This window comes from Rhodococcus sp. ARC_M6 (assembly GCF_022810305.1).
Classification (GTDB): domain Bacteria; phylum Actinomycetota; class Actinomycetes; order Mycobacteriales; family Mycobacteriaceae; genus Rhodococcus_F.
The window spans coordinates 1-113975 of sequence record NZ_JALGQH010000018.1 but is presented as its reverse complement, the minus strand read 5'-3'; the positions used below and the strand labels follow the sequence as shown (position 1 = coordinate 113975).

Below are 113975 nucleotides of genomic sequence, written 5' to 3'. Positions count from 1 at the left end.
CGTTCCGCCGTATCCGGCGTCGGCGAAGGCGTCGACGGCGGCCGCGCGGATACGTGCTGCTGCTTTGGAGGTGCTGATCACCGCATCAGGTGAATCGCTCAAGGGTTCCTCCAGGTGTTGCGGATCGAATGTTGACAATATCGCGCCTTCGCCACACTATAAGCGGGTGCTTAGATTCTAAGCACCCGCTTAGGCGGCGTCGAGACGCAGCATGCGCTGCGATGAAGGGAAGCAACGGTCATGCGTCGCACTCTGTACGGACCCGATCACGAGGCATTTCGCGAATCCGTTCGTGAATTCGTCAACCGGAACATCCTGCCGGTCGCAGAGAAGCTGATCGATCAGCGCTTCATCGATCGTGAGATCTGGCTAGAAGCCGGCCGCAACGGCTTTCTCGGGCTCGAGGTTCCCGAGGCCTACGGCGGAAGTGAAGCCGGCGACTACCGTTTCAATGCTGTTTTCATAGAAGAGCTTTCGCGTGCCAGTGCGGCCGTCGCATCGAGTTTCAGTATCCACGCCGACATTGTTGCGCCCTACCTCGTCAAGCTCACCACCGAAGAGCAGAAGCAGCGTTGGCTTCCCAAGTTCTGCACCGGTGAAATGCTGACCGCGATCGGTATGACCGAGCCTTCCGGTGGATCCGACCTCGCAGCCCTCAAGACCACCGCGGTCAAGGACGGCGACGACTGGATCATCAACGGCTCCAAGACTTTCATCACCAACGGCTACAACGCCGACCTCGTGGTCGTCGCCGCTCGCACCAGCCCGGAAAAGAAGTCCAAGGGCATTACTCTCTTTGCAGTCGAAGCCGGCATGGACGGTTTCGAGCGCGGCCGCAAGCTCGACAAGGTCGGCCAGCACGAGTCAGATACCGCTGAACTGTTCTTCGAGAACGTCCGCGTTCCATCGAACAACATCATCGGTGAGCTCGACGGCGGCTTTATCCACATGATGCAGTTGCTGCCGCAGGAACGCATCGGAGCGGCTATTTCCAACATCGCGCATGCCGTTCCGATTCTCGAAGAGACAATCCAATATGCCAAGGACCGTAAGGCTTTCGGGCAGCCCATCGGATCGTTGCAGTGGAACAAATTCCTGCTCGCAGATCTGGTGACGCGCGTCGACGTGACCCAGGCGTATGTCGATAACTGCGTCGCCGCCCACGGTGCCGGTGAACTGACTGCGATCGACGCAGCCAAGGCCAAGTGGTGGACCGCGCAGGTCCAGAACGAGATCCTCGATCACTGCGTCCAGTTGCACGGTGGCTACGGCTACATGACCGAGTACCGCGCGGCCCGCGCATGGATGGATGCCCGCGTCACCAAGATCTGGGCCGGATCCAACGAAATCATGAAGGAACTCATCGGCCGCGACCTCGGCCTGTAGTTTCGTTCGAAAGTCTCTCCGAGCCCGACGACCGAAGGAGCATCACCGCGTATGTCTGTTCTCGACAAGTTTTCCCTGACCGATCGAGTAGTCATCGTGACCGGTGCGTCGTCGGGTCTCGGTGTGGCCTTTGCGAAGGCAGCAGCCGAAGCCGGCGCCGACGTCGTGCTTGCCGCGCGTCGTATCGACAAGCTCGAAGACACCGCCAAGTTGGTTCGTGACGCCGGCCGCGAGGCACTGTGTGTGGCCACCGACATCGTCGATCCCGCCCAGGCTCAGAATATGGTCGACGCTGCAATGGAGAAGTTCGGCCGCGTGGATGTGCTCGTCAACAACGCCGGCGTGGGTACTGCAGTTCCGGCGACCCGCGAGACGCCTGACCAGTTCCGGGCCGTCATCGACATCAACCTCAACGGCTCTTACTGGGCTGCGCAGGCGTGTGGCCGCGTGATGCTGCCGGGCAGTTCGATCGTGAACATCTCGAGCATCCTCGGACTCACCACTGCCGGACTTCCGCAAGCGGCCTATGCCGCGAGTAAAGCGGGGATCGTGGGATTGACCCGGGATCTGGCTCAGCAGTGGGGCACACGCAAGGGGATTCGGGTCAACGCCATCGCCCCCGGATTCTTCAAGACGGAAATGACCGATCAATACAACGACGGCTACCTCGACGCGATGGCTCCGCGGCTGATACTCGGACGCATGGGCGATCCGGAAGAACTTGCTGCAACCATGGTGTGGCTGGCTTCCGAAGCCGGTGGATACGTCACCGGACAGACCATTGCCGTCGACGGTGGGATCACGATCACCTGACGGCGATGCCCGGGCGCCGTCGGCATTGCCGTATAAGTAGCGGGTGACCTCTCGCGCTGAAAATCAGGAGAACTGGGAAGACCGTCCGCCGCCGTCGATGGCCGCGACGGAACTCCTGCGTGATCTCCCGGTGACCGCGCGAGGCGTTCGGACCAGGGCATCTTTGGTGGCTGCTGCTCGCACAGTGTTCGAGCGAGCGGGCTATCTCGATGCGCGGTTGACGGACATCACCAAGGAAGCGAACTGCTCGACAGGTTCCTTCTATACCTATTTCGATAACAAAGAGCAGATTTTTGCTGCCGTTCTCGCCGTGGCGCAGGAAGACATGCTTCATCCCGGCGTGGGTCGTGCGCATGATGCAGACAATCCTTATGCCGTGCTCGAATCGAGTAACCGCGCATACTTGACGGCGTTCCGACGCAACGCCAAGTTGATGGGTCTGCTCGAGCAGGTGTCACATATCGACCCGGCATTCGCGAAGCTTCGACGCGATCGTGGCGCAACATTCATCAATCGGAACGCGAGAGCCATCGAACGGTTGCAGGCGGCGGGGAAAGCGGACAGCTCACTGGATCCGCTGCTGGCTTCGCGAGCGCTCTCGTCCATGGTCAGCCGCTTTGCATACAGCGTGTTCGTGTCGGAGGAACCTGGTGCGGACGGAAAGCCTGTGCCGTTCGAGGACGTGGTTCAGACCGCAACCCGGATTTGGGCGAACGCGTTGAAGCTGTCCGAACAGCCGTAACCAATCAGCTTTTCCCGCGGGCGGCGAACTCCTCTTCGAGGTTCCGGCGCAGAGTTTCCTCGCTGCCGCGGACTGCATTCTCGACAAATGGCCCGACCAGCATGCCTAGAGCTTTGCCGGCCAGTCCGTCGGAAAGCTTGTAGGCAAAATCGACTGACAGTTCGGTCTTGGAGTCGTCGACCGCAGTGAACTCCCACGTGGACGAGTTGGAGACGCCACCGAGCGATGACAGTGTGATGATGCGGTCCTTCTCCCACTCCGTGACCTCGAGCTTGGACCGCAAGGTGCTGGGACCGATTTGCATCGCCGCATCGAAGGTCGCGCCGAGGCCCTGATCGAACTCACCGTTGGGAACGAACTCGGAAACGCCGAACATCCAGTTCGGGACATTGCGGTAGTCGTCGATGTAGGCAAAGGCGACATCGACAGGCACGGCAGCAACCGCGGAATGGCGAACGTGGATCATGGTTGGTCCCTGTCTGTCGATGGACACCGACTGTAGCTAACTGCTCCGACATATTCGGTGTCAGCGCAAGTGGATCTACGGTATCGGGTATGACGAACGAACCCGCGACGCGCGGATCCTGGCGGCAATACGAAGACCTGGGTCTGCCCAAACCCCTCGCTGCAGCATTGGAAGCGTTTGTCGAACAGGGGTACCACGGTGCATCGATTCGAGACATCGCTGCACGTGCCGGGCTTTCCGTGCCAGGTCTCTACCACCATTACCCGTCGAAGCAGGCGTTGTTGATCGGCTTGACGACGGTTGTCATGGGGGAGTTGCTCGAACGAACCGGTGTTGCGGAGATGGAAGCTGGGTCGGATCCTTCGGATCGTTTTGACGCCGTGATCGAATCCTTGTTGCGCTTCCACATGTTTCGGCGTGAGCAGTCCTTTGTGGCGTCCTCGGAGCTTCGAAGTATGGAACCGGAGGGTCGGGCGAAATACATCGCGCAACGTGATGCGCAGCAGAAGCAGGTGGATCAGATCGTGCTGGACGGGGTGGAATCGGGCGTGTTCGCTGCCGAGTATCCCGAGGATGCGAGTCGGGCTGTCGTGACGATGTGTGTGGCCGTGGCGCAGTGGTACCGGCCGGACGGTGAGTTGTCGCCGGGTGAGTTGGTGGAGCGGTATTTGGGGATTGCCAGGTGCACGGTGAGTGCGAAGCAGATCTGAGTGGTTGACCGCTGAGGTGCCGGTATGCCACAGTGCATAGACCGAGCGATCGTTCGGTCGGTCTAACTTGGAGGTGGATGGTGGCAATCGATCTGACGTATGCACCGGAGGTGACGGCGCTGATCGAGAAGACGCGCGCCTTCACTCGCGACGTAGTTCTCCCGATCGAGGACAAGCACGGTGGCGACATCGCGGTTGCCGGCGGCGACGCTACTCGTATCGAGATGCAGGACGCGGCCCGGACCGCCGGTGTCTTTGCTCCCCATGCGCCGATCGAGTACGGCGGACATGGGCTGAACATGAGCGATCGAGCGCCGGTTTTCGAGGAAGCCGGATACTCGCTCTTCGGCCCCACCGCGCTGAATATTGCCGCGCCTGACGAGGGCAACGTCCACATGCTCGCGCATGTGGCGAGCGCCGCGCAGAAGGAGCAGTTCCTGGCGCCGCTCGCCCGAGGCGACATGCGTTCGGCTTTTGCGATGACGGAGCCCGCACCCGGTGCAGGTTCGGACCCCGCTGCATTGAACACCCGAGCAGAAAAGGCTCCCGGCGGCTGGAAGATCAACGGCAAGAAGTGGTTCATCACCGGGGCCGACGGTGCAGGGTTCTTCATCATCATGGCCCGCACGTCGGGTGAACCCGGCCAACGTGGCGGTGCCACAATGTTTCTCGCACCCGCAGGCTCTCCCGGATTGATCGTGGGCCGTCACATCGGCACGCTCGACAAGTCCATGATCGGTGGACACTGCGAGGTCACCTTCGAAGATCTTTTTGTTCCTGACGAGGCCGTTCTGGGTGAGGTCGACCAGGGCTTCGCTTACGCGCAGGTGCGACTCGGCCCCGCACGCATGACGCACGTGATGCGTTGGCTCGGTGCGGCTCGTCGTGGGCACGACATTGCTGTCGCCCGTGTAGCGGAACGCGAAGGATTCGGTTCCAAGCTCGGTGATCTCGGAATGATCCAGAAAATGATCGCGGACAACGAGATCGACATCGCCGCCAGTCGCGCCTTGCTGGTTCAGGCCTGCTGGGAGCTTGATCAGGGTGGACATGCGAGTAACTCCACCTCGATCGCCAAGACGTTTGCAGCTGAGGCAATCTTCCGTATCGTCGACAACTCCGTTCAAATGTGCGGCGGCATGGGAGTTTCCGAGGATCTTCCATTGGCGCGACTCTCCCGCGAAGTTCGCCCGTTCCGTGTTTACGACGGACCGTCCGAGGTACACCGCTGGGCAATTGCCAAGCGCACCGTCGGCGCAGCGCGTCGCGCCGCTCGTGACGGTGCGCGATGAGCGAGTTTCCCGGCCTGGACCTTCCGGCATTGCGGAAATATCTACTCGACTCGGATGTCGCAGTTGAAGGCGATTTGCGTGCAGAGCTGATTTCCGGTGGAAAATCCAACCTCACCTACGGGATTTACGACGACGTTTCGAGTTGGATCGTTCGTCGCCCGCCCACAGCAGGTTTGACGCCGTCGGCGCATGACGTTGCGCGCGAGTTCCGGATCACTTCCGCTCTACAGGGCACCGCAGTGCCGGTGGCTCCCACGGTCGTCCTGTGTGAGGACGCATCGGTGATGGGGGCGTCCTTTACGGTCGTCGAGTTCATCAAGGGCCAGGTAATTCGAACCAAGTCCGAGCTCGATGCCGTTCCCGCAGTTCAGATCGCGCAGTGCGCCGACGAATTGGTACGAGTGCTGGCTGCGCTGCACGACGTTGACTACAACGCCGTCGGCCTCGGTGAATTGGGCCGTCCGCAGGGTTACGTTGCACGTCAGGTGAAGTTGTGGTCGGGGCAGTGGTCTCGTGTGAAGACGCAAGATTCTGTTGATGTCGACCGGTTGGCGTCGAAGTTGTCGGAACTGATTCCGGCGCAATCGGAATCGTCAATCGTGCACGGTGACTTCCGGATCGACAACACGATTCTTGCCGCTGGCGACGTCACAAAGGTTGCAGCAGTTGTGGACTGGGAACTCGCCACTCTCGGCGATCCGTTGTCCGACATTGCGATGATGTGCGTCTACCGACATCCCGCATTGGATCTGGTCCTGGGTGAGCCGGCAGCGTGGACCAGTCCGTCGTTGCCTTCCGCTGTTGATCTGGCCCAGCGGTATTCGACGGTCTCGGGCCGCGAGCTCACCGACTGGAACTTCTACATGGCGCTCGGATTCTTCAAACTGGCCGTGATCGCGCAAGGAATCGATCATCGGTTCCGTGCCGGAGCGACAGTCGGAGCAGGGTTTGATACCGCTGCATCGTCTGTGCCGGAGCTCATCTCAGCAGGATTGAATGCGTTGAACGGAAAATTTGAATGAGTAGGTCCGCGCTGGTTACCGGTGCATCCAAAGGTATCGGGCTGGGAATTGCCACGCGTCTCGCGACGCTCGGTTACGGGTTGACCATCACGGCTCGGGACAGTGAGAAGCTCGAAGTGGTTGCCGAGGGACTGCGTAGCGCGGGATCTCCCGACGTCGCCGTAGTTGCCGGAGATATGGCGGACGAGGAGTTCGCGACGGAACTGGTTGCCGCACACGGTGATCGATTCGGTTCCATGCGCGCATTGATTCTCAATGCGGGCGTGGGAACAAGTGGGAGTGTCGCGGACTACCCCATGCGGCGTTTCGACAAAACCGTGGCGGTGAATCTTCGTACGCCGTTCGCGCTGCTCCAGGCATCGTTGCCGTTGCTGCGGACTGCTGCCGGTGCCGATCGCGACGGAGGTGCGAAAGTCATTGCGCTGTCGTCTCTGACCGGTGTGTACTCCGAAAGTGGTCTCGCCGTTTACGGTGCCACGAAGGCTGCGTTGATATCGATAGTCGAAGCACTCAACGCCGAGGAATCCGGAAACGGTGTCTGTGCCACCGCGATTGCTCCCGGGTATGTCGACACCGATATGGCTGCCTGGATTCATGACCAGATCACTCCGGACACAATGATCAAGGTTGACGACATCGTCGAACTGGTCGACGGACTCCTCCGGTTGTCTGCTCGCGCAGTAGTTCCGAAAGTTGTGATGACTAGGGCCGGAACCGACGGCTATCGGGCCTGAGCAGGTTTCCGACTATTCGGAACCAGTGATTCGCGGAAGGTCCCTTGCCTCACCCCTGCGTCGAAAGAAGCTGAATCCCGGAACTCCGACGATTGCTTGCCGGAGGTCTTTGACGACACCCAGAAGTTCGTGGATCTCGGGGGATACCGAGTCCAACGTCGCGAGAATCGGCAGGACTGCCGTTACTCGTTCGGTGAGTTCCGGGAGTTGGTCGATCAGTTTGATCGCGGCACTGACTTCGGCTTCGCTGATGTCGTTGGCAAACCTCGCAGCTAACGGTGCCAGTTGTACTGCGAGGGGTTCGTACAGTTCGAGGAGTTGTTGAGCAATGTCCGAAGTTTGTTCGACGGCTTCGACCAGAGTTTCAGCACGGACAGTGACGGCGGCGACGCCGACAACGACACGATCGGCGTTCTCGGCTATCTGGCCAATTCTTGCGACCAGTCGTTCGACGCTCACCAGTAGCGCATCGAGGCGCGATGGGAGCGTGACCGCAAAAATCACTGCAGATACGGACCAGTGCACGATGTCGCCGACGGAGCGGACAACGCTCGAGCGTCCGGGCAAAACTAGAGCCATCACTTGATCCTGCCTGATAGTCAGTGGAAGTGCAGGTAAATCTCACATACTTGCAGTGCGAAACGTCTTCGAGTTATGAGCGATGCGAGCGGTGCTGGACGGACGTCTAGGCCGTCGCCACTCGATACCTGGAAGGATCATGACATGGCAGTCGTCCGTACCCACACCGTGGTCGAGTCTCCGATCGGCCCGTTGACGCTGGTTGCGACCGTAAACGGCCTGTGTGGACTGTATATGGCAGAGCATCGGCACAAGCCTGACGAATCGACTTTCGGGGACGGTGCACCAGCGAACTTCGGTGAGGCAAAGGCCCAACTTTCGGAGTATTTTTCGGGAGAGCGTACTGAGTTCACATTGCCGTTGAATCCGTCGGGAACAGAATTTCAGCACCGAGTGTGGGCTGCGCTCCGGACCATTCCGTATGGGCAAACGTGGACCTATCTGGATCTAGCGCAAACTTTGGGCAATCCTCTTGCCGTGCGTGCTGTCGCGGCAGCAAACGGGAAGAATCCGATCAGCATCATCGTGCCGTGCCATCGTGTGGTCGGTAGCGACGGGAGCCTCACGGGCTTTGCCGGAGGGCTCGAGCGCAAGCGGTACCTTCTCGAACGAGAGTCCGGCGGAATTTCGGATGTGCTGTTCTGATGAGTCGATCTCACATATGTATCGGCCCGAGCGTCTACTGATCGTGTCGTTGAAACCGTTCGAAGAAGTCGTGGCCGAGCATGGTTCGGTGGTGCTGCGGGTGTGCCGTGCGGTAGTCGGACCGGTAGATGCCGAGGATGCCTGGTCCGAGACGTTCATCGCGGCGATGCGTGCCTATCCGGAACTCGATCCGGGCGCGAATATCGAAGCGTGGCTGGTGACTATTGCGCACCGCAAAGCGATTGACATCATTCGCGTTCGGGGCCGCCTCGCGATTCCCACCGACGAGGTTCCGGAACTGCCTACCCGTATCGGGCTTCCGGGATCTTGGGACCACGAACTGTGGGATGCGCTCGAACAGTTACCGTTCAAGCAACGTGCCGCGGTGGCCTATCACTTTCTGGGCGGGTTGCCTTATGCCGACATCGCGGAGATTTTGGGCAATACCCCGACCGCTGCCCGGAAGGCCGGCTCCGACGGCATTGCCGCCCTTCGAAAAACCTACTTGCCCAAAACTGTTCCGGAAGGGAGTCACGCATGAGTATCGATTCCGAGCTGTTCGGTGAACTCCCCGTAGTAGATCCGGACGCGATGGCACGGTTGCGTTCGAGACTCGCTGATGAGGCGTCGGATGCGCAGTTGATCGATGTGGCCTACCGGACCGTCGACTCGCCGATCGGGAAACTGCTGCTCGCCGCAACTGATGCGGGCCTGGTTCGTGTTGCTTTTGCGGTCGAGGGTCATGATCTGGTGTTGGAGCGATTGGCCGATACCGTGAGCCCTCGTGTCCTGCATTTTCCGCGCCGGCTCGACACTGTCGCGCGGGAGTTGGACGAGTACTTTGCCGGAGCGCGAACGGAATTCGATCTGCCTTTGGATTTTCAGCTCGCCAAGGGTTTTCGACGTGAAGTTCTGCGTCACCTGCCCGAGATCGAATATGGCCAGACCGCAAGCTATTCGGTGGTTGCTGCTGCCGCCGGAAGTCCGCGCGCCGTGCGTGCGGTGGGAACGGCGTGTGCCAAAAACCCGCTGCCGTTAGTCGTGCCGTGCCACCGCGTGGTCCGTAGCGATGGAAGCCTCGGGCAGTATGCGGGTGGTCCGGAACTGAAGGCAGTCCTCTTGGATCTCGAATCCGGTCACCGAAGATGACTGTGGTGCTGCAGCTTCCGTTCATTGCGCCGTACTCGACGGATCCGATGATCGGTGCGCTGCGTGCTCACTGTGTGGCGGGATTGGAGCGCCACGACGACGGAGTGCATGCACGCGTAATTTCACTGCCCGCTGGTCCCTCGATCGTGTCGGTATCGTGGCACGAGGACCATGTGTCGGTCAGTGCCACCGCGGGTACGGATTCTGTTGTCCTCGAGTCAGTGGTACGAAGGTGGTTGGATCTGGATGCCGATCACTCGATGATCGAACCGTATTTCGATTCGGATGACATCATTGCTCCGCTGATTGCGGCGCGGCCGGGTCTACGGGTGCTCGGCAGTATTGACGGGTTTGAAACCGCCGTCCTCACCGTCCTGGGGCAACAGGTTTCGTTGGCCGCGGCGCGAACATTCGGGGGACGAATTGTCAGGGCTTTCGGTGACGTTGTGGACGGGGATTTTGTTGCCTTTCCCGCACCGGAGACGTTGGCTGCGCAATCCCCGGAGGCGATCGGGGAGGCTGTCGGATTAACCAAGGCTCGGTCAAAAACCGTGCACACCTTGGCGATTGCTGCGGCCGGTGGGCTTGATCTCGGCTGGGATGCGGAACCGGTTCGGTTCCGCAGCGAACTCCTCGCCTTGCCAGGCATCGGTCCGTGGACAGCGGACTATCTGACCGTGCGAATCTTGGGTGACCGCGACGCATTTGTTCCCGACGACCTGGTTCTCAAGCGGGCCCTTGGTGTTTCGTCGGGCAAGGAGGCCGCTGTCTTGGCGGAGAACTGGCGGCCATGGCGCGCCTACGCACTCTTCCACCTGTGGACGAAGGAAGCGTTCCTCTAATCTTTTGCCTGTGCCAGCGCGGACGGCCACCAGATCCGTTTGCCGATGTCATGGGAGAGCGCCGGTACGAGGACGCTGCGCACGATGATCGTGTCGAGCAGAACACCGAAGGCCACGACAAAACCGATTTGGGCAAGAAAGACGAGTGGCAGAACTCCGAGTACGGCAAACGTTGCAGCCAAAACAATTCCGGCGGAAGTAATTACGCCGCCCGTGACTGCCAGTCCGCGCAATACGCCTGCACGAGTGCCGAATTCACCCGTTTCCTCGCGCACCCGGGTCATCAGGAAGATGTTGTAGTCGATACCCAAAGCTACGAGGAAGACAAACGCATAGAGGGGGAACGACTGGTCGCTGCCGGCGAACCCGAAGACGTGCGTGAAGAAGAATCCACTGACGCCCAGAGTTGCGGCAAACGAAAGAACTACGGTTGCAATCAGAATCACGGGAATGAGCAAGGCGCGGAGCAGTGCGGCGAGAACAAGGAAGATGACAACCAGCACGATGGGGATGATCAGATTGCGGTCGTGCACCGACGCCGCTTGAACGTCGAGGGTTGTCGCGGTACTGCCGCCGACCAGGGCGTCAGCGCCGGGAACTGCATGCACTGCGGTGCGGAGGCGTGTGATCGTTTCCAAGGCTTGCGGCGAATCATAAGAGTCGGTGAGCGTTGCGTTGATCATGGTGCGTCCGTCGATCGGAGCAACGGTGAAACCTGCCGGGGCACAACCCGCTGTAGCGGCCTGGGCAACGGCGGCGGGGTTGGTCTTGATCAAAGCACTGACTTTAGCCACATCGACTTGCGTGCAGACAGCGCCGGGATCCTGTGAGATTCCCGGGACCGCGCTTGCCGCTTTAATGACCGCGTCAGATTGGGCGGCATTGGCGGTGATGACGGCCGGCGCGCCGGTTCCCGGATTGAACTGGGAATCGTAGAGTTCCTGCCCCACAACGGCGTCGGGAGTGTTGGTGAAATTCTGGGCTGCGGTCAGTCCGTCAGTCTTGAGGCTTCCGATGCCGACCGCGAAGAGAACAATCAGCAGCACGCTTGCACCGATCCACAAACTGCGGTCTCTCTTGCCGACGGTTGCCGCGATCTTGCCCCACAGGCCGTGCGTCGCGAGGTCTGCGGCGTGATCGACTTGTGGTGTGCGGGGCCAGAATACCCAGCGACCGGCCGCTGCCAGCGTGACAGGCATGAAGGTCATCATCACCAGGTAGGTGCAGGCAATTCCGATGGCTGCGACTGGGCCCAGACTCTTGTTGGAGTTGAGTTGGGAAAACGTCAGGCACAGCAGGCCGAGAATGACAGTGGCGGCTGAAGCCGTGATGGCCGGCACGGATTCGCGCCACGCACGGATCATCGCGTCGAATCGGTTGGGATAGTTGTGCAGTTCTTCGCGATATCGAGAAATTATCAACAGTGCGTAGTCGGTGCCCGCGCCGATGACCAGCACGAACAGGATGCCTTGTGATTGACCGGTCAACGTCAAGATATCGGCTTTCGCCAGGTAGTAGATCACCATCGACGACAAACCGATTGCCAGGACCGCAGAGAACAGTGGGAAAAACCACAGGACGGGTGAGCGATAGACCACCAGGAGAATCACAATGACAACAAGCAGAGCCGCGCCCAGGAGAGCGCCTTCCAACCCCGAAAAGGCGTCGATGAGGGCGACGAGCAGACCGCCGGGTCCGGCGGGTAGCACTTGCATGTCTCCGGCGGCGTGTTCGGCTGCATCGATGACGTTCTGTTCGGTTGCTGCCAGGACATCGCCGGCCACCGCCGTGTCACCGTCTTGTGCGACAAGGGGCACGAAGATGGATGCAGTGGTGCCGTCCGCCGAGAACTGCGTCGGTTGCATTCCGTTTGCGTCGACGCCGGAGATGCTCGAAATAGACTGGCGCGCAGTGTCGATCGCAGACTTGTCCACATTTGTCAGGGCTGAATCTCGATGGAAGAGAACAAATCCGGGAATGGTTTCCACCGAGAGGAATTCCGCAGACTGATTACTGACGACAGTTGACTCGGCAGAGCTCGGTAGGTACGAGGAATTGTCGTTCTTCTGAACCTCAGCCAGTTTTCCCTGGAACGCGCCACCGAATCCGCCCGCGATAAAGGCGAAGATCGCCAGTGCGATCACCGTGAATATGGGCAGACGGTGGCGTTTCACCGCCGGGCTGCCATTCTGTTCTGCGTCAGGTGTATCCAGCTTGGTCATGGTTCTCCTCGAGCACACTCGACCAGCACCAACACGAGAGCTGGGGCAGCGGAACCCACCTCACTCAGGTGGAACAGGTTTGCCGTAAATCTCGCGGATACCCACATCCATCGGAAACCTAACCACAGTGTCGCCGAACAATAATCGAGTTGCCGACGCCGCTGAGGCCAGCACATGGGCGGTGCCGGACTCTGGGTTGCGAGTGTGGACCACTACCTCGTCGTGTTGAAAGAACACCAATTCCCCGTCGGGGTCGTCGGCCAGGCGGCGACGCAGATCTGCGAGTAGGCACAGTGCCCACTCCGACGCCGTCGCCTGCACGACAAAGTTTCGAGTGAACCGTCCACGCGCATGAGCGTCGCCGTGTGAGTAGAAATCGGGAGACGGTGGGGGACAAGCTCGACCGAGGAGTGAATGGACTACCTCACCGCGTTCGCCGGCCTTGGCTGCTTTTTCGACGTAGTCGACCGCTACCGGGAACCGCTTCCGCAGCAAGATGAGAAGTGCTTTGGCTTCACCGGCGGTGGCCCCGTACAGCACACCGAGAATCGCGATTTTGGCTTTGGCCCGATCGCCACCGAAGGCCTCGGCACCGACTAGCGCGTACAGATCGTCGTCGCCCGCTGCCTCCATCATGCGGCGATCGCGTGACATTGCCGCGAGAATACGAGGCTCGAGTTGGCCGGCGTCGGCAACCACGAATGTGTGCCCGGGGTCGGCGACGACGCTCGAGCGCATGGTCTTGGGAATTTGCAGAGCGCCGCCGCCTCGGCTGGCCCACCGGCCGGACACCACACCGCCGGGTACGTAGATGGGCCGGAAGCGGTCGCCACGCACCCAACTGTCCATCCACTGCCAGCCGTTGGTGCTGTACAGCTTCGCGAGTTCGCGGTGACGCAGCAGCAATGGCACCGCCGGGTGGTCGATTTCCTGCAGAAACCACTTACGCGTCGACGGTAGTTCGATGCCTTGGCGTCCGAAAGCTTCGGTGATTTCGACGGACGACGACGGGTTGACGGTGCGTCCGAAGACTTCGCTGATCTGGGCTGCGAGTTCTTGCATCCGGACGGGGAGGTCGTAGCCCGTCGGTTTGGGACCGAGTCGCTCTTCCAGAAGTTTGCGGTGCTTCTGCGCCGAAAACGGTAGGCCGGCATGGGTCATTTCCGCGGCGCTGAGGGCTCCGGCTGATTCGGCTGCGATCAATAGATCGAGACGAGCGTCCGAGCCGATGGTGGCTCGTTGCGCGGCAAACTCGGCAACAACTCCCCGGGGATCGAGAACAGGTGCAGTGTCGAATAGGCCGAGGCGGTCGTCGTCGAACTCTTCGTCCGGAGGTGACGGTTTGCCGGCCCGCATGCCCAGAATGGCGCGAGTCAGCGAGATGTCGTGGCAACGCTGAACCCGCACGCCCGCCCGCAGCAACGTCGGATACACCGACGAAGTGCTGGGCCAGACCCATCGAGGATGCTCGGCAGCCTCGATGGTTTGGACTGCGGAGACCAGATCAGGATGTTCGACGGCATCGATGACGGGAGTCCCGCCGGGATCGGTGCGAACGACCGTTGCCGTCATAGCTCCCGTGGACGTCGTACTACCGGGAACCAGGACAACTCTCACGGCACCATTGTGCCCGTAGGGTCCGACAGGAATTCAGTCGCCGATGAATCGGATCGTCTGACCCGGACGAGCTTGGCCGAGTCGGTCGATATCTGCGTCCGTTACTACTGCGACTACGGGATATCCGCCGGTGATGGGGTGATCTGCCAGAAAGACGACGGGTTGGCCGCTGGGCGGAACCTGGATCGAGCCGAGGGCCACGCCTTCCGTCGGCAATTCGAGTCCGGCGGGTCGCTGCAGGAGCGCATCGGTGCCGACGCGATCGAGGCGCGCGCCGATGCGGTCGGAGTCCGTCGAGACTGCCCATCGCCCGGCAGTCAAGGCTTCCGGATTGACGAATCGGTCTGCGCGAGGACCGAATACAACTCGAATATCGAGGATTCCGCCCGAAACCTGATGGACAGGTGCAACGTCTACCAACGGAAATGCAGCCGGAGTCGGTCCGATCGGGAGTATGTCATTTGGCTTGAGGGGCGCCGGGCCGATCCCGGAAAGTGTGTCGGTGCTGCGTGATCCGAGAATCTCGGGCACTGCAATTCCGCCCCGAACAGTCAGATACGTCCGCAGTCCGCTGGGCGCGTAGTCCAGCCGAACAACCTGGCCGGGATTGACGACGATGATGCTCGAATGACCAACAGGGACACCGTCGCGGTACGCCTGCGCGGGGGCGCCGGTGAATGCGAGTGTCATCAACTGATGTGCACGGAGGCTGAACCCGCCCATCAGGATTTCGATCCCCGCGGCGTCTTCGGGGTTGCCGACGAGCCGATTGCCGAGCCCGAGTGATCGCCTGTCGGCAGCACCGGAAACTCCGACGCCGGAGCGTAAGTGGCCGGTCCGGCCGAGATCCTGGATCAGGCTCAGCGGACCGGTTTCGAGAATCTCCAGACTATTCATCGTTCTTCCTCGTTTACGAACTGCACACGTCGCCCGGGCTGCACGGCTGCGGGCGGTGTGGCATTCAAGTCCCACATCACGGCGTCGGTGCTGCCGATGATCTGCCAGCCGCCCGGGGAGGCGCGTGGGTAGACAGCGCTGTATCCACCGGCCAACGCAACGGAACCGGCGGGCACCGCAGTGCGCGATTGGGGTCGACGCGGGATGTCGAAACGAGTGTCTTCGGACGTGAGGTACGCAAAGCCTGGTGCAAATCCGATGAAGGCGCAGCGCCACACCGCCGACGTATGGGCTGAAATGACTTCTGCACGGCTCATTTTCAGGGTCTTTGCGACGTCGTCGAGGTCTGGTCCGTCGTAGCGGACTTCGATGACGAACGGGGCCTCGTCGGAACCACTGTCCGTGACCGCGTCGGACATGGTGTGCGCCAACTCGTTCAGATCATGACGCACGTGCGTCAGATCTGCCGTCGGTGTGCAGGTCACCAGGACTGTGCGGGCGGCGGGAAGGAAATCCTCGACACCGGCGGGAGTATTGCGTGTGAGGGCATGGATGAACGCAAGAACTTCGGCCTCGGACTCGAGGTCCACCAGAAGTGCGCGTTCACCGGCCGGAAGGATTGTCAGGCGGTTCATGCGAAGGCCTCCACACGAATGCGGGCGTTGATCAGTCCGGCCTTGATGGACTTGGCCATAGTGACTGCGCCGGGCGAATCGCCATGGACACAAATACTTTTCACCGGCATCGAGATGGTGATTCCGTCGGCGGTGATGACCGTTCCCGTGCTGGCCAAATCGATTGCCTGCGCTGTCGCGGATTCGGGATCGGCGAGGACTGCGCCGGGTTCGGTTCGCGGAGTGAGTTTGCCGAATCGGGTATAGGAGCGATCGGCGAAACCCTCGGAGACGAACTCGATTCCGTGGAGCTCGGCAGCTTTCTGCAGGTGAGAGAGTGGTGGACCGAGCAGCGCCAGGGAATTCGAGGATTCGGTCATGGCAGAGACGATAGCGTCGGCGAGCTCGGCACTCTGCGATGCGGAGTGGTAGAGCGCGCCATGAGGTTTGACGTAGGTGACGGCCGAGCCTGCCGCGTGAGCGAATCCTGCCAGAGCACTGATCTGGTACAGGGTTTCGTCCTTCAGATCACCCGGAGTGATGTCGATGTTTCGCCGGCCGAAGCCCACCAGGTCACGAAAACCGATGTGCGCTCCGATGGATACCGAATGTTCGACGGCCATTTCGCAGGTACGACGCATCGTCGCCGGATCGCCGGCATGAAATCCACAGGCGATGTTGGCACTCGACACAATGTCGAGGAGCGCCGTATCTTCGCCCATCCGCCAGTCTCCGAAGCCTTCTCCGAGATCGCAATTGAGGTCGATGTTCATGGCAGATCCAAGGTGTATTTGCTGTCCGGAACGTCGGTGATCAGCATGTGACCGGGTGCGTGTGTGATGGCGAACGGGAGTTTCGATGCCATCACTGCCGCTTGCGGTGTCACGCCGCAAGCCCAGAACATTGGAACGTCGCCGGGCTGGAATTCGACGGCGTCGCCGAAGTCGGGACGGCCGAGATCGGCAATACCGAGTTCGGCAGGGTCGCCGATGTGGATGGGCGCACCGTGGACGGCGGGCATGCGGGCGGTGATTGCGCGTGCGAGTTCGATCTGTTCGGCGGGGATCGGACGCATCGACACGACGGTCGGCCCGCTGACGCGTCCGGCGGGTCGGCATTCCCGATCGGTGATGTACATCGGGACGTTTCGATTCTGCTCGACATGGCGAAGCGGGATCCCCGCCGCGACAAGAGGGTGCTCGAAAGTGAAGCTGCAGCCGATGTGGAACGCCACCAGATCGTCGCGCCAGTACTGCGTCGCATCCTCGATTTCGGCGGTCAGTTCACCGTCGACCCAGACGCGATACAACGGAAAGTCCGTCCGGATATCGGCGTCGGGAGCCAGGATCGTCGTGAATTCGCCGGCGTCGCTGACGTCGAGGACGGGGCAGGGCTGGGGGTTCCGCTGTGTGAACAGCAGAACCTCGTACGCCCAGTCCTTGGGAACGGCAATCAGATTGGTCTGCGCGAAACCTGGTGCAATTCCCGATGTGGGGAACACTGCTCCGGCTCTGAATCCCTGCCGAGCTGAGCTCGGATCGGGGTTGGTGCGATTGCCGATCACGGTGGTGTCCATTCCTCGAAGCAGTCGATTCCTAGCGACAAGCGATCAGGTGAGCTCGCGTCCCAAGGTTTCGGGTAGGCCGAAGAGTGCGATTACGGCGATGCCGTAGCCGATGGCACCGAAGATCATGGCGCCGCCGATGCCCAGGCTGCTGGCTGCGAGGAAACCGACGATGGCGGGGAACACGGCGCCGACAGCGCGACCGAAGTTGTATGTGAATCCCTGTCCGGTGCCCCGGTGGGCAGTCGGGTAGAGCTCGGAGAGGAATGAACCGAATCCACTGAAAATGGCAGACGTACAGAAGCCGAGGGGGAATCCGAGAATCATGATGAGAGTGTTCGCGCCGTCCGGAACCTGGGTGTAAAGCACCATGAACACGGCGGACAGGGTCGCGAACAACTGCATGGTGCGCTTGCGTCCGAGCTTGTCGGTGAGGATGCCGCCGCTGACGTAGCCGAGGAATGCACCGCCGATGAGGATGGCGAGATACCCGCCAGTGCCCACGACGTCGAGACCGCGCGAGTTCTTCAGATACGTCGGCAACCAGGACGCGAGGGTGTAGTAGCCGCCTTGAACGCCGGTGGCGAGAAGGGACGCGAAGATCGTGGTCCGGAGCATCGGGCCCCGGAAAATGGCTAAGAAGGAACCCTTTTCAGCTTTTGCCGACTCCCGCTTCTCCGTGATTACTTCCGGATCCTTGAGGTTGCGTCGTACCCAGATGATGAGGAAGGCGGGAAGGACGCCGGTCCAGAACAGAACGCGCCAGGCGACATCGGGATCGAAGAGTTGGAAGACAACGGTGTAGATGACAACCGACAGTCCCCAGCCCACAGCCCAGGCGCTCTGGACGAATGCAACTGCGCGGCCGCGGTACTCAGGCTTTGCGTACTCGGCGACCAGGATCGCGCCGGCTGCCCACTCTCCGCCGAAGCCCAGTCCCTGGAAAGCGCGGAAGATCAGCAGCGTCTCGAAGTTGGGTGCAAAACCGCACAGAACCGTGAAGATCGTGTACGTCGCGACAGTCACCTGCAATGTGCGGACGCGGCCGATGCGGTCCACCAGGATGCCGGCCAGGATGCCGCCGAGTGCGGAGACCACCAGTGTGACGGTGGTGAGGAGGCCGGCCTGCCCCGTCGTGAGTCCGAAGTACGCGGCGATCGCGGCCAACCCGAGGGGCAGTACCTGGAAGTCGTACGAGTCGAGACCGTAGCCGCCGAAAGCGCCGACAAATGCCTTCTTGCCCTTCGGTCCGAGCGTGCGGAACCAGTCGAACGGGCGCGGCGGGGCACCTGCGATTTGTAGCGGAACGGTCATCGGTACCTCGCGTGAGAAGAAAAGTCAGGACCCTTAAGGTACAAATCGTTCAACGATCCTGCAATACCCTGAAGGGATAATTAATTTATCGGAAACTTTCGGGTGGGCTGTCGCGAGCAGACTGGACGGACCGCTCTCACTATGATGAGTGCAGCGACAAACGACTAGGAGCACACTTGACCAGCTTGAATCCTCCGAAAGAGGATGCGCACGCCGCGTTGGCCGCCCATCGAGGACAACTCGAGCGGACGAGTCGAACAGTGCGCGTTGCAGGAATTCTGCGCGAGTTGATCATCGACGGAAGCTTCCGTCCGGGCGCCAGATTGTCTGAACCTGACATCTGCACCGCCTTGGATGTCTCCCGAAACACCGTCCGCGAAGCCTTCCAGATCCTGATCGAGGACCGGTTGGTTTCACACGAACTCAACCGTGGCGTGTTCGTTCGGGTCCCGTCCATCGAGGACGTTGCTGAGCTGTACATCTGCCGCCGGGTGGTCGAGTCGGCCGGCGTTCGAGACTTCGATCCTGCGACGGGCGACCTCGACGCGCTCGCCGACGCCCTCGAGCTCGCCGAGGAACGACTGGCTGCCCGGGACTGGACTGCCGTCGGCACGGCAGATATCCATTTTCATCGTGCGATCGCGGGTTTGAACAACAGCAGCCGCATCGACCAGTTGATGGGTGGGGTGTGGAACGAACTCCGCTTGGTCTTTCACGTCATGGACGACCCGCATCGATTCCACTCGCCGTACCTGGCCAGGAATCACGAGATCTACAGCGCGTTGAAGTCCGGCGAAAATGCGCTGGCCGTCGAACTGCTCCAGAAGTATCTCGATGATGCCCGGATTCAGATACTTGCGGCGTACCCGACATTGTCTCGGTCCGCTGGGTCGACTGTCGCCACCTAACTCGGAGAACGGTCGGTAGGGTATGGCCCGCGGCAACCCTGCCGGACGACCGTTTCGGAGTGACCGTTGACGAATGTACTGATCGTTGTACTGATACTTGTCGTGATCGCGGCAGTGGCCTTCGTGGTCCTACGCGGACGCAAGAGTGCTCCAGCCGGACGCGTAGATCCGCTCGCCGACTATCCGGAGGTCTACGACCCCCACAAGATCGGTGTCGGCGACATCATCACCTACGCGGGGATCGATCACGTGGTCCGCGGAACCATCACCCTCGACGAAGAGGGATACATCTGGCGTGAGCACCTGATCGACGGGTCGACCGGCCGACGCTGGCTCACCGTCGAGGACGACGAGGGCGAACTCGAGATGACGCTCTGGATGCGCCGTGAGGGCACGAATCTCGAACCGAGCGGCGACGTCATCCTCGACGACAAGGTGCATCGCAAGATCGAGAGCGGAACGGCCCGGTTCACCGCCGAAGGCACAACAGGAACAGCGCCGTCGGGTTCGATGGACTACGCCGACTATGCGACGGCCGACAAGACTGGCCTCATCGCATTCGAGAGATGGGCACGCGGACAGTCGTGGGAGGTTTCCACTGGACGCGCGGTGACTCGCAGTGAGTTGACGGTTATTCATTCAGGCCCGCCGCAGTGAGTGTGCATCTCCTCGCAGTGGAGCCCACCGACGTGGATGCGTCGGCGCTCGGTCTGCTCCTGGACGCGCCCGCCCCGCCGGTTCTGGCGCAACTTGTCATCGAAAACGTTGATGGCGCTTTGATTTTGGGGGTGCTGGGAGCGTCGCATGTGGTGACGGCTCGTTCGCAGGGGGAGATGCTGACCGAGCAGGTGTCCTGCGATGCCGTCGGCGCCGGTGGGGATCCTCTGCCGCGAGCCGAAGTAGTCGGACCTTATGAATTCGAATCCGTCACTGAGACTGTTGATCGCGCTGAGTTCGACGCCGCCGCTATCCGGTTGAAGGGTAGAGCTTCGGAGGAAGGCTGGATCTGCGGAGCGTTTCCCGGAGATGAATCAGCACTCACGGTTTTGTCCGGCAGTAGCGCCGGGCATGGATGGGCTTGGCAGAGTTGGCATTTGTACCCCGGGGAGGGGACAGGAGTGATCGTGAAAACGTCGAGTAGGTGGAATCCGTGAAGGCATGGCTTGTTCCCGGATTGATCGTCATGGCTTTCGTGCTGTCGTCCTGTGGCGGAGGCGCCAAGGACTTCATCGCGGACAACTATTCCAAGAGTTCGCAAGTCGGTGATGTTGCTTTGTACTCGTCGAAAGATCCTGTCGGAAAAACGGTATCGAAGATCGTCGACGCCGACGAACCTGCTGCGCGTAGTGCCGACGGAGGCAATGAATACCTGCGCTACGACGACGACATCGTCACCGTGAGTGCTGGCTCCGGTGGCGGCAGCACTATCAAGGTCGAAGACATCGACGGCACCTATCGCAGCGGCGGATACGCCTACCTGGGGCCGGGATTCAACCCAGGATCACCCGTGAGTGGCAGTAGTGGCAGCGGCGGATCGGGTAGCGCGAAATGAGCACCTCGAACACTATCAACGGGAGAAATACGTGACCTTCATCCTTGCGTCCGCAACCACCGAGATCGGAACCGTCGACGGCCTCGAACTGGTCGGTGGTGTTCTCGGAACCTTGGCCTACTTCGCTGTCGGTGTCGCAGTTCTGGTCACCGGGTTTCTGGTCCTCGATCTCATGACGCCGGGCAATCTCCGCCATCAGGTGTACGTGGACAAGAATCCGAATGCCGCAATTCTGTTGGCGTCCAATCACCTTGCGCTCGCGATCATCGTGGTGACCGCAATCTTGACCAGCTCTGACGGCTTTGCGCAGGGGCTTGCAGACTCGGCAGTGTACGGACTGTTCGCCATAGTCCTGCAGGCAATCGCGCTGCGGTTGATGAACGTAGTCCTGCCCGGAAAGTTGGTTGCGCTGGTACAGGATCCGAAGATGTGCGGTGCGGCCTGGGCGGTAGGCGTGAGCTTGCTGTCCATCGGTTTGGTGAACGCCGCCGCGCTTACCTGATGAGTGTCGCTGATGTGAAAGTCTCATCTTCGATGCTTGGTGCCCGGGCGCGGGTACTGTTGCTCGCGGCCGTCGCGGCCTGTGCTGCCTGCGGGCTGATCTACGAGTTGGCTCTGCTCACATTGTCGGTCAGCCTCACCGGCGGCGGGATAACCCAGACCTCGCTGATCGTCGCCGGCTTTGTTGCTGCCTTGGGCGTCGGCGCGCTCGCGGCAAAACCGTTGTTGGGGCACGCGGCTATTTCCTTTGTGACAGTAGAGATTCTGCTCGGCATCATCGGCGGTTTCAGTGCCGTCACGTTGTACGTCACTTTCACGTTCTTCGGTTCCAGCGCGGCCGTACTGGTGGTTGCGACAGCGTTGATCGGCACACTGGTGGGGGCCGAAGTGCCTTTGCTGATGACATTGCTGCAATCCGGACGCGATGACAATGACGCGCAAAGCGCCGGCAAAGTTCTTGCCAATCTCAATGCAGCCGACTACTTGGGCGCCCTGGTCGGCGGACTACTGTGGCCGTTCGTTCTGCTGCCCTGGACCGGAATGATCCGCGGCGCCGCCATCACCGGAATGATCAATCTTGTTGCCGCAGCAGCAGTTGCGTTGATCTTGCTGCGGTGGCAACTGAGCCTGCGTGCCCGGCTGATCGCGGTGGCGGCAATGCTGTTGGCGGCGAGCCTGATCGGATGGTTGTTGATCGCGGCATCCGATATCGAAACCACGGCCCGTCAGCGCCTGTACACCGATCCTGTAGTCGCGGCCGAGCGCTCCGTGTACCAAGAAATTATCGTCACCGAGCGCAACAACGACACCCGACTGTTTCTCGACGGCGACCTGCAATTTTCCAGCGTCGACGAACATCGGTACACCGAATCGCTGGTCTATCCGGCTCTCTCGAACAATCCGCAGCGGGTACTGATACTCGGCGGCGGCGACGGTCTTGCCGCACGCGAAGTACTGCGACTGCCCAGCGTCCAGGAAATCGTGCAGGTCGAACTGGATCCTGCCGTCATCGAATTGGCCAACACCCGACTGCGATTGTTGAACGGTGGTGCGCTCGAAGACCCACGCGTTCACGTCGTTGTCGACGACGCTTTCCGGTGGTTGCGTGACAAGTCCGAACCCGGCTTCGATGCTGTCATCATCGATCTTCCCGACCCCGACACACCAGCCCTGGGCCGGCTCTACTCGATGGAGTTCTACGGACTTGCCGCTGCCGCACTCAATCCCGGCGGCTTGATGGTCGTCCAATCCGGCAGCCCCTATTCGACGCCCGATGCGTACTGGCGAACCGTGTCCACGGTCTCTGCCGTCGGATTGGGAGTGTCGCCGTACCACGTGTACGTGCCCAGTTTCGGGGACTGGGGGTACGTTCTTGCTCAGGTGGGCGGCGTTCCGCCGGAACTTCGACTGCCCGCTGACGTTCCGGAACTGCGCTTCCTCGACGAGCCGACATTGGCGTCGGCCTCGGTCTTTCCGCGGGATCGTCCCCGCCGCGAGATGGAACCGTCGACACTCGATCGACCCCGGATAGTTGATGACATGAGAAAAGGTTATGAACGCTAACCTGCTGTGCGCCTTTATTAACCGCGGGCGGTCAATAAAGGCGCACAGCAGGTCCCAACCAGAAGGACTTTCATGCTGAGTGCACTCGGCCAATCATTACCGATTGCAGTCGGCTTGGCTTTTGTCTCCATCCCGATGGCCGTTGTGGTGCTGATGATGGTTACTGCCGGTGCGCGAGCTTCCGTTGCAGCGTTCATTCTGGGCTGGGTCGTAGGTATCGGCGGTGTTGTGGCACTGACGATCACGATTGTCGACACTGCGGTGCCCGAGACCGAGGCTTCGCGCTGGGCCAGTATCGTTCGGATAGTGCTCGGGTTTGTGCTGTTCGGACTTGCGTTCAAGCAGTGGCGATCCCGGCCCCGCGACGGAGCGCAGCCCATGCAGCCCAAGTGGATGTCGAGCGCTGGTTCGCTCAGTCCACTGAAATCGCTCGGGCTTGCCTTGCTCTCGGTGGCTAACCCGAAGAACTCTGCTCTCGCAGTCTCGGGTGCTGCGGCGATCGCAGCCGGAACCTACGTTGTGGCGGAGCAAGCCGTCGCCGCTGTTGTTTTCACTGTCATTGCAAGTGTCGGCGTCGCTGCCCCGGTTGTGGTCAATGTGGCCCTCGGTGATCGCGCCGCGTCGGTGCTCGACTCAGTTAAAGCCTGGATGACCGCGAACAACGCAGTCATGATGACCGCGATCTTGGCACTGCTCGGGGTGATTGTGCTCGGTGAAGGTTTGAGTGGTCTCAGCTAGTCGATGCGGGTAGATCGACAGTCGTGGTCGCCTACCATTGAGCAGTGACCGTTTCCTCTGTTGATTCCCCTGAAGATGCTGCCTTCGCAACTGCTGCCATGGCAGCTTTGCGTGAGTCTGGCCCGCTGAGTCTGGAACAGTGGGCGCTCGCGCTCGGAGAATTCGGATCGGTAGACGAGATTGCCGAAGTCCTCGAGCTCCTCGACGATCCCCTGGTGGGGTTTCTCCCCGGAGACAAGTACGTCGCTCTGGATGCTCTCCTTGAAGGTCTGGTGTTCACGCACCGCCTGAGCGATATCGAAATCTCCGCGAATGTGCTCGAGGCCAGCCCCGATCTGGATCCGATCCTAGGATTTGTCCACGTCACCGACGGATTGCGCGTCGTGGAAGTCGAACACGAGACTGAACTGCTGAACGAGCGCGGTTTTGAATCGGCGGGCAGTCGTCGCGTCATCCTTCTGTCGCCAGGCTCACTTGCGGACTACTCGGCTGGTGATCTGGTTGGACTTGCCGTCGAGGACGGGCAGTTGACGTTGCGTGCCGCCGAGGTCGAGGACGAGCCGGATCTTGCACCAGTGCTCGGAAAGATATTTGCGGCTAATGGTGTGGAAGCACTGGATTCAGCGTGCTGGCAACTTGTCATCGAAGATCCTGAACTGTTCACGGTTCCGAGCCCGCCGCTCGATGAACTGTTCGAGGCGGCAGGATACGAGCATCAGCGAGAGTTGCTTGCTGAGCGCGGGTTCGACTTCATCGCGTACGACGTGCAACTTCGCACCGCTTCGGTTGCATCGAGGTACAGCCTCGGTCACGACGAAGCCGTAGCCGTCGTGGCATTTGTGGATCTTGCTGATCGCGGCTATGCCGATGCAGCCATCGACAACTTCGATATCCAGGACTGGGCTCGTAGACACATTGCCGCAGCGCCCGATTCGTTTGCATCCCTAGCTGATCCCGGGGTTGCGGTGGCGGTCTTCGATCTGGGGTTCCGCAATCAAGACCCGGCGAGCGACATGATTCTCGAGGCTCTTGCCCTCGAAATGGCCGGGCACGGGCCACGTGCGGTGAAGCCGGCGGCCCATTGGCTGGCCGGCAAAGCGGCAGATCGACTCGGACGGGTTCTTGAAGCCGAAGCGCACTACGAGAAGTCGCTGGAGTGGGAAGCTGATTGGGGCCCAGCACTTTTCGAGTTGGCGCAGTTCGCATCCGATCGTGGAGATGTGAATCGGTCATTGTCGCTCCTGGGCAGAATTGACGGTGGGACTCAAGAAGCCCTCCACGAGGTCCTGCAAGCATTCTTGCCAGTCGAACATCTCGAACTGGGACGGAACGACAAGTGCTGGTGCGGATCCGGCCGTAAATACAAGGTCTGTCACCTGGGCAAGATCGACGAGTCGATACTCGAAGACGGCCGCTGGTTGTACAAGAAGGCCTGCATGTTTGCCTTCGCCTCCGAATTTGCCGACAGGTTGGTCGAACTCGACAACCTGGCAAGCGTGAACCTGAGCGAAGAAACCCTACGGAGCAGAACGATCTTCGAGGGGCCCGCGCTGGACGTTGCACTTTTCGAGGATGGACTCTTTGCCGAATTCCTTGCCCGACGCGGTGAACTGCTTTCGGAGAAGGATCTCGCTACTGCCACCGAGTGGCTGGGAACACGGCGTTCGGTGTACGACGTGAGCTCTGACGGAGCGACGATGGTCGATCGCCGAACCGGAGAGACGGTGAAGATGGGCGCTACAGGTCAGCCTGGCGACGTTCTCAGCGCTCGAATCTTGGTCGCCGGATCGACGACTCAGGCCGTCGGTGGCGTCGTACTCACCTCTGATCAGCAAATTGCTGATGTACTCCGGGTTCTGGCTGCGGATGATATCGATCCCGTCGAGTTGGTGACGGTGTTGAGTTAGAGACGCTTCGGTCGCCGCTGTTCTGCACAACCTTCATCTCCGACTGATGCTGTCTGACCCCGAAAGAGTCAACCCGTTAAAGTTGTATAGGTGACCGAACCGATGGATCCTAATGACTTGATCGCCGAAGCTGCGATGGAGTTATTGCGTCAGCATGGCCCTCAGACCGCGACGGACTGGGGAAACTTGCTGGCCGAGGCCGGGCATGGCACGGCCGACGACATGACTGAGTTTGTGGAGTACGTCGAAGATCCGCTGCTCGGATATTTGAGTGGTGAGCGTTACGCAGCTCTCGACACACTCTTCGAGCATCGAGTACTCACTCATCGGCTCACCGACGCCGAGATCAGTTCAGGCGTACTCGACGCCAATCCTGATTTGATGGTCCTGCGCGTCTTCCTCGACAGCTTCGAGGAAGACGAGGACCGGGAGATGCGCGTCGTACATCGCGGTCTTGACGACGACATCCTTGCCGAACGCGGAATCGACGATCCGAAGTTTCCGGCTGATGAAGGTTTCCTGCTGGCCTCCGACGCACTCTCCGAATGCTCGGCCGGCGATTTGATCGGGCTTTTTGTCGCGGACCGTGAGTTGACGTTGTGCACGATCGCCGAAGTGCTTGATCCTGCCCCCAGCTTCGGGAACGCACTCGGGAGCATCCTCAGCGAGACCGGTGCTGAAACCCTCGACGCGATTGTCTGGCAGCTGATGCTCGAGGATCCGTCACTGTTCCGCCAGCCGGCCGCCCCCTTGGGCGAACTGCTCGACTCCGCGGGATACGTGCGCGACGGTGACTACGTCGCGATCGAAGGTTTCGATTTCGAGGCCTACCACCTGGCGAACCGCGCCCGGATGCTCGAGATCCGCGACAATCTGCATGCAGACGAAGCAGCAGCGGTCATCGCGCTCGTCGATCTCGTGTCGGCTGCGCACCTCGAGTTCCCCGAAGACACTTCGGGCATCGGTGATTGGGCACGCAAACAGATCACGGAAAACCCTCAGATTTATGTGGGTATTGCCGAGCCTCCGGCAGCGGCGGCGGCCCTCGAATTGTTGTCAGAACTCGACGACCATGACGAGGTATTGCATGCGGTAGCCACAGCACTGGCAGACAAGGGGCCGCGTCGTGTGAAGCCTGCTGCGTACTGGCTCGCCGGTAAGGCTGCAGACAGTCTGGGCAAGATCATCGTCGCCGAGGCGTACTACGAAAGCGCGCTCGACCGCGATCCCGATTGGGTCCCAGCAATTTTCGATCTCGCACTTCTGGTCGCGGATCGCAGCGATGCGACGAGGGCGCTTGCTTTGCTCGGTCGAATCGAAGGCGGCGAGTCCGAGATTCTGCACGACGTCCTTGCGCGATATGCACCGGCCGATCACCCCGAGCTGGGTCGTAATGACAAGTGCTGGTGCGGGTCTGGACGCAAGTACAAGGTCTGCCACCTAGGTAAGTCGGAAGTTACTTTCGACGACCGGGCAAACTGGCTGTATGTGAAAGCGCAGTTGTTCTCGCGCACACCGGAGTACTTCGACGAGGTATTCGACCTTGCCGAGGTTCGTGCGCAGCATTGGGATGACGAGGACGCGCTGACCCGCGCACTCGAAGGCGGATTGGCAGTCGACGCAGCACTATTCGACGGGAACATCTTCGAAGCGTTCATCGCGCGTCGTGGTGAACTACTGCCTGCCGACGAGTTGGAACTGGCGCAGCGGTGGTTGGAGGTGCCGCGGTCGGTGTACGAGGTTGTCTCGACGGTACCGGGTACGTCGCTGACGTTGAGTGACGTCCGTACCGGAGATGTTCACGACGTCTCCGACGAGTGGGGCAGCCTGAACCTCGAAGCCGGTGCACTGGTGTGCACCCGGGTTCTGCCGGCCGGAACAACGACCCGCACATTCGGTGGTATCGAACCAATTGCAGCGGAAGACAAGGATGCGTTGATCGCGTTGATCGACTCGCCGGATACCCAGCCGTGGCAGTTGGTCGAGTTCCTCAGCGCGCGGTTTGCATAGGCTTCGCCTGTGCGCCGTTTTGGTAGTGGGAGCTACCAAAACGGCGCACAGGGGCTCTGCCCCTAAGGAGTAACCTGAGCCGTCATCATCTGTGCGAATCCGTCGCCGTAGGGCGGCAGCATTCCCCACTCGCCGCGCGGATCATGTTCTGCTGCTTCGAATACCGAACGAGCGTGGCTGAACTCGAGGAAGCCCTCGCGGCCGTGGTAGTGGCCGATACCGGAAGCGCCGACGCCACCGAATGGTGCGTCGTTGAGGCCGGGATGTGACATCGCGTCGTTAATCGTGACACCGCCGGAATTGGTGCGATCGAGTACCGATTCCTTCTCGTCGAGGTCGGTGCCGAAGTAGTACAGCGCCAACGGCTTCGGGCGTGAGTTGATGTCTGCGACAACCGCATCCATCTCGTCGTAAGGCAAGACCACAACGGCCGGTCCGAAGATCTCTTCCTTCATGATCTCGGCATCGGCCGGGGGATCAACGACGATACGCAAGGGGCGTCGACGTGTCTCGGACGAAAGCTCTTCGTCGGGAACGGTGATGATGCGGGCGCCGCGCTCGGCTGCGTCGGCGATGTATCCCTCGATGCGGGCAAGATGGCGATCGCTGACGATGGACACCATGTCGGTGTTGTCGGCAACGGTCGGGAAGAGTCCGGTGAAGGAATTGGTGAACGCGGTAATGAAGCGTTCAGTGCTCTCACGAGGCACGTAGATGAGGTCGGGGGAGACGCACAATTGCCCGGAGTTGGTGGACTTCGCAATGGCCAATCTGTATGCAGCCTCGTCTAGGTCGGCACTCTTGCCCAGAACGCTCGGCGATTTTCCGCCGAGTTCGAGGGTGACCGGCACCAGGTTCTTGGCGGCATTTGCCATGACCAATTTGCCGACGGTGGTGCTTCCGGTGAAGACCAAGTGGTCGAAGGGAAGTGAAGTGAGGTGGTCGGCTACATCGGGTCCGCCTGTGACTACAGCGATTTCGAGCGGATCGAGATGTCGTGCGGCGGCCTCGGCCAATACGGCAGCGGTGTTCGGAACGATCTCCGAGGGCTTGAGGATGGCACGGTTGCCGGCTCCGAGTGCGCATGCCAGCGGGCTCAGGAGAGTGAAGAGTGGAGCATTCCACGTACCGATGATGCCGATGGAACCCTTCGGCTGGTACGTGACGTACGCAGTGGCGCCCAGTTGATCCTGAAGTTCACCGGCGGTTCGGGGTGAACGAATCATCCAGTCTTCGAGGGAATCTCGAACATGCTTGAGTGAAACCATCGATCCGAGAACGTCATTCATGACCGAGTAGGCCGGTAGACGGCCACCGAAGTCCTCGTTCATGGCTTCGGTCAGATCTTTGTGATTTGCCACGAGCAGGTCGATCACCTGTTGGATGCGTTCGCGGCGCTGCTCTGCGCTCGGCGCTCCCGCAGCGCGGGTGGCGTCCTGTTGCGCTTGCAGAATCTGAGCAAGGTCGGTGGTGATGACGGCTTCGGTGCTCATGGGCACTCCTCGTAGTGGCGAAATATTGACCGAACGGTATCGACGCTGCGGCAACAGTGGCCGATACGTCTCGTTGACCGGGACGGAATAGCTTGGTAGAGAGGTTGTATGTCGGGAACACAGGTAAGTCGGAGCGCTGTACGCACGTCCATCGACGAGTCAGTGGGATTGGGGTTTCTGACACTCGATCAGCCGGCGAGGCGCAACCCTCTCTCCGCGGAGACCATGCGTGAAGTGACAGCGGGACTTCGTGAATTGTCCGCGGACGAACGGGTGCGTGTTGTGATTGTTCGCGCCGAGGGTCCGGTGTTCTCGGCCGGACACGATCTGACCGAGATGATCGGCCGCACGCTCGACGAGGAACGCGCGATTTTCGACGGATGCACCGAGATGATGGAAACCGTTCAGGCAATCCCGCAGCCGGTCATCGCGGCCGTTCAGGGGCCGGCGATTGCCGCCGGTTGCCAGCTGGCGGCGTCGTGCGACCTCGTTGTTGCGGCGTCGAGTGCCGTTTTCGGAACGCCGGGAGTGAAGATCGGCCTGTTCTGCTCCACCCCGATGGTGGCCCTGAGCCGGGCTGTTGGTCGCAAACGAGCGATGCAGATGCTGCTGACGGGTCAGGCCATCGGCGCCGATACAGCGGCGGACTGGGGACTGGTCAACTTTGTCGTCGACGCATCAGACCTCGATCGGGAGGTGCGGGATCTGGCCGCAAAGATTACGACGGCCAGCCCGTTGACCGTTCGGATCGGCAAGCAGGCGTTCTACCGCCAGATCGATCTACCGCAGGCGCAGGCGTACGAGGCGATGGCCGAAACAATGGCGACCAATGCGGTCACCTGTGATGCTCAGGAAGGTATGCAGGCCTTTGTGGAGAAGCGGGCCCCGGAGTGGCAGAACAAATGAGCGGACGAACGGTCGGGGCCTTCCTCAATACTTGGACGTCCTATAACCTGTGCCCATGAGCCTGGACCCGCGTACCAATACCGTCGACGGAGTGCTGCGGCGCTCGGCAGCCAAATACCCCGATCGTGTGGCCGTGGTCTTCGAGGACCGCACTCGCACGTATCGAGACCTCGACGACGCTGTCACACGGGTCGCGGCGCATCTGCTGGGGTTGGGACTCGAGCACGGTGATCGGGTGGCCGCCTACGGAACCAACTCCGACGCCTATGTCATCGGGTTCCTGGCCTGTGGGCGAGCCGGTTTGGTGCACGTCCCGATCAACTACGCACTCAAGGGCGACGAATTGCGTTACCTCGTAGCGCAGTCCGGCGCCCGAGCGGTTCTGGTGGATCCAACGCTTGCCCCGACCCTCGACTCGGTGCGCGCAGACCTGGACCTCGATCACGTGCTGGCGTTGCGAGATGCCGAACTGTCGGTGGTCACGATCAGTGAGGCTGGGGAGGTGCCGGACTTCGAGCCGCGCGCATCATCGACCGATCTAGCGCAGTTGCTCTATACCTCGGGAACTACGTCGAAGCCCAAGGGCGCGATGATGTCTCACGGTGCATTGGTCCACGAATACGTGTCTTCGGTGATCGCGCTCGCGCTCGACCAGGCTGATAATCCGCTGATCTGCATGCCGATGTACCACTCTGCGGGAATGCACGTATTCATGCTTCCGTACCTGTCTGTCGGTGCCACGGTCAATGTGATGGCGGCACCGAATATTCCGGAGATCCTGCGCCGCATCGAATCCGAGAAGATCGGGTCACTCTTTCTGGCGCCGACGGTGTGGGTGCCGTTGGCCAATCATCCCGATCTGGAAACGCGGGATCTCTCGTCGCTGAAGAAGGCTCAGTACGGGGCGTCGATCATGCCGGTGACCGTGCTGAACCGTCTGCGGGAGCGTTACCCCGACATCGGCTTCTATAACTGCTTCGGCCAATCCGAAATCGGTCCGCTTGCAACGGTTCTGCAACCCGAGGAGCACGCCGAGCGACCTTCCGCGTGTGGTCGCGCCGTGTTCTTCGTCGAGACCCGCGTCGTCGACGCCGACGGTAACGATGTGTCGGACGGTGAGTCGGGTGAGGTTCTCTACCGTTCGCCGCAACTCTGCAACGGCTACTGGGAGAATCCCGAAGCGACAGCAGAAGCGTTCCGCGACGGGTGGTTCCACTCCGGAGATCTTGTCGTGCGAGACGCGGAGGGGTTCATCACCGTCGTGGACCGGATCAAGGACGTCATCAACACCGGCGGCATCTTGGTGGCATCGCGCGAGGTCGAAGACGTAATCTACACCCATCCTGACGTTGCCGAGGTTGCGGTGATCGGGACGCCGGACGAGAAGTGGATCGAAGCGATCACCGCGATCGTCGTGCTCAAGGACGGTCAGGATTCGCTGACTCCCGCGGCGCTGATTGCGTATGTGAAGGAAAAGGTCGCTCCGTTCAAGGTGCCCAAGCACGTTCGGTTCGTGTCTGAACTGCCGCGCAACCAGAGCGGAAAACTGCTGAAGAGAGAACTCCGGACCGTCTGACATTTGGACTCGAGCTTGTTGGTACTTCGTCAAAGAAGGTGCCGCCGTCAACATCTCGTCGGACTTGGGTAGGATCGGTTCCGGAGGGCTAGGCACTCCATTCTGCGGCCACGATGCGCCCGAATCGATGCCGTCCAATCGGAAATGATTGACGTGGAGTCGACAAACCGGTTGGCGGATATGGGAACAATCGAATTTCAGGCAGGTCGGAATCATCCGACCTGCCTGATCTCGATCTTCCTGCCGTGCGACGGGCCTATGCCCGGGCGCCGCCCTCTGAATCTGAGGCCCACGCATCCTGACGGATAGGAATTTTCACATGTGTAGCAATGGCATCCAGTCCACGAAGACCACAGAAGCTGACGCAATCGTCGAGCGCAGAGGTCACGTTCTCCTTATTACGATCAACCGACCGGCCGCCCGAAACGCGATCAATGCGGCAGTAAGCGCGGCCGTGGGTGGCGCTCTTGTAGAGGCGGAGCACGACCCCGAGATTCGGGTCGTGGTGCTCACCGGGGCCGGCGATAAGTCATTCTGTGCCGGAGCCGATCTCAAGGCTATCTCTCGTGGCGAGAGCGTGCATGCTCCCGGCAACGAGCAGTGGGGATTTGCCGGCTTCGTGAAGAATTTCATCAGCAAGCCGATCATCGCAGCTGTCAATGGAGCGGCATTGGGTGGCGGCACGGAATTGGCGCTCGCTGCCGACCTGATTGTGGCAGCCGAGAGTTCAACCTTCGGGTTGCCAGAAGTCAAGCGTGGCTTGATCGCTGGTGCCGGTGGAATGTTCCGACTACCTGCGCAGATCCCGCAGCGACTTGCGATGGAGATGATGTTCACCGGCGATCCGATTTCAGCGGAGAAGGCACTCGAGTGGGGCTTGATCAACCAGATAGCAGCTGACGGTTCTGTTGTGGACGCCGCACTTGCGCTGGCTGAGCGAATCTCGGTGAATGCGCCGTTGTCAGTGCAGGCAACCAAACGCGTCGCCTATGGAGTTGTCGGCACAGAGCGTGTCGACGAGGCCTCGAAGTGGGAGATGTCGAACGCAGAGTGGTACTCGGTGTTGAGTAGCGAAGACGCCAAGGAAGGGCCAATTGCGTTCGCGGAGAAGCGCGCACCGATCTGGAAGGCGCGCTGACCGTTGTCGTGAACAGCTGAGCACCTTCGGTAGAGCTCTGACTCTTCCGAAGGTGCTACTGGTCCTCGTCCTGTCGACTCTGCGTGTAGGCGCCCGTCACCTGAGTAGGTTCCACTGAATGGGGGTGTCGAGTACGTCCTTGAACTCGAGTTCGGTATACCGGGCGTGTGCCTGGATATGCACGTTCATCAGTTCCTGGGCTCTATTCGCGTCATGGGCGGCGATGGCATCGTAGATATCTTCGTGGATTGTGCAGCTGGCGATGCGCTGCTTCTCCGGGTAGTCGATTCCCATGGCTGTTCCGTCCAGGATTCCCAGGAGAGCGCTGATCAGATGGCCGAAGAGTTGGTTTCCGGATCCTTTGGCGACGAGATCGTGGAATCTCTCGATCTCGTCGTGGAATTTTTGAGGATCGTTCATGTGTAGACGTGTTTCATCGACGTTGATCTTCAACTCTGCGATCGCCGTATCGCTCATTCTGTTTGCGGCCAGGCGCGCCATCATCGGTTCGAGTGCAGTGCGAGCCTCGACGATTGTCCGGAATGGCGCCTTTTCGAACTGAAGTAGCAGGGTCAGGGCAGTGGCCAGGACATCACTGTCCGGATGCTGGACTACCGGCCCGCCGCCTGGTCCGGGTTTGAGTGAGATCACGCCCTGTAGTTCGAGGAACCTCAGGGATTCGCGTAGAACCCCTCGGCCGACTCCGTACTCCTGGATCATGAGATGTTCGGGTGGGAGTCGGTCGCCGATGCTGTGGCCGCCCCGAGCGATATCGGAGACGATGCGTTGGGCGACGAGTAGTGCGGTTTTCTTCGGACGTAACGATGTCTGTGCCATTCCGGAGCCTTTTGGTTGAGTGCGACCCAGAGCTGGGGTCCTGCTGTATCCAGCTAGCTGGTGTTCTTTCTGGTACCGCGATAGGCCACTGACCTCGCGTTTTGCGAGTTCCGTTGCTTGTGAGGCGGAACGACTGAACCCTATTGATGTATACCATTGTCATGATCCGCTTCACAATGACTAAATCTCTTGTTATGGTTCGTACGAAAAGGTCTTAGCGGGTGGTTACGGCCACTCGAAGCGTGACTGTCGGCAAATCAGTGACTACCAAGTGGGTGCAATGGGTATCGAAATGGTTCTGGATATGGCGACGTCGGTATATCCGGACAGGCTGGCGGTGGGGCGACGCGGCGACGGAATGTCCTATCAGCAACTCAGCGACTCGGCCGCGGGCGGTGTCACGGTGCTGCGGGAGTTGGGCGCACGTGACCTGGTCTTTGTCGGTGTCAATAGCGCTGCTCTGCCTCTGTTGGTCTTCTCGGCCGCGCGGGCGGGGGTGCGATTTGCGCCCTTGAACTATCGACTCGCAACCGATCAGCTTCTCGAACTCATTGCGCAACTGGATGATCCGGTTGTCGTGGCCGATGTCGCGTACCGGGACAAGCTGGCCGCGTCAGCCTCGATCGTGTTGACTACCGATGAGTTCGTCAAGCGTGCCAAAGCTGCTCCCGCGACGGAAACCGTACCGGCGCCGGACGATGCAACGGCAATTGTACTGTTCACCAGCGGTACGACGTCTGCACCCAAGGGCGTGTTGTTGCGCCATCAGCACCTGCTGTCTTATCTCCTGAATACCGTTGAATTCGGTTCTGCCGGTGAGGAACAGGCGACATTGGTCAGCACGCCGCCCTACCATATTGCCGGCATGGGCGCGGTGCTCAGCAACGTCTACGGGACGCGGCGGATGGTTCATCTTCCCGATTTCACCCCGCAGTCCTGGCTCGATCTCGTCCGCGAGGAATCGATCACCAGCGCGATGGTGGTGCCGACGATGTTGGCGCGCGTCGTGCAGCACCTGGATGGTGCCCCGGCTGATACCCCGGCGCTCGAATCCCTGGCTTACGGCGGTGCGCGCATGCCTCAACCGGTGCTCGAAAGTGCACTCGCGGCATTCCCTCAGACCGGGTTCGTCAATGCCTACGGTCTGACCGAAACCAGCTCCACCATTGCAGTTCTAGGCCCAGAAGATCACCGTGAAGCGCTGGCCGATCCGGCATTGCGCGGCAGACTGGGTTCGGTGGGGCGCATCGTGCCTGGTATGGAGGTCGAGGTCCGCGATGAGGCGGACAACGTGCTCGGCGACGGTGAGACCGGTCTGCTTTGGGTACGCGGCGCTCAGGTCAGCGGCGAATACATGGGTAAGGGCTCCGCGCTTGACGTGCAGGGATGGTTCCCCACCAAAGACCGCGCCCGCGTGGAGGGAGAGTTTCTCTACATCGGTGGCCGCGCGGACGACACCATCATCCGCGGCGGCGAAAACATCGCGCCGGCGGAGATCGAGGACGTACTGGTGCACCATCCCGCCGTTCAAGAGATCGCTGTCATCGGAATGCCCGATGACGAATGGGGTGAGCGGATCTGCGCCGTAATCGTCTTGAAGGGCAACGACATTCCCGATCACGAGGACATTCGCGACTGGTGCCGCAGTCGCTTGCGAGGCTCGCGAACTCCGGACGAGGTCGTTTTCGTCGACGAATTGCCCAAGACCGCAACCGGCAAGCTTGTCCGCCGTGATCTGGCTGTCCAGATCACGGCTCCTAATCTCTGAAATCCCGACACTTCTTATTCTGGAGGCCTCATGCGCAACGCCGTGATCGTCGATATCGTCCGCACCCCGTCGGGGCGCGGCAAGCCTGGCGGCGCTCTGTCCGGGCTACATCCGGTCGATCTTCTGGCTAGCACGCTACGAGCGCTCATCGCGCGCAACGACTTCGATCCTGTACTGATCGACGATGTCATCGGTGGCTGTGTCAGTCAGGCGTCCGAACAGGCTGGCAACCTCACGCGAAACGCGGTCTTCGGTGCCGGGCTTCCAGAATCCGTACCCGCAACGACGGTCACGCGGGCTTGCGGATCGAGCCAGCAGGCCGTGCACTTCGCCGCTCAGGGCGTCATGTCCGGTGCCTACGATGTTGCTGTCGCCTGCGGCGTCGAGTCGATGAGTCGTATTCCGATGGGCACCGCTTCGATGGGCAAGGACTTGCAGGGTGGCGCCGTCACCGCGCGGTACCCGGAAGGTTTTGTCAATCAAGGCATCTCGGCTGAACTGGTGGCACGCAAGTGGGGTTTGACCCGCGACGACGTGGACCGGTACGCACTGCTGTCGCACCAACGTGCTGCCGCGGCTGCTACGGCCGGTGACTACGACAATGAGATCGTTGCCGTCGAGGTCGACGGTGTCCGCCGTGATGTCGACGAGACGGTACGGCCGTCTACAACGATGGAAAGCCTCGGCAAGCTCCATCCGTCGTTTCGAACGGACGAGGCGAATACCCGCTTCGGAGAACTCGATTGGATGATCACGCCGGGCAACTCCTCTCCACTCACCGATGCAGCCGCAGCCACTCTGATCATGTCCGAGGAGAAGGCTGCAGAGCTCGGACTGACGCCACGTGCGCGGTTCGTGGACTTTGCAGTGGCGGGCGATGATCCCCTGTTCATGCTGACGGCGCCGATCCCGGCAACTACCAAGGTTCTCGCGCGTGCCGGTCTCTCGGTTGCCGACATCGACGCATTCGAGGTCAACGAGGCGTTCGCGTCGGTTCCGTTGGCCTGGGCGCGGGAACTCGATGTGGACCTGGCCAAGGTCAACCCTGTCGGCGGGGCTATTTCTCTGGGGCACGCGATCGGCGCTTCGGGCGTTCGACTGCTGGCCACGATGGTCAACCATCTCGAGCGCACCGGTGGCCGCTACGGCCTCCAGACCATGTGCGAGCACGGTGGTATGGCAAACGCTCTCGTGATCGAGCGAAACTGAGCTCCTCCGTTCGCTGCACGTCCACATAATCTGCAAGGGTGAGGAATTCACAACATGAAGGTCAATGACAAGGTCGCTCTCGTCACCGGTGGCGCCTCGGGTCTGGGTCTGGCTACGGCGCGAGCACTGCTCGATCAAGGTGCCAAGGTTGTCCTGCTGGACCTGCCCACTTCCAACGGTGCTGCCGTTGCAGAAGAATTGGGAGAGCGTGCTCGGTTCGCTCCCGCCGATGTCACTGACGAGGTCGCTGTCGCGAGCGCTCTCGACATTGCGGATTCTTTCGGCGAACTCCGGGTGGCGGTCAACTGTGCCGGAACCGGACGGTCTCTGCGGGTTGTCGGTCGCCAGGGTGTGTTCCCGATGGACGTCTTCACTCGTGTCGTCTCGATCAACCTGTTCGGAACATTCAACGTGACGCGACTGGCAGCAGAACGTATGGTGCGCAACGAGGTCGAGGGCGAAGAGCGTGGCGTCATCATCAATACCGCGTCAGTGGCCGCGTTCGACGGACAGATCGGTCAGGCAGCATACTCGGCGTCCAAGGCCGCCGTTGCCGGTATGACGCTCCCGTTGGCACGTGATCTGGCTTCGCACGCCATTCGGGTCGTCTCCATCGCTCCGGGCCTGTTCGACACTCCGTTGCTGGCAGGCCTGGGTGATGAGGCGAAGGCATCGTTGGGTGCGCAGGTGCCGCACCCGAGCCGTTTGGGTGCACCGGGCGAGTTCGGTTCGCTCGCTGCACATATCGTGTCGAACCCGATGCTCAACGGTGAGGTTATTCGTTTGGATGGTGGCATTCGGATGGCTCCGCGGTGACCGCGATCGCGACCGGGCACGTGCTCAGTCGGGAATGGCGACTGGTGCACTACCTGAACGGCCAGCCGAACGACACCGATGTCGAACTGGTGACAGTTGAAGTCGATGAGCCGGATCCAGGTTTCGTTCGGGTCGAGAACGAGGTTATGTCGGTGGAGCCGTACATGCGAGGCCGGATGTCATCGCGCTCGACCTACGCAGATCCGTACGTGCTCGGGGAAGCCATGCGAGCGCCCGCTATCGGGCGAGTGACTGCGTCGTCGTCGGTGGAAATTCCGGTTGGCGCCACGGTGCTGCACGATTTCGGTTGGCGTGAGCATGCGCTGGTACCGGAAACCGCTTGCACGGTTGTCCACGGACAGGCCAGCGTTTCCGCTCTCCACCTGGGCCTACTCGGTATCCCCGGTATGACGGCATGGGTCGGTGTACGACGGATTGCCCAGCTGAAGTCAGGTGACGTCGTTTTCGTCTCTTCCGCTGCGGGTGCAGTCGGTTCGACGGTGGTGCAGATTGCAAAAGCTCTGGGCTGCACAGTGATCGGGAGTGCCGGATCTAAAGACAAGGTTGCGTTGGTTCGTGAACTCGGCGCGGATGCGGCATTCGACTATCACGACGGTTCGGTCGGCACTCTGCTTCGCGGGGCACTGGCAGAACTGGGCGCACCGGGTCTGGACGCCTACTTCGACAACGTGGGCGGAGATCACCTCGAGGCGGCGATTCGGGTGCTCAATGATCATGCACGCGTGGCATTGTGCGGGATGATCAGCATCTACAGCGCGGAATCACCGCAACCCGGCCCCAGCAATCTGATCAAGCTCGTGTGGCGCCGTGCTCGGATGGAGGGCTTCTTGCTTCGTGATCATCGCGATGCCCGCCCGGAATTCGAGGCAGACATGCGTGAGTGGCTCCACGTCGGTGCGGTGCGGGCTGTGGAGACAGCAGTGCCGGGTGGTATCGAAGGAGCGTGGGCGGGCTTTCTGGGGATGCTGGACGGCACCGGAACCGGGAAGACGATTGTCCCGCTCTGATTCCGCGGCCCAGATGGTCGAACGTAACTGTAGTACGAATACGCGAGAGAGATCTTGCCAAGGAGAGGACCCTGACATGTCGAACCTTCAGCTCGAGGGCAAAGTTGCCGTGGTGACCGGTGGAAGCCGTGGACTGGGACGCGAGATGGTCCTGGGCTTCGCCGAGGCCGGTGCAGATGTGATGATCGTCAGCCGGAAGCTCGACAGCTGTGAGGAATTGGCGGCGCAGGTACGGGAGAGCACTGGCCGTCGGGCTGTCGCTTTCGCGTGCCACATGGGTGACTGGGCGGCTCAGGACGGACTCGTGGAGCGTGCCTACGAAGAGTTCGGCCGGGTCGATATCCTGGTGAACAACGCGGGTATGTCGCCGCTGTACTCGAGTCTCGACGAGATCTCGGAGGACCTGTACGACAAGGTGATGGCGGTAAATCTCAAAGGCCCCTTCCGGTTGACCGCGCTGGTCGGTAAGCGTATGGCCGAGGGGGACGGCGGTTCGATCATCAATATCAGCAGCATCGCCGCTGAGCGCCCTACTCCCGGTGACCTGCCTTATGCCGCCGCCAAAAGTGGGCTGAACATTCTCACCAAGGGCTTCGCGCAGGCCTATGGCCCGAAAGTGCGCGTCAATGCGATCATGGCCGGCCCGTTCCTGACGGATATCAGCAAGGCCTGGGACATGGATCAGGTTGCGGAGCGCATGCAGGCATATCCACTGCGCCGCGCGGGAAATCCCAACGAAATTGTCGGTGCCGCACTGTACTTGGCGGGTGATGCATCGAGCTACACCACTGGAGCATTGCTCCCCGTGGACGGTGGACGTATCGCCAAAGCTTAGTCCGTAGCACTCGGTTCACGGTGCATCGGCGCCGAAACCACACACTTCCACGAAAGGAATAGCGATGTCTTGGGGTTTTGAGACCGACCCGGAGTACCAGAAGGTTCTGGATTGGGCCGAGGAGTTTGTTCGCGAAGAGGTAGAACCGGTCGACCGCGTCATCACCCATGCCTGGGACATGTCGGATCCTCTGCGCAACAAGCTGATCAAGCCGTTGCAGCAGAAGGTTCGTGAGAAGGGACTGTGGGCTACACACCTTGGTGCCGAACTCGGCGGACAGGGCTACGGCCAGCTCAAGCTTGGCCTGCTTAACGAGATTATCGGCCGCACACACAGCGGACCCGTTGTTTTCGGCTGCCAGGCACCAGATTCGGGAAACACCGAGATTCTGGCCCACTACGGCACCCCAGAGCTCAAGAAGCGCTACCTCGAGCCCCTCGTCGCCAACGAGATCGTCTCCTGCTACGCGATGACGGAACCCCAGGGTGGATCCAACCCCGTGGAGTTCGAGACCACCGCTGTTCTCGATGGCGACGAGTGGGTTATCAACGGCGAGAAGTGGTTCGGATCCAACGCGCGATTCGCGTCCTTCTATATCGTGATGGTAGTGACCGATCCTGAGGCTGAACCCCACAAGCGCCTTTCGCAGTTCATCGTTCCGGCCGAGACGCCGGGACTCTCGATCGTTCGTAACACCGGTGTGTGGGGACACGACTACGAGGTCGGTACCCACGCGTACACGCGGTGGGAGAATGTGCGAATTCCCAAGGACCACATCCTCGGTGGAGTCGGACAGGGCTTCGAGGTGGCGCAGACCCGTCTCGGCGGCGGCCGGATTCACCATGCGATGCGTACCGTCGGATTGGTGAAGGCTTCACTCGACATGATGCTCGAGCGCGCAGTGTCTCGCACAACACGAGGTGGTCGACTGGGCGACAAGCAGTTGGTTCAGGAGATGATCGCGGACTCATGGATCCAAATTGAGCAGTTCCGCCTGTTCGTGTTGCGCACCGCGTGGAAGATCGATCAGGAGAACGACTACCGCAAGGTCATCAAGGACATCGCAGCGGTCAAGGCTGCGATGCCGAAGGTGCTTCTCGACGTCACCTCTCGTGCCGTTCAGCTGCACGGTTCGCTCGGCGTCTCCAAAGAACTTCCGTTGGGTAAGTGGCTGCTCGAGAGCTACCACATGGGACTTGCCGACGGTGCTACCGAGATTCACAAGATCGCCGTAGCACGTCAGCTGCTGCGCGGGGTCGAGCCGGCGGAGGGCCTGTTCCCGAGCTACCACATCCCGGCCCTCGAGGAGAAGGCACGCGCGAAGTTTGACCTGACGGACAGCGCGTACGACGCGTAATCCGGTAGGGCGGTATTGAAATCGAGCGGGGTTCTCCGACACTATTTTCCAATGGTGCCGGAGAACCCCGCTCGATTTCTGAACGAAATCTCAGCTGTCTCGACTGATGACGAATGCCGTGGAGCCGGCCAAGCCGTTCGAGACAGTCACGATCGATCGTGACGCCCCCGGTACCTGTCGTTCGCCGCCGCGATCGGTGACTTGATAGGCCGCTTCGGTCAGTTGCGTCATGCCGTGCAAGCGTCCTTCTGCCAGGCAGCCACCGCCGGTGTTGACCGGGAGAGTGCCGGTGAGGCGAGCGTTGCCGTCGTCGATGAACCGGAGCGCCTCGCCGGGCGGAACCAAGCCCAGGCCTTCGAGCCAGGTGTGCGTGAATACGCTGAATCCATCGTAGAGTTGAGCGACATCGATATCGGAGGCACTCAAACCGGTTGATGCCCAGAGGCGTTCACCGGTCTGTGCGCAGCCGGCGAGGATGTCTTCCAGGTTCATCGGCACACCGGTGGAACCGAGACGGGTGCTGGCGGCGTAGCCACTCACCAAGGCCGGTGGATTCTTCAGATCACGCGCACGGTCGGCGCGGGTGAGAACCATCGCGACCGCACCGTCGACGGGAATATCGCAGTCCAGCATGGTGATTGGGTCGGCGATCATGCGCGAGGCCAGGTACTGCTCCGTCGTCAGGGGTTTGTCACGGAAGAACGCGTGAGGGTTCTTGTTTGCGTTGGCGCGATTATCCACCGCGAAACGCGCCAGACTCTCGCGCGTCCCGCCCCGCAGATCCAGGAAGCGACGGAAGACGGTGGCGGCCCAGGCTGCGGGCATCGAAAAGCCGTAGGGAGCAAAGTACTGGTCTCGGCCGGCAGCGTGGGCGTTGGTGAAGTTCGAGTAGCGTCCGACCGGCATATGTAGTGCGCGATAGACGATTACGTGTGAACAGGCACCGGCGGCCAGAGCGTTGATAGCGTCGATAGCGGCATGGGTGACCATCGGGGTCGTGTTGCCCATCCAGGTCAGTTGATCTTGGATATGCATTGCCTGACCGAGAAATCCGGGTGTGACGACGTCGACGCCGTCGATAGTGCCCTTGTCTCCGCCGTAGACGGGCATCGTCGGAGTGGTCGCCAGTCCGTCGATGTCCTTGCGGGCCAAACCCGCATCGGCGATCGCTGCATCTACTGCCTCGAGAGTCAACGATGCCAGTGTTCGAGGGGATCGGCGGGTGAGTTCGGTGTACCCGATTCCGGCGATCGCTACCTTGTCGCGTAGTTCCCACATGGGTCAGTCTCCAGTCGTGTTGAAGTGCGCCGGGCGGAACTGAGGCAGTTCACAATCCGGGGTCAGACTCTCGAACGTCACTTCCATCGGAATTCCAATTTTTACGGATTCAGTGGGCGTATCCAGGATATTGGCGATCATGAACAGTCGGTCCTGCTCTTCGAGTTCGATGACACCGACGATGTACGGCAGCATGTTTGCAAAAGCTGGTGCCGGAGCATCGTGAATAACTGTGTAGGAGTAGAGCTTTCCCCGGCCGGAGACATCTCGGTAGTCGAGGTCGTCGTTGTCGCATTGTGGGCAGATGCCGGCTGGTGTGTGAATCAGCAGTTCGCACGGCGCGCAGTACTGAATTGCGAGGCGGTGCTCACGCGCGGCAGTCCAGTATCCCGCCGAGTTCTCATCGGGTCGAGGGATCGGCTTGCGGACGTCGGCGCTGGTGTCTTTGGAGGGGCCGGTGTCTTCGGACGGATTGGGGTCTTCGGATTCGGTCATGGATTACTCCTCATTCCGGTGGTCTTGTGTAGTTGAACGCGGAGCCCTACTATCGACTCTAATTCAAATAATCATAGTCATGAATTGAGAACAAGGTGACGGGATAGGCGACTGCAATCGCCGGACGAGGCTTCCGGCGGGGCGTGCGCCTCGGGATCGAAGTCAATGGTTGCCGAAGTCTATGATCATGATTATAGTGAAATGGGTTACAGTGGGTTCAAGCGAGTCCACGGGTGTCACTAGAAGGAGCGCGAGATGAGTTCTGATTCTGTGGGAACGCAGGCCGGCAATGGCAATCGACTGCGCTGCAACGTGTGCGGTTCCGAAGCGATCGTGACAAAGGCCGGCGGATCGGCTCTCACGTGTTGCGGCCAGTCTGTCGAAATTACTTTCGGCGCATAGCAAACCGATAATCACCGCATTCCGGTCTGCCGAAATGCGTCAGCAAGAAGGGCATGAACATGAACGAGGTTGGTAAGCGCTATACCTGCGCGACCTGTGAAACCCAGATCATCTGCGTCAAGAAGGGTGATGGGCAGTTCACCTGCCACGGTGTTGCAATGGAACTCGTTACGGCGAAGCCACTTCCGTCATCCGACTGAGCGAACAAGGCTCTCGGTTCGGTATCTGCACAAACAAAATCGTATCGGCCGTGTCGTCGGCCTGCTGGCAATGCTGCGCGTACCGCGCATGAGATAAGGAGACGGTGCAATGGTCGGTCCACTTGACGGACTCGTAGTCGTTGATGCGAGTTGGGGAATGCCGTCCGCTATTTCCAGCATGATGCTCGCCGACTACGGAGCGAGGGTCATCAAACTGGAGCGCCCGGGCGGTGGCCACGATGCGAATTCTGCGATGCGTAAGTCGCTGGACCGTGGAAAGTGGAGTGTTCAGGCAGATCTGCGTACTGATGAGGGACGCAAGATCGCGGAGCAGTTGCTTTCCACCGCAGATGTTTTCATCGAATCGTTCGGTAGCGGACGGGCGAAGGAATTCGAGCTCGACTACGAAGCAGTCCATGCTCGTCATCCTGAACTGGTGTATGCCTCGGTAACCGGTTACGGCAACGAGGGACCACTTGCACAGCGACCCGGATACGAGGCGCTCCTCAATGCGCGTCTGGGGCAGATGGCTGAGCAGGGCGGTCACCGGTCCGGTCCGATCTTCATGGGGCACCCGACGGTCTCGTACGGCACTGCCTTCATTACTACCATCGGTATTCTTTCGGCCCTGCGTGCCCGAAAGCTCAACGGCACCGGCCAGAAGGTTGATACCTCTCTGCTCGACGGAATGCTGGCTATCTCGTCGATGAACTGGTGGTGGAACGAGAAGGACATTTCCTACCTGGCGCGCAGCGGTACGCAGACCGGCTTCGGTAACAAGCGTCTGATCACCGACCCTTTCCAGTGTGCCGACGGCAAATGGCTGACCCCGCACACCGGCGGTCCCGGATCCTACAAGCGCATGATGGACCTGCTTGGTTTCGGTGATCAGACTCAAACCATCGACGGTCCCGAGATGTCAGTGCCGCTCAACGACATCGAGCTCGACATTGCTCGCAACAAGGTTCCCGAGGCGTTCAAGTCGCGTAACCGCGACGAGTGGCTCGAGATGTTCCATGCTGCCGATATCGCGGCTTTGCCGCTCTTGCATCCGGAAGAGACGTTCGAAGACGACCAGGTGAAGTTCGCCGAGATCGCCATCGAACTGCCTGACGAAGATCACGGAACGATCCGACAGATCGGACCGGTCATCCGTTTCGAGAAGTCGAAGCCGGCAACACCGACTGCTGCTCCGCGTCCCGGCGCGCACGACGAGCGCATCGGTGAAATTGCGCGCTCACCGATCTGGGCACCCGCGCCGACTGAAGGCTCCGCGGTCACCGCGCCGCTGCAGGGCGTCAAGATCCTCGACTTCAGTTCCTACTTTGCGACCGGATTTGCGGCCCGTCTGCTGTCGGACCTGGGTGCCGATGTCATCAAGATCGAGCCGCTGGTCGGTGATCAGATGCGTCCGCTGGGCGACCTTTTCGAGGGTGCGAACCGCGGAAAGCGCAACATCGCTCTGGACATGCGAACCAAGAAGGGCCAGGAAATTGCCCACCGGTTGGTCGCCGAGGCCGATGTGGTGCTGCAAAATTACCGACCTGGTAAGGCCGAGAAGATCGGTCTCGGATACGAACAGCTCAAGGCAATCAATCCGGATCTTCTGTACGCATACTTGCCCGGATTCGGCTCGGCTGGTCCGAAGTCGTCGCTGAAGTCGTTTGCGCCCTTGGTCTCCGGTCTGGTGGGTCTCAACTTCGAAGGCTCCGGCAAGGGCAATCCGCCGATCCGTCGGGTTATCGGCAACGAGGATCTCTACAACGGTTTCCTTGGGGCAGTGACCGTTCTGCTCGGACTGCACCACCGCCTCAATACCGGTGAAGCTCAGTACGTGGAGAGTCCACAGTTGCACTCGAGCCTGTTCGTGATCAGTGAGCACTCGGCGGACCTCGAGGGCAATGCGATACCCGCGCATGAGCTTGATTCCGATCAGAACGGGTGGTCTCCGCTCTATCGTCTGTACAAGACGTCAGACGGGTGGATCTGCATCGCTGTATTCGGTGATGCGGCATTCGGTCGACTGGCAGCCGCGCTCAACACCCCCGAACTCTCGTCGGACCAGCGGTTCGCTACGAAGGCTGCCCGCGTTGACAATGCGGAGGCGTTGGCGGAAATCCTCCAGGCAGCATTCGCTGCACTCGACAGCGCTGGGGCATTCAAGATGCTCGACGACAACAACGTTCCCGCGGAAATTCCTCTCGACTACCCGATCATGCCCGAGTTGCTGTGGGAGGAATGGGCGCTCGACTCCCAGCGCGTCGTCGAACATCACCACCCCGAATACGGCTGGTCGCGTGAAGTCGGCATGGTGATCCATCTGTCCGATACTCCTGGCCGCTTCAAGGGCGGAAGCCCGCAACTCGGTCAGCACTCGGCGGAGATTCTAGCCGAATTGGGCTACAGCGCCGACGAGATCGACTCATTCATGGCATCCGTGTGCAAGCTGCCCACGGTCGCGGCAAAGGAATCCTGACGCATGGACATCACATACCCCGCGGAGGCCGAGAAGTATCGTTCGGAAATCCGGGCTCTGCTCGAATCGAACCTTCCGGAGGACTGGCGTGGCATCGGCTCGCTTCCGGACGCCGAGCAGGTTGCATTCTTGAAGGTATGGCGAAAGGTTCTCTCGGAGAACAACTTGCTTGCTGTTTCGTGGCCGAAAGAATACGGCGGTGGCGGCCTGTCCGATCTCGAACAGGTTGTGCTCAATGAGGAACTGATGCGACTCGGGGTGCCCGAGGGCACCGAGAACGATTCGCTCGGACTGAAGTTGCTGGGAAATACGATCACCGTGCTGGGCACTGACGAGCAGAAGGACTACTTCCTTCCTCGTATGCTCTCCGGTGAGCACGTCTGGTGCCAGGGCTATTCGGAGCCGGAGGCAGGCTCTGATCTGGCCGGTATGCGAACCAAAGCAGTGCTCGACGGTGACGAGTGGGTTATCAACGGCCAGAAGACCTGGACCTCGGCCGGTAGCAACGCCAACTGGATCTTCGCGATCGTCCGTACCGACCCGAGCGCAGTGAAGCACCGGGGCCTGTCCTTCCTGCTGGTACCGATGGATCAGCCCGGCGTAGAGGTCCGACCGATCGTCAATGCCGCCGGCTACGTCGCGTTCAACGAGGTGTTCTTCACCGACGCACGGACAGCGAAGTCCAACGTGCTCGGTGAAGTCAACGGTGGGTGGGCCACTGCCAACATGCTGCTCGGATTCGAGCGAGGCGTGCGCGCGACCACCGACGCAGTTCGTTTCGGCCGTGAGGTCGAGCGGATGATCGAACTGGCCCGTGAACGTGGCCTGTCCGACGACCCACACATTCGTAGTGAATTGGCGTGGTGCTGGTCGCGTGTGCAGACCATGAGGTTTCGCGGATATCGGGCGCTGACGAAGTTGCTCAGCGGCGATGTCCCCGGAGTCGACGGATCTTTCAGCAAGGTGATCTGGAGTGAGTTCTTCCAGCGGTACACCGAACTGGGAATGGAGATTCTCGGTTTGGAAGCGTTGGCGCCGACAGGCCAGGGCAACGGAGGCATCCTCGTCACCCCGCAACCGGGCACCGAGAATTCGTCGAACTGCTGGACCGACATCGCACTGTACGCGCGCGCCGCGACGATCTACGGCGGCAGTTCGCAAGTTCAGCGCAACATCATCGGTGAACAACTACTCGGACTACCCAAAGAGCCTCGTCTTGACGGCGGGCCGTTCCAGGACATCGGGCGACGCAAGAGCGCCTGAACGAAAACGCTTTCGCCGCTCAGGCGGCAGAACGGAAGAGCATCGTGTACTTCGCATTCGACGAGGACCAGGACGAGTTCCGCACTTCGTTGCGCAGGCTCCTGTCCGAACGTGCACCTATGACCAAGGTTCGTGACATCGCCCTGGGCGGCGGGTATGACACCGAGACCTGGCAGTTGTTGGCCTCCAACATGGGTGTGCCTGGTTTGCATGTTGCCGAGGAGTTCGGTGGAGGAGGATTCAGTTTCCTCGAAACCGCAATCGTGGCACAGGAATTGGGTCGGGCGCTGACGCCGGTGCCGATGATCGCGACCGCCGGCGCAATTGAAGCGATTCTGTGCTTGGGAAGTGCCACGCAGAAGCGGGATCTGCTTCCGAAGTTGTTGGACGGCAGTGTCATCGGCTCGCTCGCACTTGCCGGAACCAAGGACGTCGAGGTAGACGTCGCGTTGGTGCGTGCGACGGGGGATGCGCCGAAGTTGACGGGCCGACTCGACTACGTTGCGTTCGGTCACATTGCCGATCTGTTGGTTGTTCCGGCAGTGACGCCGGACGGTGGTGCGGTGGCACTGTATGTGGTGGCGGCAGATTCGGCCGGGGTAGCGATTACGGGACGCGACTCGCTCGACTTCACTCGCCCAGTTGCAACGGTCGAGTTGAACGACGCCCCGGCTCAGTTGCTCGGCGCCGACGTGCGATCGATCGAGCGGGTTATCGGCGTGGTGCGTACACTGCTCGCAAACGAAGCGCTCGGGGCTGCGGAAGCGGCACTCAACATGGCTGTCGAGTACGCGAAGCAGCGCGTTCAGTTCAACCGCGTGATCGGCTCGTTCCAGGCGGTCAAACACAAATGTGCGGACATGGCGATTTCGATCGATGCGGCTCAGGCTACGGTCATGTACGCGTCGATGTGCGCCGAGCATGACAATGACGAGTTCCTGAGGGCGGCAATCATGGCCAAGGGGCAGGCTTCCGAGTGCCTGACACTGTGTGCGAGTACGAATATTCAGGTTCATGGCGGTATCGGTTTCACCTGGGAAGCTGATCCGCATCTGTTCTTCCGGCGCGCCAAGGCAGTCGAACCGATCTTCGGCAATAGTAATCAACATCGTGCGGAGTTGGCTGACTTGGTCGGAATCTGAACTAACGCAAGATTTTTCGTGTTACAAACGATCGGCTGCGCGCCCTTTTGGAGGACGTGCAGCCGATCGTTGTGTTGGTGAGGCGTCTGCGCCGAGCACCTTTCGGCTCCTGGAATGCTCGATCGTGGAAAGAGCGCGAACCGTATTTTATGAAAATGATCCTCATAGATCTTGACTCTGACGCAATCTAGGCGAATGATATTCATTGGTCGTGACTCGAATCACGAAGAGCTTATGAGTTAGCTGGTGTTATCCACCGCTGACAGGCAGTTTGGAGTATGGACCATGAGCGCATCGAGCGCGGGGCGTGAAAGTCGCCTTCTCTTACTGATCGAGGTGCCCGCCGTCATCGTCACATTCCTGATGATGGTGCACATCGCAGCCAACGCGTTGCTGCGTTCTCTGGGCGGCGCCCCGATCAATCACACACTGGAATTGACCCAGTACTGGTACGTCCCGATCATCGCGCTGCTCGGATTCGTCGCGGCACAGGCGCGCAACGAACACATCACCGCAGACCTGATCTTTGACAAGTTGCCGCCAGTGACGCGACCGTGGGTGTTGGGTATCGGATACATCATCACTGCGGTGGTGATGGCTGGATTTGCTTGGTATGGATGGGGAGAAGCGCAGCACTCGGCCAAGATTGGTAAGACAGCGGGAGTCAGTACGCTGATCTCCTGGCCGGTCATGTTCCTTGTTCCATTGGTCTTCGCGAGTCTCACAGCGCAATTCGGATACGCGGCGTACCGATCGATTATGCGTCCGGACACTGTCGAGGAACTCGTTTCGGCGAACGAAGCGGACGAAGCGCGATTCACCGAAGCGGATGCTGAGCCATTGACCGATGCGGAGTCTTCCCACACCCCTGATTCAGCTGAGGTGGAAACAAAATGACCACTGTTCCTGAGATCGAACTCGAGAAGATATCTTCGGAGGAGTCAGGGCGTAAGCCGGACTCGTTCGTAGGACCGAACAAGAAGATCGCCTACCGGTCATGGATCACTTTCAGTGTGTTCGTAGCCGCCGCGGTCATTTCGAGTGTTGCAATTTTCTTGCCGCTCAAGTCGGAGGCGATCGGGATTGCAGCCATCGTCTCGATGGTGATGCTGATCTTCTTGCGTCTACCGGTCGCGATCGCGATGATCGTGCCATCCCTGGCTGCCATGTATTCGATGCGTGGTCCCAAGGTGGTCGAGACGATCTTCGCCACTGTGCCCTATGACGAGGTCGCCAGCTGGACTCTGAGTGTCCTGCCGATGTTCATCCTGATGGGATTGTTTCTGTGGAAGTCCGGCTTGACCGAAAGTCTCTACGGGGCCGGACGTCAGTGGCTCGGTTGGCTTCCCGGCGGACTTGCAGCGGGTACAAACCTTGCCGGAGCGGGGCTGGGCGCAGTCAGTGGATCCACCACCGGCACGGTGTACGCACTCGCGCGCATCGGCGTTCCGGAGATGCTGAAGGCCGGGTACAGCAAGCACTTGGCAGTTGGCGCGGTTCTCGTTGCGAGCCTGCCCGGGCAGTTGATCCCCCCGAGCATTCTGATGGTGCTGTACGCGGGCATCGCCGAGGTGCCGGTTGGCAAGCAGTTGATGGCGGGCGTCGGACCGGGTCTGCTGGTGATGGTCATGTTCACGATCATGATCGTGGTCTTTGCCAAGTTCGGTAAGGGTATCGACCCCAGTGCCGCCGATCCGTCGTCGATCGTCAAGACGAGTTGGCGCGGCCGCTTCGACAGTCTGGTGAACATCTGGCCAGTGCCGCTGATCGTCTTCATCATCACCTACGGCATGTTCTCCGGTCTTTTCACGGCGACCGAAGCCGGTGCCGTTGCGGCACTTGCATCGCTCATCGTCTTGGTTATCTGGAAGCGCAAGGGTGGGGCTTGGGCTGCGGTGTCGGAGGCTTCCCTTGGCGCCGTGGCAACTGTCGGCGCAATCTTCATGCTTTTGGTGGGTGTCGCCATTCTCTCGCGCATGATGACCCTGACCGGCATCAGCAACGGATTCGCCGACCTCGTCGCCGATATGAATCTCGGACGTGTGCAGTTCCTCCTGATGATGATGGTCGTGTATCTCTTCCTCGGTGCGTTCATGGACTCGCTGGCGATGATGGTTCTGACCGTGCCGATTCTGATCCCGACGTTGGCCACCCTGGATATTTCACTACTCTGGTACGGCGCGTTTGTCGTCTTCATGTGTGAACTCGCCGTGATCAGCCCGCCGGTGGGAATTCTGTCGATGATCGTGCACTCACTGGTCAAGGATCCCAAAGTCAACCTTGGTACTCCGATTTCTCTCAAGGATGTTTTTGTCGCTGCCGGGTGGTTCCTGCCCATGGCGGTGATCGTGATCCTGATCCTGATCTTCTTCCCGGAGATCGCCACTTTCCTTCCTGATCGAGGCGCAGGTTAAAACCTTGTCGCGGTGGTGAATTCGTTCCGGATGCAGTTAGGAAAGGCCCGCAGGTAGGGCAGAGTCACGAAGATCGATGAATGGGAGATTTCAATGACGATGACAGTGCGCAGGCTCGAAGGTGAGATTGCATTCGTGACCGGTGGAGGTTCGGGAATTGGCGCATCTTCGGCACTACGTCTCGCTGCGGAAGGTGCACGCGTGGCCGTGATCGATGTCCACAAAGATGCGGCCGAGCGTACGGTTGATGAAATCGCATCGCAGGGTGGAACTGCCGTGGCCTTCGGAGCAGATGTGCGCGATAGTGATGCGCTGCAATCAATCGCTTCGCAGGTTGTGGAGCAATTCGGGGCCATCAGCATCGTCTTTACCGCTGCTGGCGTCAGTGGTGCCCGCGTCGACAGTCACGAGTATCCGATTGTAGAGTGGCAAAACGTCCTCGACATCAATCTCAATGGCACGTTCTTTGCAATTCAGGCTTGTCTGCCGTCGATGGTGCAGGCAGGTCGTGGATCGATCGTCACATGCGGATCGACTTCGTCATTCGTGGCCACCCAGGGTGGCTTGGCGCCCTACCGTGCGTCGAAGGGCGGTGTGAAGATGCTGACTCAAACGCTTGCTGTCGAGTACGCGCCCAAGGGAATTCGCGTGAACAGCGTGTGCCCAGGTGCCGTCAAGACCAACCTCACCGCCAATACCGCGGCGCTCGTACCCACCACGGGGCAAGTGAAGAACCCGTCGAAGCCGCTGTCCGTGCCACTCGGCCGATACGGTGAGCCGGAGGAGATCGCCTCGGTCGTCGCCTTCCTGGCATCCTCCGACGCGTCGTACGTGACCGGTCAGGCCATTCTTGTCGACGGTGGCGTTACCGCCGAATAAACATCAGTGCACCAACATGATTCGATCTGCTGAAGGGTGCGGGATCCTCTATGGATTCGGTACCCTTTTGGCATGCGGCGAGACGATTGGCCGATGGATCCGTAAGTAGAATAATTATTCGCATCAATTCTTGACTTTCCGGCAATCTAGACGCATGATTGTCATGTAAGTGAGGCGAATCACGTGAAATGGATGCCGTGCGTCGCTGTCCGCATGTGCCTTGGTTGCGCTGCGGATGAATAGAACCTCTAAGTGATACAGGTCCAGGTCGGACCGCGATGAAGGAGTCCCTGTGAGGATGTTCGAGGACAAGCCGAAGGCGTTGTTGCGTTTCGGTGCCCTGGCAACTGTGGGGGCTATTGCTCTCACAGGTTGTGCTGAATCCGGTGGCGGCAATTCAGGGAGTGGCGAAGGACTGTCATACGGGGCTTCCAAGGAGGAGTACCAGGCTGCTTTCGCGGACATCGACCAGATCACGCTCCACACCCAATCGCCGGGCGCAGCGGGATCGACCGCAGGTGCATTTTTGGAGAACTACCTGAAGTCTGTCGAGGAATGGTCCGACGGCAAGATCAAGTTCGATATTGCGTACTCGGACGCTATTGCCAAGGCCGCTCAGATCGATGACGCGGTGCGGGACGGACGTCTCGACATCGGTCAGGTTGTCGCAATCTATGAGCCCAAGGAATTCCCGGCCACGGCGGCGCTACTTGAAACCAGTGTCCTCTCGGATCAATCGGTCGTGACCGGTACCTTGCAGTCCAACGCATGGGCACCTGAACTTGCCTTCAATACTCCCGAGATAGTCGCGGAATTCGAAGACAAGGGCATGAAGCTGATGTTTCCGTCCTACAATGCCGGCGTGAATGCGCTGTTCTGTACGAAGGAACGGATCACGCCTTCCGAAATCAACGGCGCCAACATCTCGGTGGGCAACACCGCGGGGACGCAGCAGGTGAAGTCGATAGGTGGCAACGCAACTTCGGTGGCCTACACCGAACTGTACGAAGCACTTCAGCGCGGTGTAATTGACTGCAGCATGTCGAGTCCGGCTGTGGGAATCTTGGGCGGATTTATCGAGGCCGCACATCAGGTCGTCATCGACCCCGATGCAGGCTTGGCGGTGCCGACCGGAAACATGGTTATCAACCAAGGCGTCTGGGACGGACTGCCTTTGGTGGCGCAACAGTTGCTCTGGGATCGCATGGAGACCTTCATCTCTGGCAGCATTGAAGACAAGATCTGGCCGATTACGGTTGAGGCAGTTCAGGCAGTACGGGCAGCAGGTGGCTCGGTGCAGGCATTCGATCCAGCACTTCGTGCGAAGTTGCAGGAGACCAACGCCGGCATCCTGGCGGATGTGTCGAAGAATTCCACCTTCGAGGACGGTGCACAGTTCGCAGCCAATGCCAAGGAACTCGCTGACAAGTGGTCCAAGATCGTCACCGAGCTCGGATACACCAACGAGACTGACTACAACGGCTTCGCTGACTGGTATGCACCAGGCAAGATTGACATCGGCCCATTCGTGGACAAGTTCTACGAAGAGGTCCTGCTCCCTAATCGGCCTTCCTGATCGAACAAGCGGCGCTGATATGAGTCTTGGATGAACTCCCGAGTCGGGTTCGCACTCACAACGTGTGAACCAGGCTCGGGCTTTCGTATTTCGATATCCATGTAATGGAATGGAGTAGCAGCATATGGCGCAACGTGATTCGGGATCCTCTCCCATTCATTTGGAAGACGCGATTGATATGCATTGCCATTTCGGCCCGGAGCCGCTCGTAGAAAAGCTCGCGAAGGTGCCGCACAGTGTGGACCCGATCGAGGCTGCGGCCGAGGCGGAAACACTGGGAATGAAGGCAATCGTATTGAAAGCCCACGAATTTCCTTCGACGACAGCCGCGTACCTCGCCAACAAGGCAGTCCCCGGGGTTCGTACCATTGCCGGTATCTGCTGTGATCATCCAGTGGGCGGGTTGAATCCACACGCGGTGGAGGTGGCGCTGCGCAACGGAGCCCAGGTGGTGTGGCTTCCCACGATCTCGGCACAGCAGGATGCGCCGGTCACGGTGGAGAAGTTCTTCGGTATCACCGAGGGTTTGCGTGTAGTCGACAACGACGGCGAACTCCTTCCCGAGGTTCGGACAATCATGGATCTCGTGATCGAACACGGGGGAGTCCTCGCTACCGGTCATATCTCGAAGGCGGAACATTTTGCCGTGTCGCGTGAATTCGGTTCGCGCGGAAACCTGTTGGTCACGCATGCCATGCATGAAACGACAGGACCCCGGCTGAATGTTCAGGAGACCCTGGAGCTTGCCGACCTGGGCGCGTTCATCGAGTTGACCGCTCACACCTGCATGGGTGCTCCGTCCTCGTTCGGCAATGTGATCGAAGCGATCAAGCTGATCGGGCCGGACCGGGCAGTTGTGTCCACCGATTACGGCTGGAGTTGTAATGTTCCGAAGCCCGGTGCAGGACTGCAGAGCTACATAAATGCGCTCTGGGACGAGGGTGTGTCGGAGACCGATCTGCGCACCATGGCGTGTGACAACCCGGCTCGGCTGCTGAGTCTGACCGGCTAGTGAGTCATGTAGTGCGTCACTGAAAGATGGTCAGCCGGATGATTCGATAGCCCTCGTCACCGACTGACATGGAAAATTTCTGTCAACTGAAATAGTGAAGGATCAGTAATGGGACGAGTAGCAGGCAAAGTTGCATTCATCACCGGAGCGGCACGTGGGCAGGGACGTTCGCATGCTCTGCGTCTCGCTGCGGAAGGTGCCGACATAGTCGCCACCGACGCGTGTGAAGACATCAGTTCGCTCGAATATGCGATGGCGACCGAGGATGATCTGCGTGAAACCGAGCGACTGGTCAAGGAACTCGGGCGTCGGGTCCTCATTCGCAAGGTCGACGTCCGTGACCAGGATGGCATGAATGCAGTCGCGAACGACGCGGTCGAGGCATTCGGCGGCATCGATATCGTCAGTGCCAACGCCGGTGTCTGTGGTTGTATCCCGACGCTTGATCTGTCCACGGACGAGTGGCAGGACATGATCGACATCAACCTGACCGGTGTCTGGCGCACGGTCAAAGCGACCGCGCCCCATATGATCAAGGCGGGCAAGGGCGGCTCGATCGTGTTGACCTCCTCGGCCGTGACGTTCAAGGGTTCGGCAAATGTCGCGCACTACAACGCATCCAAGAGCGGCGTCGAAGGTCTGATGAAAACCCTGGCCAACGAATTCGGTCCGCACAAGATTCGCGTCAACACCGTCCACCCCGGCAACGTGGGTACCGCGATGCTGTTCAGTGACTCCACTTTGCGAGTATTCAACCCGGACAAGGAAAACCCCACGATCGAGGACCTGCGCGAGCGGGCACGTGGTCGCAATCCTCTCGACACAGCCTGGGTCGAACCCGAAGACATCAGCCATGCCGTCCTGTACCTTGCCTCCGATGAAGCCCGCTTCGTCACTGGCGTATCCCTGCCCGTCGACTGTGGCCTCCGGGTCAGTTAAGAGATTGTGATGCAGAAGATTACGAAGGATCGGCATCTCGGACGACGGATTGTCGTCAGCGGCGGAGTCGGTGGCATCGGTGCTGCGGCGATTGCCCGCCTGGTGGACGAGGGGGCTGCAATCGGCATCCTGGATATCGACGAAGCGGGCGCGCAGGCACTGGCGGCACAGATCACGGCTGCCGGAGGTGTTGCGATCGGTGTGAAGTGCGACGTTGGCGACGAATCATCGGTATCGGCAGCGACTGCCACCGTTGCCGAGCACCTTGGCGGTATCGACGGAGCAGTCACCTGTGCTGGAATTGCACGCTCTTCGCTCGCCGGTGAAATGGCTTTCGAGGACTGGGATTCGGTGATCCGGATCAACCTGACGGGTTCGTTCCTGGTATTGAAATTCGCCCTCCCTCACATGGAGAGGGCCGGCGGGGGCAGCGTTGTCACGATCGGGTCAGTGGCCTCGTTGATCTCGGCCAACAAAAACACTCCCAGCTACGACGCGTCCAAGGCCGGAGTCGTGGGGCTGACTCGCTCGGTGGCTATCGGGTACGCGGACAAGAATATTCGAGCGAATTGCCTGTGCCCGGGTGTCGTAGATACGCCATTGGCCCAAAAGGCGCGTGAAGTGGGTGGCGTAACCAGCACTGCCTTAGCTCAGACTCCGCTTGCGCGGCGCGCTGAACCGGCGGAGATGGCATCGATCATTTCGTTCCTGCTCTCCGACGAGGCGTCTTACATCACCGGTTCCACGCTGGCCGCCGACGGCGGACTCACCGCGCAGTAACTCTGCAACATCGACTGCCGAATGAGGCGGTGTCCGTAGCGGATACCGCCTCATTCGCTATCGGAGAGTCGGTTCAGGCGGCGCTACGGCCACCGTCGACGGCGTAGATCGAACCAGTGACCCAATTAGCCTCGTCGCTGGCCAGGAAGAGCGCGAGGTTTGCGACGTCATCCGGGGTGCCGAGACGCTGCAGCGGGAAGCGCTTGGACACTTCGGCGTCCTTTGCTGAGTGATCGGCGTTCGCCGGGGCATCGCCGCGCTCTTCTCTCGAGCGATAGACGAGGGGTGTGGGAATTGTGCCCGGGCAGATTGCGTTGACACGAACCCCGTTGGGACCGTAGGTGACTGCCATCTGTTTGGTCATCGCTATGACGCCACCCTTCGCTGCCGTGTACGGGAAAATTCCGTTGATCCCAACCAGGCCACCCATGCTGGCCTGGTTGATGATCACGCCTTCGCCGCGTTCGATCATATGGGGCAGAACGTATTTCGCTGAGAGCCAGACACCCTTGAGATTGATATCGATGACCTTGTCCCACAGGTCCTCGCTGATGTCGGCGGCGTTGCCGGTGCCGGCAACGCCGGCGTTGGCGAACAGGATATCTACCCGGCCGAGTTGCTCGATGGCGTCGGACACCATCTTTTCGGAGTCGGCAGAGGAGGAAACATCGGCCGCGAGACCAATCGCGCGCCCCCCTCTCTCTCGGATTTCCTGTGTAACTGCTTGTGCAGCAGTGAGGTTCAGGTCGACGCAGGCTACTGCGGCTCCTTCTTCTGCGAAGCGAAGCGCAGTGGCTCGGCCGAGGCCTGAGCCCGCACCGGTGATCAAAGCGGTTTTCCCGGCCAAACGTCCAGTGGTACTCATCGATGGTTCCTCTCGTACGTGTTATAGATTGATGATAATCAATCTATACAATCCATTGACACAGGCAGGCACTGTGAGGAGTATTGCGAGTATGACATCAGGTAGTGCAGTCGGTCCGGAAGATTTTGTAGACATCCTGGGACAGACACGTGAGTTCATCCGAAAGGGCGTTGTTCCGCGTGAACAGGAGATCGCCGACACCGACAGTATTCCGGAGGACATTCGTAAGAATGCCGCCGCGATGGGCCTTTTCGGGTATGCCATTCCACAGGAATGGGGTGGCCTGGGACTGGATCTGACGCAGGATGTCGAACTCGCAATGGAGTTCGGATACACCTCGCTGTCATTGCGATCCATGTTCGGCACTAACAACGGCATCGCCGGCCAGGTTCTGGTCAACTTCGGTACTGATGAGCAGAAGCAGCAGTGGCTCGAGGGCATTGCATCCGGAGATGTCGTGGCCTCATTTGCGCTCACCGAACCCGGCGCGGGTTCCAACCCGGCGGGGCTGCGAACCAAGGCCGTACACGAGGGCGATGATTGGGTGATCTCCGGAGAGAAGCGGTTCATCACCAATGCCCCACTCGCGGACCTGTTCGTAGTGTTTGCTCGCACGCGTCCAGCGGACGCGAACGGTACGGGCATTGCGGTGTTCCTGGTCCCGGCCGACGCTGAAGGCGTGCAGGTCTCCCCGAAGGATCGCAAGATGGGGCAAGAAGGCGCCTGGACGGCTGACGTGCATTTCACCGATGTGCGAGTGCCGAATTCAGCTCTCGTGGGTGGCAACGAGGACGTGGGTTACCGCGCGGCGATGACCTCGCTGGCTCGCGGCCGCGTGCACATCGCAGCGTTGTCTGTCGGCTCGGCACAGCGTGCACTCGACGAAGCAGTCGCATACGCCGCGACAGTGACGCAGGGTGGTACTGCGATCGGGGACTTCCAATTGGTTCAAGCGATGATCGCCGACATCGCGACCGGTGTGATGGCCGGTCGGGCGATGGTCCGTGAGGTGGCGGCGCGCTATGTCTCCGGGGAGGATCGTCGGATCGGGCCCTCGGCCGTGAAGCTCTTCTGCACCGAAATGGTCGGGAAGGCAGCTGATCTCGCCGTGCAGATCCACGGTGGTAGTGGATACATGCGAGAGATGCCGGTCGAACGTATCTACCGTGACGTGCGTCTGCTGCGCCTGTACGAAGGCACCAGCGAGATTCAACGCCTGATCATCGGTGGCGGTCTGGTTAACCAGGCCAAGAAGGTTGCCGCCGCCGGAACGGGGCGTTGATCATGTCGGATACTGCAACTTCCACAGGTCTGCCGCTCGAAGGTGTCACGGTTGTAAGCCTCGAGCAGGCTGTCGCAGCTCCCATCGCCAGTCGTCACCTCGCCGACCTCGGCGCGCGCGTGATCAAGGTCGAACGCATCGGGGAAGGCGACTTCGCCCGAAACTACGATGCGGCCGTACACGGGTTGGCTTCGCACTTCGTGTGGCTGAACCGGAACAAGGAGTCGATCTGCGTCGACCTCAAATCGGAGCAGGGACGCGCGGCGATCATCGATCTGATCGCTTCGGCAGATGTGTTCATCCAGAACTTCGCGCCCGGTGCAGCGGAACGTCTCGGGCTCGGCGCGGATGCGCTGCGCGCCGACCACCAGGAACTGATCGTCGTGAACATGACCGGTTACGGCACTGCAGGGCCGCTCAAGGATCGTAAGGCTTACGACATGCTGGTGCAGGCGGAGACCGGTCTGTGCTCGATCACCGGGACGCCTGAAACCGCAACCAAGACAGGTGTTCCCGCATCTGATATCGCCGCAGGGTTGTATGCGTTGACATCGGTGCAGGCGGCGCTGTTCCGTCGGGAACGCACCGGTGCGGGTGCCACGATCGACGTCGCGATGTTCGACGCCACGGTGGAATGGCTGGGTCATCCGATGTATATGCAGATGTACCAGGACACACAGATCAAGCGGATGGGCCTCAGTCACGCCTCGATCGCGCCGTACGACGCGTACCCGACTGCTGACGGGCAGATCCTGATCGGCGTGCAGAACGATCGTGGATGGACGCAGTTGGTTGCAGAGGTGTTCGGGCGACCAGATCTGGCGGAGCATCCGCGGTTCGCCACCAACATTCTTCGCGTTCAGCATCGCGGTGAGGTCGATGCTCTCGTGGCGGAGTTGACCCGCGAGTTCAAGACGGCCGACCTCGACGACAAGCTGGCACAGGCTGGTGTTCCGGCTGCGCAGCTCAACGACATGAAGGCGCTCCTGGCGCATCCGCAACTCGAGGAGCGGGATCGGTGGCGAGAGGTAAGCACCGAAGCCGGCCCGATTCGGGGAGTGCTGCCACCGATGACTTTCTCGGATGTGGAGATGCGAATGGACGCGGTGCCGGCGTTGGGCGAGCAGACGGATGCCATTCTCGGTTCGCTGGGACGCTCCGCTGAGCAGATCGAGGCGATGCGCTCGTCGGGCATCGTGCAGTAACTTTATTGCCAATTCAGGCAGCGGCAAAGGGGAATGGCGTTCAAGAATCTTCGCGTCAACGCGGGAGTGAGCGGCGGACGACGGGTGTGAGTGTGGTCTGTGCCGCGAACCGTATGGGCGATTTACGACGTTGATCATCAATTGCATCGATTACGTTGTGATGCGCCGTACGATGAGGTAAACATAGTCAGGAATTGCCATTTTCGTACTCCTGGTCGGGAGATCGTGGCTAGTGGAGGTGTGTAGTGGTACGGGCAACATTGCGTCCGCAGAAGACTGCGATGCTTGTCGCGCAGCGGATCGTTGAAGATATCAACCGCCGCGGCAACAAGGTCGGTGATCGGTTGCCGCCTGAGCGAGTGATGCTCGAGGAATACGAAGTTGGACGTGGCACGCTCCGGGAGTCGCTGCGGTTCCTGGAATTGCAAGGAGTGCTTGCACTCAAACCGGGGCCAGGTGGTGGTCCGATTGTTCAGCAACCGGACAGCGCTGCGCTCGGCACGGCAATCACGCTGCTGCTGCAGTTCGAGAGCGCTCCGTTTCGAACGATCGTCGAAGCGCGTACAGCGCTCGAGCCGATGATGGCCAAGCTTGCGGCGGAACGGATTAGCGACGAGCAATTGGTGGCGCTCAAGCATTGCGTCGAACATCAACGGGCCAACCTCGACGACGAACAGATCTTCGTGGAGATGAGCCGGGTCTTCCATGACACGGTCGCGCAGGGTTCAGGAAATGTCCTCTTCGCTTACCTCATACATGCGCTGCTCGACATGCTCGACGGTTCGGCAATGGGCATGGAGTATCCCATGCGTAGCCGCGTCGCGACCTGCGATATCCACGAGAAGATCTATCTTGCGGTGGCCGATGGGGATCCAGTTGCGGCGTTGACGGCGATGGAAGAACATATTGCCGGCATCTGGCGTTACGACACCAAACATTACCCGGAGTTGCTCGACACCCCGATCGCGTGGGGTGGGCGCGACTGATGCGTTAGAACGCAACAGATTTCATCCGACATATCGGAGAAGATCTCGCAATCGTCGTCAGTATCGACAACCGAGTGCCGGTCCACCCTCAAGGGCAGACCGGCACTCGGTTTGTTGCGTCCCACTTTCGGCGGATCCGCCGTGTCTGACAATCTCGGGTCTGACGGTCAGACAACCTTGCTCAGTTGCGCAATCCGCGCCAGGCAGTGGTTCCGCCGTCGATCGGAAGGATTACACCGGTCAAGAAGGATGCTGCATCCGAGGCCAAGAAGGCGACGACCTTAGCTATCTCACCGGATGTGCCGAATCGGGGAATCAAGTGCGCCCCGGTCATTCGTTGCAGCTGAGCGTCGTAGTCGGGCGCAGACGCGAGGAAGGCATCGCTCATCGGGGTAGCGATAGAACCGGGGCAGAATGCATTGCAACGGATCTCAGGCGACAACGCGACTGCGGTGGTGCGGGTCAGCTGGATGACGGCGGCCTTGCTCGCCGGGTAAGCGGTCGACACGTATCCGACCATGCCGGCCACGGACGCGGCATTGATCACCGAAGGGCCGCGACCCGATGCACGCAGGTGAGGTGCCGCGAATTTGGTGGCCAACCAGATGGACTTGACATTGATGTCGAATACTTTGTCCCACACGTCTTCTGGAAGATCTTCGAAGCTGGTATCTGCAGTGAAAGCACCTTCCATGACCCCGGCATTGTTGATCAGGGTGTCGAGACCGCCGCCTCCGGCAACGGCCTGCTCGATCATCGCGCGGATCTCGTCGGAATTCGCGAGGTCGACGTCGATTGCCTGTGCTCCGATTCCGAGCTTCTCGATTTCATCCGCAGCTTCTTTTGCACCGTCGAGGTTGCGGTCCGCAACGCTGACGTATTCGGCACCTTGCCGCGCGGCCTCGATGGCGATCTCGCGCCCCATGCCCTGGGCGGCTCCGGTTACCAGGATGCGCTTTCCGTCCAACATACGTACTTCTCCTTCAGCTGACATCGTGCAACATACGGGGGTGCTGCAAGAACGGTGAGATGTGAAACTATGTTCGTCGGCCGGCTTCGAATACGGTGACGGATTGCTCGTATTTGCCAGTGGCGAACGGGGATTGGCCGATCGCTCCGGTCATTCCTGCGTCGACCGGCAGGGTGACGCCGGTGACGAATGCCGCAGCGTCGCTGGCCAGATACAGTGCGGCGGCTGCAACGTCGGCGGGGAGCAGTGGGCGGCCCATCAAGGAGGTGCCACTCATCGTCTGGAGCGCCTGCTCGAGGTGATCCGGGCCGTCGGCCACCAGGCTGGCTGTCATCGGGGAGACGACGGCGCCGGGCACGACGGTGTTGACCCGAATATTGAATGGGCGAAGTTCCGCTGCAACAGAATTGGAGATCCCGATGACAGCCGCCTTGGTGGCACTGTATACGTGCGGTCCGACTCCGCCGAGCATTCCTGCCGGGCTCGAGGTGGAGAGAATAATTCCACTACGACGGGGCTTCATGACGCGGGCCGCATGCTTCATTCCTGAGATGACACTTCGGAGATTGATGGCGATCGTCAGGTCTGCGTCGTCGATACTGGTGGTTTCGATCGGGCCGAGAGTTCCCATCACGCCCGCATTGTTGAACATGATGTCTAGCTGGCCGAATCGAGTGACAGCGGCGTCTACGGCGGCTGCAACATCGGACTCCTGCGAAACGTCGGTCCGGAGAAATACAGCCCTGTCGCCGAGTTCTGCTGCCAGCGATTGCCCGGGCGCGTCCTGAATATCGGCGATGACGACCGATGCGCCTTCCGCATGTAGTCCGCGCACGGTGGCCTCGCCGATGCCCCCGGCGCCTCCGGTGATCACTGCTACTCGGCCGATAAAGCGGTCGTCCATCGTGTTCCTCTCGCGGCGGTGGCTGTCGCGTCGCACGGCGCGATCGAAAGATTTCGCACATTCGATGATCTGCTCGTTGCATGGACAATTAAATGATAACTATTAATATAATCTAGGACATAGGTAGTGGTGGGTCAATCAGCGATTCTTTGCGGATGCCCCCGGCGGCCATGTTCGAGAAGACTATGCGCGAGATTGGACGACTTGATGACGGATGGCGACATCGCGACCAGGATGGACGATGTGGAGGCTAGGCTTCGGCGACTCGAAGACTGCACTGCGGCAACAGGACTGCTGCACCGATATGCGGCGGCTTTGGATAATCCGGTGCCAGAGTTGGTTGCCGGGTTGTTTACTGCGGACGGAATATTGAGCACCGGGCGTGGAGAGTACAAGGGGCACGATGCGATTGCAGATTTCTACCGAACAGTGCCGTCGTTCGACCCTTCGGAGAAGCGACACTTCATTGCACTGCCGAACGTGGCGTCGGCGGGCGACGGGGTGGTCGAGATCGAGGCGTACTTCACGTATATCGGTCGGGACGACGATGCGTCCCGACTAGGGTGGGGCCTCTATCGCGACACGGTGCTGGTGAACGAGGGCCAGGCATTGTTTTCGTCGATGGTCATCGAGATGCATTTCAACGGCAATCTGAATCAGGGTTGGCCGCGCCGCGACCGGTCGTAAACGGCACGGTGCTGCGTCCGCCGGGGGTGGTTCCCAACGGGCGCAGCACTATTGCGAGCCCTACGGCATGCGGGGATCTGCCCGCCGGGTCGGCGGCGCGTTCTTCCAATCTGGAAGCCCGAGTTCGGGGGTTCCGATGGGGGAGGCTCCGCCGGAGAGGACGGTCCACTGTGCATGGTTGAGTTGGTGAATTGTGAAGCAGGCATCGAGAGCGGTCGAGAAGCCCATCGCGTCGACGGACTGATTGACCGATTCCTTGACCAGCAATGCGGCCATCGTTGGTACCTTGGCGATACGTCGAGCGAATTCTTCTGTGCGCTCGGAGATTTCGTCTGTGCTGAAGATCTTGGTGACCATGCCCAGTCCGAGTGCGTCTTCGGCGGTGATCGAATCGCCAGTCAGCAGAAGTTCTTTCGCCTTGCGCGGTCCGAACTCCCACGGGTGGCCGAAGTATTCGACCCCGCACATGCCCAAACGGGTGGCGACGACATCGGCAAACTCGGTGTTCTCCGCAGCGACGATGAAGTCGCAAGACCACGCGAGCATCAGCGCAGCGGAGAACACGTTGCCGTGAACCTGCGCAATGGTGATCTTACGGAGATTTCGCCACCGGCGGGTGTTCTCGTAGTAGTAGTGCCATTCCTGGTGCAGGCGCGGCTCCAGGCCTTCCTTGGTGGCTCCGTTGCACTGGAAGCTGACGTGCTGATCAGGTCCAGGATTACGTTCGGCATTGGCCTCGGAAGATCCGAGATCGTGACCCGAGGAGAATGCGGGGCCCTCGCCACTGAGAATGATGACGCGGACGGTGTCATCAGCTTCGGCATGTGCGAACGCCTCACCGAGTTCTATTAGAAGACCGCGGTTTTGAGCATTTCTGGTACGTGGACGATCGAGGGAGATTCGTGCAATTGTTCCGTCGTCGATCGTCTCGTACTTGATGTACTTGTAGTCAGTCATGGGAAGTCCTTTCAGGGGTGCTCGGGATGGGCGATCGACGCTCAGCCGACGTGGGTTCGATCGACGATGCTCAGACCTTGCTCTATAAGCGATTCCGCGGTCAGATGCAGACGCTTGCCCAGATCTGCGGCAGCCTTGCCGGCGCAGGATCGGGCGTATGTTCCTTCAAGCAGGATGCCCAAGCGGTAGCAGGCCAACGCTTGATACCAGTCGACGTTGCTCAGGTCGCGGGTGCTTCCCTGCGAGTACTGCGCAATAAGTTCGTCGCGCGTGGGTAATCCAGGCAGGGCTTTAGCCAGGCCGATCGTCCGGCGTTCCGTTTCGTTGGGCCACGTCGCGAGAAGGTGTCCGAGGTCGAGCAGCGGATCGCCGATCGTCGCGAGTTCCCAGTCGATGATTGCGGCTACTTTCGGTACATCGAGTCGGAACATGACGTTGCCGAAATGGAAGTCGCCGTGGATCAGTCCGGGCTGCCAGTCTTGTGGTCGATGGGCCTGGAGCCAGACGCCCAGTCGATCAATGTCGGGCAAACCCGAGGAACCTGGCCACCCTTCCAGTTCGGAATACGAATCGAGTTGCTTCCGCCACTTGGCTACTTGCCTCTCGAGCCATCCGTCCGCACGACCGAGGTTTGAAACACCGGCCGTCTCGGGGTCGATGCGCCCCAGCGCTGCCAATGCATCGATCATCGACAGACCCATGTCGTGTTGTTGATCGAGTGAAGTCGCGAGAGTGTCCGGTACCTCGGAGGTGGCCGTGAAGCCGGTGATTGCTTCCATGATGAAGAACTGGCATCCGAGAACGTCGTGGTCGTCGCACGAGGCGATGAGGCGGGGGTGTGGAACGTCGCTGTCCGCGAGTCCTGCCAGCACCACAGCCTCTCGACGCATGGTCTCGTCGCTGTTCTTGCGCTTGTGTAGTGGAGGTCGACGGAATACGAGGTCTTGTCCGCCACGAGAAAATCGAATGAGGATGTTCTGTGTGCCGCCGGCAAGTTCGACGACGTCGGTCACAGGACCTGTCCCGATTCCGTTCTCGTCCATCCAGGACGTCAGACGGTCCATGTCCACCACGCTCGAGTTATCCACCCAACTCACCTCTGTTCGTCATCGAATTGCCGCAAGGCGGCACTTGTCGTCGAGTATTCGTGACACTACCCATAGATACTAACCATTGTCATGAATATCGTCACATCGAGTGCGATGTACTGCTATGGTCGCTACTGGCTTCGGCTGTGTCGGCCGTCACCCCAGATGGACGTTGCGGGCGGCAGGCTCGGCGCGCCTGTGAAATGTCCGGTGACCCGAGTCGGTCGTTGGCCGGCGTGATCCAGCGCCCCCGCAAGATTCAGTGTGACTATTATCATGAATACCGTAGTGTGGCGTTCCGGAGGTGGACTGTGAGCAATAGGGCGAATGTTGCCGTCGTCGGTGTGGGTGAATCGGAGTTCGGTCGTGGTCTCGACCGCTCTGTGGATGCGCTGATGATCGAGGCAAGTCGGACGGCAATGCGTGACGCGGGTATGACCGCGAGCGACATAGACGGCGTCATTCCGGCAGGTTCGACATTCAATGCCGACGAGATCGCTACAGCTTTGGGTGTAGATCGGAAATTTACGGCGTCACCCGGAATTCCTGCAGGCGCAGGACCTCTCGCGGCCGTCGCGCTGGCCAAAGCGGTTATCAACGCCGGTCAGGCGGAGACCGTGCTCGTTTACTACGGCTACATGGGATCGAAACCCGGTGGTCCGTACGGATATCACGCGCGGGATCCGATCAAGGCGAGTCTGGAAATGCCCTTCGGGTGGTACGGCCAACCTACGTACTTTGCGGCGTGGGCGCAGCGGTATTGCCATGAATACGGCGTTGCGCCAGAGGATTTAGGCTCCATCGCGCGATCAAACCGAGCTTGGGCGCAGATCACTCCGGGCGCGCAGAAGCGTCAACCGATGACCCAGGACGATTACCTGGCCAGCCCGATGGTGGCCTCACCACTCCGCGTCGCGGACTGTTGCCTGATCACTGATGGGGCCGGCGCTGTCATCGTGACCTCGGTCGAGCGGGCACGTGATCTGGCAAACCCACCGGTGCTGATCGCCGGTGTGGGAGTCACGTCCGTGGAGACGACGATGACTAGTTTCTTCACTCAGAAGGCTGACATGCTCTCGTTCGGTTCTTCCAGATCGGGGCCGATCGCTTTTGCCGACGCTGGACTGTCGGTATCGGATATCGATGTCGCCGAGATCTACGACTGCTTCAGTATTTCGCAGGCGATCCAACTCGAGGATCTCGGATTCTGTGGCCGGGGTGAGGGATTCGCCTTCGCTGCAGATGGAAATACGGCTCCCGGAGGAACAATGCCGGTCAATACGAACGGCGGTCATATGTCGTATGCCTACATCCCCGGGATCGTGCATGTGATCGAAGGTGTCCGCCAGCTTCGAGGGACCCGAGGCGAAGCGCAGGTCGACGGTGCCGAGACCGCGCTCATCGCGGCACTCGGTGGTCCGGAACATGCGACGCTCATCTTGACGAAGGATCGCTGACATGACTGACTCCAGTGCCGGTTGTGTAGTGACCGGAGTTCCGAATTTCCCTCCGCCCCAAGATATTTCCGAGCTGGTCGGATTCTGGGATGCGGTCGAGCGAGGCTGTATCGCTCTTCCTGCTTGCCCGGATTGTGGCATATGGCAGTGGTATCCCTTGGCAGGCCGGCCGTGCGGTCACCCCGGAGAACTCGAATGGCGAGACGTGGATGGTCACGGCACGATCTTCACCTTCACGAGGGTCGAACGCGCATTTCTGCCATCGGGTAGCAATCCGCCGTATACCGTCGCACTAGTCGAACTGGACGAGACGCCTGGCATTCGGTTGGTCACCGTCCTGGTCGGACCGGGAAGTGCAGACCCCGTTATCGGAGCGCGGGTGACGCTCTCGCCCAACAAGTTCGAGACTCACACGCTGCCGACATTTTCAGTGGATGCCAGCTGACGCATCCCCAGAGATCTTTCGAACATCACCAGAAAGTGCGGTAATTTCATGAGACTTTCACTGCGTTACGACATGCGTGCGCCTTCGATCGGGGCCCCGGTCGCCGAGCTGTACAAGGCTGCGATCGACCAGTGCGACTGGGCGGACAAACTCGGCTTCGAGACCGTCTTTCTTGCCGAGCATCATGGCGCAGAGGACGGCTACTGTGCCTCGCCGCTGATCCAGGGTTCGGCCATCGCGGCCCGTACCGAGCGGATGAACATTCACTTCTCAGCACTTGTCGCGGTATTACACAATCCCCTGAGGTTGGCTGAGGATCTCGCGACCCTGGACATCATCAGCTCGGGACGTATCGAGATGACGATGGGCATCGGCTACCGCGACAGTGAGTACGAGATGTTTGAGATTCCGCGCGCGCGCCGCGTGAAGATTCTCGAGGAAACGATCGGAATACTCGAAAAAGCCTGGACTGGAGAACCGTTCGAGTACCGAGGCAAGACCGTGCGAGTTCGTCCGACGCCGGTGCGGAGCCCGCGACCGCCGATCTACATCGGTGGTTCGGCTGAGGCGTCGGCGCGCCGCGCTGCCAAGCTGGGGGACAACTACATGCCCGCCGGCGACAAGGACGGACTGTATGCAATCTACAACGAGGAACGACGGAAGTTGGGACTGCCGATTCCTCCTCGGCCGCCGAACCCCGGACCACTGTTCCTTTTTGTCACCGATGATCCGGACCGTGATTGGCCGATTCTGGCACCGCACCTGCTCTACACGACCAACTCGAATGCGCAGTGGGCCAAGGAACGTGGAGTCGGAACGACCACCTACCCGTTCGTCGAGACGCTCGAGGAATTGAAGGAGCAGAAACACTTTGTCGTAGTGACGCCGGGGCAGTGTGTCGATCTGTGTGTCGAGCGCGGTATCGATTCGGAGTTGATGTTCCAGCCTCTGATGGGCGGCTTGCCGCCAGAACACGGCTGGCGCAGCCTGGAACTGTTCGCGTCCGAGGTGTTGCCGAAGCTTGAGGAGCTGGGCTATCGGTCGGCTGCACAACGCGTCGAGTCAGCGTGACAAGGCGGCGACCGGATGTGGCCGATGGCCGACCTGTTCGAAGTGCTGTTCACAATCGACTTCAGTCGAATCTTGTTTGGTAACAGCAGCATTGTCGGCGCGGTGTTGAGCGAGTGCGTTTCAGTCCCGAAATTCGCGCGTTGATTCCGACGTCCCTTGACAGCCCCGCGATCATCAATGATGATAATCATTATAGTGCCGCACGTCACTAACTGGTTAGACGGTTCGAGGCGTTGCTCGCAGTCACCTTCTTGCCGCCGTTCGCATTGAGCTCTCTGGTGGTCGACGAGATTTCCTTCAAGACCAGCAGTGGTGCTGGCAGAGTGATTGCTTGCATCGGATCGACCCACACAGAGAGGATCTCGATGAACACCGTCCAGGATTGCCCGGTCAGTCACAATCGATATGCTGAGAAATCCGAAATCTACGGGCATTACGCACTTCTCGACGCGGAGCGCGATTCGGCCCGTTTTCATTTCAACGACACCAACGAGAACGGCTTCTGGATGCTGACCCGGTACCAGGACGTACTGGAAGGTTTTCAGAAGCATCAGGAGTGGACGACTGAGTCTCGGTCCGCTCTGTACCCGGACACGACCTTGCGTCTCTTGCCGCAGGACCTTAACGGTGACGAGCATGCCAAGTTGAGAAAGGTCATCAACCCCTTTTTTGCGCCGGCTGCGGTCAAGCGAATGGAAGAGCTTGCTCACGCGCGCTGCATCGAACTGATTGAAGAGCTGCGGCCACAAGGTAACTGTAACTTCGTCGCGGAGTTCGCGATTCGATATCCGACGGACATCTTTCTGACACTGCTCGGCCTTCCCGTCAGCGACGGTGAGTTCTTCGTCCCGTGGAGCGAAGACATGCTCAACGCTATGTTGGCCGGATACGGGCCGGATGTCGACGAACCCAAGAACAAGATCCTGGCCTACTTCGATCAGGCGGTGAACGAGCGTCGTCAGAACCCGCGTGACCCCAAGGAGGACCTTCTTACCAGGTTGGTCCAAGCGCAGATCGATGATGATGGCATCACTCAGGACGATATTCTCCTGATCTGTATGTCCCTGATGCTCGCCGGACTCGACACGACGCGGTCAGCCTTGGGATATATCTTCGCGCATCTGGCCGAAAATGCTGAGGACCGGAGACTGCTGGTCGAGGATCCGACACTCTGCCGCAGCGCGGTGGAAGAGTTCATCCGGATGTACCCCCTGGTGATTCAAGCGGGTCGTAGAGTCCAGGCCGACACCGAGTTTCATGGACTCGAACTGGCGGAACGAGACGTCGTCTGGCTTGGCATCGGGTCTGCCAATCGCGATCCCGAGAAGTTCCCCGAACCCGACAAGTTCATTCTGGATCGTCAAGGGCTCAACCAGCACCTGGCGTTCGGTGCCGGACCTCATCGCTGTATCGGAATGCATCTGGCCAGATTGGAACTGGCGGTGGTGCTCGAAGAGTGGCATAAACGAATCCCTGAGTATCGGCTCGCAGGAGATGCCGAGCTGACCGAGCGTGGCGCCCAACTTACTTTGACGGCACTGCCTTTGGAATGGGACGTCTGACATGTACCTGACTATCGACAAAAGTAAGTGCATGGGGCACGGGCGTTGCTATGGCGAGGTTCCGTCGTTGTTGTCCGACGACGAGGAAGGCTTCGTGGCAGAGGGCGGGACCACCTTCGAGGTTCCCGCTGAATTGCATGATGATGCCGTGACTGCCGTCAATGCTTGTCCCGAGTTGGCGATCGCCTTGGTTGCCAGACCTGGCGTGTAGGTTCCCGACAGTCTTGATGCGGGCTTGACACTGGTGGCATGCCGTCGTGTCGCCGTTTCGGCCTATGAAGGCCAGATTTGCGAATTCCTGATCAGGTATTGACGACCACCGATTCATGACTATGATTAATCGCATAAGTACGTCTTCGTTATGACTTGTTTCACATCTATCCGGAGGTTGAAAAATGCGTGCTCATCTGGCGCGATTGTCGGGCGTGGCCCTGCTCGGACTGTCGTTGGTCGCATGCGGGAGTGACGGTGGTGCCACCGGCGACACAACCGATGGTTCACTCGCGAAGATCAACGTTTCCGTGACTCCGGGTACGGTGTGGGGGATTCCGATCGCAGTGGCGAAGGCGGAAGGCTTCTTCGATGCGGCCGGTGTAGATGTAACGGTGTCGCCGTCGCCATCGGGCATGGGTCACAATCAGCTATTAGCAAGCGGTGTAGAGGATTTCGGCCCTTCGTCGCCAAGCCAAGCGCTTGCTGCAATTCAACAGGGCCAAGACGCCGTTATTTCTTGCGGAGGAAATTCGCATACACCGACGGCTATTGTCGCGCCGATCGGCAGCGGACTCCCGACGGCCGTGTCGGGCGCAACCAGTGTTGATGTTCTCAAAGCGCTCAAGGGCAAAACCCTCGGAATGCCTGCTGCTGCGGGCACGGGAACGTCAAACCTTATGGTGCAGACACTGGCGGGCGTGGGGTTGAACGAAGGTGACTACACCCTCGTCAACATCGGTTCCGGTACTACAGCGCAAGCCGCGCTGATTTCGAAGCAGGTGGATGCGGCGATGGCAGCAACCCCGACTGCGGAAACCGTCGTCGGCAATGGAGATGCGATCGAGCTTACGTATCTGTCCGACGATATGGAGAACTACCAGTTTATCGGTGGTGTGTGGCAGAGCCGGCGCTCTTGGGTCGAGGAGAACCCCAAGGCGGAGAGTGGATTCTGTGCGGCCATGTCGGATGCGTACAAGTTCCTGCAGGATCCGGCGAACAAGGACGCAGTGAACGACTATGTCATCGACGCAGTCGGTAGCAATACCGCTGCATCGGCAGTCGATCAGATTCGGGAGAACTTCTCGGTACTGACGGCTGAGCTTGCCGAACCGGAAATGCAGAAAACCATCGATGGTCTTACTGCGCTCGGTGTGCTCGCGGCCGAACCGAAGGTGACGTACGAACAAGCAGTACTTGTAGCCAAGTAGTTGTTCGAGATTCGCCTGCGAACCAATGACATTCGTCGGTGAAGAGGAATCGAACGCCAGCCTCAATGTGTGTGTATGCATACGCCCGTCGAGCGTCGACGGATTCGGAACCCGAAGTGGATCGAGAATGAGATGACAGATCTGTACAGCAGGCAATCGGATGTAACCATGACCGACGAACAGCGTGTCAAGCCCGTACGCGACTCCATTCTCAAGTTCGAGAACGTGTCGCAGGTCTATGGGGGCTCGGGTGGTACAGCCGAATTCGTTGCCCTGGACAACGTCAGTTTCGAGGTTCCGGCCGGTCAGTTCATTGCGATTGTGGGAGCCAGTGGTTGTGGCAAGACCACGTTGCTGAACATGGCGGCGGGTTTGGCCGCGCCCACGGGTGGAAAAGTGTTCCTTTCGGGGAGCACACCCAAATCGCCGAACTTCGATCTCGGGTACATGTTCGCGCGAGATTCGCTTCTTCCTTGGCGCACCGCCCGGAAGAACGTTTCACTTCCGCTGGAAGCGCGCAATGTTCCTGCGGGAGAACGTAAGAAGCGTGCCGACGAGATGCTTGCGATGGTCGGTTTGGCTGGCAAGGAGAAGCAATTTCCGTCGCAACTGTCGCAGGGTATGCGTCAGCGTGTGGCGATTGCACGGACGATGGCGTCCGACCCCACAATGTTGTTGATGGATGAACCGTTCGCGGCACTCGATGCGCGGACTCGACTCCACATGCAGGGCGAGTTCCTGCGAATCTGGGAGAACGATCTCGACGAGAACGGTGATACCAAGCGAACAGTCTTCCTGGTCACTCATGACCTGCAGGAAGCGACAGTGCTTGCAGACCGTGTCATCGTGATGCTTCCGAGCCCCGGGCGAATTGCGACGGATCTTCTCATCGATCTTCCGCGTCCGCGAGCACATCTGATTGACGAGATCATCTTCACCGAGCGATTCCGCGAGTTGCAGCACGAGCTGTTCACTCAACTCGAAGGCGCCGTCGGGCGTAGTGAAACACCCACAGACTAACGGGCAACTCACAGCCCGCACCGGCGAGACAGATCGGAAATAGCGAATGAGTACACAATTGGAAACCACGGTGACTGCAGTACCCGCGACACGCAGTCACGCTGCGCCGGTGACGAAGTCGAAACGATTCTGGCGACCGTCGAAGTTCACAGCAGGCATCCTTGCCACGCAATTCGTGATTGTGGTCGGCTTCCTGATCCTGTGGGAAGTTGCTGTCAACAAGGGTTGGGCGAACGCACTGTTCGTCAGCCAGCCGAGCGCGGTGTGGGGCGCATTGATCGATTACGTGACGTCGAAACAGATGCGTGTTTCGGCGGGTGCAACTCTGACTGCGGTGGTCCAGTCGTTTGTCATCGGTTCCGTATCCGGAATCGTTGTGGGTTGTTTGATCGGCACCAACGAGTTTCTGGATCGCGTGTTCAGTCCGTTCCTCGTCCCACTCAACGCAGTTCCGCGAATTGCCTTGGCTCCGTTGTTCGTCGCCTGGTTTGGTCTGACAAACACTTCCAAAGTCGTGATGGGTGTGTCGATCGTGTTCTTCCTGCTCGTGGAGAACTCTCGATCCGCAGTCAAGGGTGTAGATCGTGATCAGATGACCATGGCCAAGGTCGTCGGGCTGAACCGACAGAAGATGATGACGAAAGTGATTCTGCCGTCAGCAGTTCCGACGATCTTTGCCGGCTTGCGTCTGGCAATCACGTACGCGATCCTGGGTGTGATCGCGAGTGAGATGATCGCGGCAAAGAACGGCCTGGGTCAAGACATTGTGCGATACAGCAGTGAATTCCAGATCGACTACGTTTTTGCAGTCCTGATCGTGCTGGTGACCATTGCGACGGTGGCCAGTATCGGTTCGAGCAAGTTCGAACGCTGGTTGCTTCGCTGGCAGAACTGACACAGTTTTCAGACGGACACTCCGGGGCCGGTTCCTTTATGGAGCCGGCCTCTTTGCTTGATAATTCTTCATCGAATTATGTTGAAACACTTGAATATTCACTAATCATGATTATGATTAATCTCATACCTGGCCACTCTGTTCAGGTTCACTGAAATTTGGAGGTTGGCGATGCGTGCAGGTCTAGTTCGGATGTCCACTGCTGCGTTGTTGGGTCTGTCCTTGGTTGCTTGCGGTAGCGACGCCGGTACCGGGGATACCACTGACGGCTCGGCGGCAAAGGTCAATGTGTCGGTTACGCCCGGCGGGATCTGGGGAATCCCGTTGGCTGCAGCGGAGCAGGAAGGTTACTTCGCTGACGGGAAAATCGAAGTAACTGTCAGTCCAGCTCCGTCTGGAATGGGGCACAACCAGCTTTTGGCAAGTGGCGTCGAGGATTTCGGAGCTTCGTCGCCAAGTCAGGTTCTGGCCGCGGTGCAGCAGGGACAGGACGCGGTTGGATCGTGCGGCGGTTCCGGTCCGGTGCCGACATCGATCGTTGCACCCAAGGGCTCGAGCTTGCCGTCCGCGGCAACCGGGGCGAGCGCCGAAGACGTCCTGAAGTCGCTTCGCGGTAAGACGCTCGGTATGCCTGCCGCTGCCGGCACCGGTACCTCGAATCTCATGGTGAAGACGCTGGCCTCCTTCGGGTTGAACGACGGTGACTACACGTTGGTCAACATCGGTTCGGGCAGCACCGCTCAGGCCGCTCTGATCACAGGTCAGGTCGATGCAGCCATGGTCGTAACTCCCACGTCGGAGACGCTCGTAGCCAAGGGCGATGCGATCGAGCTGGCCGAGCTCTCAGGCAACCTCCCGAATTATCAGCTCTTGGGCGCGTTCTGGCAGAGCCGGCGTAGCTGGGTAGAAGCGAATCCGCAGACATCGGCATCCTTCTGCTCCGCGATGAGCAAGGCATACGACTACATGAACGATCCGGCAAACGCAGCGGCTGTAAACAAGCTGATCGTCGATGCTGTCGGTAAGGATGTCCCGGCTGAAGCCGTCGATCGGATTCGCGAAAACTTCGCAGTGCTGGATGCGGCGATTTCGCCGGCCGATTTTCAGCGAACAGTCGATGCGCTCACTGCCGTCGAGGTGCTCAAGCCGGAGCCCAAGGTTACATACGAGCAGGCAATTCTGATCAAGTAGGCCCCGAGAGCCGTTGAACGCGGTATGGCGGAATCTGCATAGGTTCTGCCATACCGATGGTTAAGGATTTGAACTTTGACTCCGTGTACCGGGCGGTATTGACTGTCTTCGCAGACACCGACGGGCTCCGCAACTGGCGGACATCGTTGCCGTCGGCGAATTTGATTTGCCGACAATTGATTTCGTAGGTACGGCCGAAGATGTGGGCACGGATGAGCAAGGTGAGTGGTGAAATGCAGGTCGACTCGGAAGATTTTGCGGATATCTTGGCGACTGCACGGGAGTTCATCCGGAAGGAAGTCGTCCCGCGCGAGCAGGAGATAGCAGACACCGATGCAATTCCAGCGGATATCCGCAAGAAGGCTGCGGACATCGGACTCTTCGGTTACGCGATCCCTCAGGAATGGGGTGGATTGGGTCTCGATCTCACCCAAGATGTCGAACTGGCGATGGAGTTCGGATACACGTCTCTGGCCCTTCGATCGATGTTCGGCACCAACAATGGCATCGCGGGTCAGGTCCTGGTCGGATTCGGTACCGACGAGCAGAAATCGTTGTGGCTCGAAAGAATCGCAGCAGGCGACGTCGTAGCCTCCTTTGCGCTGACTGAATCAGGTGCCGGTTCGAATCCTGCGGGACTTCGAACGAAGGCAGTGTCCGATGGTTCCGATTGGGTGATCGACGGTAGTAAGCGTTTCATCACCAATGCTCCGCTCGCGCAGTTGTTCGTTGTCTTCGCGCGAACTCGGCCGGCTGATTCGCGCGGACCGGGTATTGCGGTCTTCCTCGTACCGGCAGACACGCCTGGTGTTGTCGTGGGGCCTAAGGACCACAAGATGGGACAGGAAGGCGCGTGGACCGCCGAAGTTAGCTTCGACAACATTCGTGTGCCGAGGTCCGCACTGGTCGGCGGCGATGAGGACACCGGATATCGGGCGGCGATGACGTCGTTGGCTCGCGGTCGAGTACATATCGCTGCGCTCTCGGTTGGTGCAGCGCAGCGTGCGCTGGACGAATCTGTGGCATTCTCCGTCGCTACCGAACAAGGCGGAACGGCGATCGGCGACTTCCAACTGGTGCAGGCGATGCTTGCAGACCAACAGGCAGGTGTGATGGCGGGACGGGCAATGGTTCGGGAGGTAGCGGCGCGCTATGTCAGCGGCGAAGATCGACGTCTCGGGCCTTCCGCAGCAAAGCTCTTCTGCACCGAAATGGTGGGCAAGGTTGCAGACCTCGCCGTGCAGATTCACGGCGGTAGCGGATACATGCGTGGAGTTCCTGTCGAACGGATCTATCGTGAAGTGCGACTGCTGCGCCTCTACGAGGGAACCAGCGAAATTCAGCGGTTGATTCTGGGCGGCGGTCTTGTGTCCCAAGCGAAGAAGCAAGCACTGCGCTGACAGGTTCTTGCGCGGATTTTTTCTCACTGACAAATGGAGTAGACATGGGAATGCTGGACGGCAAAGTAGCGGTAGTAACCGGCGGCGCACAGGGGATCGGGCTCGAAATTGCCCGCACCTTCATCAAGGAAGGCGCCACGGTGGTGATCGGCGACATCAACGAGAGTATAGGCACCGCAGCCGTCGCTGAACTCGGTGGTGACTCGGTTGCCTGCTTCGCATCTTGTGACGTAAGGAAATTCGCTCAGGTCGAGGCGATGATTGATCTTGCCGAATCTGCTTTCGGGCCGATCGATATCATGGTGAACAACGCCGGAATGACCCGCGATGCAACCATGCGCAAGATGACCGAAGAGCAGTTCGACGACGTCATCGCAGTCCACCTCAAGGGGGCCTGGAATGGCACTCGTGCTGCGGCGGCCCGTATGCGTGAGCGGGAAACCGGTGCCATCGTCAACGTCTCGTCTATCTCGGGCAAGGTCGGCTTGTTGGGTCAGACCAACTATTCCGCAGCCAAAGCCGGAATTGTCGGTCTGACCAAGGCAGCAGCGAAAGAGGTTGCCTTCAAGAATGTTCGAGTCAACGCCATCCAGCCGGGATTGGTCCGCACGCCGATGACCGAGGCAATGCCGGAACGAATTTGGAACGAGAAACTGGCCGAGATTCCGATGGGTCGCGCTGCAGAACCATCCGAGGTTGCGTCAGTGGTCCTCTTTCTGGCCAGCGATCTGTCGAGCTATATGACGGGTACGGTCTTGGAAATCACCGGGGGGCGTCACATCTAAGGCCCTCCTCAGTAGACCTGTCTACCGCCTATTACGGTCGCCAACACTGTTGGAGGCCGTGACTTGGTCAAGACAACCAGGTCGCCCGACGCGCCCACGACAACTCGGCGCGGCGGGCCGCCTGGATCATTCGGCTCTCCGAGGTAGGCGTCGAGCGCACTGTCATAGTCGACGGACTCTTCGCCACCCAGAACAACGTCGGCGGGCGTCGTTCGCGATTGGGCAGCTGCTATCACCGTCCAGGGGTCTAATGGTCCGTAGGGTGCATCGCTGGAAAAGGCAACTGGCACAGATGAATCGAGCAGAGACCGGCAACGGTAGAGATCGTTGATATCCATCGGGTCGACGTGTTCGAGGTAGTCGTCGCCGCGGTCGGCTATGAACCCGGGTTGAGTAACCACAGTCAACCCGAGGCGGTGGATTTCCTCGACGGACTCAGCGGGAATCAGTGCCCCGTGTTCGACGCGGTCACCCCTGATTGTGCCTACCTCGCGGAGGACGGACAACAGAATCAGGAGCGCTTCGCGACTGACACTATGCGCCGCTATTGCTCGACCGGCGCCGTGGCACGCTGTGATTGTTCGAGCCAATTCGTCGAGGTCTGGCAGTCCGGAATCTGCAAGCACGATCTTGTACGGCCCCACCGTCAGTCGATCCGAGAACTGTCCGCTCCCTAAGGGAGCGCCAAGAAGATGCACCCGTTGTGTTAGTTCACGTTTGGATACTGCTTCAGAGATCGAGGCAATGCCATCCGCATCGAGGTCTGGAGTTGCATCGGTGACGGACGTGATGCCGAGGGCGGCAAGCTCGGACCCGACGGCTTTCAGTGACGGGGGAGCGTTCCCGGGAATCTGATCACGAAGCCAGGCGTCGGCTCGCCACACACGTCCGGTTGGTCGACCGGCGCTGTCCCGCTCGACGCCGGGGTGATCAGCCTGTTCCAGTCCAGTTGCTTCGACGCCGGCTGTGTTCAGAATCCACAGAGCGCCACTGCGGTGTTGAATACGGACCGGGCGAGCACTGTGAAGACGATCGAGTTGATCCCGGTCGAGTTCTCCGGAAGCCGATTCGAAGTAACCGACTCCGCGTATCCATCCATTGGCTCCCGGTGAACTATGCAGTGCTGCAGCAAGTTCTGTCGAACTCCGGACGAACGGTGGACCGCATTCGACGGACGCTCGCCGTGCGGCCAGAGCGTGGAGATGGATGTGGTGATCACACAATCCGGGAATGACGTCATTATCTTCGGCATCGAGCACCGCCTCGCTGCCGCGCTCGAGGTTGTATCCGATCTCGGCGATCAGTCCATCTCCGATTCGAATATCAAGTCCGGGAACAGCTTCGATAGTGCAGTTGGCAATGATGAGGTCACTCACGGGACCTCGATCCTGAGGGCGCGAAGAACTGATTCAGTGTCGGCTCCGGAAGGCGGCGCGGTGCCGGTACTTGCCCGCTTACACGGCAGAGCAACGGATCTGGGGTCGTATCCCTGAATCTTGGTGGCCGGGTGGGTGGGAAGTGTGGATGCTATGAGTCCCGCCATCGAAATATCCCAGAGATACCCTGCTCCGGATGGAGTTTCGGACATTGCCAGTGCCGCTGCAAGAAGTCCGGTCAGAGGATCGGCAATTGCGTCGCCGACAAAGACCGGAGTACCCGCCCCGTCATGTGCGATCAGGCCACTCGACGCGGCAATGTCGTCGCCGAAACCGATTCGCGGAGAGTCTCGTCCGGCCGCTGTGATGGAAATCCAGGTGGTCCCGGACGCGACCGCAGCGTTGGCATCGAGTCCGAAACCTGCCAGTGCACGCGGCCGAGAGGCTTCGATCACGATGTCAGCGCACTCCACTAGTGCGGCCATCGCGGACCTTCCGGCAGTGGTGCTCGGATCAAGGACGACGGACTCATGCCCGGCGTGCAGCAGCGAATAGAACTCGATGTTTCCCTGCCTCGCCCCGTCCGGTCTGGTCGCCGTTTCCACCTTCACCACCCTTGCTCCGGCCGCCCCCAACAGGTGAGCGCACAGCGGACCTGCCCAGAGTGCGCTGAAATCGACCACGAGGGCACCGTCAACTGAACGTCGAGTGGTTGGGGAGGGAACCGGCACTTGTGCGGGGGCGATCGGGGCGCCCGCCAACCCGAGCAGTGCTGCTCGCTCAGCCAGTTCGCTTCCGGGATTCTCCGACAACCATGTGCTGACTGCGGGCCACGGGTCGCCGGTGAGATTCGAGGAGATCAACGCACCCAACAAGACCGGGTCGTCCGGTCTGGCACAGGAAACCGCAGCCCATCCGTCGAGCGTTGGAAGGATACGGCAACTGCCGCCGACAGAAATCGCTCCGTTGCGTGTAAAACCGGTGAAGGCAGCACGTTCGGATAGCAGGCGCGCTCCGTCGATGTCCTTGTTGACGAATGTGCCGAGGCTTCGCGCCAGAGTGGCAGCATTGCCCGGCGGAATCCGAGGTGGCTGCCCCGGCGATCCTGTGAGTGGCACGATTCCGCTGCTGAGCCAATCGAGTACCCGGAGATCCTCGTTCGCAGCGCCCGGCCAGGTAAACATCACTCGATGTTACACTCCGAAAAGTATTACCGGACCGGCAATCCCGTACTCGGGGCAGCTATTCGGTGCCCAGACATGTGAAGGACGATGATGGTCGATCAGGTTCGCTTGTTATCTCCCCAAGATGTTCTCGACGGAGCGCTCGATCATCCGATTCTCGCCGAGGGTGGTGCTCTCGACGACGCAGTGATGATTATAGATCTGGATCAGCCTATGTCCGAGGCCGTCGCAGTGGCTGCTGCAGCCAAGGTGCTCGAGTGTGATCGTGTTGTCGTCGGCCGCTGTACCAGTGCTCCCGATACTGCGACCAGAACACTTGCTCAGGCACTCGACACCACCGTCGCGGCGTACTCGGACTCAGAAATTCGGGAGTTCGTCAGCGTCGACGATCTTGATGCCGAGTTGGCAGTTGTCTTCGAACGCTTCCACGAGAATCCGTATGCATCAGTTGTGGCATCCCAGGTCTTGCGGATGGGGGAGACTCTGTCCATCCCCGCCGCCCTCGACGTGGAGTCGCTGGCGTACTCGACATTGCTGGGCACCCCTGATTTTCGTCGGTGGCTCGAGGGTCGCGGACCGAGGCCACTGCCTCCTCCGGCACCTCAGGAACCGGTATTGATCGATCGTCGTGATGCGTTGCTGCACATCACACTCAACCGTCCGGAACGGCGCAATGCCTACGGCGCACAGGTGCGTGACGGGCTGGTGGCAGCACTGCAACTTGCATTGATGGATTCCAGTATCGAGAAGGTCTTGCTCGATGGGGCGGGTCCGTCGTTCTCCGCCGGCGGTGATCTCGACGAGTTCGGGACCACTCCGGATCTGGCTATCGCACACCTGATTCGGACCCGAGCCGGGGCGGCGCGTTTGATGGCGCGACTGGCTGATCGAATCGAAGTGCACGTCCACGGCAGTTGTGTCGGTGCGGGGATCGAAGTGCCGGCGTTTGCGCACGCCATCCGTGCTCATCCAAGTACGGTGTTCCGGCTCCCGGAGATCGGAATGGGTTTGATCCCGGGAGCCGGTGGCACAGTATCGATTCCGCGTAGGATCGGGCGCTGGCGTGCCTATCACCTGTTTGTTTCCGGCACCGCAATCAATGTCGACCGGGCCCTGGAATGGGGACTGATCGATCAGATCACCGCCGAATAGTTTGCTACCGTCGCAGATTCTCGAAAACCGCGGCGATTCCTTGTCCCCCACCGATGCACATCGTTTCGATTCCGTAGCGTCCTTGGCGTCGATCGAGTTCCCGCAGGAGATTCGCGAGAATTCGTCCACCGGTGGCACCGACGGGATGGCCGAGGGAGATGCCGGAACCGTTGACATTGAACCGCTCTCGCAAGTCTGCCTCGCTGAGGTCCCAGACTTTTGCGCACGCCAGGACCTGGGCCGCAAACGCTTCGTTGACCTCGATCAGATCGATGTCGGAGAGTTGCAGATCAGTTCGCGAAAGTGCTTTGGCGACAGCAGGAACGGTGCCGATGCCCATGCGGTTCGGCTCGACGCCGGCCACGCCCCAGCTGACCAGTTTGGCGAAGGGACGCAATCCGAGCCGCTCGGAATTCTCCGGTGTGGTGACGATTGCCGCAGCGCCAGCGTCGTTCTGTCCGCAGGCATTGCCGGCTGTCACAGTCGCTTCGGAGTCGACGCGGCTCCGGATCGGGCGAAGTGCAGCAAGATCGGCTAGCGCTATGTCGCGACGCGGATGTTCATCGTGGGTAACAATTTTCGGGTCACCACGTCGCGACGGGACAGTGACGGGGATGATCTCGTCGTCGAAGAACCCCTGATCGGGCATTGTTTTTCCCATACGGATCGTATGGGTTGCGATCTTTGACAGCCCTATCGCTGCGGGATTGAATGGTCGGAAGATATCCTTCGACGGACAGGTGAAGCAGTGACGCGATTGGCGCAGACAGCAGGATTGACCGAAACTCAGCGCGACATCATCGGTGCCGTGCGGGAATTCGCCGATCGTGTGGTGATTCCGGCAGCGCAAGAACTCGAACACACGGATACCTATCCCGCCGAGATCGTGAAGCAGATGAAGGACATGGGTCTGTTCGGGTTGACGATCGACCCCGAGTACGGCGGTATCGGAGAATCATTGCTCACGTATGCCCTGTGCGTCGAGGAACTGGCACGCGGATGGATGAGCGTATCCGGTGTCATCAACACACATTTTATAGTGGCGCATATGATTTCAGCTCACGGAACACCAGAACAGAAGGCGAAGTATCTTCCGCGCCTCGCAACCGGTGAACTCACTGGCGCATTCTCGATGTCAGAGCCGGCGTTGGGCTCGGACGTCGCTGCAATCACCACCAGAGCGCGTCGTAGCGAATCCGGTGATTACGTGGTGAACGGCCAGAAGATGTGGCTTACCAATGGCGGTTCGTCGACACTGGTTGCAGTGCTCGTGAAGACGGATGAGGGCGCCGAGAAAGCGCACAATAGTCTGACGACGCTGCTCATCGAGAAGCCTGCTGGATTCGGTGAAGTCCTTCCGGGCCTGACAATTCCGGGCAAGCTCGAGAAGATGGGCTACAAGGGAATCGATACCACCGAGATGATCTTCGACGGGTTCGAAATCGGTGCCGACGAGGTCCTCGGTGGCACAACGGGGTTGGGATTTCGCCACATGATGGACGGAGTGGAGGTGGGTCGAGTCAACGTTGCAGCTCGCGCGTGCGGTATCGCTCAGCGGGCGTTCGAGCTGGCAGTCACGTACGCCAAGCAACGTGAGACCTTCGGCAAGCCCATTGCGGAGCATCAAGCCATCGCATTCCGGATCGCCGAGATGGGCACCAAAGTCGAAGCAGCGCATCTGATGATGGTCAACGCTGCCAGGCTCAAGGATTCGGGTGAGCGTAACGACGTGGCGGCCGGTATGGCGAAGTACCTGGCCAGTGAGTTCTGCTCGGAAGTCACTCAGGACAGCTTCCGCATCCATGGTGGCTACGGGTATTCGAAGGAATACGAGATCGAGCGTTTGATGCGCGAGGCGCCGTTCCTGTTGATCGGCGAAGGCACCAGCGATATTCAGAAGCAGATCATCAGCAAGGGATTGTTGCGTACCTACAACTGAACCGTAAAGTCGAGGCGTGGACCTACGCCAGATCGAGTACTTCCTCGCCGTTGCCGGCGGGGAGTCTTTGTCGACGGCTGCGCAGTCTATGTCCGTCACCAAGCCGTCATTGTCGCAAGGGATTCGCGGCCTCGAACGTGAACTCGGCGTGGAACTCTTCCATAGAGTCGGGAGGGGATTGGTGCTCACATCCGCAGGACGGGCATTGGTCGGACCCGCGCGCCAGATGATGCGCAGTAGTGCCGCCGCAGTCAATGCCGCAATCGGTCTGGAGACGGACCCGACGGGGCGCGTGGACATCTGCTCCGCCGCGCACGGACTGGAAGGGCCCGTCGCCCGTATTGTGGCTGATTTCCGCATGCGCTGCCCGGGTATCACCGTCAGGGTCAGTGATCTTCCGAAGGGTATGACTGCGGAGCATGCGCTCGCCGACGGTGCCTGCGAATTGGTGTTCAGCTACTGGCCGCCAGAACTGTCCTCTCTCTCCAATCAGGTGATCGGAGTGAACGAGTACTGGCTTGCAGTGCCCTCCCAGGCACCCTCAGATATTTGGCCTGATGGCATGAAACCGGTTGCCGGACAGTCGGTACCCGTATCAGGGTTGCCGAATCTTCCAGTCGTCGGTGTACAGAAGCATTCGCATGCCCGTCTGGTTATCGAGTCGGCGCTGCACGCCGCCGGTGCACGAACGAGGATGTCCACCGAACTGGCGCAACGGGAGACTGTCGGCGCATTTGTGCTCGAAGGACTAGGTATGGCACTGCTCGAACGTTCGCTCGCAGAACGCACGGCAGTATCGGGTGCCGACATCTATCCGGTGGAACCTCCGATTTCGCTGACCTACGGAATTGAGTTCGATCCCCAGCGTCTTTCCCCACTGGGACGCCTGTTCGTGCACGGACTACCTGGCTGACGTCACTTGGTCGACGAAGGCGGCACCTGCCGGAGACAATGCGCCGTCGCGGTGGACCAAGATGGTTTCGCGAGTCACTGGAGGATGAAGAGACCGAGCGATGGATGCAGGCGAATCCTGCTCGGCGATGGACCGCGGCAGCAAGGCCATTCCGACGCCTTGGGAAACCATTTCGCGGACTGCAAGGCGATCGGTGACCTCGACAACTACATTCTCGAGTTTCACCGCGCGACCGACTAGATAGACATGTCCGGTTGTCACGGCTTCCACGATCATCGGCAGGTCCTTGACCGATTCGAGTGGGACGGGATCTGCCAGTCCGGAAGCGAGACCTGCAGGAATCGACAGCACAGTTTCTTGCGCGTCCAACATGATCTCTCGCAGCGCATCCGATGTGCCGGAACTTGTTGACCGTTCGACGAAACCCAACTCGCAGGAACCATCCCGTACGAGTGCACGTACCTCTTGCGGAGTCGCAGCAGCCAGAGTCGAAAACGTGATTTCAGGTGCAACTGCGTGTAGTCGGCCGGTCAACCTCGCTATCGGATCGATGGCGAGGTCCGATTGAACCGCTAGTGAGAGTTCACCTTTGCGGAGTTCGATAACCGCAGTGACGGCGTCTTCGGCCCGCAAGACGTCCGCAAGGAGCTTGCGGGCCGATGCCACGACAGCAAGCCCGACTGGAGTGGGCGTAACGCCACGCGCCGTACGTTTGAGCAAGGTGGTGCCGAGGGTGCGCTCGAGGCCACGTATCGCCTGTGAGAGCGAGGGTTGAGAGATGCGCAGTACGTCGGCAGCAGCAGTCACACTGCCCTGCTCGACGACGGTAACGAGGTACTGCGCGCTGCGAATGTCCATCACGGAAGGAAGCCTACGTCGACGACGCTCCGATGATGCCGCGGTCGACAAGTTCGAGTGCCGCTTCGGAGGGCAGTCCGAGGATGTCGGCAAGGACGGCGACGGAATCTTCTCCGACCGCTGAGGCTGCCCCGGTGGCGAGGTGGACACCGTTGAACGACGCAGGATTGGCAGCCGCCAGATAGGTGCCGATGCGGGGTTGGTCGAGAGGTGAGAACATCGGGTTGTTCTCGAGTTCGCCGGATTCGACAACATCGACGAAACTGCGGTAGCGCTCAAAAAGTACCGACGTCTTGTCCAGGGCTGCAGCAACTTCAGGACCCGAATGCTCACGGAACCATCTGGAAAAGAGTGCCGTGAGCACGTCGCGGTGTTTGTAGCGGTCAGCTTCCGTAGTGAAATCTGCGCCCAATGCGGATTCGACGGCGTCGACGGCGACGGTTGTGCCGGTAACCGCAGTCAGGTCACGGAAATGCCGGGTAGTGAGGGCGACGAGCATGAAACGCTCGTCGTCGCTGGTCACAAAATCGATTCCGTAGGTGCCGTACACGGCGTTGCCGCCGAATTCGCGACTCCGGCCGTTGATTTGCACTTCGGTGAGATATCCGAGTGTCCCCGCGGTGGCCAGCGCGACATCTTCCAGCGGGAGCGTGATCTGCGACCCCGAGCCGGTTGCGTCTCGGTTGCGCGCAGCAGATGTAATCGCAAGTGCCGCATGCAAACCGCAGGCCATATCCCAAGCCGGTAGTACGTGATTGACGACGCCGGCATGGTCTGCGGGGCCGGTCATCATCGGGAATCCCAACCCGGCGTTGACGGTGTAGTCGACTCCCGGGGAGCCGTCGCGTCGCCCGAGAATTTCCAGGGTGATGACGTCGTCTCGCAGGGCGGCGAGGGTGGCGTGGCTCATCCATGCGCGCCCGCCCGCGTTGGTGACCAAGATGCCGTTGCCGGGGCCCGGGGCGGTGACCAACTGTTGAACCAATGCCTGGCCATCGTCTGAGCGCATGTTCACAGCGAGTGACTTCTTGCCCTTGTTGAGGCCCGTCCAGTAGATGCTCTCGCCCTGATCGGTCACCGGCCAACGGTTGTAGTCCGAAGCGCCCCCGATGGGATCGATTCGAATGACCTCGGCACCGAGTTGGGAGAGCGTCAGTCCGCAGAGGGGAGCCGCGACGAAGCTCGAGATCTCGATGATACGGAGTCCTGCCAACGGGCCGGTGGAGGTGTTCTGAGTCGTCATGATGGTCCTTCGCTTGTCGGTCATGCCATCAGAGCTGTGAATCGCCAGTCCAAGACGGGAGTGTCGGTGGCAGAGCTGTTGTGGGAGAATACAAGTGATCGAAGCTCGACGGCAGTCCCGTGTTCGAGAGGGGTGGCGCTCGCGACGTGCAGTTCGCTCGTGAGGGTGTCACCTTCGTGGACGGGTCCGGTGTGATCACACGAATGCCACCCGAGGACGGTGACCATGTTCGGGAGGGCCCGAGTTGCCTGAGCGAGGGCGATCCCGATGGTGTGACCACCGTAGACCAGGCGGCCTTGGGCGCCGACACGCTCGTCGTGATGCGTCGCTGCGATATTAAGGCTCAGGCGCGCGAGTTCGGGTGCGCTGGAGACAACGTCGCCGCTGCTGCGGTGGGTCGAACCAACCAGTGCCTGCTCGAAGTGCTTGCCGGGAACCTTGTTTCGATACACATCGAGATTCCATCCGTCAGGTGAGACGTAGGGAGCGACAACGGCGGGCCCGATGGCAGAGAGATCATCGTTGTGTCGAACTCGCGAGTCGTCGGGGCTACTGTTGAGCGGCAGCATTGCACAGCGATAGAAGTCCAGAACCGTATTGTCATTCTGGTCCGTCGACGTCATCCGTAGTGCTGCAAGGCCTGTGGGGGCTCGGCCGGGCTTCGATGAGTTTTCTCGGAGTCCGACAACTTCGGTGCGCGTATGCAAGGTGTCGCCGAGGACGGGAAAACGATGAAAACGCAGTCCGCGGTAGAACAGGTTGGCCTTCACGTGGTGTGTCACCACCGTGGACTGGCCGATCGCTATGTCTGTGACCAAACCTGGATTGGCAACGGGTGCAGCGCTGCCCGTGACTGCCGTCGAGAGATGTGAGTCGAGGGAGAGTCGCAGGCGGTCACCGAGGATGGCCTGATGGGCGGCCGCGAGTCCACTCGTCAGCGTTACGGCGGGAGCTTCGTCGAAGATTTGTCCGTGGGCGAGCTCGTTGAAATACGGTCCGCCGACATAATTTTCGCTCATGCGGTGACTCCTTCTGCTCGGGCGAGTGTGCGACGTGCTGCTACGGCTACGGCTTCGTCGAGCATCTGGCCGTCGAGTTGCGCTGCGCCGGCGCCCGAAGCTTCGGCTTCTTGGAGTGCGTCGAGAACGCGTCGAGCGTCGTTGACATCGGAGGCGGACGGCGTGAATGCCGCAGTAGCAGAATCGATCTGCGCCGGGTGGATGACCCACTTGCCGTCGAATCCGAGCGCGCTGGTCCAGGCTGCGGAGTGGCGGAACGTGTCGTCGTCGGTGATTCCGAGAAAGGGGCCGTCGATGGCAGCGATGCCGGCAGTACGGCAGGCGATCAGAATTCTGTCCTGGACAGCCAGCCAGTGCTCCGGGAGGGCGGTACGTGAGCGTCCCAGTGCTGCACCGAGATCCGCGTATCCGATGACGATGGATTGCAGGCGCGTCGTCGATCGTGCGACGGTGTCGACGTTGGAGACACCCAACGGGGTCTCGATGAGGGCTTGAAGGGTGACGGAGTTTCCGCCCGCTGCTAAGAGAAGGCGTTCCGCATCGAGAAGTTCCTCGGGCGACTCTACCTTCGGGACTATGGCGCTGGTCAAGGATTCGCCGAGTGCGCCACATGCGGTCATGTCGCCCTCGAACCACGGAGTGGTTGGTCCGTTGACCCGTACGGACACGGCGCGGGAAGCGCCGAACTCTCGAACCAGTTCGACGACGAGATCGCGGGCCGTGTGTTTGTTGGCTGTGGTGACGGCGTCTTCGAGATCGAGGATCACCTCGTCTGCGTTCGAGTTCAACGCTTTGCGTGCTTTTCGCTCGTCGCTGCCGGGCGTAACCAGGGCGGTACGGCGTCGGACAGATCGGTACTCGTTGTTCGTCACGTGTGTCGATTACCTCGATCAGGGCCCAAATGTACGGCCAGTTGAAAATATGGGGGGTTGCCGTGAATCGGTTGAAATTGCGTGGCTATTTCCAGAATTGCACTGGTTTTGACACGATGCTGGCAGCAGTTGTGGGTGACTGTCAAGGCGAAGTATTGACAAAGGGCGAACAATAGCTAAATATGGCCGTACAAACTTTTCACAATGTCGAGGCGGATTCATGCTCAAGCTCAACGACGAAGAGACCTTCCTGGTCGACACAGTGCGATCGTTCATCGACCGCGAGGTCAAGCCCTCCGTGCAGGAGGTGGAGCACGCAAACGAATATCCCGAAAAGTGGATCGACCAGATGAAGCAGATCGGGATCTACGGCCTTGCCATTCCCGAAGAGTACGGCGGAGCCCCGGTATCGATGCCCTGCTACGCGATGGTGACGCAGGAATTGGCTCGCGGTTGGATGACGCTGTCCGGTGCTATGGGCGGGCACACCGTGGTGGCCAAGCTGATCACGCTGTTCGGTACCGAAGAACAGAAGCAGAAGTACCTGCCGCGGATGGCTACCGGCGAGATTCGTGCCACGATGGCGCTCACCGAGCCCAGCGGAGGTTCGGATCTCCAGGCGATGACCACAAACGCCAAGAGCGACGGTACTGATTTGGTCATCAACGGAGCAAAGACCTGGATCACCAATGCGCGGCGATCCGGTGTGATCGCACTGTTGTGCAAGACGGATCCTTCGGCAAGCCCAAGGCATGCCGGGATCTCAATCGTCTTGGTCGAGCAGGGCGAAGGACTCACGGTTTCGCGGGATCTCCCCAAGCTCGGCTACAAGGGTGTCGAGAGCTGCGAGTTGTCCTTCGACAACTACCGCATCTCCGAGAACGCGATCCTCGGCGGCGTGCCAGGCAAGGGTTTCGGGCAGATGATGAAGGGTCTCGAAACCGGCCGTATCCAGGTGGCCTGCCGGGCACTCGGCGTTGCGACCGCTGCACTCGAGGATTCACTTGCCTACGCCCAGCAGCGTGAAAGCTTCGGCAAGCCGATCTGGAAGCACCAGTCGATCGGTAACTACCTGGCGGACATGGCTACCAAGCTGACCGCCGCCCGCCAGTTGACCTGGCACGCGGCGGAAATGTACGACAGTGGCGAGCGGTGCGACATGGAAGCTGGAATGGCCAAGCTGTACGCCTCCGAGGTTGCCATGGAAATTGCGTTGTCTGCGGTCCGCATTCACGGTGGCTACGGTTACTCGACGGAATACGACGTAGAACGCTACTTCCGGGACGCTCCACTCATGATCGTGGGCGAGGGCACCAACGAAATTCAGCGCAATGTCATCGTCGCGCAGTTGGTTGCGCGCGGTGGTCTGTGACCACTCGGTGAGCCAGTAGAATCTGAATGCTATGAGCGGTAAGGAAAGAGAGACGGAGCCGGCGTACCAACGCCTCTCCCGTGAGCTTCGTCAGCAGATATCCGCCGGAACTTACCGCGACGGCCTTCAGCTACCCACCGAATCGGAACTGGCCGCGCAGCACGGCGTGAGCCGCCAGACAGTTCGACGAGCATTCCACGACCTGGTTTCCGAAGGCATCGTGTATCGGGTTCCGGGTCGTGGCACGTTCGTGACGGAGAACAGCGGCCAGTATCTGCGTCATCTGGGTTCCATCGAGGACCTGATGAACCTGTCGAAGGACACGACAATGGAAGTGGTCTCGCCACTGACTCGGCGCGTGGACATCGAAGCGGCAAGCAGGCTCCGTCTGGATACGGATGTGGTGTACACCGTGGTGTTTCGCAGGTTTCACGAAGGCATTCCCTTTGTGCAGACCACGGCGCACTTGCCGGAAGCCGTTGCACGTCACATCGTCGACGCGCCCGAAATGCTGCCAGGCGCTGTCAGCGCCTATACCGTGATCGGCTTGTTGGAGCCCCTGATCGACAGCCCGATAACCGAGGCGGCGCAGTCGATTACAGTTGCCCCGGCCACTGCTGACGTGGCCAGAGACGTGAATTGTGAACCCGGGCATGCGATGTTGCGCGTGGATCGCTTGTATACCAACGCTGCCGGACTGGCCAATGAATTGTCGGTGAGTTACTTCTTGCCCGAGCAGTATACCTACCGAGTGACGCTACGACGGGGTGCGCACTAGCGGTTTCCGTGGTGGCATCTTGTTGTCATCCAAAATTTTTCAGGAGAAACCATGCGAGTATTCAACGGAATCGACGATGTCGAGTCGGCAGTAGGCGAGCATCTCGGATACAGCGAGTGGTTGCCGGTCACCCAGGAACGAGTCGACAAGTTTGCCGACGCGACCGAAGATCACCAGTGGATTCACATTGATCCCGAGCGTGCGGCGCAGGGACCCTACGGCGGTACCATCGCCCACGGCTATCTGACGCTGTCGTTGTTGCCGGTTCTCGGCGCTCAGGTGATGCGCGTTGACGGCGTATCGATGGCAGTCAACTACGGCAGCAACAAGGTTCGATTTCCCGCGCCGGTCAAGGTTGGCTCGTCGGTGCGCGCAGGTGCCGAGATTCTCACTTTTGAGCGCACCGCAAAGGGTGCCAATCTTGTTGTTCGATACACGATCGAAATCGAGGGCGTGTCAAAGCCTGCTCTGGTTGCAGACACCGTCCGCCTGCTGGTTGCTTGACCCCTTTCTTACACTTACCGAACACGATTCGAGGATAGCCATGAAACGAGCAGCTCTGGTTGCGCCGGTCCGTACCGCAGTGGGCCGCTTCGGTGGTGGCCTGCGTGATGTGCCGGCCGAGAGCCTTGCATCCATCGTCATCAAGGAAGCTGTGCGACGGAGCGGAATTGACCCGGCGCGCATCGATGATGTTGCGATGGGGCAGTCGTACGCCAATTCCGAGGCGCCGTGCATCGGTCGCTGGGCTGCACTCGATGCCGGACTGCCGATTTCGGTAGCCGGATTCCAGACGGATCGCCGGTGTGGAACAGGATTACAGGCCATCGTGACCGCTGCGATGATGGTGCAGACCGGTGCCGCCGACGTTGTCGTTGCCGGTGGTGTGGAATCCATGAGCGGGATCGAGCACTATACGACGGGTGCGCGCTGGGGAACGAAATCCGGGGGGCTGCAACTATTCGACCGACTCGATCGGGGGCGCGAGCGGTCTCAGCCCGAGTGGCGTTTCGGCAAGATCAGCGGGATGATCGAAACTGCCGAGAACGTCGCGCAGCGCTGCGGTATCAGTCGAGAGCAGTCCGATCAGTTTGCGGTCGACAGTCACCGAAAGGCGGCTTCGGCAAGGGATTCCGGGCATTTCGAGAGCGAGATCGTCTCGGTGGAACTGACCGATCGTAAGGGTAATGTCACAGCGTTTCGTACCGACGAGGGTATCCGCGACGATACGTCGATGGAGGCACTCTCACGGTTGCGGGCCGTAACACCGGGTGGTGTTGTCACAGCTGGAAATGCAAGTCAGCAAAACGATGCCGCGTCGGCGATGTTGGTGGTTGCCGAGGATCGCTTGGACGAGTTGGGTCTCGAACCGATCGGGTTTCTGGACAGCTGGGCTGCTGCAGGTTGTGAACCGTCGTTGATGGGTCTCGGCCCGGTCGCGGCAGTCTCGAAACTCTTCGCTCGACGGGGTGGTAGTTTCTCGGATTTCGAGTTGGTGGAGTTGAACGAGGCATTTGCCTGCCAGGTTCTCGGTGTCGTGAAGGAATGGGGCTTCGAAGATCTGGATCGGCTCAATGTCAACGGGTCCGGAATTTCTCTCGGGCATCCCGTCGGCGCGACGGGAGCCAGAATGGCGACCACTGCACTACACGAACTCAGCCGTCGTGGCGGTGGAAAAGCGCTGCTGACGATGTGTATCGGTGGTGGGCAGGGTCTGGCCGCTGTGGTGGAAGCCGTCTGAATCTCACGCTGGGTAGACTCCGGAGTAACAGCACAACGGAGGCGGTCGGCTGATGAGTTCAAGCACAGAGGATTCCAGCGGAGCCCTGAACATCGAAGATGTTCGGCGAGCACAGGCTGCCCTCGAGGGTTTGGACGTAACGACGTGGGCCAACCGCTTCGAATTGCTGTCCGACGCCAATCGACTTCGGCTTCTCCTCTGTTTGCACCACGCACCGGGGATCTGTGTCACGGACCTGTCCGTGGCACTGGGAATGAGCGGAACGGCTGTCTCGCACGCACTTCGGCTTTTACGTAGCCAAGGGTGGGTGACTGCAACGCGAGACGGCCGCTCCATGCGCTACCAACTGGCTGAAGACACCGTTCACCAGTTGCTTCACTCCATTGGCGCAACGCATTTCGGCGACACGCATTTCGGCGACACGCATTTCGGCGACACGCATTTCGACGACTCGGGTCACTCCCACCGCTGAGTCAAGGTGTGGCGAAAAACTGCTGCACTGCCGGTGCCGCATTCGGATTGCCGTTCATGATGCCCTGACCCGCGCCCACCACCGTTCCGATTGCCCCACCGACGATGCATCCGGCGATGAAGTTGGGGAAGATCGACACACATCCGATCCCGAGGCCCATCGCGGCGCCGCCGAGAGTTGACTGCATCCCGCCGTTGTTCCAGCCGGCGTTGACTTCATTTGCCATGGTGTCGAACGCGACTTGCTTCGGATTGTTGCCGGGAAAGAGCGCCGCGGCAACTTGACTGTTCGTGCTCACCGGTGGGTTCAAAGGATCGAAGGCCGCGTTCGGAGCTGCAACCGCAGTTCCGGCGCCAGTACCTACCGCCGCGACAACAAGCGCGGTCATGGTCAGAGTTCGGGACAGTTTCATGGGGACGGCCAATCTGTCTGTGTGGAACCTTCAGTATGAAAATTTCTGTTCGGGCACAAGCGGACCCGTCGTCTAGCGCGCGACGGGTCGTGAGAAATGGCTACCCGACTCTGCTGCTACTGAAACCGTCCATCCTCATTCGTCTTCCGGCGCGTTTCTTCAGTGCCAACGGTGATCGGCGATTGCGGTGCGGGGACCGAATTTCGGTTTGACGGCTTGCCCACTCGCTTGCAGGAGTCGAACGGCCCGATACCGGTGTGGTTGTAGGGGAGCAAGGTACTCCACCATCCGTGCGTCGTCGATCGGTTCACCGAGTAACGACCAACCGATGACGGACGCCAGATGGTAGTCACCGACCGACAATGCGTCGGAATCGCCGAATGCGCGTTGGGCGACCTCGGCGGCAGTCCAGATTCCGACGCCGGGGACGGTGCGCAAACGCTGTGTTGCTTCCGCACGGGTGAAGGTCGATGCCTCTTCGAGACGGTCGGCGACGCGAGCACATTGAACAATCGTCCGCGATCGTGCCGGATCCACATTTGCACGATGAAACTCCCATGACGGCATCAAACGCCACTGATCCGCGGTGAGTGGCACCCGCATTCCGTCGGGGGCCGGGCCCGGTGGAAGTTCGCCGAATTTGGTGGACAGCCGGCGCCACGCCGCAAACGCGTCGATGCCGTGCACTCGCTGCTCCAGGATCGCCGGCACCAGAGCTTCCATGACACGGCCGGTGCGGCCGATACGTAGGTGCGGGAATCGGCGGTGAGCTTCGACGAGCTTGGGATGCTCGGGTGCAAAATCGTCCGCGTTGTCATCGACCCCGAGAAGAGCATCGACGCTACCGAGGAATTCCTTAGCGCCCGGCCCCCAAGCCTGAGCGCGGACGGTATGCCGGTCGGATTGGGTGATGCGATAGGTCACAGGGCCCGACGGTTGGCGGGAAGTTCGCCAGATCGCGCCGTCCGCAGTGCGCCGGTGGGTGGGGTCGACGGGTCCGCGCTGATGCGGACCGAGCGTCAGCGCTGCATCGAGTGGTCGCGCCGAAGTTACGGTGACTTCGTCGGCGCTCGGTGACGGCGTCATTTGGTAGCAAGCGTATAGACCCTGGTCGACGCGCGTTCAGGCATATGTCGGTGGGGCAACGTATTGTCCGAGCCATGATCATCGTGAGCACCGACGGATCCTGTCTACGAAACCCCGGCGGGGCTATCGGCTGGGCTTGGGTCAATCACGAGGGTCCCACCATGTCGGGTGGTGAATCATCCGGAACAAATCAGATCGCAGAATTGCGGGCTTTGTTCGAGGCTGTTGTCGCACACCCCGGCGACGAGCCCCTGCTTATCGAATCCGACTCGCAGTACGCCATCAAATGCGCCTCCGAGTGGCTGCCGAGTTGGAAGCGCAAGGGATGGAAAACCGCGAGCGGCGGTGCCGTCAAGAATCTGGAACTCGTCCAGGGAATCGACCGGGTCATCACCGACCGCGTTGGCCCGGTGCGTTTTCGTTGGGTTCGCGGACACGTCGGCAACCACTACAACGAGGTAGCTGACAAATTGGCCGGCGAGGCCGCACGCGCCATTGTCTCCGGGGATATAGCGTCGGTGCCGCTTGCTGTACCGACTGCTGAACTTTCGGTGAAAAAGGAGATGACCGTCGTGAACCCCTCCTACAAGGAGAAGTCCACGACGGCCATCGAACCGGAAGATCTGTTCACACTCTTCTGAGTGTCTAGGTCAAGCTGCCCTCATGGACCGCACGATCGAATGCGGGAAGCGGGTCACCGGCACGCAGGGTGGTGGCCAACGCCGGATCCGCAAGATGCAGGCGGCCGATTGCGATCAGATCGAACTCACCGGTACCGATGCGCTTCTCCAGTTCGGGGATATTGTCCACGACGGGAGAAGAGCCCTCGATGCGGCTGTCGCGCAGAGACTTTCCGAGACCGACGCTGCCGACGGCCATCGTGACCGCACCGGTCAGCTTCTTGGCCCAGCCTGCCAGCGAGAGATCGCTGCCTTCGAAAGCGGGGACGTCGAAGCGGCGGATGCTGGCGTCCAGAACGTCCACTCCGGCGTCGACCAGTGCGCCCAGAATGACACCCAGCTCTTCCGGGGTCTCGGCGATCTTGGCGGTGAAGTCCTGCTGCTTGTGCTGCGAGAAACGGTAGATGATCGGCACATCGGGGCCGACGGCTTCGCGGATCGCAGCGACCACGGCGACGGGGAACTTGGTACGACGCTCGATGTCGCCGCCCCAGGCGTCGTCGCGCTTGTTGGTGCCTTCCCACAGGAAGGAGTCGAGCAGGTAACCGTGGCCACCGTGCAGGGCGATGCCGTCGAAACCGACCTCGAGTGCATTGACTGCAGATCGAGCGTAGGCGGCAATGACGTCGGTGATGTCCTGCTCGGTCATCGCTTCGGTGACAGCCTGGGCGCGCTCGACATATTCGGCCGTGTACGACGTGACGCCCAGCGGGCCCCACTCGCCGGACGGACGCATCGGCTTGAGCTCGGGATCGAGCTGCATCATCGCGCCCCACAGCGGGCCGACGTGCCAGAGCTGCGGAACGATCTTGCCGCCGGCTGCGTGGACGTCGTCGACAACCTTGCGCCAGCCCGCCAGTGCCTCGGGGGTGTGCAAGTTGGGAACGTTGACGTGATCGACCGCGGTGGCGTGATCGATGGCCACTCCCTCGGTGACGATGAGGCCGGTGCCGCCCGAAGCGCGTCGACTGTAGTAGTCGGCTACGTCCTGGCCGGGAACTCCGTCGGTCGAACGTGAGCGGGTCATGGGGGACATGACGATGCGGTTGGCAAGCTCGAGCGAACGGATACGCAGCGGCTGGAACAGGGGGTTGGTCATGTCAATCACAGTGCTTTCATGAATCGGAAGAATCCGGGGTCCTGGTCGACGCGCAACCTGGTGAGGGTGCGGTAGCTGATCAGCCACTTGCCGTCCTCTTTGCGGTATTCCTCGTGGTAGTGGCCGTAGCCGTGCAGGTGTAGTTCTTTCTCGCCGTCGTTCCACCACAGCATGTCTTCCATTGCCCAGACGCCCGTGGCTGTCGTGGGGGAGGTCAACACGATTTCGGGCATGTGCGCGTGGTGCGCCGTGGTGAGGGGGATTTCGCCGTCGAGCATGTTGCGAATGGCATTGGTGAGCTTTTCGATGCCGACAACCTGGTTGGAAGTGTCACCGGTCTTGGGCTGTTTGTCTGCCGGCAGGCCGCCCCAGGTCTCGCTGACGACGTCCGCGGTGTGCAGAGTCGGGTAGATGTGCCACTGCTTGGTGTCCATGCAGCGTAGGCGAGCTGAGAAGACCCTCTTGATTTCCTCGATCGCGAGTAGTTCCTCGACGGGACTGAGCTCCCCGGCGGGGTGGGATGACGCGACGTCGGAATCGGACTGAGACATGCAACCTCCAGCAATGATCGGCAAGATGCCTTCACACTCGGGTGCCGGGGCGCTGCCGTCAATCACCGGTCTCAGTGAGCGCGACGACGCTCGGTATGGTCGAGCGAAACAGAAGGAGCGTTCTTTTATGTGCACGGAAGCAGATTCAGTTCCAGGCTCGCAGGAAATTGCCGAGGTTCGCGCGTTCTGGCAGGAACTGGGGTTGCCGGGACTCATCGACATACACACCCACTTCATGCCCAAGAGTGTGATGGACAAGGTGTGGGGCTATTTCGATTCGGCGGGCCCGCTGATCGGTCGGCCGTGGCCCATCACCTATCGCATGGCAGAAGAGGAACGAGTACATCGACTTCGCGAGTTCGGTGTACGCGCCTTCACATCGATGATCTACCCGCACAAGTCCGGGATGGCGGAGTGGCTCAATTCATGGGCCGTCGAATTTGCTGCGCAGACGCCTGATTGCATACACACAGCCACGTTCTATCCGGAGGAATCGGCGGGGACGTACGTCGGGAAGACATTGGAGTCGGGGGCTCGAATCTTCAAGTCCCACATCCAGGTCGGCAATTACGAGCCCAATGATCCGCTACTCGATCAAGTGTGGGGACAGCTCGAAGACGCCGAAACGCCCATCGTCATCCACTGTGGTTCGGGACCCGCGCCGGGGACGTACACCGGACCGGATCGGATCGCGTCGTTGCTGGCGCGCTACCCGAGATTGTCGCTGATCATCGCTCATATGGGCATGCCGGAGTACAGTGAATTCCTCGATCTTGCAGAGGGATACGGAAATGTGCGACTCGATACGACGATGGCGTTCACCGACTTCACCGAAGAGCAGGGCGCATTCCCGAAGGCTGACATTCCGCGACTGGTCGACATGCAGGACCGAATCATGTTCGGAAGCGATTTCCCCAACATTCCGTACCCGTATCTGAAATCGCTGGAGGCACTTACACGTTTCGATCTGGGTGACGAGTGGCTGCGGGCCGTGGCGCACGACAACGCTGCCAAGCTCTTCTCGGTGGGCTGAGCACACCCACCGAGAAGAGGTGGTGTCAGCGGAGTTTGATGCTGCCGCCGTCGGCCATCAACGTCTGGCCGGTCATGTACTTGGAATCGTCACTTGCGAGGAACACTGCGACGGGTGCGATGTCGGTCTCGGGGTCGCCGATGCGGCCCAGCGGAACCTTGGCGATGGACGCGGCGGCGCGCTCGGGGAACATTTCCTGCCACTTGACGACGCCCTCGGTAGCGGCGAACGGGCAGATCACATTGACTCGAATGCCTTCCGGCGCCCATTCATTGGCGACGACGCGAGTGAGGCCGCGTACTGCTTCCTTGGCTGCCGCGTACGACGTCTGGGTGGGCATGCCATCCAGGCCGGAGCCCGACGCGAAGTTGATGACCGAGCCCTTGGACTTGGCCAACTCGTCGTGGCACGCCTGCATCAGGTGGACAACGGGGTAGAAGCCCGTGTTGAAGGACAGGTCGAACATGTCCTGGGTGGTCTCCAACAGCGGTGCCTGACGAGACGCGTGAGCGTTGTTGACCAGGACGTCAACGCTGCCGAACGCCTCGACTGCGGCGTCGCGGATCTGCTCGGCAGAACCTGCCGCGGAGAGGTCGACGTTCAGGAACTTGCCGGCGCCGGCAAGTTCCTTCTCGAGTGCCTGACCCTGCTCGTCATTGATGTCGACGAACAGAACCTTCGCGCCTTCACGGGCGAAGACTCGGGTGATCGCGCGACCGATTCCGCCGGCGCCGCCGGTGACGATTGCTACCTTGCCGTTCAACCTCATGAAATGCGCTCCTCTTTTGTGAAACTGCGTAGGTGGTGCTGATTAAACGGTTGCGGTCTCGTCGACTGCGAGAGCAATCTTTTCGAGGCCGGCGATGCTGTAGGCGGCGTAGGTCTCGTACGGTCCACGGCCGGAGAAGTAGGACGTGAGCTGGCCGCCGAGCTCCTCGACGGTGAAGGCGGATCCGGCTGCGTCGAAGCGGTTCTCGACCTTGGGTGCCTCCATGAGTGCAACCATCTTGCCGTAGACGACAAAGACCTGTCCGTTGATCTCGTCGGAATCAGGCGAAGCCAGGTAGCTGACGAGCGTTGCGACGCGCTCGGGTGCCAACGGATCGAGTCCCGCGGTGCCGGTGTTGTTCTCGCCGAAGGCTTCTGCCGTCATTGCGGTCCGGGCGCGGGGGCAGATGGCGTTGGTGCGGACGCCGTAGCGGGAGAGGCCTGCCGCACTCGAGAGCGTCAGCGCGGTGATGCCGGCCTTGGCTGCGGAGTAGTTGGGCTGTCCGGCGGAGCCGAAGAGGAATGCCTCGGAGGAGGTGTTGATGATGCGGCCGTAGACGGGAGCGTCGGCTGCCTTGCTGGCTGCACGCCAGTGAACAGCAGCTGCGTGGGAAGTTGCGGCGTGACCCTTGAGGTGCACGCGGATGACGTCGTCCCAGTCGGATTCGGTCAGGTTGAAGATCATCTTGTCGCGCAGGATGCCTGCGTTGTTGACGAGGATGTCGAAGGAGCCGAAGTTTTTGACGCCCTCTTCGATGAAGCGAGCACCGAGTGACCAATCGGAGACGTCACCGAGGATGGCGATCGCCTGTCCGCCGGCTGCCTTGATCTCGTCGACGACGTCGTTGGCGGCAGGGCCCATGTCGTTGACGATGACGGCTGCTCCGGCTGCTGCGAGACCGAGTGCTTCCGCGCGGCCCAGGCCTGCGCCTGCGCCGGTGACTGCGGCAACTTTGCCTTCCAAGCTCAGTGATTGCGTCATGTCGTGCTCCTTCGATCCTGTGCCAGTGACACTGATGTCCGCTGGAACGATGTCCACTGAAAATTAGTATTCATTCTAATTTGCCGAAGCTGTTTTGGGCGGGGTTCCGTAAAACTACCCAAATCAAAATCAGAATTAGTTCTAGTTTTGAACAGATGGTGCACGGGAAATGTGATAGTCCCGGTCAGTGGGAGCGGTGATGTAGGTCACGGGTGGGTCATGCCACCTTGGGGTTACGCGCCGACTAGGAGCGTACGCACCCGCGTCACCACCGATTTTGCCCGGAGCGCCCATGTTCAACGACTCACCTGCACACAAGCATCCACGCCCCAGTCAGTCGCTGGAGATCCTCAGCGCAGGATCTGCGCTGGCGGCTTCGGGTGGGTCGACAGGCGGATCTGCTGCGCTCCTGGCAGCAATGCTCAAGACCTAGATGCGGCGGTAATGCGCCGGATCAGGCAGTAGTACCGAAACAGACAGCGCGGTCAGGGCGGCCGATTGCGCCGGACCTGAAATTATGGAAGGCACCATCAGTGTCACTGAATTTGGCAGATCTGTACGAGGGCGTAACGGACTTGATTCCGGATCGCACAGCACTTGTTTGTGACGGCCGTCGCCGCACCTACGTCGAACTCGACGAGGGATCCAACCGCATCGCGCACCACCTGGCGAACGCTGGAGTCGGACCGGGCGATCACGTCGCGCTTCACATGCGCAACAGCGTCGAGTACGTCGAAAGTTTGTTGGGCTGCCTCAAGATTCGTGCAGTTCCGATCAACGTGAACTACCGCTACGTCGATGCCGAGCTGACGTACCTGTACAACGATTCCAAGTCGGTAGCCCTGATCGTCGACGAAGAATTTGCGGGCACAGTCGCGACGGTTCTCCCGGGAACGCCCGACGTGAAGCACGTTGTTGTCGTCGGCAACCCGGATTCGCTCGTCGTCGACGGCGTCGACACCGTCGGTTACGAAGCTGCCGCCCAGGCGCAGCCGTCTTCGCGTGGCTTCGGAGCGCGCAGTGAAGACGACCTGTTCATCATCTACACCGGCGGAACCACGGGTATGCCCAAGGGCGTCATGTGGCGCCACGAAGACTTCTACTTTGCCGCGCTGACCGGTGGCAACCCGTTCGGTCCGCCGCACCGCACCGCGCAAGAGCTGTACACCGCCGTGCCGAACGTCTTCGCGATGAACATGCTCAGCACCGCACCGCTCATGCACGGCGCTGCGTCGTACTCGCTGTTCACCGGATTCTTCATGGGCGCCAACGCTATTTTGATGGCAAAGTTCGACGCCAAGACGACGCTCGAACTCGCCGGAACCGAGAAGGCCATCTCCATCACCGTCGTCGGCGACGCGATGGCACGTCCGATCGCGGACGAATTGGCAGCCAACGGTGCGGATTACGATCTCAGCTCGGTAGCAATGGTGACGTCCGGCGGAGCGCTGTTCTCCCTGTCCTTGCGTGACCAGTTGAAGTCGCTTGTTCCGAACCTGAACATCCGCGACGGCTTCGGCTCCTCCGAGTCGGGTGTCGACGGCAACATCGAGATCGGCGAAGACGGCTTGATGCGTATCGCGGCTCGTGACGAGACCCGCGTGGTCGACGAGCGGATGCGTCCGCTCGAGCCCGGATCTCCCGACACCGGATACATCGCCCGCTCAGGCCACGTCCCGGTCGGGTACTTCAACGACCCGGTCAAGACTGCCGCGACGTTCCCGATCGTCGACGGAGTCCGCATGTCGGTGCTCGGAGACGTCGGACGCGTCGAAGCTGACGGTTCGATCGTGTTGTTGGGGCGCGGATCTCAGTGCATCAACACCGGCGGCGAGAAGGTGTACCCCGAGGAGATCGAGCAGGCCATCAAGAGCCACCCGGCCGTTCTCGACGCTCTGGTTGCCGGAGTTCCGGACGAGAAGTTCGGCGAGCGCGTCGCCGCTGTCATCACCACCCGTGAGGGCTTCGACGTTCCCGATGCTGCAGAAATCGGTGAGCACTGCGCGACGCAGGTTGCTCGGTACAAGATCCCGCGCACGGTTGTCACCGTTCCGACGATCATGCGTTCCCCGAGCGGCAAGGCGGACTACCGCTGGGCCAAGGCAACTCTGGTGGAGCAAGCGAACTAACACGTCGATTACCTGAAGTCATCCAGCGCGTTTTGTGAGGGGCGCGCTGGGTGACTTTTGTGTTTCCGGGGTGAGCATCTGGGTAATTTGGTGCACAAGTCGAGTCGATCCGCGGAAAACCGCACGGCAGGTGAAGTTGTGTGCGGAATTGCGTGGTCAGCCGGTTCCGGTGACCGTCAAATACAGCAGTGCAACGTTGAGCGTGACGATCAGTCCGGCGGCGAGCCAGGCCGCCACGGTGGTCAGGGGGGCATTGCGGGCATCGCCCATGAGTTCGCGATCCGAGGTCATCCGGACGAGGGGGATGATCGCGAACGGTATGCACAAGCTCAGCACCACTTGGCTCAGCACGAGTGCCAATGTCGGGTCGACGCCCAGTCCGAGGACGATGAGAGCGGGGATGAGGGTGACGATCCGCCGAGTGATCACCGGAATGCGAATGGCAAGAAGGCCGTGCATGATCTCGGCGCCGGCAGCGCAACCGACGGATGTGGATGCCAGGCCCGATGCGAGCAGGCCGATCGCGAACACCACGGCAACTCCGGGGCCGAGGGAGTTCTCGATTGCCGCATGGGCTCCGTCGATGGTGTCCGTTCCGGGAACTCCGCGCAGCGCGGATGCGGCGAGAAGCAGCATTCCGATGTTCACGGTGCCGGCGATGATGAGCGCGATTACGACGTCCCAGCGAGTGATCTTCAGGAGTCGCTGCAACCGGGGCCCGGGTTCGATGTGGCCGTGACGATCTCGTGCCAATGCGGAATGCAGGTAGATGGCATGCGGCATGACTGTTGCCCCGAGCATGCTCGCGGCGAGTAGCACTGTTTCGGTGCCTTCGAATCGCGGAACCAAGCCGGCGACGGCGTCGGTGCCCGAGACATCGGTGAAGGCGAGGCCGGTGAGGAAGCCGATCGTGATGATCGCGAGAAGTCCGATGACAACGAACTCGAAAGTCCTTTGGCCACGCCTACTTTGAATCATCAGAATGACCATCGACACGCAGCCGGTGATGAGTCCGCCGACAAAGAGTGGGACGTTGAACAGGAGGTTGAGCGCGATGGCGCCGCCGATGACCTCGGCGACATCCGTTGCGATCGCCATCGTTTCGGCTTGCAACCAGAATGCGCGACGGTTGTTCTTGCGTAGACGCTGACCGAGCATCTCCGGCAAGGATTTTCCGGAGACCAGGCCGAGTTTCGCGGACAGATACTGCACCAGGACGGCCATGGCATTGGCGAGAACCAGCACCCAGATCAGGAGGTAGCCGTATTTGGCGCCGGCAGTGAGGTTGGCGGCAACGTTTCCGGGATCGACATACGCGATGGCAGCTACGAATGCCGGGCCGAGCAGTGCGATGGATCTGCCACTCGGTCGCCGACGTGGGCGCTGTGCCAATTCTCTCGTACGGATGCTCATCGGACTCCTGATCGCGCATACGCCGAACCAGATGATTCGACTATATGAACTATAGAGTTCGGGTGGCCGAACTTTCAAGGTGAGTCCTGTGCTGTGCGCCTTTATTTACCGCCGGCGGTTAATAAAGGCGCACAGCAGGGAGCTAGCTCGTCACCCCGGCAGCGAGAAGTGCGCGAGCCTGGGGGCGTCCGTCGAGGATGCTGTTGGTGCGGAGTTCGACCTTCCACTCACCGTCGTTCTTGACCAGTTCCCAGCGGTTGGCGGTGATCCGCAGGACCTTGAAGCCCTTGGGGTTCTCGGGATCCTTGATGATCAACTGTGAATGGCAGGTTGCGACAGCCTTGTTGCCGTCGATACGAATGTGGGCCGGCGTCATCATGTGCGCGGCGCCGTTCATGATCCAGTGCTGATGTGCGTCGCTCTTGACCATCGCGCGCAGTTCGCCACGGCCGTGCATCGCTCCGGTGTCGACGTCGTAGACGCCGTCTTCGAGCCACAGGTTCGCGACCTCGTCGGCGCACCCGCTGTCGACGGCCGGGCTGTAGGCGGTCAGGAGTTCGGTGATGGCGAGCTTGTCTTCGAGGAGTTCGACGCGTGCAAGCAGGGATTCGATCAGTGATGTGGAGTCGGTCATCGGATAGTCCTTACAGACGGAATGGATAAATCAGGAAGCGGTGAATTCGATGCCCTCGGTGAGGGCGATGCGGTGAAGTTCTTCGAGTTGATCGCTGAAATTATCAGCGCTTGTCGCGGAGATCGAGGAGCTTGCGATGGTCGCTCCGGCGTCACGAACGCGAGTCAGCGCGCGGACGGTCTGCTCGGCGTCGCCAAGTGGGTCGAGGGGAGCGCCGGTGGACAGGATGACGTCGAAGCGCTCGGGGAGGGGCGCTGCGGCGAGCATGTCCTTCAGTTCCGAGAGGCGCAATCCGAACGGTACCCAGCCGTCGCCGTGGGTTACTGCTCGGCGCAGAGACCGCTTTGTCCGTCCGCCGATCCACAGTGGTACCCGGGTCTGGACGGCGTGCGGTTCCACGACGAAGTCCGCGTAGTCGTAGAACTCGCCGTGGTACTCCGGACGGGGGTTCGACAGCGAGACTCGCAGCGCTGCGAGGGCGTCGTCGGCGCGTGCTCCACGGTCGGCGAACGGTGCATTTATGAGATCGAATTCTTCTTTTAGCGTGCCGACTCCGAGGCCCAGAACGAGTCGGCCGTTGCTGACGCGATCCAGGGTTCCGTAGCGCTTCGCGATCTCGAGCGGATGGTGATATCCCAGGACGAGCACCTGCGTGGCAAGGCGGATATTGCGTGTCCGGGCGGCGAGATATCCGAGGGTTGCTAGTGGATCCCAGTAGGTTCCGCCGCGTTCTTCGGCGATCTCGGCCGGTACTGCCACGTGTTCGCTGCAGGTCAGGTGGTGAAAACCGAGCCGGTCGGCCGTTTCGGCGATCTGCGCAACCTCTTCGATGTCGGCAGTGGCCTCCCATTCGCAGCGGGTGCTGGGGTGCTGGATCAGGACCGGTGTGACGATTCCCAGGTGCATCGGGCGTTTATAGCTGTGGCAGCGTTCGTGAGGGGGCAACTTTCCGGTGATCGGGACTGATTTGCGAGGCTCGGCTTCCCAGATGCTGTGACCTAGGTTATAGTCACTAGAATCAATTCCAGTTTCCGGGAGGCGTCAATGACCATCGTTGATATCGACGACACAATGACCACGGTTCAGCCGGCCAACACTGCGGCCAAGAAGGACCTGCCGCCGTCGATGGTCGAGCGGATGACGCTCATTCTCGATGCCTTCGACGGTCGAGCTGCCCGGCTCACGCTGGAAGAGGTTGCGTGCCGCACGCAGCTTCCGCGTTCCACTGTTCACCGCATCCTCGATCAGCTCGTCAAACTCGACTGGGTCGATCATGCCTCGTTCGGCTACTGCTTGGGTCGACGCGCACTCGGACTGGGTGGCGGCGACGGCGGCCACAGCCAGATTCGTGAAGCCGCGGCACCGCTTCTGCATGAACTGCATCTGCAAACCGGAATGGTTGTGCACCTCTCTGTCCTCGACGGCCGTGAAACGGTGTACCTCGACAAGGTCGGCGGACGTTTCGCTGCAGCACTCCCGTCGCGAGTCGGTGGCCGTGCCCTTGCGCACTCCACGGCCGGTGGCAAGGCGATGCTGGCGTGGATCGACCCGGAGCGGGTCGACGCCCTTTTCGGTACCACCCTCCCGCGGTGTACCGAGAACACCATCTCGGAGATCGGCGTTCTGCATCAGGAACTCAACCGCATCCGTCAGCGTCGTGGTCTCGCGTTCGAGCGCGGCGAATCGGCTCGTGGAGTGGCCTGTGTTGCCGCTGCGATTCGTGGGCACGAAGGCCCCGTCGGCAGCATCGCCCTGTGTGGCGACATGCGGACTGCTCAGCTCGAGCGAGTCGCACCGTTGGTTGTCGACGCGGCCCGTGAGGTCTCGCGGTCGCTGTACCCCGAGCTGGGTGCCCCGCGTCGTGGACGCAAGGCGCCGCCCGTTCCCGTCAATACTTTCTCGGCTGACACGATGGACCGTCTCCTCGCTGTTTCCACTCAGCACTGGATCTGAGTTTCCGGTAGTTCAGGTGTTATCGCCGTGGCGGTATCACCTTCAGCTGTGTCACCTGAACATGGTTCGCAATTCATAGATTCGGACAATTGCCGCAAATTCATTCATGGTTCGGCGTGCCTGTGCTGCAACCACATTGGAGACCTTACGAAGGCCCGTCGTGCCCGTAGATCTCGATCACCGGTAATGGCGCGACTGTGTGGCGGCGAGTGCGCTAGACAGTCAGTGGATCGTTATCGCATCACGATGTCGACTGAGTCGACCGAGGCGCCCGGTAGAACACAGATTCTTCGGCGCATAAGCCAAACCTGTGTTGTCCAACAGCTTTGTTGCGCAACACCTTGTGATTGACAGTCGAATCACATCACCTTCTGGAGGAATTCGAATGAATCGTAGTTCCCTTCGTTACCGCCGCGGGTTTACCGCGGTCACCCTGGCAGTTACTGCCGGCATGTTCCTGGCGTCCTGCGCCGACAACGGTTCCAGCGGCGGCGGCGGCGGTGAAACCGTCGAATCGGGTTCCGCGCTCAAGATCGGCATGGTCAACGAACAGGCTGATCCCGGCACGCCCACAAAAGGTGGCACGCTGACATTCAGCGGCTACGCGGCAGTGACGACGCTCGATCCCGCCAAGGGGCAGGTTGCCGGTTCTACCGGTGGCAGCGAACTCGGCGCGATCTACGACGTCGTGATGCGCTACGACCCCATCAAGCAGGAGTTCGTCCCGCAGTTGGCGGAGTCGCTCGAGGCGAGCGTCGACAGCAAGACTTGGACATTGAAGCTTCGTGACGGCGTGACATTCAGCGACGGAACACCTTTGGACTCCAAGGCAGTCACCGACAGCATCACCCGCTACGTCACCAACAAGGGACCGCAGTCCAGCCTCTGGGCCGCCAAGGTCGACTCGATGGATACTCCGGACGCGACGACGGTTGTCTTCAACCTCGTCGATCCGTGGACTGGCATTCAGTCGATGCTGGCCACCGGACCGGGCATGATCGTCGCCCCGACAGCTCAGAAGGGTGACCAGTTCACCCCGATCGGCGCCGGTGCCTTCACGCTCGAGAATTTCTCCCCCAACGTGGAACTCGTCCTGGCCGCGCGTCCCGACTACTACGGCGGCGCACCGAACGTCGACAAGCTCAAGTTGATCAGCATCGTCGGCGCTCAGCCGACGGCTGAAGCTCTCAAGACCGGCGGCATCGACGCTGCGTACATGCGTACGCTCGCGCCGATCCTCGATCTGATCGACAGCGGCAACCCGGGCTTCATCGACATCCCGTCGCTCGGTTACATCTCGAACGTGAACATGGCTCCGGGGCGCCCCGGTTCGAATGTCAAGGTCCGGCAGGCGATGGCACTTGCCATCGACCCGGAGACGCTGAACACCCGCGTCAACAACGGCAAGGGTCTGCCCGGTCAGGAAATCTTCCAAGAGTCCTCGCGTTGGCACAACGACGTCGCACCGATCGGTGTCGACCCGGCCAAGGCGAAGGAACTGCTCGATCAGGCCAAGGCCGAGGGCTACGACGGCAAGATCACCTTCCTCTCCATCCAGGAGCCGTCGGCGCAGGCAACTGCGCTGGGCGTGCAGGCCATGCTCAATGCAGTTGGCTTCGATGCACAGATCGAATACGTCACCGGCGCCGGTGATCTGGTCAAGCGCATGTACGTCGACCACGATTACGACATGAGTACGGGTGCCCTCAGTCTTCCGGAAGCGGATCCGTTCGAGCGCCTCTACACCGGCATCAAGACCGGTGGACGCAACAACGCCACGGGCTACTCGGACGCTCAGATGGACGTTCTGCTCGATCAGCTCGGTGTCGCCACCACTGACGAGGACAAGAAAGCCGTCCTCGCCAAGATTCAGGAGCGCGCCAACGAGACCGTGCCGTGGCAGGTGTGGGGCAACGTCCCGAACTTCGATGTCTGGAACAAGAACGTTCACGGACTGCAGCAGAGCATCGACAGCATCATGCTGTTCGACGAGGTCTGGAAGAGCTGAATCATCTAGTCAGAGTGGGTATCGGCGGCGCAGGAAGTTCTGCGCCGCCGACACCCGTTTGTCGTGTCGACGCATAGAATTCACCCCTTACTGTCTCGCTGATCGGGACGGTTAGTACCAGCTCAGCGGCGGTGATGGCAACGTTTGCAGCATGACGACTGAACTGAGCTACGAGGACACTCTGAAAGAGCTGCAGACCGATCTCGGTGTACTTCGCTACCACGAGGCCGGCGACGGCCCGCCGTTGCTGCTGCTGCACGGATCGGGCCCCGGCGTGACCGGTTGGCGCAACTACCGCGGTGTTCTCGCGGAATTCGCCCAGCACTTCCATTGCTACGTTCTCGAGTTCCCCGGGTTCGGTGTCAGCGATCCCGGCGAAGGCCATCCGATGATGATGGCCCAGGCTTCGGTCGGACTGTTCCTCGACGGCCTCGGGCTCGGCCCCGTCCACATGATCGGTAACTCGATGGGCGGCATCGTTGCCACCAAGGTTGCGATCGACGAACCGCACCGAGTGAGCAAGCTCGTCACCATCGGCGGCATGGGCAAGAACACCTTCTCGCCCGGTCCCGGTGAAGGCATCAAGCTCCTCATGGAGTTCACGGACAATCCTTCCCGCGAGTCTCTCGTTCGCTGGTTGAAGTCGATGGTCTTCGACCCCGCTGTCGTGACCGAGCAGCTGATCGAAGAGCGCTGGGCATTGGCAACCGAGCCGAAGACGCTCGAGATCGCGCGTCGCATGTACAGCAGCAAGGCCATGGCCGCCATGGGCGCCGCCGCCGCTGCATCGACCGCAGTTCCGTACTGGGCGCAGCTCAACAAGATCAAGGCTCCGACGCTTCTCACCTGGGGACGTGACGACCGCGTCAGCCCTGTCGACTTGGCGATTCTGCCGATGCGCGACATCCCCAACGGTGAAGTTCACATCTTCCCCAACTGTGGACACTGGACGATGATCGAGGCCCGTGACGCCTGGGTCGCAACCGTTCTGGCCTTCCTCACCCGTGCAGAAGGCAACAAGTAATGACAGGCGGCACAGTGAAGTTCGACCACGAGGTCGACTTTCTGGTGGTCGGCAGTGGCGGCGGCGGTATGTCCGCAGCCATCACGGCGGCCGATCGTGGGCTCGACACCCTCATCATCGACAAGGGTAAGACGTACGGCGGTTCGACGGCGATCTCCGGCGGCGGTATCTGGATTCCCAACGCTCCGACGCTCATCGAGAAGGGCGCCGGCGATTCACGTGAGTCGATCCGTCGCTACCTCGACATCATCACCGAGGGCAAGATCTCCGCGGACCGTCTCGACGCCTACGTCGATCAGGGACCCGAGTTGATGAAGTTGCTCGACAAGAGCCCCCACATGAAGCTGTACTGGGTCAAGGGCTACTCGGATTACCACCCGGAGTACGACGGTGGACGTCCGCTCGGTCGCACCATCGAATGCAAGCCGTTCGATACGCGTGCGCTGAAGGAAGACGAGAAGTACCAGCGCCCCAACTCCATGAAGGGCCCGTTGGGTCTGTGGGTCACGTCCAAGGACTACCACGATCTGGCGATGGTCAAGCGAACCTGGAAGGGCCGCAAGGCTTCTCTGGTTGCAGCGTGGCGTGTTGCGTCCAACATGGTTCTTCGCCGCCACATGTCCACCGGCGGCCGCGCTCTGGTTGCTCGTCTGCGCATGGTCCTCAAGGACGCCGGAGTTCCGTTGTGGCTCAAGACGTCCATGACCGAAATGATCGTCGACGACCATGGAACTGTGGTCGGTGTGTTGGCTGAGCGTGACGGCAAGACCGTTCGTATCGGCGCTCGTAAGGGCGTGCTGCTGGCTACCGGCGGCTTCGACCACAACAACGAGATGCGCGCGCAGTACCTGCCCGAGAACGGCGTCGCGAACATCAGCGCCGGTGCACGCGAGAACACCGGCGACGGTATCCGTGCGGGCCAGAAGCTCGGCGCTGCAGTTGATCTCATGGACGATGCTTGGTGGATGCCGTCTGTGCTCCATCCGATGGGCGCAGTCATCCCGCTGGTGTCGGAGCGTTGCATCCCGCCGTCCATCATCATCAACGCCAAGGGTGAGCGCTTCACCAACGAGTCGTCGCCGTACGTCAACTTCGTGCACGACCAGCTCGAAGGTGGACACGTTCCGGCGTGGTTCGTCATGGACACCAAGGCGAAGAACCGCTACCCGTTCGCTCAGGTTCTGCCGAACATGCCCTTCCCCCAGGGCTTCTACGACTCGGGTGTCATTCACAAGGCGGACACGCTGCGTGAGCTCGCCGAGAAGATCGGTGTTCCGGCCGACAAGCTGCTCGGCACCGTCGATCGGTTCAACGGCTTTGCCCGCAGCGGCAAGGACGAGGACTTCGGTCGCGGCGACAGCGCCTACGACCAGTACTACGGCGACCCGACGATGAAGAACCCGAACCTCGACGAAATCGTCAAGGGACCGTTCTATGCGATCCGCTGTGAAGCCGGCGACCTCGGCACCAAGGGTGGCCTCATTACCGACGCCACCGCCCGTGTCATCCGCGAAGACGGCTCGATCATCGACGGTCTCTACGCCACCGGTAACACTTCCGCGTCCGTCATGGGCAACGAGTACGCCGGCGCCGGCGCGACCATCGGTCCCGCAATGGTCTTCGGTTACATCGCTGCGAACCACGTAGCAGCAAAGTAGGGCCTTCGGCCCCTGTGCGCCTTGTGGTAGTACCCACTACCAAAAAGGCGCACAGGGGCCGCTCCCACTCACCGGGAAGGGTTTCTGCACTTCGGCGCAGTTCCTGCCACCGTTTGATCAACAGATTTTCCTTTCCCGCACATTTTTTCAGGAGGACGCGATGCTCAGCGATTCGCAGCGAGTTTCCGCCGCAAATCTTCTGTGGGCTGCTGAGCGCGATCGCGCCCCGATCGACCCGCTGATCAGTACTTTCCCGGATATCGACGTCGTTGATTCTTACGAGATCGCACTGCTCAACATTCGCAAGCGCATCGAATCCGGTGAAACCGTCTACGGCCACAAGGTCGGACTGTCTTCCGAGGTCATGCAGAAGATGATGGGCGTCGACGAGCCCGACTACGGTCACCTGCTGTCGAGCATGGTGTACGCCGAGGGCACCCCGATCGACGCGGCAGCGTTCTGCTACCCGCGCATCGAGGTCGAGATCGGCTACGTGCTCGGCAAGACGCTCCCCGGTGAGGATTGCACCGAGGAAGACGTCCTGGCGGCGACGGACTACATCGTGCCGAGCATCGAACTCATCGATTCGCGTATCAAGGACTGGAAGATCGGTCTCGCCGATACGATCGCGGACAATGCTTCCTCGGCCGGTGTCATTCTCGGCCAGGGACGTATCGCTCCTTCGCAGGTCGATATCGGTTCCATCTCCGCAGTCCTGTTCCAGGGTGACGAGGAAATCGCGCGTGGCGATGCCTCCGCTGTCCTGGGCAACCCGACCAAGGCGGTTGCCTGGTTGGCGCGCAAGGTTGCAAGTTTCGGTGTGCGCCTCGAAGCTGGACACGTGATCCTTCCCGGATCGTGCACCCGCGCGATCGATGCCCGCCCCGGCGATGTCTTCCGTGCTGACTTCAGTGAAATCGGCTCCGTAACAGTAGAATTCAAGTAAGGACTGAACCTGTGACCAAGGTTTCCGCTGCGATCATCGGCCCGGGCAACATCGGCACCGATCTCATGTACAAGCTGCTTCGCTCCGAGCTCATCGAGCCCAAGTGGATGATCGGCGTCGATCCCACCAGCGAAGGCCTGCGCCGCGCTGCCGATCACGGCATTGCCGCCAGCGGTGACGGTGTGGATTGGCTGCTCGCTCAGGACGAGCTTCCCGACATCATCTTCGAGGCAACGTCCGCGTACGTGCACCGCGCCAATGCGCCGCGCTACCAGGCTCTGGGCATCCAGGCCGTCGACCTCACCCCGGCAGCGATCGGACCTGCAGTGGTCCCGGCCGTGAACATGGGAGCGCACCTCGACGCTCACAACGTCAACCTCATCACGTGTGGCGGACAGGCGACCATCCCGATGGTCTACGCCGTCTCCCGCGTCGTCGAGGTTGCCTACGCCGAGATCGTGGCCAGTGTTGCTTCGCCGTCGGCCGGCCCCGGCACGCGCGCCAACATCGACGAGTTCACGATCACCACGAGTCGTGGGATCGAGACCATCGGTGGCGCCAAGAAGGGCAAGGCGATCATCATCCTGAACCCGGCCGAGCCGCCGATGTTCATGAAGGACACCGTCTTCTGCTCCATCCCGGCAGACGCCGATCGTGACGCGATCACCAAGTCGATCCATGAGATCGCCGCCGCAGTTCAGTCCTACGTGCCGGGATACCGGTTGCGCGCAGAACCGCAGTACGACGACCCGACACCGATCAGCGGCGGCCTCGCACGCGTCGGCATCTTCCTCGAGGTCGAGGGCGCGGGCGACTTCCTGCCGCCGTACTCGGGCAACCTCGACATCATGACGGCCGCGGCGACAAAGGTCGGCGAAAGTTTCGCCACAGCCTTGCTCGCTTCTCGCGTCTGACCCGAATACTCATCTCTCCATAAAAGGAAATCAAGACGATGCCCTACAGTGCAGACCTCGATATCCGGGTCACCGATTCGTCCCTGCGCGACGGTTCCCACGCCAAGCGCCACCAGTTCACCGTTGACCACGTCCGTTCGATCGTCGGCGCCCTCGACGAGGCCGGCGTGCCGGTCATCGAGGTCACCCACGGCGACGGCCTCGGCGGCTCGTCCTTCAACTACGGGTTCAGCCACACCCCGGAGCAGGAACTGATCAAGGCTGCGGTCGCCACGGCGAAGCAGGCCAAGATCGCTTTCCTCATGCTCCCGGGTCTGGGCGTGCAGTCCGACATCCGTGAGGCTGCGGACAACGGCGCATCCATCTGCCGTATCGCCACGCATTGCACCGAAGCCGACATCTCCATCCAGCACTTCGGTCTGGCCCGCGACCTCGGTCTGGAAACCGTTGGCTTCCTGATGATGTCGCACAGCACCACGCCGGAGAAGCTGGCCGCACAGGCTCGCATCATGGCCGACGCCGGTTGCCAGTGCGTCTACGTTGTCGACTCCGCCGGCGCCTTGATCCTCAATGACGTCAGTGACCGCGTTTCCGCGCTCGTCGCGGAACTCGGCAGCGACGCACAGGTCGGCTTCCACGGACACGAGAACCTCGGACTCGGCGTCGCAAACTCCGTGCTCGCAGTTCAGGCCGGCGCACTCCAGATCGACGGCTCCACCCGTCGTTTCGGTGCCGGTGCCGGTAACACCCCGGTTGAAGCCTTCGCGGCAGTGACCGAAAAGCTCGGTATCCGTACGGGTATCGACACTCTCAAAATCATCGACGCCGCTGAAGACGTCGTTCGTCCAGTCATGGACGGTGAATGCCAGTTGGATCGTCTCTCGCTGACCATGGGTTACGCGGGCGTCTACTCCAGCTTCCTCAAGCACGCCGACGCGCACGCAAAGCGTTACGGAGTTTCCGGTGCGGCCATCCTTATCGAGGCCGGTCGTCGCAAGCTTGTCGGTGGGCAGGAAGATCAGTTGATCGAAATCGCGCTTGGACTTGCCGCGAAGACTTCTGCCTAGGCATTTGCCGGGTACCGATACCAGAAAGCGAAGAAAATCATGGGACAGGTTCTAGACAACATTTCTCAGTTCGCCGACGAGATCCGCGCAGGCGGCGTCGAGGGCGACAAGATCATGCAGCTGACGGACGGCAACGCGAAGCGTCTTCGCGATTCCGGCGTCATCCGCATGTTCCAGCCGAAGGAATTCGGTGGGCTCGAAGCTCACCCCCGCGAGTTTGCCGAGACGGCAATGGCTATCGGTGCGATGGACGGTGCAACCGGCTGGGTCAGCGGCATCGTCGGCGTCCACCCGTGGGAGCTTGCGTTCTTCGACAAGAAGGCACAGGAAGAGGTTTGGGGCGAAAACCCTGACACCTGGATGGCTTCCCCGTACGCACCGATGGGCGTCGCAAAGCCCGTCGACGGTGGTTACATCCTCAACGGTCGCTGGTCCTTCTCCTCGGGAACCGATCACTGCGACTGGGTCATGATCGGCGCCATGGTCGGCGACGAGAACGGCCGTCCCCTGATGCCGCCGAAGCACCTTCACGTGCTTCTCCCGCGCAGCGATTACGACATCGACCAGGACAGCTGGAACGTCGTGGGCCTACGTGGAACCGGCTCCAAGGACCTCATCGTCAAGGATGCTTTCCTCCCCACCTACCGCACCATCGACGCCTCCAAGGTGTACGACGGAACGGCTTGGAAGGAAGCCGGACGCACGGAGACCCTGTACAAGTTCCCGTTCTCCTGCATCTTCCCGCTCGGTATCACCTCTTCGCTGATCGGTATCGCCGAAGGCGCACTGGCCTGCAACATTGCGGCGCAGCGTGAGCGTGTGACGGTCAGCGGCGTCCCGATCAAGGAAGATCCGTACGTACTCTTCGCCATCGGTGAGGCTGCTGCGGAGATCGCCGCTTCTCGTGCAGCGATCCTCGAGACGGTGGACCGCTTCTGGGACATGACCGAGAAGGGTCAGGAAGTTTCCTTCGAACTCCGCTCCATCGGCCGACGCACCCAGACGGCTGCCGCTTGGCGTGCAGTTCGCGCCGTGGACGAGATCTTCGCACGCTCCGGCGGCGGCGCTCTCCAGCTGAAGACCCCGATGCAGCGATTCTGGCGTGACGCTCACGCCGGTCTGTCGCACGCAATCCACGTGCCCGGATCGATCTTCCACGCGTCGACCTTGACGCAGCTCGGTGGCGAACCGCAGGGAATCCACCGCTCGATGATCTGATCCACTCCCTTTTACCAACTTAGGACGGTTAGGCATGACTGAAATTCGGGGTCTGGGATATCTCAGGATCCAAACGCAGGACGTGGCTCGCTGGCGCGAGCTTGTCGTCGACGGACTCGGCCTCGCAGTGGGCAGTGGCCCGGAAGAGGACGGACTTTACCTCCGCCTCGACGAGCGTCGCAGCCGCCTGATCGTCCTGCCGGGTGAGTCGGACAAGGCACTCGCAGTTGGCTGGGAGGTGCGAGATCAGTTCGCGCTCCAGCGTGTTCGCGAAGCAGTCGAGAAGGCCGGTGTCGAGGTCGACGTTCTTTCCGACGTCGACGCCAGCTACCGCGACGCCGAAGAGGTCATCGCGTTCAACGATCCCAACGGCAACCGCGTCGAGATCTTCTTCGGACCGGTTCTCGATCACAGCCCGTTGGTCACCCCGCACGGTGGACGTTTTGTCACCGGCGATCAGGGCCTCGGGCACGTGGTTCTTCCGGTTACGAAGTTCGACGAGGCCTACGCCTTCTACACCGAGGTACTCGGCTTCCTGCCGCGTGGCTCCATCCGCCTCGGCGGCATCGATGCACCGATGCCGGCTCGTCGCGTCCGGTTCATGGGTGTCAACACTCGCCATCACAGCCTGGCTCTGTGCCCGGCGCCTCCGGTCGAAGAGCCCGGTCTGGTGCACCTGATGATGGAGGCCGAGACTCTCGACGCCGTCGGTCAGGCACTCGATCGCGTTTCCAAGCTCGGTTTTTCGATCTCCTCCACATTGGGCCGCCACACGAACGACAAAATGGTCTCGTTCTACGTGCGGGCCCCGGGTGGCTGGGACCTCGAGTTCGGTTGCGAGGGCATGTCAGTCGACGAAACGTATTACACCGCTGAGGAAATCACGGCGGACAGCTACTGGGGCCATGACTGGACCGGTACCGAACCGCTTGCGGCGTTCACGCCCAAGAGCTAGTTTCCGCAGACAAAAGCTCGGCCCTGACTTTCGAGTCAGGGCCGAGCTTTTTGTTGTAGCTGATCAGGAAGCTGCTGCAGCCAAACCGGTTTCGAGGTCGGCGAGGATGTCGTCGATACCTTCGATACCGACGGCGAGACGTACCAGGCCGGGGGTGACGCCGGCAGCGAGCTGCTCTTCGGGGGTGAGCTGCGAGTGCGTTGTCGACGCGGGGTGGATGACGAGGGAACGGACGTCACCGATGTTGGCGACGTGACTGTGCAGGGTGAGGGCGTTGACGAACTTCTTGCCGGCGTCGACGCCGCCGGATAGTTCGAAGGTGACGATGGCGCCGGTGCCCTTGGGGGTCAAGGTCTTTCCGCGTTCGTACCAGGGGGAGGAGGGCAGTCCGGCGTAGGAGACGGAGGCGACGGTGGGGTGGTTTTCGAGGAAACCGGCGACGTGTTGGGCGTTGGTGACGTGGCGTTCGATGCGCAGGGACAGGGTTTCGATGCCTTGGGCGATGAGGAACGCGTTGAAGGGTGCGACGGCGGTGCCGAGGTCGCGGAGCAGTTGGACGCGGGCTTTGAGGGCGTAGGCGGGTGCGCCGAGGTCGGCGAACTTGACGCCGTGGTAGCTGGGGTCGGGGGTGGTGAAGTTGGTGTGTCGGCCCTGGGTCCAGTCGAAGGTGCCGCTGTCGACGATGACGCCGGCGACGGCGGTGCCGTGTCCGCCGAGGTATTTGGTGGC

General features: G+C 60.5%; 111 protein-coding genes and 1 pseudogene (1 of these 112 running past the window's edge). 76 read left to right on the top strand and 36 right to left on the bottom strand.

All coding sequences use genetic code 11. From position 1 onward, the window contains the following. Window positions 1–102, bottom strand: partial view of a TetR/AcrR family transcriptional regulator gene (locus MTX36_RS18875; protein ID WP_243621215.1) — the 5' portion only. 498 nt of this gene lie to the left of the window's left edge; 102 of the gene's 600 nt are visible here — the first part of the coding sequence; its start codon is at window positions 100–102; the stop codon falls past the left edge of the window. A 138-nt stretch (window positions 103–240) separates the two neighbouring features. On the opposite strand from MTX36_RS18875, the gene MTX36_RS18870 reads away from it, so the two are divergent. The 3 genes from MTX36_RS18870 to MTX36_RS18860 all read left to right on the top strand — a co-directional run bounded on the left by MTX36_RS18870 (window position 241) and on the right by MTX36_RS18860 (window position 2941). Then, the gene (locus MTX36_RS18870) at window positions 241–1386 is read left to right on the top strand and encodes an acyl-CoA dehydrogenase family protein (protein WP_243621214.1); all 1146 of its coding nucleotides are present in this window, start codon (window positions 241–243) and stop codon (window positions 1384–1386) included. Window positions 1387–1437: 51 nt separating this feature from the next. After that, window positions 1438–2199 (top strand): SDR family NAD(P)-dependent oxidoreductase, encoded by a 762-nt coding sequence (locus tag MTX36_RS18865; protein WP_243621213.1) that lies wholly within the window; start codon window positions 1438–1440, stop codon window positions 2197–2199. A 97-nt stretch (window positions 2200–2296) separates the two neighbouring features. Continuing rightward, a complete protein-coding gene (locus MTX36_RS18860) occupies window positions 2297–2941 on the top strand; it encodes a TetR/AcrR family transcriptional regulator (protein WP_243621226.1) in 645 nt (214 codons plus the stop codon). 4 nt (window positions 2942–2945) lie between these two features. On the opposite strand, the gene MTX36_RS18855 is transcribed toward MTX36_RS18860, so the two are convergent. Next, window positions 2946–3407, bottom strand: a complete 462-nt coding sequence (locus MTX36_RS18855) for an SRPBCC family protein (RefSeq protein ID WP_243621212.1) — start codon at window positions 3405–3407, stop codon at window positions 2946–2948. 89 nt (window positions 3408–3496) lie between these two features. Between MTX36_RS18855 and MTX36_RS18850 the strand changes: the two genes are divergently transcribed. The 4 genes from MTX36_RS18850 (at window position 3497) to MTX36_RS18835 (ending at window position 7165) form a co-directional block, all read left to right on the top strand. Beyond that, window positions 3497–4117, top strand: coding sequence for a TetR/AcrR family transcriptional regulator (locus MTX36_RS18850; protein WP_243621211.1), 621 nt, complete (start codon window positions 3497–3499; stop codon window positions 4115–4117). 80 nt (window positions 4118–4197) lie between these two features. Next, entirely contained in the window at window positions 4198–5409 is a 1212-nt protein-coding gene (locus tag MTX36_RS18845) for an acyl-CoA dehydrogenase family protein (protein ID WP_243621225.1), read from the top strand. Continuing rightward, window positions 5406–6431, top strand: coding sequence for a phosphotransferase family protein (locus MTX36_RS18840; protein ID WP_243621210.1), 1026 nt, complete (start codon window positions 5406–5408; stop codon window positions 6429–6431). The genes MTX36_RS18845 and MTX36_RS18840 overlap by 4 nt, the downstream gene beginning before the upstream one ends. Continuing rightward, a complete protein-coding gene (locus MTX36_RS18835; protein ID WP_243621209.1) occupies window positions 6428–7165 on the top strand; it encodes an SDR family oxidoreductase in 738 nt (245 codons plus the stop codon). The genes MTX36_RS18840 and MTX36_RS18835 overlap by 4 nt, the downstream gene beginning before the upstream one ends. A gap of 12 nt (window positions 7166–7177) precedes the next feature. On the opposite strand, the gene MTX36_RS18830 is transcribed toward MTX36_RS18835, so the two are convergent. Continuing rightward, complete coding sequence (locus tag MTX36_RS18830; protein WP_243621208.1) at window positions 7178–7744, bottom strand: ribulose 1,5-bisphosphate carboxylase large subunit; 567 nt, start codon at window positions 7742–7744, stop codon at window positions 7178–7180. Between the two features lie 144 nt (window positions 7745–7888). Here MTX36_RS18830 and MTX36_RS18825 point away from each other — a divergent pair, with 144 nt between their 5' ends. From MTX36_RS18825 to MTX36_RS18810, 4 genes are read left to right on the top strand one after another with little or no spacing between them, the layout of a single operon-like run. Continuing rightward, the gene (locus tag MTX36_RS18825) at window positions 7889–8389 is read left to right on the top strand and encodes a methylated-DNA--[protein]-cysteine S-methyltransferase (protein WP_243621207.1); all 501 of its coding nucleotides are present in this window, start codon (window positions 7889–7891) and stop codon (window positions 8387–8389) included. Between the two features lie 43 nt (window positions 8390–8432). After that, a complete protein-coding gene (locus tag MTX36_RS18820) occupies window positions 8433–8930 on the top strand; it encodes an RNA polymerase sigma factor (protein ID WP_243621206.1) in 498 nt (165 codons plus the stop codon). A 50-nt stretch (window positions 8931–8980) separates the two neighbouring features. After that, on the top strand, window positions 8981–9538 hold the full coding sequence (locus MTX36_RS18815; protein ID WP_374230500.1) for a methylated-DNA--[protein]-cysteine S-methyltransferase: 558 nt from the start codon (window positions 8981–8983) through the stop codon (window positions 9536–9538). Next, complete coding sequence (locus tag MTX36_RS18810; protein ID WP_243621204.1) at window positions 9535–10380, top strand: DNA-3-methyladenine glycosylase; 846 nt, start codon at window positions 9535–9537, stop codon at window positions 10378–10380. The genes MTX36_RS18815 and MTX36_RS18810 overlap by 4 nt, the downstream gene beginning before the upstream one ends. Here the strand turns inward: MTX36_RS18810 and MTX36_RS18805 are convergent. From MTX36_RS18805 to MTX36_RS18775, 7 genes are read right to left on the bottom strand one after another with little or no spacing between them, the layout of a single operon-like run. Beyond that, complete coding sequence (locus MTX36_RS18805; RefSeq protein ID WP_243621203.1) at window positions 10377–12602, bottom strand: MMPL family transporter; 2226 nt, start codon at window positions 12600–12602, stop codon at window positions 10377–10379. The two genes, MTX36_RS18810 and MTX36_RS18805, sit on opposite strands and share 4 nt — an antisense overlap. A 60-nt stretch (window positions 12603–12662) precedes the next feature. Further along, window positions 12663–14219 (bottom strand): bifunctional 3'-5' exonuclease/DNA polymerase, encoded by a 1557-nt coding sequence (locus MTX36_RS18800; RefSeq protein ID WP_243621202.1) that lies wholly within the window; start codon window positions 14217–14219, stop codon window positions 12663–12665. 33 nt (window positions 14220–14252) lie between these two features. Next, window positions 14253–15116 (bottom strand): biotin-dependent carboxyltransferase family protein, encoded by an 864-nt coding sequence (locus tag MTX36_RS18795; protein WP_243621201.1) that lies wholly within the window; start codon window positions 15114–15116, stop codon window positions 14253–14255. Then, complete coding sequence (locus MTX36_RS18790) at window positions 15113–15751, bottom strand: allophanate hydrolase subunit 1 (RefSeq protein WP_243621200.1); 639 nt, start codon at window positions 15749–15751, stop codon at window positions 15113–15115. The genes MTX36_RS18795 and MTX36_RS18790 overlap by 4 nt, the downstream gene beginning before the upstream one ends. Continuing rightward, window positions 15748–16503, bottom strand: coding sequence for a LamB/YcsF family protein (locus tag MTX36_RS18785; RefSeq protein WP_243621199.1), 756 nt, complete (start codon window positions 16501–16503; stop codon window positions 15748–15750). Before MTX36_RS18785 ends, MTX36_RS18790 begins: the two co-directional genes overlap by 4 nt. After that, entirely contained in the window at window positions 16500–17306 is an 807-nt protein-coding gene (locus MTX36_RS18780) for a putative hydro-lyase (RefSeq protein WP_243621198.1), read from the bottom strand. The genes MTX36_RS18785 and MTX36_RS18780 overlap by 4 nt, the downstream gene beginning before the upstream one ends. Before the next feature lie 33 nt (window positions 17307–17339). Continuing rightward, on the bottom strand, window positions 17340–18608 hold the full coding sequence (locus MTX36_RS18775) for an MFS transporter (RefSeq protein WP_243621197.1): 1269 nt from the start codon (window positions 18606–18608) through the stop codon (window positions 17340–17342). A 176-nt stretch (window positions 18609–18784) separates the two neighbouring features. On the opposite strand from MTX36_RS18775, the gene MTX36_RS18770 reads away from it, so the two are divergent. The 9 genes from MTX36_RS18770 (at window position 18785) to MTX36_RS18730 (ending at window position 27787) form a co-directional block, all read left to right on the top strand. Continuing rightward, entirely contained in the window at window positions 18785–19516 is a 732-nt protein-coding gene (locus tag MTX36_RS18770) for a GntR family transcriptional regulator (protein ID WP_243621196.1), read from the top strand. Between the two features lie 66 nt (window positions 19517–19582). Next, on the top strand, window positions 19583–20173 hold the full coding sequence (locus MTX36_RS18765) for a DUF4178 domain-containing protein (protein ID WP_243621195.1): 591 nt from the start codon (window positions 19583–19585) through the stop codon (window positions 20171–20173). Then, window positions 20170–20670: a DUF2617 family protein gene (locus tag MTX36_RS18760; protein ID WP_243621194.1), complete on the top strand. Its 501-nt coding sequence runs from the start codon at window positions 20170–20172 to the stop codon at window positions 20668–20670. Before MTX36_RS18765 ends, MTX36_RS18760 begins: the two co-directional genes overlap by 4 nt. A 29-nt stretch (window positions 20671–20699) precedes the next feature. After that, a complete protein-coding gene (locus MTX36_RS18755; RefSeq protein ID WP_243621224.1) occupies window positions 20700–21068 on the top strand; it encodes a DUF4247 domain-containing protein in 369 nt (122 codons plus the stop codon). Between the two features lie 31 nt (window positions 21069–21099). Further along, complete coding sequence (locus MTX36_RS18750; protein WP_094270232.1) at window positions 21100–21570, top strand: DUF350 domain-containing protein; 471 nt, start codon at window positions 21100–21102, stop codon at window positions 21568–21570. Then, window positions 21570–23132: a polyamine aminopropyltransferase gene (locus MTX36_RS18745; RefSeq protein ID WP_243621193.1), complete on the top strand. Its 1563-nt coding sequence runs from the start codon at window positions 21570–21572 to the stop codon at window positions 23130–23132. The genes MTX36_RS18750 and MTX36_RS18745 overlap by 1 nt, the downstream gene beginning before the upstream one ends. Before the next feature lie 72 nt (window positions 23133–23204). Beyond that, the gene (locus MTX36_RS18740) at window positions 23205–23870 is read left to right on the top strand and encodes a GAP family protein (protein WP_243621192.1); all 666 of its coding nucleotides are present in this window, start codon (window positions 23205–23207) and stop codon (window positions 23868–23870) included. A 44-nt stretch (window positions 23871–23914) separates the two neighbouring features. Next, entirely contained in the window at window positions 23915–25777 is a 1863-nt protein-coding gene (locus MTX36_RS18735; RefSeq protein WP_243621191.1) for an SEC-C metal-binding domain-containing protein, read from the top strand. 102 nt (window positions 25778–25879) lie between these two features. Next, window positions 25880–27787, top strand: a complete 1908-nt coding sequence (locus MTX36_RS18730; protein WP_243621190.1) for an SEC-C metal-binding domain-containing protein — start codon at window positions 25880–25882, stop codon at window positions 27785–27787. 62 nt (window positions 27788–27849) lie between these two features. Here MTX36_RS18730 and MTX36_RS18725 read toward each other — a convergent pair whose 3' ends face one another. Further along, a complete protein-coding gene (locus tag MTX36_RS18725; protein ID WP_243621189.1) occupies window positions 27850–29280 on the bottom strand; it encodes an aldehyde dehydrogenase family protein in 1431 nt (476 codons plus the stop codon). Window positions 29281–29388: 108 nt separating this feature from the next. Between MTX36_RS18725 and MTX36_RS18720 the strand changes: the two genes are divergently transcribed. From MTX36_RS18720 to MTX36_RS18710, 3 genes are all read left to right on the top strand, one after another. Continuing rightward, entirely contained in the window at window positions 29389–30186 is a 798-nt protein-coding gene (locus tag MTX36_RS18720; protein ID WP_243621188.1) for an enoyl-CoA hydratase, read from the top strand. A 55-nt stretch (window positions 30187–30241) separates the two neighbouring features. Then, window positions 30242–31762: an acyl-CoA synthetase gene (locus MTX36_RS18715; protein WP_243621187.1), complete on the top strand. Its 1521-nt coding sequence runs from the start codon at window positions 30242–30244 to the stop codon at window positions 31760–31762. A 319-nt stretch (window positions 31763–32081) separates the two neighbouring features. Next, a complete protein-coding gene (locus MTX36_RS18710; RefSeq protein ID WP_243621186.1) occupies window positions 32082–32900 on the top strand; it encodes a crotonase/enoyl-CoA hydratase family protein in 819 nt (272 codons plus the stop codon). Window positions 32901–32996: 96 nt separating this feature from the next. Here the strand turns inward: MTX36_RS18710 and MTX36_RS18705 are convergent, their stop codons facing one another. After that, entirely contained in the window at window positions 32997–33737 is a 741-nt protein-coding gene (locus MTX36_RS18705) for a FadR/GntR family transcriptional regulator (protein ID WP_243621185.1), read from the bottom strand. A 280-nt stretch (window positions 33738–34017) separates the two neighbouring features. Between MTX36_RS18705 and MTX36_RS18700 the strand changes: the two genes are divergently transcribed. From MTX36_RS18700 to MTX36_RS18675, 6 genes are all read left to right on the top strand, one after another. After that, complete coding sequence (locus tag MTX36_RS18700; protein ID WP_243621184.1) at window positions 34018–35505, top strand: class I adenylate-forming enzyme family protein; 1488 nt, start codon at window positions 34018–34020, stop codon at window positions 35503–35505. Between the two features lie 30 nt (window positions 35506–35535). Further along, on the top strand, window positions 35536–36714 hold the full coding sequence (locus tag MTX36_RS18695) for a thiolase family protein (protein ID WP_243621183.1): 1179 nt from the start codon (window positions 35536–35538) through the stop codon (window positions 36712–36714). Between the two features lie 54 nt (window positions 36715–36768). Beyond that, window positions 36769–37530 carry a 3-hydroxyacyl-CoA dehydrogenase gene (locus tag MTX36_RS18690; RefSeq protein ID WP_243621182.1) on the top strand — a complete coding sequence of 254 codons (762 nt, stop codon included), beginning with the start codon at window positions 36769–36771 and terminating at the stop codon, window positions 37528–37530. Further along, window positions 37527–38558, top strand: a complete 1032-nt coding sequence (locus tag MTX36_RS18685) for an NADP-dependent oxidoreductase (RefSeq protein ID WP_243621181.1) — start codon at window positions 37527–37529, stop codon at window positions 38556–38558. The genes MTX36_RS18690 and MTX36_RS18685 overlap by 4 nt, the downstream gene beginning before the upstream one ends. Window positions 38559–38634: 76 nt before the next feature. Beyond that, complete coding sequence (locus MTX36_RS18680) at window positions 38635–39393, top strand: SDR family NAD(P)-dependent oxidoreductase (protein ID WP_243621180.1); 759 nt, start codon at window positions 38635–38637, stop codon at window positions 39391–39393. A gap of 64 nt (window positions 39394–39457) precedes the next feature. After that, window positions 39458–40750, top strand: coding sequence for an acyl-CoA dehydrogenase family protein (locus MTX36_RS18675; protein WP_243621179.1), 1293 nt, complete (start codon window positions 39458–39460; stop codon window positions 40748–40750). A 90-nt stretch (window positions 40751–40840) separates the two neighbouring features. Here the strand turns inward: MTX36_RS18675 and MTX36_RS18670 are convergent, their stop codons facing one another. After that, complete coding sequence (locus MTX36_RS18670) at window positions 40841–42028, bottom strand: hypothetical protein (protein ID WP_243621178.1); 1188 nt, start codon at window positions 42026–42028, stop codon at window positions 40841–40843. Window positions 42029–42031: 3 nt separating this feature from the next. Beyond that, entirely contained in the window at window positions 42032–42523 is a 492-nt protein-coding gene (locus MTX36_RS18665; protein WP_243621177.1) for a Zn-ribbon domain-containing OB-fold protein, read from the bottom strand. A gap of 255 nt (window positions 42524–42778) precedes the next feature. On the opposite strand from MTX36_RS18665, the gene MTX36_RS18660 reads away from it, so the two are divergent. From MTX36_RS18660 to MTX36_RS18610, 11 genes are all read left to right on the top strand, one after another. Continuing rightward, window positions 42779–42925 (top strand): hypothetical protein, encoded by a 147-nt coding sequence (locus MTX36_RS18660; protein WP_243621176.1) that lies wholly within the window; start codon window positions 42779–42781, stop codon window positions 42923–42925. A gap of 309 nt (window positions 42926–43234) precedes the next feature. After that, window positions 43235–45601, top strand: a complete 2367-nt coding sequence (locus MTX36_RS18655; protein ID WP_243621175.1) for a CaiB/BaiF CoA-transferase family protein — start codon at window positions 43235–43237, stop codon at window positions 45599–45601. A 3-nt stretch (window positions 45602–45604) separates the two neighbouring features. After that, window positions 45605–46864, top strand: a complete 1260-nt coding sequence (locus MTX36_RS18650) for an acyl-CoA dehydrogenase family protein (RefSeq protein WP_243621174.1) — start codon at window positions 45605–45607, stop codon at window positions 46862–46864. 44 nt (window positions 46865–46908) lie between these two features. Continuing rightward, a complete protein-coding gene (locus MTX36_RS18645) occupies window positions 46909–48006 on the top strand; it encodes an acyl-CoA dehydrogenase family protein (protein ID WP_243621173.1) in 1098 nt (365 codons plus the stop codon). Between the two features lie 285 nt (window positions 48007–48291). Then, on the top strand, window positions 48292–48903 hold the full coding sequence (locus tag MTX36_RS18640; RefSeq protein WP_243621172.1) for a TRAP transporter small permease: 612 nt from the start codon (window positions 48292–48294) through the stop codon (window positions 48901–48903). Then, entirely contained in the window at window positions 48900–50420 is a 1521-nt protein-coding gene (locus tag MTX36_RS18635) for a TRAP transporter large permease (protein ID WP_243621171.1), read from the top strand. The genes MTX36_RS18640 and MTX36_RS18635 overlap by 4 nt, the downstream gene beginning before the upstream one ends. A gap of 93 nt (window positions 50421–50513) precedes the next feature. After that, complete coding sequence (locus tag MTX36_RS18630) at window positions 50514–51299, top strand: SDR family NAD(P)-dependent oxidoreductase (RefSeq protein ID WP_243621170.1); 786 nt, start codon at window positions 50514–50516, stop codon at window positions 51297–51299. Window positions 51300–51597: 298 nt separating this feature from the next. Further along, entirely contained in the window at window positions 51598–52875 is a 1278-nt protein-coding gene (dctP, locus tag MTX36_RS18625) for a TRAP transporter substrate-binding protein DctP (RefSeq protein WP_243621223.1), read from the top strand. 124 nt (window positions 52876–52999) lie between these two features. Then, window positions 53000–53887 (top strand): DUF6282 family protein, encoded by an 888-nt coding sequence (locus MTX36_RS18620; protein WP_308198236.1) that lies wholly within the window; start codon window positions 53000–53002, stop codon window positions 53885–53887. A gap of 108 nt (window positions 53888–53995) precedes the next feature. Then, window positions 53996–54826: a mycofactocin-coupled SDR family oxidoreductase gene (locus tag MTX36_RS18615; RefSeq protein ID WP_243621169.1), complete on the top strand. Its 831-nt coding sequence runs from the start codon at window positions 53996–53998 to the stop codon at window positions 54824–54826. 9 nt (window positions 54827–54835) lie between these two features. Then, window positions 54836–55606: an SDR family NAD(P)-dependent oxidoreductase gene (locus tag MTX36_RS18610; RefSeq protein WP_243621168.1), complete on the top strand. Its 771-nt coding sequence runs from the start codon at window positions 54836–54838 to the stop codon at window positions 55604–55606. A gap of 73 nt (window positions 55607–55679) precedes the next feature. On the opposite strand, the gene MTX36_RS18605 is transcribed toward MTX36_RS18610, so the two are convergent. Beyond that, window positions 55680–56471, bottom strand: a complete 792-nt coding sequence (locus MTX36_RS18605) for an SDR family NAD(P)-dependent oxidoreductase (RefSeq protein ID WP_243621167.1) — start codon at window positions 56469–56471, stop codon at window positions 55680–55682. Window positions 56472–56562: 91 nt separating this feature from the next. Between MTX36_RS18605 and MTX36_RS18600 the strand changes: the two genes are divergently transcribed. The 3 genes from MTX36_RS18600 to MTX36_RS18590 all read left to right on the top strand — a co-directional run bounded on the left by MTX36_RS18600 (window position 56563) and on the right by MTX36_RS18590 (window position 59944). After that, window positions 56563–57753, top strand: coding sequence for an acyl-CoA dehydrogenase family protein (locus MTX36_RS18600; RefSeq protein ID WP_243621166.1), 1191 nt, complete (start codon window positions 56563–56565; stop codon window positions 57751–57753). A gap of 2 nt (window positions 57754–57755) precedes the next feature. Then, window positions 57756–58958, top strand: a complete 1203-nt coding sequence (locus tag MTX36_RS18595) for a CaiB/BaiF CoA-transferase family protein (RefSeq protein ID WP_243621165.1) — start codon at window positions 57756–57758, stop codon at window positions 58956–58958. A gap of 245 nt (window positions 58959–59203) precedes the next feature. Further along, window positions 59204–59944: a FadR/GntR family transcriptional regulator gene (locus MTX36_RS18590; protein WP_243621164.1), complete on the top strand. Its 741-nt coding sequence runs from the start codon at window positions 59204–59206 to the stop codon at window positions 59942–59944. Window positions 59945–60125: 181 nt separating this feature from the next. On the opposite strand, the gene MTX36_RS18585 is transcribed toward MTX36_RS18590, so the two are convergent. Continuing rightward, window positions 60126–60914, bottom strand: a complete 789-nt coding sequence (locus tag MTX36_RS18585; protein WP_243621163.1) for an SDR family NAD(P)-dependent oxidoreductase — start codon at window positions 60912–60914, stop codon at window positions 60126–60128. Window positions 60915–60981: 67 nt separating this feature from the next. Then, entirely contained in the window at window positions 60982–61818 is an 837-nt protein-coding gene (locus MTX36_RS18580) for a glucose 1-dehydrogenase (RefSeq protein WP_243621162.1), read from the bottom strand. A 207-nt stretch (window positions 61819–62025) separates the two neighbouring features. Here MTX36_RS18580 and MTX36_RS18575 point away from each other — a divergent pair, with 207 nt between their 5' ends. Then, a complete protein-coding gene (locus tag MTX36_RS18575; protein WP_243621161.1) occupies window positions 62026–62505 on the top strand; it encodes a nuclear transport factor 2 family protein in 480 nt (159 codons plus the stop codon). 60 nt (window positions 62506–62565) lie between these two features. Here MTX36_RS18575 and MTX36_RS18570 read toward each other — a convergent pair whose 3' ends face one another. After that, window positions 62566–63462, bottom strand: coding sequence for an enoyl-CoA hydratase (locus MTX36_RS18570; protein WP_243621160.1), 897 nt, complete (start codon window positions 63460–63462; stop codon window positions 62566–62568). A gap of 41 nt (window positions 63463–63503) precedes the next feature. Next, a complete protein-coding gene (locus MTX36_RS18565) occupies window positions 63504–64550 on the bottom strand; it encodes a phosphotransferase family protein (protein WP_243621159.1) in 1047 nt (348 codons plus the stop codon). Between the two features lie 311 nt (window positions 64551–64861). Between MTX36_RS18565 and MTX36_RS18560 the strand changes: the two genes are divergently transcribed. The 11 genes from MTX36_RS18560 to fabG all read left to right on the top strand — a co-directional run bounded on the left by MTX36_RS18560 (window position 64862) and on the right by fabG (window position 75797). After that, entirely contained in the window at window positions 64862–66007 is a 1146-nt protein-coding gene (locus MTX36_RS18560) for a thiolase family protein (protein ID WP_243621158.1), read from the top strand. Between the two features lies 1 nt (window position 66008). Further along, the gene (locus tag MTX36_RS18555) at window positions 66009–66452 is read left to right on the top strand and encodes a Zn-ribbon domain-containing OB-fold protein (RefSeq protein ID WP_243621157.1); all 444 of its coding nucleotides are present in this window, start codon (window positions 66009–66011) and stop codon (window positions 66450–66452) included. A 48-nt stretch (window positions 66453–66500) separates the two neighbouring features. Further along, on the top strand, window positions 66501–67523 hold the full coding sequence (locus MTX36_RS18550; RefSeq protein WP_243621156.1) for an LLM class flavin-dependent oxidoreductase: 1023 nt from the start codon (window positions 66501–66503) through the stop codon (window positions 67521–67523). Between the two features lie 365 nt (window positions 67524–67888). Beyond that, window positions 67889–69085, top strand: a complete 1197-nt coding sequence (locus MTX36_RS18545; protein WP_243621155.1) for a cytochrome P450 — start codon at window positions 67889–67891, stop codon at window positions 69083–69085. Between the two features lies 1 nt (window position 69086). Further along, on the top strand, window positions 69087–69296 hold the full coding sequence (locus MTX36_RS18540) for a ferredoxin (protein WP_279394767.1): 210 nt from the start codon (window positions 69087–69089) through the stop codon (window positions 69294–69296). A gap of 184 nt (window positions 69297–69480) precedes the next feature. Then, a complete protein-coding gene (locus MTX36_RS18535) occupies window positions 69481–70506 on the top strand; it encodes an ABC transporter substrate-binding protein (protein WP_243621153.1) in 1026 nt (341 codons plus the stop codon). A gap of 168 nt (window positions 70507–70674) precedes the next feature. After that, complete coding sequence (locus tag MTX36_RS18530) at window positions 70675–71526, top strand: ABC transporter ATP-binding protein (protein WP_243621152.1); 852 nt, start codon at window positions 70675–70677, stop codon at window positions 71524–71526. A gap of 46 nt (window positions 71527–71572) precedes the next feature. Continuing rightward, entirely contained in the window at window positions 71573–72421 is an 849-nt protein-coding gene (locus MTX36_RS18525; RefSeq protein ID WP_243621151.1) for an ABC transporter permease, read from the top strand. A gap of 171 nt (window positions 72422–72592) precedes the next feature. Beyond that, window positions 72593–73612 (top strand): ABC transporter substrate-binding protein, encoded by a 1020-nt coding sequence (locus tag MTX36_RS18520; RefSeq protein ID WP_243621150.1) that lies wholly within the window; start codon window positions 72593–72595, stop codon window positions 73610–73612. A 233-nt stretch (window positions 73613–73845) separates the two neighbouring features. Then, window positions 73846–75012, top strand: a complete 1167-nt coding sequence (locus MTX36_RS18515; RefSeq protein WP_243621221.1) for an acyl-CoA dehydrogenase family protein — start codon at window positions 73846–73848, stop codon at window positions 75010–75012. A gap of 44 nt (window positions 75013–75056) precedes the next feature. Further along, entirely contained in the window at window positions 75057–75797 is a 741-nt protein-coding gene (gene fabG / locus MTX36_RS18510; RefSeq protein WP_243621149.1) for a 3-oxoacyl-ACP reductase FabG, read from the top strand. 8 nt (window positions 75798–75805) lie between these two features. Here fabG and MTX36_RS18505 read toward each other — a convergent pair whose 3' ends face one another. After that, window positions 75806–77173, bottom strand: coding sequence for an amidohydrolase family protein (locus MTX36_RS18505; protein ID WP_243621148.1), 1368 nt, complete (start codon window positions 77171–77173; stop codon window positions 75806–75808). Further along, the gene (locus tag MTX36_RS18500) at window positions 77170–78357 is read right to left on the bottom strand and encodes a CoA transferase (protein ID WP_243621147.1); all 1188 of its coding nucleotides are present in this window, start codon (window positions 78355–78357) and stop codon (window positions 77170–77172) included. The genes MTX36_RS18505 and MTX36_RS18500 overlap by 4 nt, the downstream gene beginning before the upstream one ends. A 90-nt stretch (window positions 78358–78447) precedes the next feature. Between MTX36_RS18500 and MTX36_RS18495 the strand changes: the two genes are divergently transcribed. Then, on the top strand, window positions 78448–79509 hold the full coding sequence (locus MTX36_RS18495; protein ID WP_243621220.1) for an enoyl-CoA hydratase/isomerase family protein: 1062 nt from the start codon (window positions 78448–78450) through the stop codon (window positions 79507–79509). A gap of 4 nt (window positions 79510–79513) precedes the next feature. On the opposite strand, the pseudogene MTX36_RS18490 reads toward MTX36_RS18495, so the two are convergent. Next, window positions 79514–80152: pseudogene (locus MTX36_RS18490) on the bottom strand (acetyl-CoA C-acyltransferase); the annotation flags it as partial. A 105-nt stretch (window positions 80153–80257) separates the two neighbouring features. On the opposite strand from MTX36_RS18490, the gene MTX36_RS18485 reads away from it, so the two are divergent. Both MTX36_RS18485 and MTX36_RS18480 read left to right on the top strand, forming a co-directional pair. Then, on the top strand, window positions 80258–81448 hold the full coding sequence (locus MTX36_RS18485; RefSeq protein WP_243621146.1) for an acyl-CoA dehydrogenase family protein: 1191 nt from the start codon (window positions 80258–80260) through the stop codon (window positions 81446–81448). Window positions 81449–81464: 16 nt separating this feature from the next. Then, the gene (locus tag MTX36_RS18480; RefSeq protein ID WP_243621145.1) at window positions 81465–82361 is read left to right on the top strand and encodes a LysR family transcriptional regulator; all 897 of its coding nucleotides are present in this window, start codon (window positions 81465–81467) and stop codon (window positions 82359–82361) included. Here MTX36_RS18480 and MTX36_RS18475 read toward each other — a convergent pair. From MTX36_RS18475 to MTX36_RS18460, 4 genes are read right to left on the bottom strand one after another with little or no spacing between them, the layout of a single operon-like run. Next, window positions 82350–83219, bottom strand: coding sequence for a LysR family transcriptional regulator (locus MTX36_RS18475; protein ID WP_243621219.1), 870 nt, complete (start codon window positions 83217–83219; stop codon window positions 82350–82352). The genes MTX36_RS18480 and MTX36_RS18475 overlap by 12 nt on opposite strands. 13 nt (window positions 83220–83232) lie before the next feature. Then, window positions 83233–84462 carry a CoA transferase gene (locus MTX36_RS18470; protein WP_243621144.1) on the bottom strand — a complete coding sequence of 410 codons (1230 nt, stop codon included), beginning with the start codon at window positions 84460–84462 and terminating at the stop codon, window positions 83233–83235. A 20-nt stretch (window positions 84463–84482) separates the two neighbouring features. Further along, complete coding sequence (locus tag MTX36_RS18465; RefSeq protein WP_243621143.1) at window positions 84483–85481, bottom strand: MaoC family dehydratase; 999 nt, start codon at window positions 85479–85481, stop codon at window positions 84483–84485. Then, window positions 85478–86353 (bottom strand): CoA ester lyase, encoded by an 876-nt coding sequence (locus MTX36_RS18460; protein ID WP_243621142.1) that lies wholly within the window; start codon window positions 86351–86353, stop codon window positions 85478–85480. Before MTX36_RS18460 ends, MTX36_RS18465 begins: the two co-directional genes overlap by 4 nt. Window positions 86354–86573: 220 nt before the next feature. On the opposite strand from MTX36_RS18460, the gene MTX36_RS18455 reads away from it, so the two are divergent. Genes MTX36_RS18455 through MTX36_RS18435 form a run of 5 tightly spaced genes read left to right on the top strand, consistent with a single transcriptional unit; the run spans window position 86574 to window position 90716 of the window. Continuing rightward, a complete protein-coding gene (locus MTX36_RS18455) occupies window positions 86574–87725 on the top strand; it encodes an acyl-CoA dehydrogenase family protein (RefSeq protein ID WP_243621141.1) in 1152 nt (383 codons plus the stop codon). A 31-nt stretch (window positions 87726–87756) separates the two neighbouring features. Next, a complete protein-coding gene (locus MTX36_RS18450; protein ID WP_243621140.1) occupies window positions 87757–88503 on the top strand; it encodes a GntR family transcriptional regulator in 747 nt (248 codons plus the stop codon). Window positions 88504–88554: 51 nt separating this feature from the next. Beyond that, window positions 88555–89007 (top strand): MaoC family dehydratase, encoded by a 453-nt coding sequence (locus MTX36_RS18445; RefSeq protein ID WP_243621139.1) that lies wholly within the window; start codon window positions 88555–88557, stop codon window positions 89005–89007. 40 nt (window positions 89008–89047) lie between these two features. After that, a complete protein-coding gene (locus MTX36_RS18440; RefSeq protein ID WP_243621138.1) occupies window positions 89048–90244 on the top strand; it encodes an acetyl-CoA C-acetyltransferase in 1197 nt (398 codons plus the stop codon). A 52-nt stretch (window positions 90245–90296) separates the two neighbouring features. Beyond that, the gene (locus MTX36_RS18435) at window positions 90297–90716 is read left to right on the top strand and encodes a helix-turn-helix transcriptional regulator (protein ID WP_243621137.1); all 420 of its coding nucleotides are present in this window, start codon (window positions 90297–90299) and stop codon (window positions 90714–90716) included. Window position 90717: 1 nt separating this feature from the next. Here MTX36_RS18435 and MTX36_RS18430 read toward each other — a convergent pair whose 3' ends face one another. Together MTX36_RS18430 and MTX36_RS18425 are read right to left on the bottom strand one after the other, a co-directional pair. Next, entirely contained in the window at window positions 90718–91128 is a 411-nt protein-coding gene (locus MTX36_RS18430; protein ID WP_243621136.1) for a complement resistance protein TraT, read from the bottom strand. A gap of 159 nt (window positions 91129–91287) precedes the next feature. After that, window positions 91288–92214, bottom strand: a complete 927-nt coding sequence (locus tag MTX36_RS18425) for a DNA-3-methyladenine glycosylase (protein WP_243621135.1) — start codon at window positions 92212–92214, stop codon at window positions 91288–91290. 74 nt (window positions 92215–92288) lie between these two features. Here MTX36_RS18425 and MTX36_RS18420 point away from each other — a divergent pair, with 74 nt between their 5' ends. Beyond that, window positions 92289–92855, top strand: a complete 567-nt coding sequence (locus tag MTX36_RS18420; RefSeq protein WP_243621134.1) for a ribonuclease H — start codon at window positions 92289–92291, stop codon at window positions 92853–92855. A 4-nt stretch (window positions 92856–92859) separates the two neighbouring features. Here the strand turns inward: MTX36_RS18420 and MTX36_RS18415 are convergent, their stop codons facing one another. Beyond that, complete coding sequence (locus MTX36_RS18415) at window positions 92860–93993, bottom strand: NADH:flavin oxidoreductase (RefSeq protein ID WP_243621133.1); 1134 nt, start codon at window positions 93991–93993, stop codon at window positions 92860–92862. Window positions 93994–93998: 5 nt separating this feature from the next. Then, the gene (locus tag MTX36_RS18410; RefSeq protein ID WP_243621132.1) at window positions 93999–94544 is read right to left on the bottom strand and encodes a nuclear transport factor 2 family protein; all 546 of its coding nucleotides are present in this window, start codon (window positions 94542–94544) and stop codon (window positions 93999–94001) included. A 127-nt stretch (window positions 94545–94671) separates the two neighbouring features. On the opposite strand from MTX36_RS18410, the gene MTX36_RS18405 reads away from it, so the two are divergent. Continuing rightward, window positions 94672–95577, top strand: coding sequence for an amidohydrolase family protein (locus MTX36_RS18405; RefSeq protein WP_243621131.1), 906 nt, complete (start codon window positions 94672–94674; stop codon window positions 95575–95577). Window positions 95578–95602: 25 nt separating this feature from the next. Here the strand turns inward: MTX36_RS18405 and MTX36_RS18400 are convergent, their stop codons facing one another. Further along, window positions 95603–96346 (bottom strand): SDR family NAD(P)-dependent oxidoreductase, encoded by a 744-nt coding sequence (locus tag MTX36_RS18400; RefSeq protein ID WP_243621130.1) that lies wholly within the window; start codon window positions 96344–96346, stop codon window positions 95603–95605. Between the two features lie 42 nt (window positions 96347–96388). Beyond that, entirely contained in the window at window positions 96389–97327 is a 939-nt protein-coding gene (locus MTX36_RS18395) for a 3-oxoacyl-ACP reductase (protein ID WP_243621129.1), read from the bottom strand. A 292-nt stretch (window positions 97328–97619) separates the two neighbouring features. Between MTX36_RS18395 and MTX36_RS18390 the strand changes: the two genes are divergently transcribed. Next, window positions 97620–97760: a hypothetical protein gene (locus MTX36_RS18390; protein ID WP_243621128.1), complete on the top strand. Its 141-nt coding sequence runs from the start codon at window positions 97620–97622 to the stop codon at window positions 97758–97760. A 100-nt stretch (window positions 97761–97860) separates the two neighbouring features. Further along, window positions 97861–99456 (top strand): acyl-CoA synthetase, encoded by a 1596-nt coding sequence (locus MTX36_RS18385; protein WP_243621127.1) that lies wholly within the window; start codon window positions 97861–97863, stop codon window positions 99454–99456. A gap of 156 nt (window positions 99457–99612) precedes the next feature. Here the strand turns inward: MTX36_RS18385 and MTX36_RS18380 are convergent, their stop codons facing one another. From MTX36_RS18380 to MTX36_RS18370, 3 genes are all read right to left on the bottom strand, one after another. Continuing rightward, window positions 99613–100869, bottom strand: a complete 1257-nt coding sequence (locus tag MTX36_RS18380) for an Nramp family divalent metal transporter (RefSeq protein WP_243621126.1) — start codon at window positions 100867–100869, stop codon at window positions 99613–99615. 142 nt (window positions 100870–101011) lie between these two features. Next, window positions 101012–101503, bottom strand: a complete 492-nt coding sequence (locus tag MTX36_RS18375; RefSeq protein WP_243621125.1) for a nuclear transport factor 2 family protein — start codon at window positions 101501–101503, stop codon at window positions 101012–101014. A 30-nt stretch (window positions 101504–101533) separates the two neighbouring features. Next, on the bottom strand, window positions 101534–102409 hold the full coding sequence (locus MTX36_RS18370; RefSeq protein WP_243621124.1) for a TIGR03619 family F420-dependent LLM class oxidoreductase: 876 nt from the start codon (window positions 102407–102409) through the stop codon (window positions 101534–101536). 138 nt (window positions 102410–102547) lie between these two features. Here MTX36_RS18370 and MTX36_RS18365 point away from each other — a divergent pair, with 138 nt between their 5' ends. The 9 genes from MTX36_RS18365 to bphC all read left to right on the top strand — a co-directional run bounded on the left by MTX36_RS18365 (window position 102548) and on the right by bphC (window position 113246). Then, window positions 102548–103456: an IclR family transcriptional regulator gene (locus MTX36_RS18365; RefSeq protein ID WP_243621123.1), complete on the top strand. Its 909-nt coding sequence runs from the start codon at window positions 102548–102550 to the stop codon at window positions 103454–103456. A gap of 385 nt (window positions 103457–103841) precedes the next feature. Further along, a complete protein-coding gene (locus tag MTX36_RS18360; protein WP_243621122.1) occupies window positions 103842–105464 on the top strand; it encodes an ABC transporter substrate-binding protein in 1623 nt (540 codons plus the stop codon). A 151-nt stretch (window positions 105465–105615) separates the two neighbouring features. After that, complete coding sequence (locus tag MTX36_RS18355; protein WP_243621121.1) at window positions 105616–106488, top strand: alpha/beta fold hydrolase; 873 nt, start codon at window positions 105616–105618, stop codon at window positions 106486–106488. Beyond that, on the top strand, window positions 106488–108146 hold the full coding sequence (locus MTX36_RS18350) for an FAD-binding protein (protein ID WP_243621120.1): 1659 nt from the start codon (window positions 106488–106490) through the stop codon (window positions 108144–108146). The genes MTX36_RS18355 and MTX36_RS18350 overlap by 1 nt, the downstream gene beginning before the upstream one ends. A gap of 160 nt (window positions 108147–108306) precedes the next feature. Next, complete coding sequence (locus MTX36_RS18345) at window positions 108307–109092, top strand: 2-keto-4-pentenoate hydratase (RefSeq protein ID WP_243621119.1); 786 nt, start codon at window positions 108307–108309, stop codon at window positions 109090–109092. Window positions 109093–109103: 11 nt separating this feature from the next. After that, window positions 109104–110006 (top strand): acetaldehyde dehydrogenase (acetylating), encoded by a 903-nt coding sequence (locus MTX36_RS18340; protein WP_308198235.1) that lies wholly within the window; start codon window positions 109104–109106, stop codon window positions 110004–110006. A 38-nt stretch (window positions 110007–110044) separates the two neighbouring features. Continuing rightward, window positions 110045–111073, top strand: coding sequence for a 4-hydroxy-2-oxovalerate aldolase (dmpG, locus tag MTX36_RS18335; RefSeq protein WP_243621118.1), 1029 nt, complete (start codon window positions 110045–110047; stop codon window positions 111071–111073). Between the two features lie 39 nt (window positions 111074–111112). Next, complete coding sequence (locus MTX36_RS18330) at window positions 111113–112291, top strand: acyl-CoA dehydrogenase family protein (RefSeq protein WP_243621117.1); 1179 nt, start codon at window positions 111113–111115, stop codon at window positions 112289–112291. Between the two features lie 34 nt (window positions 112292–112325). Beyond that, a complete protein-coding gene (gene bphC / locus MTX36_RS18325) occupies window positions 112326–113246 on the top strand; it encodes a biphenyl-2,3-diol 1,2-dioxygenase (RefSeq protein ID WP_243621116.1) in 921 nt (306 codons plus the stop codon). A gap of 63 nt (window positions 113247–113309) precedes the next feature. Here the strand turns inward: bphC and MTX36_RS18320 are convergent. Then, window positions 113310–113975 (bottom strand): PLP-dependent transferase (locus MTX36_RS18320; RefSeq protein ID WP_243621115.1); only part of this gene is annotated, 666 nt, incomplete at its 5' end.

What these genes read in the sequence shown, in the direction of transcription:
- MTX36_RS18360 (WP_243621122.1), top strand. Translation starts at nt 103,842, where the DNA reads ATGAATCGTAGTTCCCTTCGTTACCGCCGCGGGTTTACCGCGGTCACC.
- MTX36_RS18395 (WP_243621129.1), bottom strand. Translation starts at nt 97,327, where the DNA reads ATGACGCAATCACTGAGCTTGGAAGGCAAAGTTGCCGCAGTCACCGGC.
- MTX36_RS18650 (WP_243621174.1), top strand. Translation starts at nt 45,605, where the DNA reads ATGGACATCACATACCCCGCGGAGGCCGAGAAGTATCGTTCGGAAATC.
- MTX36_RS18470 (WP_243621144.1), bottom strand. Translation starts at nt 84,462, where the DNA reads ATGACGACTCAGAACACCTCCACCGGCCCGTTGGCAGGACTCCGTATC.
- MTX36_RS18855 (WP_243621212.1), bottom strand. Translation starts at nt 3,407, where the DNA reads ATGATCCACGTTCGCCATTCCGCGGTTGCTGCCGTGCCTGTCGATGTC.
- MTX36_RS18680 (WP_243621180.1), top strand. Translation starts at nt 38,635, where the DNA reads ATGTCGAACCTTCAGCTCGAGGGCAAAGTTGCCGTGGTGACCGGTGGA.
- bphC (WP_243621116.1), top strand. Translation starts at nt 112,326, where the DNA reads ATGACTGAAATTCGGGGTCTGGGATATCTCAGGATCCAAACGCAGGAC.
- MTX36_RS18710 (WP_243621186.1), top strand. Translation starts at nt 32,082, where the DNA reads ATGTGTAGCAATGGCATCCAGTCCACGAAGACCACAGAAGCTGACGCA.
- MTX36_RS18405 (WP_243621131.1), top strand. Translation starts at nt 94,672, where the DNA reads ATGTGCACGGAAGCAGATTCAGTTCCAGGCTCGCAGGAAATTGCCGAG.
- MTX36_RS18740 (WP_243621192.1), top strand. Translation starts at nt 23,205, where the DNA reads ATGCTGAGTGCACTCGGCCAATCATTACCGATTGCAGTCGGCTTGGCT.
- MTX36_RS18860 (WP_243621226.1), top strand. Translation starts at nt 2,297, where the DNA reads ATGGCCGCGACGGAACTCCTGCGTGATCTCCCGGTGACCGCGCGAGGC.
- MTX36_RS18330 (WP_243621117.1), top strand. Translation starts at nt 111,113, where the DNA reads ATGGGACAGGTTCTAGACAACATTTCTCAGTTCGCCGACGAGATCCGC.
- MTX36_RS18630 (WP_243621170.1), top strand. Translation starts at nt 50,514, where the DNA reads ATGACGATGACAGTGCGCAGGCTCGAAGGTGAGATTGCATTCGTGACC.
- MTX36_RS18370 (WP_243621124.1), bottom strand. Translation starts at nt 102,409, where the DNA reads ATGCACCTGGGAATCGTCACACCGGTCCTGATCCAGCACCCCAGCACC.
- MTX36_RS18755 (WP_243621224.1), top strand. Translation starts at nt 20,700, where the DNA reads ATGGCTTTCGTGCTGTCGTCCTGTGGCGGAGGCGCCAAGGACTTCATC.
- MTX36_RS18580 (WP_243621162.1), bottom strand. Translation starts at nt 61,818, where the DNA reads ATGGACGACCGCTTTATCGGCCGAGTAGCAGTGATCACCGGAGGCGCC.
- MTX36_RS18540 (WP_279394767.1), top strand. Translation starts at nt 69,087, where the DNA reads ATGTACCTGACTATCGACAAAAGTAAGTGCATGGGGCACGGGCGTTGC.
- fabG (WP_243621149.1), top strand. Translation starts at nt 75,057, where the DNA reads ATGGGAATGCTGGACGGCAAAGTAGCGGTAGTAACCGGCGGCGCACAG.
- MTX36_RS18530 (WP_243621152.1), top strand. Translation starts at nt 70,675, where the DNA reads ATGACCGACGAACAGCGTGTCAAGCCCGTACGCGACTCCATTCTCAAG.
- MTX36_RS18745 (WP_243621193.1), top strand. Translation starts at nt 21,570, where the DNA reads ATGAGTGTCGCTGATGTGAAAGTCTCATCTTCGATGCTTGGTGCCCGG.
- MTX36_RS18615 (WP_243621169.1), top strand. Translation starts at nt 53,996, where the DNA reads ATGGGACGAGTAGCAGGCAAAGTTGCATTCATCACCGGAGCGGCACGT.
- MTX36_RS18575 (WP_243621161.1), top strand. Translation starts at nt 62,026, where the DNA reads ATGACGGATGGCGACATCGCGACCAGGATGGACGATGTGGAGGCTAGG.
- MTX36_RS18520 (WP_243621150.1), top strand. Translation starts at nt 72,593, where the DNA reads ATGCGTGCAGGTCTAGTTCGGATGTCCACTGCTGCGTTGTTGGGTCTG.
- MTX36_RS18525 (WP_243621151.1), top strand. Translation starts at nt 71,573, where the DNA reads ATGAGTACACAATTGGAAACCACGGTGACTGCAGTACCCGCGACACGC.
- MTX36_RS18535 (WP_243621153.1), top strand. Translation starts at nt 69,481, where the DNA reads ATGCGTGCTCATCTGGCGCGATTGTCGGGCGTGGCCCTGCTCGGACTG.
- MTX36_RS18440 (WP_243621138.1), top strand. Translation starts at nt 89,048, where the DNA reads ATGAAACGAGCAGCTCTGGTTGCGCCGGTCCGTACCGCAGTGGGCCGC.
- MTX36_RS18415 (WP_243621133.1), bottom strand. Translation starts at nt 93,993, where the DNA reads ATGACCAACCCCCTGTTCCAGCCGCTGCGTATCCGTTCGCTCGAGCTT.
- MTX36_RS18500 (WP_243621147.1), bottom strand. Translation starts at nt 78,357, where the DNA reads ATGTTTACCTGGCCGGGCGCTGCGAACGAGGATCTCCGGGTACTCGAT.
- MTX36_RS18425 (WP_243621135.1), bottom strand. Translation starts at nt 92,214, where the DNA reads ATGACGCCGTCACCGAGCGCCGACGAAGTCACCGTAACTTCGGCGCGA.
- MTX36_RS18435 (WP_243621137.1), top strand. Translation starts at nt 90,297, where the DNA reads ATGAGTTCAAGCACAGAGGATTCCAGCGGAGCCCTGAACATCGAAGAT.
- MTX36_RS18350 (WP_243621120.1), top strand. Translation starts at nt 106,488, where the DNA reads ATGACAGGCGGCACAGTGAAGTTCGACCACGAGGTCGACTTTCTGGTG.
- MTX36_RS18550 (WP_243621156.1), top strand. Translation starts at nt 66,501, where the DNA reads ATGAGACTTTCACTGCGTTACGACATGCGTGCGCCTTCGATCGGGGCC.
- MTX36_RS18785 (WP_243621199.1), bottom strand. Translation starts at nt 16,503, where the DNA reads ATGAACATCGACCTCAATTGCGATCTCGGAGAAGGCTTCGGAGACTGG.
- MTX36_RS18610 (WP_243621168.1), top strand. Translation starts at nt 54,836, where the DNA reads ATGCAGAAGATTACGAAGGATCGGCATCTCGGACGACGGATTGTCGTC.
- MTX36_RS18380 (WP_243621126.1), bottom strand. Translation starts at nt 100,869, where the DNA reads ATGAGCATCCGTACGAGAGAATTGGCACAGCGCCCACGTCGGCGACCG.
- MTX36_RS18690 (WP_243621182.1), top strand. Translation starts at nt 36,769, where the DNA reads ATGAAGGTCAATGACAAGGTCGCTCTCGTCACCGGTGGCGCCTCGGGT.
- MTX36_RS18850 (WP_243621211.1), top strand. Translation starts at nt 3,497, where the DNA reads ATGACGAACGAACCCGCGACGCGCGGATCCTGGCGGCAATACGAAGAC.
- MTX36_RS18620 (WP_308198236.1), top strand. Translation starts at nt 53,000, where the DNA reads ATGGCGCAACGTGATTCGGGATCCTCTCCCATTCATTTGGAAGACGCG.
- MTX36_RS18720 (WP_243621188.1), top strand. Translation starts at nt 29,389, where the DNA reads ATGTCGGGAACACAGGTAAGTCGGAGCGCTGTACGCACGTCCATCGAC.
- MTX36_RS18725 (WP_243621189.1), bottom strand. Translation starts at nt 29,280, where the DNA reads ATGAGCACCGAAGCCGTCATCACCACCGACCTTGCTCAGATTCTGCAA.
- MTX36_RS18705 (WP_243621185.1), bottom strand. Translation starts at nt 33,737, where the DNA reads ATGGCACAGACATCGTTACGTCCGAAGAAAACCGCACTACTCGTCGCC.
- MTX36_RS18675 (WP_243621179.1), top strand. Translation starts at nt 39,458, where the DNA reads ATGTCTTGGGGTTTTGAGACCGACCCGGAGTACCAGAAGGTTCTGGAT.
- MTX36_RS18570 (WP_243621160.1), bottom strand. Translation starts at nt 63,462, where the DNA reads ATGACTGACTACAAGTACATCAAGTACGAGACGATCGACGACGGAACA.
- MTX36_RS18840 (WP_243621210.1), top strand. Translation starts at nt 5,406, where the DNA reads ATGAGCGAGTTTCCCGGCCTGGACCTTCCGGCATTGCGGAAATATCTA.
- MTX36_RS18445 (WP_243621139.1), top strand. Translation starts at nt 88,555, where the DNA reads ATGCGAGTATTCAACGGAATCGACGATGTCGAGTCGGCAGTAGGCGAG.
- dmpG (WP_243621118.1), top strand. Translation starts at nt 110,045, where the DNA reads ATGCCCTACAGTGCAGACCTCGATATCCGGGTCACCGATTCGTCCCTG.
- MTX36_RS18715 (WP_243621187.1), top strand. Translation starts at nt 30,242, where the DNA reads ATGAGCCTGGACCCGCGTACCAATACCGTCGACGGAGTGCTGCGGCGC.
- MTX36_RS18730 (WP_243621190.1), top strand. Translation starts at nt 25,880, where the DNA reads ATGGATCCTAATGACTTGATCGCCGAAGCTGCGATGGAGTTATTGCGT.
- MTX36_RS18865 (WP_243621213.1), top strand. Translation starts at nt 1,438, where the DNA reads ATGTCTGTTCTCGACAAGTTTTCCCTGACCGATCGAGTAGTCATCGTG.
- MTX36_RS18375 (WP_243621125.1), bottom strand. Translation starts at nt 101,503, where the DNA reads ATGACCGACTCCACATCACTGATCGAATCCCTGCTTGCACGCGTCGAA.
- MTX36_RS18665 (WP_243621177.1), bottom strand. Translation starts at nt 42,523, where the DNA reads ATGACCGAATCCGAAGACCCCAATCCGTCCGAAGACACCGGCCCCTCC.
- MTX36_RS18640 (WP_243621172.1), top strand. Translation starts at nt 48,292, where the DNA reads ATGAGCGCATCGAGCGCGGGGCGTGAAAGTCGCCTTCTCTTACTGATC.
- MTX36_RS18595 (WP_243621165.1), top strand. Translation starts at nt 57,756, where the DNA reads ATGTCGGATACTGCAACTTCCACAGGTCTGCCGCTCGAAGGTGTCACG.
- MTX36_RS18810 (WP_243621204.1), top strand. Translation starts at nt 9,535, where the DNA reads ATGACTGTGGTGCTGCAGCTTCCGTTCATTGCGCCGTACTCGACGGAT.
- MTX36_RS18455 (WP_243621141.1), top strand. Translation starts at nt 86,574, where the DNA reads ATGCTCAAGCTCAACGACGAAGAGACCTTCCTGGTCGACACAGTGCGA.
- MTX36_RS18515 (WP_243621221.1), top strand. Translation starts at nt 73,846, where the DNA reads ATGCAGGTCGACTCGGAAGATTTTGCGGATATCTTGGCGACTGCACGG.
- MTX36_RS18670 (WP_243621178.1), bottom strand. Translation starts at nt 42,028, where the DNA reads ATGTGGGAACTACGCGACAAGGTAGCGATCGCCGGAATCGGGTACACC.
- MTX36_RS18870 (WP_243621214.1), top strand. Translation starts at nt 241, where the DNA reads ATGCGTCGCACTCTGTACGGACCCGATCACGAGGCATTTCGCGAATCC.
- MTX36_RS18400 (WP_243621130.1), bottom strand. Translation starts at nt 96,346, where the DNA reads ATGAGGTTGAACGGCAAGGTAGCAATCGTCACCGGCGGCGCCGGCGGA.
- MTX36_RS18790 (WP_243621200.1), bottom strand. Translation starts at nt 15,751, where the DNA reads ATGAACCGCCTGACAATCCTTCCGGCCGGTGAACGCGCACTTCTGGTG.
- MTX36_RS18775 (WP_243621197.1), bottom strand. Translation starts at nt 18,608, where the DNA reads ATGACCGTTCCGCTACAAATCGCAGGTGCCCCGCCGCGCCCGTTCGAC.
- MTX36_RS18465 (WP_243621143.1), bottom strand. Translation starts at nt 85,481, where the DNA reads ATGAGCGAAAATTATGTCGGCGGACCGTATTTCAACGAGCTCGCCCAC.
- MTX36_RS18830 (WP_243621208.1), bottom strand. Translation starts at nt 7,744, where the DNA reads ATGGCTCTAGTTTTGCCCGGACGCTCGAGCGTTGTCCGCTCCGTCGGC.
- MTX36_RS18700 (WP_243621184.1), top strand. Translation starts at nt 34,018, where the DNA reads ATGGGTATCGAAATGGTTCTGGATATGGCGACGTCGGTATATCCGGAC.
- MTX36_RS18635 (WP_243621171.1), top strand. Translation starts at nt 48,900, where the DNA reads ATGACCACTGTTCCTGAGATCGAACTCGAGAAGATATCTTCGGAGGAG.
- MTX36_RS18795 (WP_243621201.1), bottom strand. Translation starts at nt 15,116, where the DNA reads ATGAATAGTCTGGAGATTCTCGAAACCGGTCCGCTGAGCCTGATCCAG.
- MTX36_RS18695 (WP_243621183.1), top strand. Translation starts at nt 35,536, where the DNA reads ATGCGCAACGCCGTGATCGTCGATATCGTCCGCACCCCGTCGGGGCGC.
- MTX36_RS18450 (WP_243621140.1), top strand. Translation starts at nt 87,757, where the DNA reads ATGAGCGGTAAGGAAAGAGAGACGGAGCCGGCGTACCAACGCCTCTCC.
- MTX36_RS18390 (WP_243621128.1), top strand. Translation starts at nt 97,620, where the DNA reads ATGTTCAACGACTCACCTGCACACAAGCATCCACGCCCCAGTCAGTCG.
- MTX36_RS18475 (WP_243621219.1), bottom strand. Translation starts at nt 83,219, where the DNA reads ATGGACATTCGCAGCGCGCAGTACCTCGTTACCGTCGTCGAGCAGGGC.
- MTX36_RS18410 (WP_243621132.1), bottom strand. Translation starts at nt 94,544, where the DNA reads ATGTCTCAGTCCGATTCCGACGTCGCGTCATCCCACCCCGCCGGGGAG.
- MTX36_RS18805 (WP_243621203.1), bottom strand. Translation starts at nt 12,602, where the DNA reads ATGACCAAGCTGGATACACCTGACGCAGAACAGAATGGCAGCCCGGCG.
- MTX36_RS18660 (WP_243621176.1), top strand. Translation starts at nt 42,779, where the DNA reads ATGAGTTCTGATTCTGTGGGAACGCAGGCCGGCAATGGCAATCGACTG.
- MTX36_RS18495 (WP_243621220.1), top strand. Translation starts at nt 78,448, where the DNA reads ATGGTCGATCAGGTTCGCTTGTTATCTCCCCAAGATGTTCTCGACGGA.
- MTX36_RS18835 (WP_243621209.1), top strand. Translation starts at nt 6,428, where the DNA reads ATGAGTAGGTCCGCGCTGGTTACCGGTGCATCCAAAGGTATCGGGCTG.
- MTX36_RS18600 (WP_243621166.1), top strand. Translation starts at nt 56,563, where the DNA reads ATGACATCAGGTAGTGCAGTCGGTCCGGAAGATTTTGTAGACATCCTG.
- MTX36_RS18345 (WP_243621119.1), top strand. Translation starts at nt 108,307, where the DNA reads ATGCTCAGCGATTCGCAGCGAGTTTCCGCCGCAAATCTTCTGTGGGCT.
- MTX36_RS18655 (WP_243621175.1), top strand. Translation starts at nt 43,235, where the DNA reads ATGGTCGGTCCACTTGACGGACTCGTAGTCGTTGATGCGAGTTGGGGA.
- MTX36_RS18555 (WP_243621157.1), top strand. Translation starts at nt 66,009, where the DNA reads ATGACTGACTCCAGTGCCGGTTGTGTAGTGACCGGAGTTCCGAATTTC.
- MTX36_RS18815 (WP_374230500.1), top strand. Translation starts at nt 8,981, where the DNA reads ATGGCACGGTTGCGTTCGAGACTCGCTGATGAGGCGTCGGATGCGCAG.
- MTX36_RS18355 (WP_243621121.1), top strand. Translation starts at nt 105,616, where the DNA reads ATGACGACTGAACTGAGCTACGAGGACACTCTGAAAGAGCTGCAGACC.
- MTX36_RS18605 (WP_243621167.1), bottom strand. Translation starts at nt 56,471, where the DNA reads ATGAGTACCACTGGACGTTTGGCCGGGAAAACCGCTTTGATCACCGGT.
- MTX36_RS18430 (WP_243621136.1), bottom strand. Translation starts at nt 91,128, where the DNA reads ATGAAACTGTCCCGAACTCTGACCATGACCGCGCTTGTTGTCGCGGCG.
- MTX36_RS18780 (WP_243621198.1), bottom strand. Translation starts at nt 17,306, where the DNA reads ATGGACACCACCGTGATCGGCAATCGCACCAACCCCGATCCGAGCTCA.
- MTX36_RS18545 (WP_243621155.1), top strand. Translation starts at nt 67,889, where the DNA reads ATGAACACCGTCCAGGATTGCCCGGTCAGTCACAATCGATATGCTGAG.
- dctP (WP_243621223.1), top strand. Translation starts at nt 51,598, where the DNA reads ATGTTCGAGGACAAGCCGAAGGCGTTGTTGCGTTTCGGTGCCCTGGCA.
- MTX36_RS18420 (WP_243621134.1), top strand. Translation starts at nt 92,289, where the DNA reads ATGATCATCGTGAGCACCGACGGATCCTGTCTACGAAACCCCGGCGGG.
- MTX36_RS18585 (WP_243621163.1), bottom strand. Translation starts at nt 60,914, where the DNA reads ATGTTGGACGGAAAGCGCATCCTGGTAACCGGAGCCGCCCAGGGCATG.
- MTX36_RS18825 (WP_243621207.1), top strand. Translation starts at nt 7,889, where the DNA reads ATGGCAGTCGTCCGTACCCACACCGTGGTCGAGTCTCCGATCGGCCCG.
- MTX36_RS18365 (WP_243621123.1), top strand. Translation starts at nt 102,548, where the DNA reads ATGACCATCGTTGATATCGACGACACAATGACCACGGTTCAGCCGGCC.